Here is a 115343-nt window from a genome sequence, read left to right as displayed (position 1 = left end):
AAGCTTCTGTTGGAGATGAATTGATTTTTACGCACGATTTTTACAAAAAGCGTTCAATCAAAATTACAGCTGATATTTTAGCAAAAGGAATGTTAACCATTCATTTAAATATTGAAACAATAGAATTAGCTGAGGCTCGGATTAATACATTAGACAAAAACTTTAAGAATAATATTAAGCTCAAACACGATAAAGTAGATGATTTGTATAAAGGATTGAATCTTGGAATTGATCCCAATTTACGTTTCAGGAAGATCGATCCGTATGCCTCTTCAATGTTGAATAACAATGGATTGTTAGACCCATCTAATTGGATAGCAACAATTTCTGGACAAAAGAAAAAAGATAAAAAACAAGATCAATATTTTAAAAGAATAGATAAAATAAAAGAGTTAGAAAATTATTTTACGAAGACTTATTTTGTCGAAAGTTTGAATATTCCTGAAAATAAAGTCAGTGATTATGTAACGTATTGTTATCACAATTTCGGGTTAGAGAAATTAGTAAAAGAAAATAAATACGATAAAATAACTGAAATATTAGAAGATCAAGCGTCCAAATATTTGGAGATGATTAAACAGTAGAATCTCGACGAATTTTTGCAATTTTATAAATCGCGATTAATCCAAAACTAATCATCGAAATAACTTGAGCTATATAAAGTATTAACCCAAAATAGTCGCCAATAGCTCGTCCTTCGTGCTGATCGCCGCCTTTAGCAAGATACACTGCTGAAAATGCGATCGACATGACGTAAGGATAAGCTAATCCGCCAGAAACGGGCAAAATCATTCCAAAAGAACCTGCAATTAAAAGAAATAAACCTTCTGCAATTCCAAAGTTTTCTGTATCTGGAAACGCGAAGAAAACTAAATAGGTCATCAAAAAATAACAAATCCAAAGAGCAAAAGAATAAAAGATAAATAGACTTCTTCTTTCTAATTTTGAGATTGATTTGATTCCTTCCCAAAGTCCTAAAAGAAATGTTTTAATTTTCTCGAAAAACTTCAATTGGATAATTTTTTTCCAGAAAATGGCAACTAACATCATTCCAAAAAGAACAATTCCAATCGCGATGTAATACTTTAAGAAAGAAGGTTCTGTTGTTGGTTGATGTGCTTTTTCTTTGTTTCCTAATTCTACAAAACGCATAAAGGTCTCGTAGTTAAAAATAAGTGTTAATCCGAAAAATAAGCCTAAAAATAAGAGGTCAATAACGCGTTCTAAAACAACTGTACCAAATGATTTTTCGAAAGGGACATTTTCCATTTTATAAAAACTTGTTGCTCGTGCAACTTCGCCACTTCTCGGAATGGTTAAATTCATAAAATAAGCAAAGGCAATTGCCCAAAAACCAGATGAAGTTTGGGTATTGTACCCCATTGGTTTGAGAAGAAGTTTCCAACGAGCGGCACGTATCCAATAGGTGAGGATACTAATAGCCATTGATGCAAAAATCCAAAAGTAATTGGTCTCTTTTAAAACGTTTGCAACTCGTTCGAAATCAATTTGCCTCACTGTTATTACCACAAAAAAGAGTGCTAACAATGAAGCAATGATTAAGAAGAGTGATTGTTTCATCTTACTCTTCATATAAATGTTTGAAAATTAATTTCTTAATCTAAACGATTATTGTCGTTAGGGAAAACAATTGTTGGTTCGTATGTTTTGGCTTCCTCAAAATCCATCATTGCGTAGGTAATAATGATTACCGTATCACCAACTTGTACTTTGCGCGCAGCAGGTCCATTCAAACAAATTTCGCCACTTCCACGTTTCCCTTTTATAATATAAGTTTCAAATCGTTCACCGTTTTCTTGAACAACGATTTGTACTTTTTGACCCACTACCATATTTGCAGCATCAATCAAATCTTCATCGATTGTGATACTTCCGATATAATTTAGTTTTGCGTCTGTTACCTTAACTCTATGTATTTTAGAGTGAAAAACTTCTACCATCATAATTTTGCAAAGTTACATTGAACTTATAAATTTCAAAACCTATTCCAATATTTTTCAATGGATTTGGAACAAATATTTTAGTTTTTTTTAGAATTGAATATTATCAATTAAACGAACATCGCCTGCATAGGCAACAACAAACCCTCGAATATGTTTTGCTTCAGAAAAATGGTTGATAGACAACAATGTTTCTTCGTCTGTGATTTCGAAATATTCTAATTCGAAAGGAGAGTTTTCAAATTCATTTTTAACAAATTCTTTCACTTCAGCTACATCTTTTCCGTTGTTTTTAAGTTGAACAGCTTTAGATAAAATCGAAAAAATTTGTGGTGCATCTGTTGTTTGTTGTGTTGATAAACGAGCATTTCTCGAACTAAAAGCTAAGCCAGAATCTGCACGATGAATAGGCATTGGAACAATTTCGACATCCAAATTCTCTTGTTTTACCATTTCTTGAATGATACGAATTTGTTGAAAATCTTTTTCTCCAAAATATGCTCTTGTTGGTTGAACGGCTTTGAATAATTTGCAAACAATTGTTGCAACACCATCAAAATGTCCTGGACGAGAAGAACCTTCCATGACTTTGTCAATCGTTCCGAAATCGTAATGTTTTGCACCTTCATTTGACTCGTATAAATCCTCTACTGTTGGCATATAGACAAAATCACAACCATTTTTCATTAACAATTCCTTGTCACTTTCCTCAGTTCGAGGATATTTTGCTAAATCTTCTGGATTATTAAATTGTGTTGGATTGACAAAAATACTTACAATTGTGTAGTCATTTTGAGCCTTAGAAGCTTTTACTAAAGACATGTGCCCTTCGTGCAAAGCGCCCATTGTAGGGATAAACCCGATGGTTTTGTTTTGGTTTTTTAACTCGACGATTACGGGAGTTAATTTTTCCTTTTCGTTAAATACAACCATTCCACTGATTTGTTAAAAAAAAACTAATATCCGGCAAAGCTACTATAAGCAAATAATATATCAACATTTTTTTGTAAATTTGTGCCTTATTATTCATTAGGAAAAGAGAGTAGAAATTATGGAAGGAAAGCGCATATTGTATGTAACAACAGAAATGGTACCTTATTTTCCTGAAAATCCGATGTCTTCTCAAGCATTAGATTTGCCAAAAATCATGCAAAGTAATGGCGCAGATGTAAGAATCTTTATGCCAAGATTTGGAGCAATTAATGAAAGAAGACACCAATTACATGAAGTAATACGACTTTCAGGTATGAACATGATTATTAATGACTTGGATCAACCCTTAATCATTAAAGTAGCATCTGTACCAGGAGAGCGACTACAAGTGTATTTTATAGATAACGAAGAATATTTTAAACGTAAAGAAGTTTATGGAGAAGGAAATGATTTGTTTTCTGATAATGATGAGCGTTCGATTTTCTTCGCAAAAGGAGTTTTAGAGACAGTAAAAAAATTAAACTGGAAACCAGACGTAGTTCACGTTATGGGATGGATGTCAAGTTTAGTACCATTGTACCTAAAGAAATATTATTCGGATGATCCATTTTTTCAAGATGCGAAAGTAGTAGTTTCACTATTTGACAATGCATTTGATGGAGAATTGGATAATGGATTAATCAATAAATTAGCCTTCGATAAAGTAGAAGGGGAAGTAAAACAATACTTAGAAAAACCGACTCATTTAGGAATGATTCAAGCTTCTTTAGAATACGCAGATGCGGTAGCGAGAGGAGAAGAGATAATTCCAGAAGATGTCAAAAACTATATCAACCAACAAAATATTCCTCTATTAGATTATTGCTCAAAAGAGCAAGCAAAAGAAGTGTACAACAACTTTTATCTTGAGGAAGTAATGAACTCTAATTAAAATCCGTTGAGATTAATGAAAAAATTTTTGAATGTCCTTTCTGTATCTGTTGCAATGATGATTGGAATGGGAACAATGGTTTCTTGTGAAAACGAAACATTAGAATTAGATAACAATGTTATTGGAGGAGAAGCTGATGGGAATGTGAAATCGTTAGATGTATTAGCATTTAATGCAAGTTTTGATACGATTCGATCTGATAGATTTGTATTGCAAAATGGGGCTTTTGGTGTGTACAATGAACCAATTTTTGGCTCGACTGCATCAAAGTTTTATACGCAATTTAGACCTACTTCTATTGGAGACCAAGATTTTGGTACAGAGCCAAAAGTAGATTCTGTCAATCTTATCATCCCTGTTTATTACAATTCTACAAAAGATCCTATTTCTAAGGACACAATCAACTTGTCTAAACCAGGAGAGAAACCAGAAGATACAGATACAATCCAAATTACAACAAAATACGCTGTTGATTCCTTGTATGGAAAAAAGGATTTGGAGATGACGTTGAAAATTAAAGACATTAATACGGTTTTATATCGAGACTCAAAGTATTTTTCTAAATTAGATGGTTCAGAATCGCCAATAGATGCCAATTCGAGAGTAATTGGGACTGCTAAAATTGGAAAAACAGTGGTGAGTAAAGTTGTAAAACAAAAAACGGGAACAACTAATATTTCGGAAGAAGCAGTAGGTTACAAAGTCTCTTTAGATAAAGATTATTTTGACGAAAAAATCATCAAGAATGCTAAAACAGGATTGCTTTCTGATTATGCAACATTTATTCGTGAAAACATCAAAGGTTTAGAATTTTCTGTTGAAGAAACGGATGGATTTATCATCAATTTTAATCCAAATAAAATGGATTTAAAAATGTATTATTCATACAAAAATCCAACACCTAAAAAAGATACAGATAAAGAATACAAAGAACGTTTGGACGCAACCTATGATTTTGATTTCTCTAATCAGTGGAATTCAGGTACAGCGAATAACTCAAATGTAATTGCTTCTCAAATTGTAAATAATATAGCAGGTTCTACGTATTCAACAGTTCAACCAGACTCTATAAAGGGTGATGCAAGATTGTTTTTGAGTGGAATGAGTGGTAACTATGCGAAATTAAAATTCAACACCCAACAGTTAGATGAATTGAAGACAGAAATGTCGAAAAGTGATATTGCTATTCTTGGTGCCAAATTGAAATTTTATATAGATGAATCATATGGTTTTCCAAAACCACCGTATATAACTGCTTGGAATAACTACAAAAAAGAGGACAAAATTGTTAATGAATTGTATGCAGATGTTTTAGAATTTTATAATTCGTATCCACTTTCTGTACACTTTAATCCTCAAGTAAAAGGAGAAACAGAGTTTTATACAATTGATATCACAAAACATCTGAAAAGTATGTTAGAAAAAGGAAATGAATTTAAAGACCAAACAATGTACATTACATTGGGTAATTTTATCACTTCTGTTTCTGATGCGACAACTATCAATAGTACAAACCCATTCCAAAATAATAGAGCATACAATCCGTATAGAATTGTATTGCACGGGAATAACACAGAAAATGATGCTAAAAAATTAAAACTATTAGTATATTATTCAAAAAAATAACAATTTAACTTAAAATACTATATAACATTATGTGTGGAATTGTAGGATATATTGGTCATCGCGAAGCGTATCCAATTATTATAAATGGATTGAGAAGATTAGAGTATCGTGGTTACGATAGTGCTGGCTTAGTCCTTTCTACTGGTACTGATTTTGAATTAGTAAAAACAAAAGGAAAAGTTTCTGATTTAGAAGAAAAATCATCAAATTTAGATAAAACACCTCATTTAGGAATTGGTCATACACGTTGGGCTACACATGGTGTTCCAAACGATGTAAACTCGCATCCGCATATGTCAAACAGTGGACGTTTGGTTTTAGTTCATAATGGAATTATTGAAAACTATGAATCAATCAAAAAATTGTTAATCGAAAAAGGTTATGTTTTTCACAGTGATACAGATACAGAAGTTTTAGTAAACTTTATTCAATTATTTCAAGAAGAACAAAATCTAAATTTAACAGATGCTGTTCGTTTAGCGCTTAATGAAGTGATTGGAGCTTATGCTATAGCAGTTTTAGACAAAGAAGAACCAAATACAATTGTTGTTGGACGTTTAGGATCTCCATTAGCAATCGGAATTGGTGAAAACGAATTCTTTGTAGCTTCTGACGCTTCTCCGTTTATCGAATTTACGAAAGATGCTGTTTATTTAGAAGACGGAGACATGGCAACAATTACTTTAGACAAAGCAGTTGATGTACGTACAATCAAAAATAATGAAGCGGTATCTTTAGATGTTCAAGAATTAAAATTAAATATCGAAGCAATCGAAAAAGGAGGGTACGAACATTTCATGTTAAAAGAAATCAACGAACAACCTCGTTCTATTCGTGATACAATGCGTGGACGTTTATTGGTTGACGAAGGTGTCATCAAAATGGCAGGTATTTGGGATCATCAAGAGAAATTCTTAAATGCCAAACGTATCATTATTGTAGCTTGTGGAACGTCTTACCATGCAGGATTAGTAGCAGAATACATGATCGAAGATTTCGCTCGCATTCCTGTAGAAGTAGAATATGCATCAGAATTCCGTTACCGTAATCCAATCATCAACAAACATGATGTGGTAATTGCAATCTCTCAATCAGGAGAAACGGCAGATACATTAGCAGCGCTTAAATTAGCAAAAGAAAATGGTGCCTTTATCTTCGGAATTAACAATGTTGTAGGTTCATCTATCGCTCGTATTACAGATGCTGGGGCTTATACACACGCAGGTCCTGAGATTGGTGTTGCTTCAACAAAAGCTTTTACAGCTCAGTTAACAGTTTTAGCATTGATTGCATTAAAATTAGGAAAACACAATGGTGAATTATCAGCAGAGAAATTCAACTTGTTAACACGCGAATTAGAGCGTATTCCAGAATTAGTGCAACAAATTTTAGATAATTGCGAAGGCGTTATCGATAAAATTGCCGAAAAATATAAAGACAATAGAAATGCAATTTATTTAGGTCGTGGGTATAACTTCCCATCAGCCTTAGAAGGTGCATTAAAATTAAAAGAAATTTCTTACATCCACGCAGAAGGGTATCCTGCAGCAGAAATGAAGCACGGACCAATCGCATTGTTGGATGAAAATATGCCAGTTATTGTTATTGCAACGAAAAAAGGATATTACGAAAAAGTAGTTTCTAACATTCAAGAAATTAAATCTCGTAGTGCAAAAGTAATTGCGATTGTAAACGAAGGCGATGAACAAGTTACTGCAATGGCAGATGATTATGTTGTAATCCCAGAAACGGCAGAAGAGTTTTCTCCAATTTTAACAGCTATTCCATTACAATTATTATCTTATTGGATTGCTGTAAAATTAGGTAAAAATGTAGATCAGCCTCGTAACTTGGCAAAATCAGTTACAGTTGAGTAAAATAAATATTTAGATCAATAATTAAAGGGGTGATGTTTTAAAATCATCCCTTTTTCATTTTATAATTTTAGAATTAATTATTACTTTCACCAAAAATAACATCATGTTTACAGGAATCGTTGAAGGAGTTGGAAAGCTTGTAAAAGCAGAGAAAGATCAATCTAATTTACATTTATGGATTGAAGCTGATTTTTGTGATGAACTAAAAATAGATCAAAGTGTAGCACACAATGGAGTTTGTTTAACAGTTGTTGATTTTAAAGATGGTCTTTACAAAGTCACAGCTATAGAGGAAACACTACAAAAAACAAACTTTAACACCTTAAAAGAAGGCGATTTTATCAATTTAGAACGATGTTTGCAATTCAATGGTCGCATAGACGGTCATATTGTTCAAGGACATGTAGATCAAACAGGAAATGTAGTTTCTATTGAAAACCAAAACGGAAGTTTTTTTGTTACCGTAGCCTATGACGAAGCATCGTCTGGAAATGTAACTGTAGAAAAAGGTTCGATCTGTCTAAATGGAATTAGTTTAACCGTTGTAGATAGTAAAGTTGGTCAATTTTCGGTAGCAATTATTCCGTACACTTGGGAATTTACAAATCTCAATCAAGTGAAAGTTGGAGATACCTTAAATTTAGAATTTGATATCTTAGGAAAATACGTCAAAAGATTATTTCAAAAATAAAAATGATTAGAAGAAAAAATAACTTATCGCTACCTATTCGTATTATCATTTACATGGTAACGATTTTGTTATTTACAGCAGGCGCAATTTTATTGATTACTGCTAATCATTTCAATGATCAAACCAAACAATATCACGAAGATATTCTTAAAAGAAAGGTAAGAGCAGTAGAAGCTGCGATAGATTATGAGATGGATAATTACCCTGGAATTGCAACCAAGGATAATATTCATAACCTATTAGAAGATGGTTTTCTTCGCATTGGAGATATCAACAAAACAGATATTGTGGTTTACGATTTGCGTGGAAATAAAATCCTTACAACTCAACCTGTATCGACAACTTATGATGTTTTACCACAAAAGATACTCGATAAACTCAAAGATTCAAATGATTTTATTGTAACGAATAAAGATTCTCATGACGAGAGTGATATCTATTCGTCGTATAGTAATATCAAGAATTATTACAACGAAAACATTGCCATTCTTTGTTTACCTTACCAATCCAACCAAGATTTTTTACAGCAAGACATGTTTACCTTAATTGGTAGTTATGGATTAGCTTTTGGTGTAATTCTTTTATTCGGAACTTTAGCCGTCTATTTTGTAACTAAACGTACATTGAATAAACTTTGGTCGTTTGCAGATCGTATTCGAGAAACAGAAGTAATTGTCAACAATATGCCGATTCGTTACGATGGAAATGACGAGATCAAAGTCTTGGTCGATTCCTATAACGATATGCTATTTCGATTAAAAGAACAATCCGATTTATTGGCCAAACAAGAACGTGAAGAAGCGTGGAGAGATTTTGCCAGACAAGTAGCTCATGAGGTCAAAAATCCATTAACTCCAATGCGATTAATGATTCAAAATCACATGAGAAGATTTGATATCAATGATCCTGATCTCGAAGAGAAAACAATGCGCACAGGGAATATTTTATTGCAACAAATTGATACAATTTCTGGTATTGCAGAGGCTTTTTCAGATTTTGCAAAAATGCCATCGCGTAAAGATGAAAAAATTGATGTTGTAGAAGTCATAAAAAATACACTTTATGTATTTCCAATGGAGTTTATCGAGTTTAATTATTCTCCAAATATCATCATGATGCGTTTTGATAAACAATATTTGAACAGAATTATTACCAATATTACAAAGAATGCATTTCAATCTATTCCACAATCTCGTACTGCAAAAGTGAAAGTGGATGTCGCTTTTGTAAAAGATTTTCTTCATATTACCATACAAGATAATGGAAATGGAATTCCAGTAGAATCACAAGATTCTATATTTGTTCCAAAATTTACAACAAAAAACAGTGGAATGGGAATAGGTTTGCCAATGGTGAAAAAAATTATTGACGATTACGATGGAACCATTCGTTTCGAAACCGAAATTTCTGTTGGCACAACATTCTACATATTGATTCCATATAATGAATAGAAAACCTTTTCGTTTTAAACAATTCGATATTTTTCAAGATAAAACGGCAATGAAAGTTGGCACAGATGGTGTTTTGCTTGGCGCTTGGTCAACTTTAGAAACGGGCGAAAATATATTAGATATTGGCACTGGAACAGGATTAATTTCCTTGATGTTAGCCCAACGTTTTCCACATGCAACAATTGATGCTATCGAAATTGATATAAATGCTTTTATACAAGCAAAAGAAAATTTTGAACTTGCAACTTTTTCTGAGCGATTAACGGTTTTTAATGCATCACTTCAAGCGTATTCTACAGATCAAAAATATGACTTGATCGTAAGCAATCCACCATTTTTCATAGTAAATGACACGGTTGATTTTGATGCGCGAAAACAAGCGCGACAACAAGAAACCTTAACATTTGAAGAGCTAATCAAAAAAACGACTGAATTGCTTCAACAAGACGGTTTAGCGAGTTTTATTATACCTTACGATCAAATGGGTGCTTTTTGTAAAATTGCTTCGCAAAACAACTTAAAACGATCAAAAACAGTCTATGTAAAAGGAAATGCAACTACTGCAACCAAACGTGTTTTATTAGAATTTAGTTTTCATGACAAGAAATGCCTTGAAAATGAGTTAATCATCGAAGTCGAACGTCATCAATATACCGAAGATTACATTAATTTAACAAAAGAATTTTATTTGAAAATGTAATTTTTCTATTGTAAATCTGAATGAAAATTTGTCAATTTGAGTGATTTTAGAAATGAAATTTATAAAAAGTGTATCTAGAATTAAGATGAATTATATCTTTTTAAAAAATTTAAAACATAAAAAAACCGAGCAATTTGCTCGGTTTTGTATTTATTTCTGATTTTCAAAATGAGCTAAAACTTTGTCTTAATCTCAATCTTAATCTCAATCTTAATTTCAACCTTAAATTGTTGGTCCTCCAGCTAATAAATCAGCATTCGCAAATTCTTCGAACTTTTTGAAGTTTTCTTTGAATTTAGCTGCCAATACTTTCGCATTTTCTTCATACGCTTCTTCTGTTGCAAATGAAGTTGCAGGATTTAATTTTTCTGATGAAACACCATCTATTGCAACTGGAACTTCAAATCCGAAGTATGGATCCTTTTTAAACGCTGCGTTATCCAAATCTCCATTTAATGCTGCATTGATCACTGCACGAGTATCTTTTAAAGACATACGTTCTTTCTTACCATTCCAACCTGTGTTAATTAACCAAACATTAACGCCAGTTTTTTCTACTTTGTCGCTTAACATTTCAGCATATTTTGTTGGGTGCAACGGCATAAATGGCGCACCAAAACATGTAGAGAATGTCGTTTGTGGTTCTGTAACACCAGCTTCTGTACCAGCCACTTTTGAAGTATATCCTGAGATAAATAAATAAGCTGCTTGATCTGGGTTTAATTTAGCGATTGGAGGAAAAACACCAAAAGCATCAAATGATAAGAAGAAAATATTTTTAGGATTTTTTCCTACAGATGGAACTGCAATATTCTCGATGTAATCAATCGGATAAGAAACACGTGTGTTTTCTGTAATTGAGGTATCCGTAAAGTCAACTTCGTTTGTCCCTGGAACTAACTTACAGTTTTCTAATAACGCACCTTCTTTAATTGCAGCAAAAATTTCTGGTTCTCCTTCTGCAGATAAGTTAATTACTTTAGCATAACAACCACCTTCAAAATTGAATACAGTATTGTCTTCAGTCCAACCATGTTCATCATCACCAATTAAACGTCTGTTTTTATCAGCAGATAAGGTTGTTTTTCCTGTACCAGATAACCCAAAGAACATGGCAGTATCTCCGTTTTCACCAGAGTTCGCAGAACAATGCATTGGTAATGTGTTTCTAAATACCGGTAAGATAAAGTTTAAAGCAGAGAAAATTCCTTTTTTCATTTCTCCTGTGTAACCAGTTCCACCATTCAAAACGATTTTACGTTTGAAGTTTAAGATAGAGAAATTGTGTTGTCTTGTACCATCTTGGTCTGCATCAGCAACAAAAGTTGGCGCATTTATAATTGTCCATTCAGAATCTCCGAAGTTGTTTAATTCTTCTTCTGTTGGACGAATAAACATGTTGTAGATAAATAAATTAGCAGCAGGTGTTTCTGTAATTGCTCTAATTTTAGTTTTGTAGGCGTCATCTGCACAAGCAAAAGCATCGCGTACATAAATTTCGCGGTTGCTTAAGTGCTCAACTACTTTATCATATAAAGCGTCAAACTTATCAGAATCAAAAGGAATATTTGTATTTCCATCCCACCAAACGTTATCAGCCGTAATATCATCTTTTACAATGAAACGGTCTTTTGGTGAACGCCCTGTAAATTCTCCTGTTAGCATATTAATAGCGCCAGAAGATGTGATTTCTCCCTGTCCTAATTCTACCATTTTCTTGGTAAGTTCTTCAGGAGATAATTGATAGTTAATTTTGGAATTTTTTATTCCGTAAGATGCCAATTCTATGCTCATTTTTGTGATTTTATAGTATTTTTAAAATATTAAAGGTAAAAACTTTGCACAAAGTTACAATAAAAAAAAGCGTGAAAAATTTGACTTATGTCATTCACTTAAACGTTTTCGTGAATAATTATTCACCCTATATTTGCAAGTTCTTATGCATGCATATAAAAAAAAGCTTGTATTTAATATAAGTTTTATATTTTTGCAGTAGTTTACAACAATTAAAATTAGAAAATTATGTCTGACATTACATCAAGAGTGAAAGCAATTATCGTGGATAAATTAGGAGTTGACGAAAGCGAAGTAACGCTTGAAGCAAGTTTCACTAACGATTTAGGAGCTGATTCATTAGACACAGTAGAGTTAATTATGGAATTCGAAAAAGAATTTGATATTCAAATTCCAGACGATCAAGCAGAGAAAATTTCTACAGTAGGTCAAGCTGTGACATACATCGAAGACTTAAACAAGTAATAGTTCCTTAATTTTTATGGAATTAAAAAGAGTAGTAGTAACAGGTTTAGGCGCGCTAACACCAATCGGAAATACTTACCAAGAATACTGGAAAGGATTAGTGAATGGTGTAAGTGGCGCCGCGCCTATTACGCTTTTTGATGCAACTCTTTTTAAGACACAATTTGCTTGTGAGATCAAAAACTTCAACATTGAAGATCATTTTGATCGAAAAGAAGCGCGCAAGATTGATCGTTGTGCCCAATTGGGGATTGTGGCTGCAAGAGAAGCTATCAAACACAGTGGGATCTTAGATGCTACTAACGTAAACAAAGAGCGTATCGGTGTTATATGGGGATCTGGTATTGGTGGAATTAAAACTTTTGAAGAAGAAGTTTCGAATTACGCAACAGGAAATGGAACACCACGTTTCAATCCTTTCTTTATCCCTAAGATGATTGCAGATATCACACCTGGTCATATTTCAATGGAATTTGGTCTTATGGGACCTAATTATACAACTGTTTCGGCATGTGCCTCTTCAACAAATGCAATTATTGATGCATTCATGTTATTAAGACTTGGAAAAGCAGAAGCAATAGTAACAGGAGGGTCAGAAGCTGCGATTACAGCATCAAGCATTGGAGGTTTCAATGCATTACATGCGTTATCTACACGAAACGATGATCCACAAACGGCTTCAAGACCATTTGACAAAGACCGCGATGGTTTTGTAATGGGTGAAGGCGCTGGATGTATTGTTTTAGAAGAGTACGAACATGCAATTGCACGTGGAGCTACAATTTATGCTGAATTAGTAGGAACAGGGATGACAGCAGATGCTCATCATATTACAGCACCACATCCAGAAGGAATTGGCGCTTTAAATGTGATGAAAGAAGCTTTATTAGACGCAAATATAAACGTAGAAGACGTGGATCATATCAACATGCACGGAACATCTACACCATTAGGAGATATTGCAGAATCTAAAGCGATTCAAAAATTATTTGGAGAACATGCGTACAATATTCAAATCAATTCAACTAAATCAATGACAGGTCACTTATTAGGTGGTGCTGGAATTATTGAAGCGATTTCGGCTATTGGAGCTATCAATAACAGTATTGTTCCACCAACAATTAATCATTTTACGGATGATGAAAATCTTGATCCTAAAATTGATTATACATTTAACAAAGCAAAAGAGAAAAATGTGGATTATGCATTGAGTAATACTTTTGGTTTTGGTGGTCACAATGCGTGTGTGATATTTAAGAAGTATAAGTAATGTCTTTCTTAAAAAAATTATTTTCTTTTAAAAATCATCGTGATGATTCAAATTCATCTGATCCTTTTTTGAAATTTTTGAACGAGATCCTGGGGTATACCCCTCAAAATATTGAGGTGTTTAAAGAAGCATTTACCCACAGATCAGCGCAAAAAAAAGATGAAAATGGAAACAGTATCAATTTTGAAAGATTAGAGTTTTTAGGAGATGCATTACTTGGTGCTTCTACCGCAGTACATTTGTACTATAAAGCACCAGATCAACAAGAAGGGTATTTGACAAAAATGCGTTCTAAAATAGTTTCACGCAAGCAATTAAACGCTGTGTCAAAACAACTTGGTCTGTTGGATTATTTAGATCCTATGAACAATCACAACAATTTGGGGGAAGACGTCAATGGTGATATGTTAGAAGCTTTAGTCGGTGCAATTTATGTAGATGGAGGAATAGATGCAGTCCAAAAATTTATTCAAATCAAAATTATTGACCCTTATGCGGATTTAGATCGTTTGGAACATACCATAACAAGTCACAAATCGTTGATCTTAGAATGGAGTCAAAAAACGAGAAATACAATAAGATTCAATACATTTGAGGAGCAAAATGCAGAAGATCTTCAGGTCTTTGTATCCGTTATCCGTCTTAACGATAAGGTTATCTCAAAAGGGAGAGGAACTTCAAAGAAAAAAGCAGAAGAAAGTGCCGCAAAACGCGCGTATTATTCACTACAAAAGAAAATAGAAAAAGTATAGAAGAATGGCAGAGTTACTCTTATATGATGAGTGGATAGATTTCCATCTAATAGGCGTAAATTCAAGCTTTAATACTTCGACACAATTTATTTTCCATCTCAATTCTACTTATGATACGCGTTTTCAACGTATCAATGATTTGGATATTTGGTTAGATGATCATACCTATTTTTTCGAAACATACGAATGGATAGATGAAACCAATAAGATAGATTATCATATCATTAAAAATATCCCAAATCAATCCGATTCTAAAAAAATTGAAGTAGATTTATCAAATCTTTTCAAAGAGAGCATTATACTTGTGCCTAATTACAAGGATTGCAACTATATTGTCAAAGTTTCTGGCTGGGAAGATGATATAGAGAATCTTCCACTTCCATTTGTAGAAAAAGATTTTATTAAATTAATTAAAAAAATAGATGTCGATTTAATCAGTACAGCTGATAGATTGGTTTTCTAACAAAATATTGTGCATAAAAAAAAGGGAAAAATATGATTTACGATAAACAATTTCTTAAAAAGACGAAAATTGTTGCAACATTAGGTCCAGCAACTGATAGTCCAGAAATTATACTAGAAATGATGAAAAAAGGAACAGATGTGTTCCGTATCAACTTTTCGCACGCCGATTATGCGGATGTGAAACGTAAGATAGAAATGATTCATCAATTAAATAACGATCACGGATACAATACAGCAGTATTAGCGGATTTGCAAGGTCCAAAATTGCGTATTGGTAAAATGGAACACGAAGATTTTGTCATCAATCCAGGAGAAATTTTAACTTTCACCAATGAAGATGTTGTAGGAACAAAAGAGAAAGTTTTTATGACGTACCAAAAGTTTGCACAAGACGTGCAAGTGGGTGAAAACATCTTGATTGATGACGGAAAATTAATCTTCAAAGTGATCGAGACTAATGGTACAGATACTGTAAAAGCTGAAACAATACAAGGCGGGCCATTGCGTTCTAAAAAAGGAGTTAATTTACCAAATACAAATATTTCTTTACCAGCTTTAACGGAAAAAGATAAAGAAGATGCAAAGTTCGCAATCGAAAATCGTGTCGATTGGTTTGCCTTATCTTTTGTTCGTTCGGGACAAGATGTAAAAGATTTATCTGATTTTATCAAAGAACATGGCACACTTAAAATTCCAATTATTTCTAAAATTGAAAAGCCTGAGGCTTTAGAAAATATTAAAGATATTTTAGAGTTTTCGGATGGATTAATGGTTGCTCGCGGGGATTTAGGAGTTGAGGTTCCGTTTGAAATTGTTCCAAAGGCACAAAAACAATTAATTGACAAAGCAAAATTAGCGCGTAAACCAGTTATTGTTGCAACTCAAATGATGGAAACCATGATTTCGAGTTTAACACCAACTCGTGCCGAAGTTTCTGACGTTGCAAATGCCGTTTTTGATGGAGCAGATGCGGTTATGTTATCAGGTGAAACATCTGTTGGTCAATACCCTGTTCAAGTGATTGAGAAAATGACGAAAATTCTTCAAACTGTTGAAGATGATGAGCACGTACATGTACCAGAACACAAACCAAAAGTTAAAAACGAACGTTTTGTAACAGATATGGTTTGTTACAATGCAGCTAAAATGGCAGAAGATACAGGAGCAAAAGCAATTGCAACGTTGACGTATTCTGGTTATACAGCTTTTCAAATTTCTTCTCATCGTCCAAATTCATTTATTTTGGTGTTTAATCCAAGTAAACGAATCAACCGTATGTTGAATTTGTTATGGGGTGTAAAATCGATTAATTACGATCCTCGCGATACATCTACGGATCAAACGGTAACAGAGGTAAATATCTTAGCGAAGAATGCAGGTTATGTAGAATATGGTGATTACATCATCAATTTGAATGCTATGCCAGCGTTTGAAAAAGGAATTACCAATACACTACGTATTTCAATGATTTAAGATTCAAAATGAATTTAATATAAAAATCCTGCTCAATTGAGCAGGATTTTTTTCTTTTATTAGATCAGTTTCCTATTAAATTTACATTAAATTTAATTTCAATAATTTTCTATAATGATTTGATTTAATATCTTTACAAGTTCGAATTAGAAGAATTTATGTGTATTTATAATGTGATCTTATCTGGTGGTGTTGGGAGTAGACTTTGGCCACTTTCACGAAAAAGTCATCCAAAACAATATTTACCTCTGTTTAATGAGCAATCTTTATTTGAGTTAACGATTCAGCGCAATCTTCCTATTGCAGATAAGTTGATGGTCATAGGAAACAAGGATAACGATCATTTGAGTCAAGAAGTACTTGATAAAATGAATGTTGAATACACAAAAATTGTAGAGGCTGTTCCACGTAATACTGCAGCGGCAATTGCATTTGCAGCTTTAGCAGTTGAGGATGATGATATTCTAATTGTGACACCATCTGATCATTTGATTGAAGATATGGAAGCCTATCAAGAAGCGATGAATAGAGCAATCGAATTAGCACAAAATGACTATATCGTCACATTTGGTGTGCATCCAACACGTCCAGAAACAGGGTATGGCTATATTGAGCACAAAGAAGACACTGTGTTATCGTTTCGTGAAAAACCAAATCATATTACGGCGCAAGATTTTATCGAGCAAGGTAATTTTTTGTGGAACAGTGGAATGTTTTGTTTCAAAGCAAAAGTGTTGCTAAAAGAGTTGAAGAAGTTTGAAAAAGAAATTTATGAAACTTCTGTCGAGGCTTGGAACGAAAATGTAAATGGAGAATTAAGTGAAGAGCTTTCAATGAAAATTCCATCAAATAGCATCGACTATGCCGTAATGGAACGAAGCAAGAAAATAAAAGTTGTTCCTGCAAAATTTATTTGGAACGATTTGGGGTCTTTCGAATCGTTGTATGATTATTTTATCATGAACGGACATACTGTAGATCGAAATGGAAACATGATTATCGGAACAGAAGTGTACACCTCTTTTGTGGGGTTGCAAAATTGCATTTTTGTCCATACTCCAACAGCAAATTTAATTTTACAAAAAGAATATTCGCAAGAAGTGAAAAATGTTTACACCCATTTAGAAAAAAGAAATTCAGAATTGATATAAGTGTAAGTCTCTCAAATTTGAGAGACTTTTTTTATTGTACAATTCTTTAACAATAATTCAAAATATTACCTAAATTTGTCTTTCCAACAATAGTATTATAAATGACAACTGGAATTACTTTCGGAATATTTGACTTACTTCATGCAGGACATGTGATGATGCTCGAAGAAGCCAAACGACAATGCGATTATTTGATTGTAGGTCTTAATACAGATCCTGCAGCAGTAGACCCTTCCAAAAATAGTCCAACACAATCTATCGTAGAACGCTATATACAGTTAGAAGGATGTCGTTATGTGGACGAAATTATTCCATACGAAACAGAACAAGATTTGTTTGACATGTTAAGTGCTTTGCCCGTAAATGTTAGAATTATAGGCGAAGAATACCGAAATATTGACTTTACAGGAAAACAATATTGTTTAGATAATAATATTCAGATTTACTACAATAAGCGTACGCATCGTTTCTCAAGTTCAGGATTAAGAAAAGTGGTCGCAACCTCCGAAAAAGAGAAATAATGAAAACAGTATTCATAACTGGTGTAGCTGGTTTCATAGGTTATCATTTAGCTGAAAAACTAATCGAAAAAGATATTCAAGTTGTTGGAATTGATAATATCAACGATTATTATGACGTTCAGTTAAAATATGATCGATTACACGAATTAGGAATTTCTCAAGAATTTGCATCACATTTTAATCAAAAGGTCACCTCTTCTAAGCATGAAGAGAACATGATTTTCTATCGAATGAATTTAGAAGATAAAGAGTCATTGGCTCAACTTTTTAAAACATATTCGTTTGATGCGGTTGTTAATATGGCAGCCCAAGCAGGAGTACGTTACAGTATCGAAAATCCAGATGCTTACGGACAAAGCAATTTGGTTGGTTTCTTGAATATATTAGAATGTTGTCGTCATCATCAGGTGAAGAAATTGCTTTATGCAAGTAGTTCAAGCATTTATGGAAATTCGTCTGATGTTCCTTTTACTACAGAGCAAGCTGTCGATCATCCCATTAGTTTATACGCAGCAACGAAAAAAGCAAACGAATTAATGGCGCATGCTTACAGTCATTTGTACAATATTCAAACGATAGGCTTACGTTTTTTTACCGTTTATGGCCCATGGGGAAGACCAGATATGGCGATGTTTTTATTTACAAAAGCCATCTTAAATCATCAACCTGTGAAAGTGTTTAATCACGGCGATTTATCACGAGATTTCACCTATATCGATGATATTATTCAAGGAATAACGAAAATACTTGAAGACAAACAAACAAACGAAACCTACCAGTTATACAATATAGGAAATAGCAAACCTGTTCAGTTGATGGATTTTATCAAAGAAGTAGAGAAATCAACAGGAGAACAAGCTATTTTAGAAATGTACCCTATGCAAGCGGGAGATGTCAATCAAACATGGGCGGATGTCCAAGAGTTGAAAGATAAATTTGGTTACAATCCATCTTATCCAGTGGACAAAGGCGTGTCTAACTTTGTACAATGGTACAGAAAATATTATAATAAATGAATCAACAACATAAAATAGCAGTAATTGGTTTAGGTTACGTAGGTTTACCGTTGGCTCGATTATTTGCAACAAAATACCCTGTTGTCGGGTTTGATATTAATGAGCAACGTATTGCTGAATTAAATAATGGAGTAGATTCAACTTTAGAAGTTGAAAATAATGTTCTACAAAATGTTTTAGTTAAACAAAATCCTTTTATTCAAGTAGAAAATGGATTGTTTTGTTCATCAGATATAGCGGATATTAAAGATGCTACAATTTATGTGGTAACCGTTCCTACGCCAGTGGACAAAAATAATCGACCAGATTTAACGCCTCTTAAAAAAGCATCGGAAACGGTAGGGAAAGTATTGTCAAAAGGAGATATTGTGATTTACGAATCAACTGTTTATCCTGGCGTAACAGAGGAGGAGTGTATTCCTGTTTTGGAAGAAGTTTCAGGATTGAAATTTAATACAGATTTCTTTGCAGGCTATTCACCAGAACGGATCAATCCAGGAGACAAAAAGCATACGGTTGAAAAGATCTTGAAGGTTACATCAGGTTCAACTCCAGAAATTGGAAAAATAGTTGATGATTTATATCAATCAGTAATTGTTGCAGGGACTCATTTAGCACCTACAATTAAAGTTGCAGAAGCATCGAAAGTGATCGAAAATTCGCAACGTGATATCAATATTGCGTTTATTAACGAATTATCGAAGATTTTTTCGCTAATGGATATTGATACCAATGACGTATTAGAAGCTGCTGGAACAAAATGGAATTTTTTACCATTCAAACCAGGTTTGGTTGGAGGACATTGTATTGGTGTTGATCCATTTTATTTGGCTCAAAAAGCACAAGAAATTGGTTATTATTCTGAATTGATATTAGCAGCAAGACGATTAAATGATTCTATGGGAGCCTTTGTAGCTTCTCAGGTTGTTAAATTGTTAATTAACAACGATATCAAAGTAAAAGGCGCAAAAATTCTAAATTTAGGAATTACCTTTAAAGAAAATTGCCCTGATATTCGTAATTCAAAAGCAATTGATGTGATTCATGCTTTAGAAGAATATGGAATAGAGGTGACAACGTTAGACCCTTGGGCTAACCCGGATGAGGTAAACCATGAATACGGAATAACTTTTTGTAATACATTGGATCAGGTTTTCCAGTTCACCAGTTCACCAGTTCACCAATTCGACGCCATTATCTTGACTGTTTCACACGACGAATTTTTAAATCTTCAGTTAACTGATTATTTAAAAGAAAACGGAGTGATTTATGATGTAAAAGGGGCTTTACCTAAAGAAAAAGTAAATAAAAGACTGTAATGAAAGCAACAGAGACAAAATTAAAAGGTTGTTTTATTTTAGAACCAACTGTTTTTGAAGATTCGAGAGGGTATTTCTTCGAATCGTATAACGAAGGAAAGTTGGAAGAAATTTTAGGATATAAACCAACTTTTGTTCAAGATAATCAATCAAATTCTTCTTATGGCGTTGTGCGTGGATTACATATGCAAGCAGGTGAGCATTCACAAGCTAAGTTAGTACGAGTTGTAGAAGGCGCAGTAATAGATGTTGCAGTTGATGTTCGTCCAGATTCTGAAACCTATGGTCAATCAGTAGCTGTAGAATTATCAGCAGAAAATAAAAAACAATTGTTTATTCCGAGAGGCTTTTTACATGGTTTTTCGGTGATTTCAGAAACAGCAACATTTTTCTATAAATGCGATAATGGGTACAACAAAGCGTCTGAAGATGGAGTGAATCCTTTAGACATCGAACTGAATATAGATTGGCAAATTCCAACAGATAAAATGATAATTTCTGAAAAGGATCAAGAAGCACAGTCGTTTGGAGAGTTTAAGGTGAAAAAGTGAAGAAGTGAAGGAGTTAACAAGTGAACAAGTGAAGAGGTGAAGAAGTTACAAGTTTACACGTTTACAAGTGAATAAGTGAAGGAGTGAAGGAGTGAAGGAGTGAAGAAGTGAAGAAGTTACAAGTTCACACGTTCACAAGTTCACACGTTCACAATTTGACAAGTTCACACGTTTACAAGTTCACATGATCACAAGTTCACAAGTTCACAAGTTCACACGTTCACATGATCACAAGTTCACAAGTTTACAAGTTTCACATAAAATACAATAGATGAAGAGCCATAAGGATTTATTAGTATATCAGAAATCATTAGATCTGGTCACAAATATTTATTCTATTACAGATTGCTTCCCAAAAGAAGAGCAATTTGGTTTGACAAACCAATTAAGAAGAGCATCAGTATCTGTCCCTTCTAATATTGCGGAAGGAGCTGGAAGAAAAAGTAAAAAAGAATTTATTCATTTTTTGTACATCGCTTTAGGCTCATTGAATGAAATTGAAACACAATTAGAAATATCTAAAAGATTAAATTATATAAGTAATTTAGATGATTTTGATACACAATTTTTACACATCAAAAGAATGCTCTTAAAATTAATAGAATCATTGAAAAGGGATATTGAAGAAGGTTAACAAGTGAAGAAGTTAACAAGTGAACAAGTGAAGAAGTTAACAAGTGAAGAAGTGAAGAAGTTAACAAGTTCACACGTTCACAAGTTTACACGTTCACCCGTTTACAAGTTCACCCGTTTACAATTTGACACGTTTACAAGTTCACACGTTTACAAGTTTACAAGTTCACAAGTTCACATGATCACAAGTTTACAAGTTCACAAGTTCACAAGTTCACATGATCACAAGTTTACAAGTTCACAAGTTCACAAGTTCACAAGTTCACACGTTCACCCTTTAACCATCTAACCATAAAATAAATAAAATGAAAGGAATTATATTAGCAGGAGGATCAGGGACGCGTTTACACCCTTTAACATTAGCGGTAAGTAAACAATTGATGCCGGTATATGATAAACCAATGATTTATTACCCTTTGTCAACGTTGATGTTGGCAGGGATTAACGAAATTTTAATTATTTCTACGCCTCACGATTTACCTCATTTCGAAAAATTATTAGGCGATGGTTCTCAAATAGGATGTAAATTTTCTTATAAAGAACAACCAAGTCCAGATGGATTGGCACAAGCCTTTATTTTGGGAGAAGAATTTATTGGAAATGATAAAGTAGCCTTAATCTTGGGTGACAATATATTTTACGCTTCTGGAATGTCTAAATTATTACAAGATTCAGCAGATCCAGATGGTGGCTTGGTTTTTGCTTATCAGGTGAGCGATCCCGAACGATACGGAGTAGTTGAATTTAACGAGCAAAATGAAGTTGTTTCAATTGAAGAAAAACCAACTGAACCCAAGTCAAATTATGCGGTACCAGGTTTGTATTTCTATGACAATGATGTGGTAGAAATTGCAAAAAATATCAAACCTTCTCCACGTGGCGAATTAGAGATCACAGATATCAATGCCGAATACTTGAAAAGAGGAAAGTTGAAAGTTGGTGTTTTCAATCGTGGTACAGCTTGGTTGGATACTGGAACAATCAATTCATTGATGCAAGCTGGTCAATTTGTTCAAGTGATCGAAGAGCGTCAAGGAATGAAAATTGGTGCCATAGAAGAAGTGGCGTATCGTATGGGATACATTACAAAAGAAGAATTAATGAATATTGCAGAACCACTGAAAAAAAGTGGGTATGGCGAATATTTGATGAAAATTATAAAATAAATTAATGTTATTGAAAATAAGTAAATAATGAAAATAACGGTTGTAGGAACAGGATATGTAGTTTTGTCTAATGCCATGTTATTGGCACAGCATAAAGAAGTTTTTGATCTAGAAATTGTTAGGATAAGCATAAGTTAAGATTTCTTGATTTCGAAGAAATGAAATTAAAGAAATTTATCTTTGGTAAGGTTATAAATTCGTTAAATACAAACCTATTTTATAAAAGAAATTTTCTGTTATGAATGTTTTAAAAGTTTTATAAAATTCAATCCAACAATGATTTAAATATATCGAAAAGTTAAACAAAAGAATTATCAGACGTTAACCTTAAAGTATATACTCGCTATTTATTAGAGAATGTTTAGTACAATAAAAATGAAAATTATTTCTATATACAATAGATTAAAAAATAATAAATTAATAAAAGACTCTGCTTGGTCTTTAGCAGGTAATTTAGTAGGTAAAGGGTTAGCTTTATTAGCTGGTATCTTAGTAGCCAGAATTCTAGGGAAGGATGTGTATGGAGAATATGGAATTATTCGAAATACCATACTAACCATTGGTATTTTTTCTACGTTTGGTTTAGGATATACCGCAACGAAATTTATAGCTGAATTTAAAAATCATAAACCAGAAAAAATAAAAATATTCATAAAATATGCAAATCAAATTACATTGGTTTTTAGTGGTTTTATGGCTATTTTTTTATTTTTATTTGCAGACAAGGTAGCTATAGATGTCCTAAAAATTCAAGACTTAGGCTATGCTTTGCGTTTATTGGCTATTTTAATTGTATTTAATGCAATAACAACTACACAAATAGGAATGATGGCTGGCTTTGGTAAATTTAAAGAGTTAGCTAAAATCAATTCTATTATAGGGATATTAACCTTTGTTTTTACAGTAGGCCTTACTTATTTGTATAAGTTCGAAGGGGCTTTGATGGCACTAATTATTGTGCAAATTCTCAATTGTATTCTCAATTATTCAGTGGTTAAAAAAGCAATTCCTAAAAATATACACTACGAAACTACAGATAAACAATTGTTTCATAAAACCCTTAGTTTTTCCTTTCCAATAGCCCTGCAAGAATGCACTTATGCGGTAGCATCATGGTTATCAAGTGTACTTTTAGTGAGGTTGGCAACAGTAGGCGATTTAGGTATGTATTCTGCTGCCATGCAATGGAATGCAATTATTCTTTTTATCCCAGGTATTTTACGCAATGTAGTTTTAAGTCATTTATCATCAAATGTAAATAATGCATCTCAACATACTTTAATTTTAAATCGTACGATTCAAATTAATTTTGTAGCAACCCTAATTCCCTGTATAGTCGTTGTATTGTTTTCTTCATTGATAGCAAAAAGCTATGGAGAAACATTTGATGGGTTAGCAGGATTAATTGCGGTTGCGGTATTTTCTACAATATTTACTAGCGTTAGTAATGTCTATGCCCAAGCCTTTACTTCTTTAGGGAAAAACTGGTTAATGTTTGCGATTCGACTTTTTAGAGACTTTTTGTCAATTATTGCTTTAGTGATTCTGATAGAACGATTTAAACTAAACGGAGCATGGGCTTTAGTATATAGTAACATAGTATTGAGCGGTTTATTTTTAGGAATAATGGTAGTAATATATAAAAAAAATAGAAATGTTAGAATCAATTAAAAGATTCTTATATCAATCCATTGGTTGCGAGATTGGAGAGCATACACAAATTTGTTCCTCAGCAAGAATTTTCAAAAATGGGAAAATTATTATTGGAAAAAATGTATGGATTGGTCCAGAAGCTATTATTTCATCCAGTCCTGGAAGTGAGGTTGTTATAGAAGATTATTGTAAATTAGGTATGAGAACCATTGTAGTAACTGGTTTTCATGAAATTACTCCAAATGGAGATTCAATAGAAGGTAAGGGAACATCAAGTAAAATAGTTTTAAAAAAGGGATGTGCAATATCTACAACATCTATTATTTTACCAGGAAAAATAGTTGGAGAAATGGCACATGTTGCAGCTGGAAGTATTGTAACTAAAGATGTTCCTCCATATCATAGAGTGGCAGGAGTACCTGCAAAAGTGATTAAAAATTTAAGAGAAGAAAAAAAGCATGTGGAATAAGTTGAATTCTTTTAGAAGAATTTGTAGAGTAAGTATCTGGCGAACTCTATTTTTTAACTTTTATATGTTACCTTTCAATCAGGCTATAAAAATTCCCATTATATTAACAAGAAATGTAAGATTTTATAGTTTGTCAGGAAATGTAATTTTGAAAGGAAAAGTGAAACCTGCAATGGTTCGTTTTGGTTTTTTAGGCGAAGACAATATGTATTGGAATTCAGAAAAAACTTTATTAAATATCCAAGGAACATTTGAGTTATCATCTAAAAATAGATTTGCAAATGGTGTAATAATTAGAGTTGATAAAAATGCAAAATTAAGTTTAGAAAAAAATGTATCAATTGGTAATAAAAGCAAAATTATCTGTTCAGAATTAATTACGATTGGTGAAGATACAAGTATCACTTGGGAATGTCAAATAATTGATACTAATTTTCATTACATAGTAGATCTTAATGATAAATCTGTTACTAAGTTAACTCAACCTATTGTAATTGGTAAAAATGTATTCATTGGTTATAGATCAACAATTAGTAAGGGAGTAATCTTAGAAGATTTTGCAATTGTTTGTAGTTATTCATTGGTGAATAAAAATATGGAATTAGATAAATACTCTATGTATGCAGGAATACCAGCTAAAATTATAAAAAAAGGATACTATAGAGCTATGTACAACGAGGAAAGAGAGATAAAGCAAAAAATAGCAAATAAATTATGAAAGCAGTGTTCTTAATAGCTAATTATGTTCCTCACCAATTAACGTCAATGAATACTTTGGTAGAGGAGTATAAAGTGAATATTTTATCCTATTCAATTAGTGAAAAATTCAAATATGTACCAGAAAAGAAAGAAAACTTTCAACCCATACTTTTTAAAGATCAACCCAAAAAACAAGTTTATCAAGATATTCTCAAGTTTAACCCCTCTGTTTTAGTTGTTGCAGGCTGGATGATTAAAGATTATGTATGGATTGCTAAACAAATTAAAAAAAACACGAAAATAAAGGTTGTAGCCATGTCGGACACCCCATGGTATGGAACATTAAAACAAAAAATTAATGCATGGATAAGTCCTTTGCATCTCAAAAAAGCTTTTGATTATTTATGGGTAGCAGGATTTAGACAATATGATTATGCTCGCAAGTTGGGTTTTGCAAACAATCAAATTATTTTTAATTCACTATCTGCCGATAATAAATTATTTCATCATGTAGAAATAGAGCGGAAAAAAACAAACTATCCTAAAAATTTTCTTTATGTTGGTCGTTTTGCACCGGAAAAGGGGCTGAATATTTTGTTAGAAGCATGGGAGAAAATACAAGATAAACAAGGGTGGACGTTGACATTAATAGGGGATGGACCATTGAAAAATGAGTTTATACACAGAGAGGATATTAAGATTAAGGACTATATGGCACATGACGAATTATTAATGGAAATGCAAAATGCAGGTTGTTTTGTTTTGCCTTCTTTGCACGAACCGTGGGCTTTAGTAATCCATGAAGCGGCTTGCGCAGGTCTACCAATAATATGTACGGAGGTTTGCGGGGCAGCACCACATTTTGTGATTGATAAATTTAATGGGTTTCAAGTTAATAAAGGAGATAGTCAAGATTTAGCAAATAAAATAGTCTTGTTGATGAACCATACGGATAAAGAATTGATCGAGATGTCGACTAAGAGTAGGGTCTTATCCAACCGGATTAGCCCAGACATTACAGTAGCTTCTTTATTGGTAATTAATTAATTATAAAATGAAAAAAGAGAAGTTAATTTATTTTGTATTACCTATTCTACTTTTCTTAGTTACTCCTTTTGTACAAGTGTATAGTGATTTAGATAAAGCAGAATTTTTCAATGTAAAAACGTTACCACCAATAACGAATACAATTGCTAATGCAATTAGATGGGGTGTTGTGATTTTAGGATGCATGATTTCTTTACTTTCCTTAGCTAGGAACACAAAGAATGTAACAAAATCATTAATCTTTTTTTCATTGTTTTATTTTGTTCAATTATTATATGCAATTGTTGATGGTTTAGAAGTTGATCGTTTTTTTTTACTCACTATCACCTCTTTTCTTTTTCCTTTTTATTTAAGTTTATGTTTTGTAAAATATAAAAATAGTTTATTAAGAATTTTTAATATACTAATTTTTGGCTTTATAATCCTTGGTTTAGTATTAAATGGGCATTTAGTTTTAGCAGGACAGCGATTCATAGGTTTCTCAAATAATTCGAATCTTTTTGGTTTTACCGCAATATTTTGGTTATTAATTGTATTAGTAAATCTTTCTTCTTCAAATAGTGATAAAAAACTAAGTTGGATTAATTTTTTATTGTTAAGTATTGTAATTCTTTTATCTGGGTCAAGAAATGCAATGATCGGTTATGTTGTTTTAAATCTTTTCTATTTCAGAAATTTTATTAAACAATTTTTAGTTGCGATAATTTTAGGAGCAATTGTATTTATGATTCTTAATAACTATATAGATCTGTCATTTGTTACTAATAGGCTTTTAAATATAGAGAATTCTATTTCCGATTCAGGAAGAACTATATTTTGGAATAAAGCGTTTTTCCATATTAAAGAAAATTTATTTTGGGGTAATGGGATGGATGGTAATATAAGATTAATAAATACTGGTAATATGCACAATGTATACATACGTTTTTTATTGAACATGGGGTTGATGTTTACATTACTTTCTCTATTTCAGTTGTTTTTATCAATTTTTAATATTTTAGAAAAAAGGAATGTATTAAGCTATCTACTTTTAGGATTTATGTTTTCTTATTTACTAATTAATTTTGGAGAAGATTTTATGGTTGGTATTGGTAACTCGGCGTACATATATGTTTTATTTATTTATGGTTTTATTAATTATAATTTAATTAACAATGATACTTCTCGATAGTTTATACATTAATAATGGTGGGGGTAAAATTTTATTAGATTATCTAGTAAAATCATTAGAGGCAGAACAACTCGAGGTGTATTATTTGTTTGATGCAAGATGTGCAAGCGACTTTGATTATATCCCAACCGAAAGAAAAACGGTTTTAAAAGCTTCAATGTTTAATAGATATCAATTTTATAAACGCAAGAAGAATAAATTCAGTAAAGTTTTTTGTTTCGGGAATTTAGGTCCTACTCTAAAATTAAATGTTCCTGTCTATGTCTATTTTCATCAACGATTATATCTAGATGTACCTAAATCGTTAAATTTCAAAAATCAAATCATGTTTAAGATTAAATCTTATGTATTTGAGAAATTATTATCCCACACAGATTTAGTACTTTTACAAACAGAAAGTATCAGGCAAGAATTTATACGAAAATATACTTTTTATAAAAAGGATAAGGTAGTGGTATTGCCATTTTATGAGCCGATGTCTTATCCAACTACAGAAAAAGAGAAGGATAGTTTTGTTTATGTAAGTAGCGGGACTAAGCATAAAAACCAAGCTAATTTGATTCATGCTTTTGCCAACATGTACAAAAGAACAAGGAGAGGAAAATTAACCTTAACCATTACAGACGATTTTCCAGAGTTAATTGGTCTAATAAATAAATATAATGAGGAAGGAATTCCTATTGTTAATTTAGGATTTATTCCAAAAGAAAATTTAGCTTCAATTTATGCAAAAACTGAATTTTGTATCTATCCATCTTTATCAGAGAGTTTTGGTTTAGGGATTTTGGAAGCAATAGAAGGAGGTTGTAAAATTATAGGTTCAGATTTACCTTATATGCACACGATATGTAACCCTTCGATCGCGTTCGACCCTAGGCAAATCGAAACAATAGAAGAGGCCATTTATGAGGCATTAACACAAGAGTCAAATCCGACGGGTTTAAAAACTAAAAATTATATTAAAGAAATAATACAATTATTACAAAGTAACTAATGCAAACAATAAAAAATAAAACCCTATTAATTACAGGAGGTACAGGTTCATTTGGTACCGCTGTATTGCACCGTTTTTTAGAAACAGATCATTTCAAAGAAATCCGTATTTTTTCTCGAGATGAGAAGAAGCAAGATGATATGCGTAACCTTTATAAAAATGATAAAATCAAATATTATATAGGTGATGTACGCGATTATTCTTCAATAGAACCAGCAACTCGTGGTGTCGATTATATTTTCCATGCTGCAGCTTTGAAACAAGTTCCTTCATGCGAATTTTTCCCAATGCAAGCCGTAAAAACCAATGTGGAAGGAACACAAAATGTGATTCGTGCAGCGGCATCAAACGGGGTAAAAAAAGTCATTTGTCTTTCAACAGACAAAGCAGCTTATCCAATTAACGCGATGGGTATTTCGAAGGCCATGATGGAAAAAGTTGCCGTTGCAGAGGCTCGTAATCTTACAGAAACGGTGGTTTGTTTAACACGTTACGGAAATGTAATGGCTTCTCGTGGATCGGTTATTCCTTTGTTTTTGAATCAAATTCAGAAAGGTGAACCAATTACGATTACAGATCCGAATATGTCACGATTCTTTATGTCATTAGAAGATGCTGTAGATTTAGTATTATTCGCATTCGAAAATGGAAATCCAGGAGATTTATTCGTGAACAAAGCACCTGCAGGAAGTATTGGAGATTTAGCAAAAGCATTAATCGAATTAACAGGAAAAGAAGTTCCAGTTAAAGTTATCGGAACGCGTCATGGAGAAAAATTGTACGAAACTCTTTGTACCCGTGAAGAAATGATGAAAGCCGAAGATATGGGCGATTTCTACAGAGTTCCTGCCGATAATCGTGATTTGAATTATGCCAAATATTTCTCAGAAGGTGAAGAAGATGTTTCTAAAATCGAAGATTATCATTCTCATAATACAGAACAGCAAGGAGTTGAAGGGTTAAAAAATCTGATTTCAAAATTACCATTGATTCGTAAAGAAGTATTTGGAGAGGATGTGATGCAGTATGCGCATTAATTAATGGTTATTGGTGGTTTGTAATTTGTTATTAGTATGAGGACGCATAAAGATTTAGATGTTTGGAAGTTAAGTATAGATTTTGTGACTGTAATTTTTACTATAACTAAAGGTTTTCCTAAAGAAGAGCAATTTGGTTTAACGAATCAAATTAGGAGAGCTGCAGTTTCTGTACCAAGTAACATTGCTGAAGGTGCTGGAAGAAAATCTGATAAAGAGTTTTTACAATTTTTATATATTTCTTTAGGCAGTGTTCAAGAGATTGATACGCAAATATTAATTTCTTTGAATTTAAACTATTTGACAAAATCAGAATATGAAATTTTACTCATCAAATTAGATCAAATCTCTAAAATGTTGTCGGGTTTAATAAAATCTGTTAAAGAAAAACTGAATTAACCAATGACAAATAACCAATTACCAATTACTGTCGGGAACCGGCACGAAGACGAAAGAGGAATCATCACCTATAATAATGATTTTGATGCATCCAACATCAAGCGTATCTATACGATTGAGAATCATTCAACAACTTTTATTCGTGGTTGGCAAGGACATCAAATTGAACAACGTTGGTTTGCAGCGATGAAAGGTGCTTTTGAAATTGCGGTAATACAAGTGGATGATTTTGAAAATCCATCTCCTTATTTACCCATACAAACTTTTAACTTAACGGATGAAAAGCTTACGTATTTGCAAATTCCTGCTGGATGCATTACAGCCATTCAAGCTAAAGAAAAAGATAGTAAATTGTTAGTGCTATCCGATTATTCTTTAGGCGAAGTAAAAGACGAATATAGATTTCCAATAGATTATTTTGGAACTAGAAACTAGGAATTAGGAAAATTCAATCAAAATTAATCTTTCAAGTTTCGAGTTCTTAGTTACAAATCCTTAAAAAAAATAAAGAAATATGAACACCCAATCTCCAATCCTTAATACCCAATCCCCATTAAAGGTTGGGATTACAGGACAAAATGGTTTCGTTGGAAAACATTTATACAATACTTTAGGTCTAGTACCAGAAGAATTTAATCGCGTTGATTTTCAAAAAGATTTTTTTGAAGATGAAACTCAATTAGATGCATTTGTGGCTGATTGTGACGTAATCGTTCATTTAGCAGCTATGAATCGTCACGAAAGTGAACAATTTATTTACGAAACCAATGTTGCTTTGGCGAATCAATTAGTCGCATCATTAAAACGTACAAACTCAAAAGCACATGTATTAATTTCCTCTTCAACGCAAGAAGAACGAGATAATTTATACGGAAAATCAAAGCGAGAAGGTCGTGAAGCGATCGTGAATTGGGCAAATGAAAATGGAGGAAAAGTTACTGGGTTAATCATTCCAAATGTATTTGGGGCCTTTGGTAAACCATTCTATAATTCTTTTGTGGCTACATTTTGTCACCAATTAACGCATGGCGAAACGCCTACGATAGCTAATGATGGAGAAGTCAATTTGATTTATGTGCAAGAGTTAGTTCAAGTGATCATCGATGAAATTCGTTCAGAAAAATCAACGCCTGAATTATTCATCGAACCGACAGCCACCAAAAAAGTTTCGGAAGTTTTAGCATTATTAAATGACTATAAGGCAAAATATTTTGGTGCTGGCGAAATCCCCGTTTTGAATGATAAATTTGAACATAACTTATTCAATACCTATCGATCGTACATCGATTATAAAACGCATTTTCCAGTAAAATTTACCCAGCATACCGATCCAAGAGGTGCGTTTGTAGAAGTGATTCGTTTAGGAATTGGTGGTCAATGTTCTTTTTCAACAACCGTACCAGGAATTACAAGAGGAAACCATTACCATACTCGCAAAATTGAACGTTTCGCTGTGATTAAAGGAAAAGCTTTAATTCAGTTAAGAAAAATAGATACCGATGAGGTTTTGGATTTCTATTTAGACGGAACAGAACCTGCTTATGTGGATATGCCCATTTGGTACACCCACAACATCAAAAATATTGGTACTGAAGATTTGTACACAATTTTTTGGATCGATGAGCCTTTCAATCCTGAAGATGCAGATACTTATTTTTTAGAAGTGTAAGTAGGGAAGTAAGAAGTGTAAAGTAAAAAGGTAAAAGTATTTTATTAATGGAAAATGACTTGTTGAATAGAACTTTTTTGTTTGGTGTAGCAGTTATTAAATTTTTAAGAACTTTGCCTGATACTAGTGATTTGAAGATAATAAAATATCAATTAGTCAAAGCGGCTACATCTATTGGTGCAAATTATGAAGAAGCACAAGCAGGTTCTTCTAAAGCAGATTTTATAAATAAAGTAAACATCTCGCTTAAAGAAGCAAGAGAAGCTAATTATTGGTTAAGACTAATTGAAGAATTAGAAAAAGAATCATTCGAACTAACTGTTATAATAAATGAATCAAAAGAAATTAAAAATATATTAGGAGCGATTGTGAAAAATGCAAGAAATAATTAATGGCAACAATTTAATTTTTCCTTTTTCCCTTTTCCTTTTAACTTAATAGATATGAAAAAACTAAAAGTAATGACGGTGGTGGGAACACGACCAGAAATCATACGATTATCGAGAGTATTAGCTGCTTTAGATGCATCAGAAGCAGTAGAACATACAATCGTTCATACTGGACAGAATTACGATTACGAATTAAATCAAATTTTCTTCGAAGATTTAGGGTTACGTAAGCCAGATTATTTCTTAGAAGCTGCAGGTAAAACGGCGACTGAAACGGTAGGTAATATTTTAATTAAAATTGATCCTTTGTTGGAGGAATTAAAACCTGATGCATTTTTAGTGTTAGGAGATACCAATTCTTGTTTATGTGCAATTCCTGCTAAAAAACGTCACATACCAATCTTCCACATGGAAGCTGGAAATAGATGTTTTGATCAACGTGTACCAGAAGAAACAAATCGTAAAATTGTAGATCATACAGCGGATATCAATTTAACATATTCTGATATTGCAAGAGAATATTTATTAAGAGAAGGATTACCTGCAGATCGTATCATCAAAACAGGTTCGCCAATGTTTGAAGTTTTGAATCATTATTTACCACAAATCGAAGCGTCTAATGTATTAGAAAAATTAGGACTAGAAGAAGGTAAATTCTTTGTTGTATCATCACACCGTGAAGAAAACATTAATTCAGAGAAAAACTTCCGTGGATTAATGACTTCTTTGAATGCTATTGCAGAAAGATATAATTATCCAATCATTGTTTCTACGCACCCTCGTACACAAAATATGATTGATAAGATGCAAATCGAAATGCGTCCTGAGGTACAATTCTTAAAACCTTTAGGGTTCCATGATTATAACGCATTACAAAAGAGAGCTTATGCAGTTTTATCTGATTCGGGAACTATTTCGGAAGAATCGTCTATTTTAAATTTCCGTGCGTTGAATATTCGTCAAGCGCACGAACGTCCGGAAGCAATGGAAGAAGCATCTGTAATGATGGTAGGTTTGTCACCAGAACGCATCATGCAAGGTTTGGTGCAATTACAAACTCAAGTTGTTGGCGACAGAAACCAATTACAAATCACTAATAACCAATTACCAAACTTCCGTCCTGTAGCCGATTATTCAATGCCGAATGTATCTGAAAAAGTAGTACGTATTATTATCTCATATACAGATTACATCAAAAGAACCGTTTGGTCTGAAGATATTTAACTATGAATATACTCTTTTTAACATTGGTTGGGATAAACTCGATTGAAGATCGAGGTATTTACCAAGATCTATTACGCAAGTTTCGAAATGAAGGTCATCAACTTACTATTGTTACCCCAGTAGAGAGAAGAAAACGAATTCCAACAAATTTTTCGAGTAAAGAAGGTATTAATATTTTACAGGTTAAAACATTTAATATAACTAAAAAAAATGTAATAGAAAAAGGTATTGGTACTTTAGCAATAGAGTACCAATATTTACAAGCTGTAAAAAAATATCTAAAAAATATTAAGTTTGATTTAATTTTATATTCTACACCACCTATTACCTTAGTAAAGGTGATAGAATTCATCAAGAAGCGAGATAATGCCTATTCTTATTTATTGTTAAAAGATATTTTCCCACAAAACGCCATAGATATGAAGATGATGAAACCCGATGGTTTTCTACATCGTTATTTTGTGAAAAAGGAAAAGGAACTATATAAAGTTTCTGATAAGATAGGTTGTATGTCTCCTGCAAATGTAGATTTTATTGTAAAACATAATCCTGAAATAAATCCAGAAAAGGTTGAGGTTAATCCTAATTCAATTGATCCTATTGAAATTAAGTATACGGTGGAAGAAAAAATTGAAGTTCGTAGCAAATACGACTTACCTCTAGATAAAAAGATTTTAGTATATGGGGGTAATTTAGGTAAACCCCAAGGTTTAGATTTCTTGATCGAAACAATCAAAGCTTGTAAAAATTCAAATGCATACTTTCTAATTGTGGGTGATGGAACTGAATTTCCTAAATTGAAAGAATGGTTTGATGTAAACAAACCAAACAATGCTAAATTGTTACAACGTTTACCAAAAGAAGATTATGTCAAGATGTTGGCTGCTTGCGATATTGGTTTGATTTTTTTACATAAAGATTTTTTAATTCCTAATTTCCCTTCAAGATTATTATCTTATCTGGAAATGAAAAAACCAATTATTGCTGCAACTGATTCAAATACTGATATTGGAGATATTATAGAACAAAATAATTGTGGAAAAAAAGTTATTGCGGGAGATATTGAACAAATGTTGAATGTAATAAATGAATTATTAGAAGAAGATTTAAAAAAATATGAACAAAATTGTATAAATCTTTTGAATAATGAATATCTCGTAGAGAGGTCTTATCAAATTATTATTAGTCATTTTAATCATCTTTCCTAATTTAGATTTGTATGTATAAAAATTATTATAATGAATTGAAATTAAATAGTCGTCAATTAATCTGTAATCGTTATGAACAAAAAGTTATTTGGGAATCAATTTTAAATGAATATAATACATTATTAATAAAATAGTAATTAAAATGAAAAACTTTAGGTACTACATTTTTTGGCTTTTTGACTTAATAAAAGGAGGAAAAATAAAAAAACATTTTATAGAAATTAAAAACAGTTTTGAAAATCTTGAGTATAATAAAAACAGCCATAATCAAAATTTAATTAATATTTTATCGTATGCTAAAAATAATTCTGAATTTTATAAAAATATAACAGGGAGTTCCTTAAAAGATTTTCCTATTATTGATAAAAATATCATTATTCAAAACTATGAGGAAATTTTTTCTAAAGAATATTTTGAAATAAAAGATACTCTTAGAGTAATGTCCACAAGTGGTTCTAGTGGCACACCTTTCAGAATACATCAAAATAAAGAAAAAGTAGAAAGAAATCAAGCAGATTTATTATTCTTTTACAAAATTGGAAATTATAACATTGGTGACAGAATGTATTTTATTCGGATATGGAATTCTATAAACAAAAAAAACTTCTTTTCGTCATTTAAGGAAAATTTTAAAATGTTCGATACATCAGATTTAAGTTATAATGGAGCAGAGAGATTGAAAAATGTTATGTTAAAAGACAATAACAGCAAAGTAATTTTAGGATATGCTTCTTCATTTACAGCTTTAATGAATCATTATGATGCTAATTCAAATATTAAATGGAATATAAAATCTATTATAACTGGAGCTGAAGAATTACCATTAATGGTAAAAGAAAAAATGCTTAAAGTATTTAGATGCCCAGTTATGTCACGTTACTCTAATCAAGAAAATGGAATTTTAGCTCAGCAACCGATAACAGGAGAAGATTATTTTGAAATAAATGAAGGTAGTTATTATTTTGAGTTTTTAAAAGTAAATTCAGATGAACCTGCTCAAGAAGATGAAATTGCCCGAATTGTTATTACCGATTTTTTTAATAAAGCTGTTCCAATTATTAGGTATGATACAGGAGATTTAGCCAAGTTTACCTATATTAATGGAAGAAAAGTTATTACCTCTATTGAGGGGCGTAAGATAGATATGTTAAGAAATAATCTAAACGAGAAGATTTCGCCACATATTATTACTAATCTAATGTGGAAATTTCCAGAAGTTAAGGAATTTCAGCTCATTCAGCATTCATTAGAAAAAGTAGATTTTTACATCTCTATAGTCGAAAAAGATACTGAGATTTCTGTATTAGAAAAAAACATACAAAATGAACTTTATAATATTTTTAAAAATACAGTTGAAATTCATATTGTGGATAGTATTCCTTTAGAAAAAAGTGGTAAAAGAAAATATATCAAATCACTAATTTCATAATAAGATGTACAAAAAAATAATTAAAAGAGTATTCGATTTTCTGGCAGCCTTTTTCGGATTGTTAATTTTGTCCCCAATATTCATCGTAGTAACAATCGCCTTGTATTTTGCAAATCAAGGTAAACCGTTTTTCTTTCAAGCACGCCCGGGGAAAGACGAACGTATTTTCAACATCATCAAGTTCAAATCTATGAACGATAAAAAAGATGCACAAGGAAATTTATTGCCTGATGCAGAACGTTTAACCAAGGCTGGGTGCTTTGTGCGCAAAACCTCATTAGACGAAATTCCACAATTAATCAATGTGTTAAAAGGTGATATGAGTTTAATTGGTCCTCGACCATTATTAGTGCATTATTTACCATACTATACAAAAAGAGAAAAGCTGAGACATACTGTAAGACCTGGAATTACAGGATATGCACAAGTTAATGGAAGAAACACCGTGAATTGGGATGAACGTTTGGAGATGGATGCACAATATGTTGAAAACTTATCATTTTTAAATGATGTAAAAATTCTTATTCAAACAATTCAAAACGTTATCAATAGAAAAGACATTGTAATAATTCCTGGAAATCTATATACAACATTAGATAAACACCGAAAAAATGAAAATATATCCCGCTAAATTTAAAAATAACGATATAACAACGAGAGTGAATTGGATAAATAATCCAAAAATTAACGGTACAATGTTTTTTAATTTACCTGCAACAATTGGAGATACAGAAAAATGGTTTAATCAAAACATAGGCAATCAAAACAGAATTGATTTTTCTTTTAAAAACGAAAATGATGAGTTAATTGCTATGGGGGGATTTACTGGTATTCATACACAACACAATAATGCAGAGTTCTATGTTATGGTAAATCCTGAAATGCAAGGACAAGGTATTGGAAAAAAAGTTTCTATTTGGATGTATAATTACGCTTTTTCCAAGTTAAATTTGCATAAGATATACTTATATACTAATGATGATAATGTTTCAGCCTATTCTATTTATGAAAAAGCAGGTTTCAAATTAGAGGGGCTATTACGAGAGCATAAATGGAAAAATGGCAAATATCAAAATAGAAGATTTTATGGTTTGTTAAAAGAAGAGTGGGATAGAATTGAATGGAAACAAATAATCGATGATGACATTTAGTAAAATAGAAAGTATCTCAAAACCGTTAAAAATTTTCCGTGACGACCTTTATTCTTCCTTAGGAGGAGGAAATAAAGGTCGAAAAATGGATTATATTGCTAAAGCTATCATTCAAGAGAAAGCTAATGCCTTAGTGACAACAGGTGGTTTTCAATCCAATCATTGTAGGGCAGTGGCGGTATATGCAGCGCAACATAAAATGGATTGTACACTTGTTCTACATGGTTCAAAAGCGGACTTTGAAAAGCAATCGGGCAATGCAAAAATCATGCGTCTTTCGGGAGCAAACATTGTATTTGTTGATGAGGCTAACCAAATCGGACAAGCGATGGATGACGCTATGGCTATTTATCAAAGAAACGGATTGAAACCTTATTATATTTGGGGCGGTGGTCATACTTTGGAAGGAGGATTGGCATACATTGCCGCAGTTCAAGAACTAAAAGCATATTGTGATAATACTAACTGGGAACCGGATTTTATTTTTCACGCATCAGGCACTGGTTCCACACAGTCGGGTATATTAGCAGGTTTGGATAAATATGGATTTGAAAACACACAAGTTATCGGTATTTCTGTAGGACGGAAATCTGAGCCAGCAACCAAAATTGTTGATGAGTTTTACAAAGAGTTATGTCACCATTATAATATCAATTGTTCAAACAAAGAATCTATTGTTTTAGACAATTACTTGATGGGTGGTTACGGACAATACAATAATGAATTAAAAGAATTGTGCTTAAATTCTATAAAAGAATATGGTTTTATCTTAGATACTTGTTATTCGGGGAAAGCGTTTTACGGAATGGTGGACTACATAAAAAACAATAAATTAGAGGATAAAAACATTTTGTTCTGGCACACAGGAGGAATATTTAATTTTTTAGCTGAAGAATAACATTATGAACATACTATTTACCTGCGCAGGACGTCGCAATTATTTAATCAATTATTTTAAAGAAGCATTAAAAGGGGAAGGAAAAGTCTTTGCTACTGATATGCAATTAACGGCCCCTGCATTGGTAGATGCCGATATAGCCATACAGGTACCTGCTATTTATAGCCAAGAATATATTCCTTCTTTATTGAAAATCGTTTCAGACAATAACATTAATTGTGTGATTTCACTTAACGATTTAGAACTTCCGATTTTAAGTGAAGCCAAAGCGCAAATAGAAACTTTGGGTGCAAAAGTTATTGTGTCGGATGAACAAGCCATAAAAGTAGCTTTTGATAAATGGGAAACCGTAAAATTTTTGGAAGCAAACGATTTGAAATCACCCAAAACATATATTGATTTTGAGGAAGCTAAAAAGGCAATTGCATCGGGTGAATTAAAATTCCCTTTGGTTATAAAACCACGTTGGGGTAGTGCATCGATCGGTATTGACTTTCCAGAAACGATGGAAGAATTAGAATTAGCTTATAAATTGCAAACGATTCGTTTAAAACGTACGATACTGGCTGAAGCGAGTAAAGAGGATATAGATCATGCCATATTAATTCAAGAAAAAATTCCTGGAAAAGAATATGGTATGGATGTGTTGAATGATTTTGAAGGAAATTATGTAGGTACGTTTGTTCGCCAAAAATTACAAATGCGTTCTGGTGAAACTGATAAAGCAATTTCCGTTATTGATAGTCGTTTTGAGCAGATAGGAAAAGCGATTGGAGAAAATCTTAAACATATTGGTAATTTAGATTGTGATGTTTTCGAACATGATGGAGAATTGTATGTGTTAGAATTAAATCCACGCTTCGGTGGCGGATATCCATTTTCGCATGAAGCAGGAAACAATACCGCAGCTATTTATATCGAATGGTTAAAAGGGAATAATGATATCACTCAACATTCGAATTATAAAGAAGGAATAATGTTCTCAAAATGCGATCGCTTATTAAAAGTAAATTAATCTATACGTACAAAATAATAAAGGCTCCATTAGGAGCCTTTGTTATTTTGTATAATTATTAAATGATTTATCATTAAAAAATGCTGTCAAACTTATATTAAGAATTCGACATAGGTTTTTAATTGTGTAAATTGTTAATCCATCTTCATTATTCAAGTTTGTCCATTTATTTATAGCTTGACGATCTTTATCAGATAAGTTTGCTAAATCTGATTTTGACATTTTCTTTTCTTCTAAAATTGTTAAAAACCTTTTTTTAATAGTATCTCTTAACTCTTTATCTTCATTACTTAACTTAGGCATAAGACAATTTTAAGAGTTTATTAAAAATTTGTTGTAAACTATTTGGTTTACATTTTTTTTGTTTATACATTTGAATAAATAAAAGAATATCAATTATTTAAAAATAAAGTAATTATTACTTTTTCTCTTGTATTAGAAAACTGGCACTTTTCATAAAAAGGAACAAGAAAAATAAGTAGTTTTGCTCACGACCTAGGCGTGGGCTCTCTTATTGTTCCTTTGGGTATGCCAGTACCTCTAATGCATTAAGATGAGTTCCATGCCTTTCTTGTTTTTGGTCGTTTTCTTCCATCACATCCGCATCGAACTTCATATAATATGCTTGGTTTAATTCCTCTACAAATCAAGTAAAGTACTCTCTCTAAATATGTATTTCTTATAATAGAAATGCACAGATGGTTATTCGATTCAGTTAGAATTGTAAGATGTTTTTTAAGTATTAAGTAAAATGTAAAAAGTACAATGTATTATGTATTTGAAAAAGGATCATAAAATGTCATATGATTTGGAGGCGAGTGTCAAAAAGTTGAAGTAAATGGTTAAAATATTTTACTGTTTGCGCAGCAAATGATTTAAAATATTGAATGGCTGAAACTTATTTTGACCGTCGAAAATCAAAGACAAGAGTTTTTTGATTACTTTTTTGCTCTCTTCCCCGAAGGGCATATGAATACCGACAATAAAAATAGATATGTAATGAATAAAAAAGTGATAGAAAGTACTTTATGTTCATTTTTTTCTTGATAAAAAAAAGAACCAAAAAAAATCAAGTCTGTGCTTACAAGTCGGTCAATAACGTCTATTCGCTAAATGCTTTAAATCATTCGCATATAAAATGCGAAAAGTAAATCATTTTTAACGCTCTTTACGCCGAATTGACGCTCGACTCTTCAGCAAGGACGGTTTATAAATTCATTATTAAAAAAGGAGTTAAATGTTTAAATAGGAATAAAAAAATCTGACGATTTAGAATCGAAATGTAATTCAACTCTAAATTATTGAAATTAAAAAGTTGGAGTGTTTGAGAGAAGCGAGTTGCCAACTTTATGGAAATAATTTATTTAGTTGAATTACCTGAGCCATACCATGGCTCCTCCTCTTAATCTCAAATGTTTTTTGGATGAGCTTCCCCGAAGGGCATATGAATACCGACAATAAAAATAGATATGTAATGAATAAAAAAAGTGACAGAAAGATTCTTCAAGAAGTATTAATGTTCATCTTCATTCCTGATTTTTTTACGTTCGTTTCAATAGATTGTAGCTCGTCTGCAAATCGTATGTCGGCTCTAAAATTGGTTGTTAAAAGTGGATGAGGTTAAGATTCTTCGACAAGCTAAGAGTGACAACGAATTTAAGTATTGAAAAAGGATCATAAAATGTCATATGATTTGGAGGCGAGTGTCAAAAAGTTGATGAGAATGGTTAAAATGTTTTACTGTTTGCGTAGCAAATGATTTAAAACATTGAATGGCTGAAACTTATTTTGACCGTCGAAAATCAAAGACTTGATGTTTTGTAACTTTTGCATTAAGGTAAAAGTTAGAAGAAAAAAAATAGAAAGATTCTGCACTTCGAGTGCCTCAGTGCCCATGTTTAGAATGGTAGAAAATAATATTCACCACATAGGTACATAGAACTGGATGTAAAAAATAAAAGAGCAATAAAGAAGATAAATCTATTAAACATAGTTAGGAGATCACTATGTTTCAGTTTACTGAACTATACAATCTCTAAAAAAAGTGACTGATAGATTCTTCGACAGGCTCTGAATGACAAAAACTGTAAAATGTAGAAAGTAAAACTTAATAAAAAACTATGTTTCTATTGTGGTTAAAAAATAACGTAGAACGTAAAAAAAAAAAAAAACCTTTCCAAAAACAAAGTTGGCGCGATGTACAGGAAAAGGAGTGGCTTTAAAAAAAAATGTTGAATTAAAAAACGATGTAAAATTATGTGAATATTTTACTTTAAAATTAGTAGGCAATCTTGTGTTGCGCTTCAAGAACTATTTTGTGCTATCCCTTTGGTATACACAAAGAAAAACCATGACTCACATGGTACAAAAATTTCGATCCTTACTGTTGAATAAACAAGTGGGAGTGCAAAATTTGTAAACAATTATGACTCACATTTTATTCCCCAAAGACAATCTAAAAGAGTGTTAATGATCTTCATAGAATGTATTAGTGTTAAATTTTATTTCATTTATTAATGTATTTTTTAAAACTGTCCAAGGGGAATTTGTGGGTTGAGAGAATTGTGTTATAGACAAAGTACAGATTAGATATTAGATTCGAGATGTAAGATGTCTTATTTAATAAGTAAAAGACACTTAGATGCTTCGACAATTTCAGTAACCGAGGTTTATTGACCATATTAATAATGACAACGAATTTGAATATTTAAATAAGAATTAAAAATCCGACGATTTAGAATCGAAATGATAACGAATTTGAACTTAGAAAAAAGGATTAAAAAAATGTCATATGATTTGGAGGCGAGTGTCAAAAAGTTGAAGTAAATGGTTAAAATATTTTACTGTTTGCGCAGCAAATGATTTAAAATATTGAATGGCTGAAACTTATTTTGACCGTCGAAAATCAAAGACAAGCGTTTTTTGTTTCGTTTTTTGCGCTCAAAAAATGAAAAAAGATTTCTCGATACCTCGAAATGACATATTGGATGCGATTCTGAGACAAGCTCAGAATGACAAAATTTGTTGATAAAAATGAATTTGAATATTAATAAGAAAAAAAATGTAAAACGTTAAGCGTATCACGTCAAACGTAAAAATAAAAACCCCTTTCCCCAAAACAAAGTTGGCGCGATGTACAGGATAAGGAGTGGCTTTTAAACCTAATGTTGAATTTAAAACTATGTAAAAACGTAAAACGTTAACCGTAGAACGTAAAACTTAATAAAAAACCACCTTTATTATGCTAGAAAAAGAATATGAATTACTGAAAAAAGGCGATCCCAAAGCCTTAGAAAAAATTTATGTACGACATAAAAGGTTACTTTTTTGGATTGGTAAACAAATAATTACAGATGAATTTGTTGTAGAATGTTTGGTACAAGATGCTTTCCTTAGATTATGGGAATATCGAGATAACATAGAAAGACCTGAACATATCTTTTATTTCACGCGACTTGTTTTGAAACAAAGTTGTTATTCGCATTATAGAAGTTCTAAAAACAAATTTTTTAGGTCAGTGCATTCATTAGAGAGTTACGAGAATTATGATATCTATTTGACTGGATACGATCCGTTAGAAGTTGCAGAAAACATAAGGGATAAAGTAATACATGACGAACATTATGAAGAAATTAGAAAAATATTACCCCTATTAAGCGCTGAAAGAAAACATTTGATTGAACTCTGCTTGAAATATGGATTTAGATATAAAGCAATTGCCAATGCAATGGGAAAAAGAGTTTCAGAAACGAGTAAGGAGATTAAAAGTGCAATAGAGGATGTTAAGAGCCTGATTAATAGTCATGATATATTAATGTCTAAAAAGGAAATTGTTTCTGAGGTAAAGGAACAAGATCAAATGACCGAAAAGCAATCGTTGATTTTAAAGCTTCGATTCGAGAAGAAACAATCGTTTACAACAATTGCCAAGACATTAGAAATTTCTCAGAAAGAAGTGCACAATGAATTTGTAGTCGCTTATAAATTGACTCAACAAAACAAGTTTAAACCACTAAATATCTAAATATGAAAAATTCTACAATCTTTTTAACACGTAAAATACAGTTAATTGCTGATTTACCGACCCAAGAAGAACGAAAAGAAGTTTTGAGTACGCTTTATAAATGGCAAAATAGATGTTTTATAGCGGCTAATTTGATTGTTTCTCATTTGTATGTGCAAGAAATGGTGAAAGATTTTTTTTATTTCTCTGAAGGAATCAAATATAAATTAGTAGATGAAAATAAAGATGAAGATGGAATACTAGAATGTTCTCGTATGAATACCATTTATCGTGTGCTCTCAAAACGTTTTAAGGACGAAGTTCCGATGTATGTATTGTCTAGTTTGATGAATACCTTATACCTATCTTTCAAGAAAGATTGTGTCAGGTATTGGAAAGGGGAACTTTCATTAAAAATTTTTAAACGGGATATAGCAATTCCTTTTAACATAGCGAGAATAAGTAAATTCTCGTATGATACAGATAAAAAATACATTTATTTTAAACTTTATAAAATTCCTTTTAAAACATATCTTGGAAGAGACTATATTGATAATTATAAGCTATTGGAGCAAATAGTAAATAACGAAATTAGAATTTGTAGATCACATATTAAATTAGAAAAAAATAAAATATTTTGGGTATTCACGGTAGAAATTGAAAAAGAAAAAAATCAATTACAATCCGATATTATTGCAGAAGTTTCTTTGTCATTAGAATATCCGTTGGTTGTAAAAATAGGTAGATCTCAGCTAACCATTGGTAGCAAAGAAGAATTTCTATATAGAAGATTAGCCATACAAGCTTCTCGTAAAAGAATACTAGAAGGAGTGCCCTTTTGCAAAGGAGGGAAAGGAAAAGCAAGAAAATTAAAAATAGCAAAAAAATTAAAAAATACAGAGAGTAAATATATTCATCATCGGCTACATGTCTACAGTAGAATGTTAATTGATTTTTGTGTGGAAAAAAAAGCAGGAACGATAGTTATTGTAGATCAAGAAGAAAAAATACAAATTGCCAAAGAAGAAAGATTTGTCTTAAGAAACTGGAGCTATTATGAGCTCATACATAAAATAAAATACAAAGCTGATAAAGCAGGTATTGAGCTTATAACAGCTTAAACCATAATTTTGGAGGGTGATTTGTACACCCGTAGGGTGAGGTGATTGTAAACGCTCATCAAATGTGAAAAACATATACAAAGGGGGATTTTTAGGTTTTATTGAAACTCCTTAGATAGTCCCAAGATAAAGGCAGGATAAAGGCAGGATAAAGGCAACATAGTGGCAGTAGGGTGGCAGTAGAATATTTGTAAAAGGTTTTTGATATGGGATTTACGATGTAAAATGTTTTTATGAACAATTAGATATGAGATTCTTTGAAAGTTCTGAATGACAAGGAATTTGAATATTGAAAAAGAATTAGAAAAATCCGGCATTAAAACTCTCACGTTAAGAAAATGGTTGAATGGAGCGTTTAAAAGGTTTTAGCCCGTAGGGTTTTTAAAATCTTTAGTGGAATGAGAACATTTTTAGTAGAGAGGTTTACGGCCTTGACTTTTTGGTTACTTTTTAGTCAATTAAAAAGTGACATTAAAGAATTTTTAATTTCAAATGTTATTAATAAGGAATTTGAATATTGAAAAAGAATTAGAAAAATCCGACGATTTAGAATCGAAATGCAATTCAACTCTAAATTATTGGAATAAAAAAAGTTGGAGTGTTTGAGTGGAGCGAGTTGCCAACTTTATGGAAATAATTTATTTAAAATACCTGAGCCATACCATGGCTCCTCCTCTTAATCTCAAATGTTTTTTGGATGCTCTTCCCCGAAGGGCATATGAATACCGATAATTAAAATAGATATGCTATGAATAAAAAAAGTGACAGAAAGATTCTTCAAGAAGTATTAATGTTCATCTTCATTCCTGATTTTTTTACGTTCGTTTCAATAGATTGTAGCTCGTCTGCAAATCGTATGTCGGCTCTAAAATTGGTTGTTAGAAGTGGATGAGGTTAAGATTCTTCGACAAGTTAAGAGTGACAACGAATTTAAGTATTGAAAAAGGCTGAAGAAAATGTCATATGATTTGGAGACGAGTGTCAAAAAGTTGAAAGTCATGGTTAAAATGTTTTACTGTTTGCGTAGCAAATGATTTAAAACATTGAATGACTGAAACTAATTTTGACCGTTGAAAATCAAAGACAAGTCTTTTTTCGTTAGTTTTTTTGACTGTTCCCCGAAGGGCATATGAATACCGACAATAAAAATAGATAAGTAATGAATAAAAAAAGTGACAGAAAGATTCTTCAAGAAATTTTAATGTTCATTTTCATTCCTGATTTTTTACATTTACTTTAATAGATTGAAGCTCGTCTGCAAATCGTATGTCGGCTCTAAAATTGGTTGTTAGAAGTGGATGAGGTTAAGATTCTTCGACAAGCTAAGAGTGACAACGAATTTAAGTATTGAAAAAGGCTGAAGAAAATGTCATATGATTTGGAGACGAGTGTCAAAAAGTTGAAAGTCATGGTTAAAATGTTTTACTGTTTGCGTAGCAAATGATTTAAAACATTGAATGACTGAAACTAATTTTGACCGTTGAAAATCAAAGACAAGTCTTTTTTCGTTAGTTTTTTTGACTGTTCCCCGAAGGGCATATGAATACCGACAATAAAAATAGATAAGTAATGAATAAAAAAAGTGACAGAAAGATTCTTCAAGAAATTTTAATGTTCATTTTCATTCCTGATTTTTTACATTTACTTTAATAGATTGAAGCTCGTCTGCAAATCGTATGTCAACTCTACAATTAAGTCTTTTTTCGTTAGTTTTTTTGACTGTTCCCCGAAGGGCATATGAATACCGACAATAAAAATACATAAGTAATGAATAAAAAAATGAAAGGAAGAGCTTTTTCGACAAGCTAAGAATACCAACAAGATGAGATTCTGATACAAGCCCAGAATGACAAAATCTGTTTTTAAAAATGAATTTGAATATTGAAAAAGGATGAAAAACCGGCATTAAAACTCTCACGTTAAGAAAATGGTTGAATGGAGCGTTAAAAAGGTTTTAGCCCGTAGGGTTTGTAAAACGTTTAGTGAAATGAGAACATTTTTAGTAGAGAGGTTTACGGCCTTGACTTTTTGGTTACTTTTTAGTCAAGTAAAAAGTGACATTAAAGAATTTTTAATTTCAAATGTTATAAAACGTGGATTTGAATATTGAAAAAGGGATTAAAAAAATCCGACGATTTAGAATCGAAATGCAATTTAACTCTAAATTATTGGAATAAAAAAAGTTGGAGTGTTTAAGTGGAGCGAGTTGCCAACTTTATGGAAATAATTTATTTAAAATACCTGAGCCATACCATGGCTCCTCCTCTTAATCTCAAATGTTTTTTTAGATGAGTTTCCCCGAAGGGCATATGAATACCGACAATAAAAATAGATATATAATGAATAAAAAAGTGACAGAAAGATTCTTCAAGAAGTATTAATGTTCATCTTCATTCCTGATTTTTTTACGTTCGTTTCAATAGATTGTAGCTCGTCTGCAAATCGTATGTCGGCTCTAAAATTGGTTGTTAGAAGTGGATGAGGTTAAGATTCTTCGACAAGCTAAGAGTGACAACGAATTTAAGTATTGAAAAAGGCTGAAGAAAATGTCATATGATTTGGAGACGAGTGTCAAAAAGTTGAAAGTCATGGTTAAAATGTTTTACTGTTTGCGTAGCAAATGATTTAAAACATTGAATGACTGAAACTAATTTTGACCGTTGAAAATCAAAGACAAGTCTTTTTTCGTTAGTTTTTTTGACTGTTCCCCGAAGGGCATATGAATACCGACAATAAAAATAGATAAGTAATGAATAAAAAAAGTGACAGAAAGATTCTTCAAGAAATTTTAATGTTCATTTTCATTCCTGATTTTTTACATTTACTTTAATAGATTGAAGCTCGTCTGCAAATCGTATGTCAACTCTACAATTAAGTCTTTTTTCGTTAGTTTTTTTGACTGTTCCCCGAAGGGCATATGAATACCGACAATAAAAATACATAAGTAATGAATAAAAAAATGAAAATAAAGAAAAGGAATACCTGAGCCATACCATGGCTCCTCCTTTTAATTTCAAATGTTTTTTTAGATGAGTTTCCCCGAAGGGCATATGAATACCGACAATAAAAATAGATAAGTAATGAATAAAAAAATGAAAGGAAGAGCTTTTTCGACAAGCTAAGAATACCAACAAGATGAGATTCTGATACAAGCCCAGAATGACAAAATCTGTTTTTAAAAATGAATTTGAATATTGAAAAAGAATTAGAAAAATCCGGCATTAAAACTCTCACGTTAAGAAAATGGTTGAATGGAGCGTTTAAAAGGTTTTAGCCCGTAGGGTTTTTAAAATCTTTAGTGGAATGAGAACATTTTTAGTAGAGAGGTTTACGGCCTTGACTTTTTGGTTACTTTTTAGTCAAGTAAAAAGTGACATTAAAGAATTTTTAATTTCAAATGTTATAAAACGTGGATTTGAATGTTTAAATAGGAATTAGAAAAATCCGACGATTTAGAATCGAAATGCAATTCAACTCTAAATTATTGGAATAAAAAAAGTTGGAGTGTTTGAGTGGAGCGAGTTGCCAACTTTATGGAAATAATTTATTTAGTTGAATTACCTGAGCCATACCATGGCTCCTCCTCTTAATCTCAAATGTTTTTTTAGATGAGCTTCCCCGAAGGGCATATGAATACCGACAATAAAAATAGATATATAATGAATAAAAAAGTGACAGAAAGTATTTTACATTCATTTTTTCCTTGATGAAAAAACGAACCAAAAAAATCAAGTCTATGCTTACAAGTCGGTCAATACTGGCTATTCGCTAAATGCTTTAAATCATTCGCATATAAAATGCGAAAAGTAAATCATTTTTAACGCTCTTTACGCCGAATTGACGCTCGACTCTTCAGCAAGGACGGTTTATAAATTAGTTGTTATAAACGAATTCGAATGTTTAAATAGGAATTAAAAAAATCCGACGATTTAGAATCGAAATGCAATTCAACTCTAAATTATTGGAATAAAAAAAGTTGGAGTGTTTGAGTGGAGCGAGTTGCCAACTTTATGGAAATAATTTATTTAAAATACCTGAGCCACACCGTGACTCCTCCTTTTAATCTCAAATGTTTTTTGGATGAGCTTCCCCGAAGGGCATATGAATACCGACAATAAAAATACATAAGTAATGAATAAAAAATGAAAGGAAGAGCTTTTTCGACAAGCTAAGAATACCAACAAGATGAGATTCTGATACAAGCCCAGAATGACAAAATCTGTTTTTAAAAATGAATTTGAATATTGAAAAAGGATGAGAAACCGGCATTAAAACTCTCACGTTAAGAAAATGTTTGAATGGAGCGTTTAAAAGGTTTTAGCCCGTAGGGTTTTTAAAATCTTTAGTGGAATGAGAACATTTTTAGTAGAGAGGTTTACGGCCAAGAGTTGCTTGGGCTGAGCCTTTCGAAGCATTGATTACTTTTTTGCGCTCTTCCCCGAAGGGCATATGAATACCGATAATTAAAATAGATAAGCGATGAATAAAAAATGAAAAAGAAAGATTGAATTAACCTTAATAATAAGATTTGTTAAAGATCTCTTAAATTTTAGTTAACCTCTTATTGTTTAGTGTACAATAATTTTGGGCTTCAAATAAACATACATGAAACTCAATTTATTTCAATTATCAGCAGTAGTCTTTACGATAGGGGCTTCAACAGCAGTCTACGGACAAGGTGATTTAGCAGGAATTGCTGGAAAGATAACCGATAATGAAGGATATGACTTGCCACAAGTAACTGTAATCGTCAAAAACGAATCAACAGGTTTTACCACTTCCACAAAAACAAATGAAAAAGGAGAATACAACCTCAAGCAGTTGCCTTTGGGTTCCCCTTATACCATTACAATCCGTTCTGATGATCATGAAGATGAGGTGTTAACAGGGTATAGTCTTAATCAAGGTGATTTGATTTGGGTCCCATTCAAATTTTCGAACGGCACAACAGATTTATCAGAAGTAGTTGTTAATGGACAAACGTTAAAAAGTTCAATCAAACAAGTCGGTGCTTCAACTTCTGTATCGGCAAAAGATTTGCAAACATTACCTGTAAATGGACGAAACTTTACCTCGTTAATTGATCTTTCTCCATTAAGTAATGGTTCGAGTATTGGAGGACAATTAGCTTCATCAGTAGATTATACGATAGACGGAATGTCTAATAGAGGAACAATAGCTGGAGGCTCTACCTCTTCTTCTTATTCAATTTCAATGGAAGCCATTCGAGAGTTTAAAGTTGTGACCAATGAATACGATGTGACGAATGGTCGTGCTGGGGGAGGAACAATTAGTACAGTAACCAAATCCGGAACGAATAAATTAGAAGGAAGTGCTTTTCTTTATGGACGTGCCGATTGGCTATCGAGTCCATACGACATTCGTGGAAACAAAAGAGACAACGAATTCTCAACTTATCAATATGGCTTTTCTTTAGGTGGACCAATAAAGAAAGATAAAGCTCATTTCTTTGTTGCTTGGGATAGACAGGTAGATAAACGCCCTTTATTTATTGCGAATATTAATAACCCAAGTGATGAAGCGGTGTATAATGTAACGCAATCAACATTAGATCAATTTTTATCTATTGCAAGAGAAAAATATGGAGTGTCAACTAATCCTCAATTTGGCGCATTTGATAAAAATAAAGATACAAATGCAGCATTTTTACGCATTGATTGGCAATTAAATTCCCGAAATTTATTGACATTACGTAACAACTTTGTTCACGAAAACGATAAACTTTCTGAAGGGGATAATACATCAATTAACATGTATGAATCCTATATTGATAGAAAAAAAACAGACAACAGTTTGATGTTATCGTTAAGAACTGATTTTAATAATGACATTACTAATGAATTAAAAGTTCAGCATTTTTTCGAAAATCAAAACATTATTCCTTCGAGTGAGCTACCAAGTCAATCTATACCACGTGCTATTGTAGAAAGTATTGGGTCTCAAATAGGCGATAAAACACATTATACCAACATTCAATTAGGAGGTCAACGCTTTTCTCCTGAATGGTTCAAAGGAAATGTATTGCAATTGGTAAATAATGTTTACATCAACCGCAATAACATCAAATATACATTGGGAGGGGATTTTTCGTATTACCACATGAAAAATGTATACGGGAGTGAAATGAATGGTCGTTTTTATTTTACAGGAATGGAGAACTTCAAAAACATGACGCCTTATCGCTATGCCCGTGAAATTCGCTTAACAGATGATCCTTCAACTGTTATTAATCAATTATCATCAGCAGTTTATGGTCAATTGGAAACAGAAATTTTACCTGGCGTAGACTTAATGGCTGGTATTCGTTTCGAAAATATGCAATATTTAAATGCAGCCAATTATAACGAAGTTGCAGATAAACAATTGGGCGTACGAACAGATCACAAAATCAATACATGGCAACTACAACCACGTTTCCAATTAACATGGGATATTAATCAGAATAGAAAAGATTTTGTAAAATTTGGTGGAGGTATTTTTGGCTCTTCATTAAATCCATATTCAATGATTAACAACATGTTGTTTGATGGAACAAAAGTCGCAGCAGTAGACATTGTAGGAGATTTAGTTCCTACTCCAGATTTTATTGATTATAGACAAAACCCTCAAAATGCCCCAGGAAAAGATCTTTTTAACAACCCTAATATAGAAAAACTAATTACGATTAATGCCAATAGCAAAGATGCTAAAGTACCGACGGTTTACAAATTAAATGCATCTTATAATCATTTTTTTAGCGACCGATTGAGAGTTGGAATTAGTGCTTATGCGAACTGGGCACGTAACAACTATATGTACGTTGACCGTAATATGGTAGACGAACCTTTTTTTAGAATAAAAGAAGAAGCAAACCGAGGTGTTTATGTACCTGCGTCAACAATTAACCCTACAAATGGTGCTGCCAATTGGGTTAATGGACGTAAAACACATGAATTGGGTCGAGTTTTAGAGTTAATTAGTGATGGTAAAAAAGACCAATACGCAATTGTGTTAGACGGAACATACCGTTATTTTAAAGACGGACAACTATCCGTATCGTATACGTGGAACGATTCAAAAGACAATACGTCTTATAATGGAAATGTTGCCAATACAGCAACCTTAAGCTTAATGGTTCCTGAAGATCCTCGAGATTTAAGTAAAATGAATTATTCGGATACACATTTTCGTCACAAGTTAGTGGTGTATGGGCAATCTCCAACTTTTTGGGGAATGACAGCAGGAATCCGTTTTAGTGGAATTGGTGGAACTCGTTACTCATTAGCTGTAGGTGGAAATATGAATGGAGATTTCGTAAATTCAAATGATTTGGCATACATCTATGATCCTAACGCTGCTTCAACTCCTGAATATTTAAGAAATGGAATTCAAGCTATTTTAGATAATCCAGAAGTTGAAAAGCATACAAAAGATTATATTCGAAAGAGTTTCGGTAAAATCGCAGAACGTAATGGAGGAATTAATGGATTTGCAGGAACATTTGATTTGAGATTGGCTAAAAAATTCAATATCGTAGAAAAGCATCGTTTTGAAGTTGCAGTAGATATTTTTAATGTCGCTAACTTAATGAACAAAGATTGGGGAGTAGGTCCAAAAATTGGTAAACAAAATATCTATTCCATTAAAAGTTTTGACGTGGATAATGAACGATTTGTTTATAACGTAAATAACAATACAGGAAAAACAAATTATGTCTTCAATCCTTACCAAATTCAAATAGGTTTCCGCTATAGTTTTTAAGAAGTAGAAATGAAAAAAATACATTTATGGTTTGTGCTATTAGCTACAGTTACTGTGGCTAATGCGCAATTAAATACCATTAATATCAAAAATTTTGAAGACTTGAAGTCTTATTTCAAACAAGATCAATCAAAACCAATCATTATCTCAGGACATAGAGGAGGTATGATGCCGGGTTATCCAGAAAATAGTATTGAAGCTTTTGAAAAAACACTGTCGATTATGCCTTCTTTTTTTGAGATAGATCCTCAATTAACAAAAGATTCGGTGTTGATCCTTATGCACGACGATACTTTCGATCGAACGACAACCTTAAAAGGAAAAGTAAAAGACTATACCTATGCTGAAATAAAGAATGCAAGGTTAAAAGACCGAGAAGGAAATTTAACTGATTTTAAAATTCCTACCCTTAAAGAAGCTTTAGATTGGAGTCAAGGAAAAACTATTTTTCAGTTAGATAATAAAGGTGTTCCGTATGCAACCTATGTAAAGTTTTTGAAAGAAAACCCTTATCCAAATGTGGTGTTGGGATTGAGAAAAGATGAAGAAGTTACGTATTACGCCAAACATTTAGATCATGTATTGTTTATGAAACCTTTTCATACCATGAAAGATGTTAAGAGTTTTGAAAAGTTGAATGTTCCATTCAATAGAATAATTGCTTGGATTGGAGGAGAAGTTAAACAGGAGCAAAAGGAAATGATAAATTACCTTAGGAGTAAAGGGGTAATGGTAATGATTGCGATTGCTCCAACCACGGATAAACTACCAACTGATCTCGAACGAACAAGAGGATATATTCAACATTTAATTACGCGTCCCGATATTATAGAAACAGATTATCCTGCTCAATTTATTAATTGGTAATGATATTAACAAAACGATGAGTTGTTTACTATTTTAAAAAAAATCGTTAGAATAGAGATGAATTTAATTTTTTGAATAATAAGCTAAAGTAAAAAGTTAAATCTGATTAAAATTGATTCTTTTACTCTAAATTTGCAGAGCAAAAACAACTATAAAAATGGCAAATAAAATATGGCTTTCCTCTCCACATATGGGAGGAAATGAGTTGAAATATATTCACGAAGCATTTGATTCTAACTGGGTTGCTCCACTTGGTCCAAATGTTAATGGATTTGAAGAAGATTTAGAAAACTTTTTAAATGCAGACGTTAAAGTTGCAGCTTTATCTGCAGGAACAGCAGCTATTCATTTAGCATTAATTGAATGTGGAGTTTCACAGGGCGATGAGGTAATTTGTCAATCGATGACATTTTCTGCTACGGCGAACCCAATTGCTTATCAAGGAGCAACACCTGTTTTTGTAGATTCTGAAAAAGATACATGGAACATTTGTCCAATCGCTTTAGAGGAAGCAATCAAAGATAGAATAGCAAAAGGAAAAACACCAAAAGCTATTTTAGCAGTTCATTTGTACGGAATGCCGTATAAAGTTGATGAAGTACATGCGGTTGCAGAAAAATACAATATTCCAGTGATTGAAGATGCAGCAGAAGCTTTAGGTTCTACATACAAAGAAAAAGCAGCAGGGACTTTTGGTCGTTTTGGAGCGTTATCGTTTAATGGGAATAAGATTATTACCACTTCTGGAGGAGGAGCATTAGTGTGTCAAACAAAAGAAGATAAAGATAAAGCGGTATTTTTAGCGACTCAAGCACGTGATAATGCACCACATTATCAACATTCGCATATTGGATACAATTACCGTATGAGTAATATTACGGCTGGAATTGGACGTGGTCAAATGGAAGTTTTAGCAGATAGAGTTGCCGCTCGTCGTGCGATGAACAACTTCTACCAAGCGTTATTTGCTGACATTGACGGTGTAACAGTTTTTGTTGAGCCAACATCAGATTATTTCTCTAATCATTGGTTATCTGCGATTTTAATCGATTCAAAAGTAGCCGGTAAAACGCGTGAAGATTTACGTTTAGCATTCTTAGAAGATGAGATCGAATCTCGTCCTTTATGGAAACCAATGCATCTACAACCTGTTTTTGCAAATTCACCTTATTATGGTGGTAAAGTTGCCGAAGAATTATTCGAAAATGGCTTATGTCTACCTTCAGGTTCTAACTTAACAGATGCAGAACGTGAACGAATTGCAGCAAAAGTGAACGCAGTTTTCGGAAAATAATTTCATCCAAATAATAATATTAAATCCTCTTAAATTCATTAAGGGGATTTTTTTATGAAACAAAATCATACAATTTGATAGAAGAAAAAAGAGTTATTAAAGAAAAGACATTTCGATACAACTTTCTTTTTCTAAGAACGAAGATTACTTTATGTGACAGCAAGTAACAAAAGCGTAAAACATAAAAATGTGGTTAAGGTTAAGATTCTTCGACACGCTCAGAATGACAACGAATTTGAATATTTAAAAAGGTTGAAGAAAATGCCATATGATTTGGAGACGAGTGTCAAAAAGTTGAGATAAAGAATTTTAAATTAAAAGTAGAAGCTCTGGTTGAGCTTAGGAATATATGTTCATTTTTTCCTTGATGAAAAAACGAACCAAAAAGTTATTCATATGGTTTATTATTATTTTATGGTATTCATGAATGCAAAGCATTACAAGTCTATGCTTACAAGTCGGTCAATACTGGCTATTGGCTAAATGCTTTAAATCATTCGCATATAAAATGCGAAAAGTAAATCATTTTTAACGCTCTTTACGCCGAATTGACGCTCGACTCTTCAGCAAGGACGGTTTATAAATTAGTTGTTATAAACGAATTCGAATGTTTAAAAAGGAATTAAAAAAATCCGACGATTTAGAATCGAAATGTAATTCAACTCTAAATTATTGAAATTAAAAAGTTGTAGTGTTTGAGAGAAGCGAGTTGCCAACTTTATGGAAATAATTTAGTTAGTTGAATTACCTGAGCCATACCATGGCTCCTCCTTTTAATTTCAAATTTTTAATTTCAAATGCTTTTTGGATGAGCTTCCCCGAAGGGCATATGAATACCGATAATTAAAATAGAAAAGTAATGAATAAAAAAGTGATAGAAAGTACTTTATGTTCATTTTTTCCTTGATGAAAAAACGAACCAAAAAGTTATTCATATGGTTTATTATTATTTTATGTTATTCATGAATGCAAAGCATTACAAGTCTGTGCTTACAAGTCGGTCAATAATGGCTATTCGCTAAATGCTTTAGAACATTCGCATATGAAATGCGAACAGTAAATCATTTTTAACGCTCACTACGCCGAATTGACGCTCGACTTTTCAGCAATGACGATTTATAAATTCATTGTTATAAACGAATTCGAATGTTTAAATAGGAATTAAAAAAAAATCCGACGATTTAGAATCGAAATGTAATTCAACTCTAAATTATTGGAATAAAAAAAGTTGGAGTATCTGAGTGGAGCGAGTTGCCAACTTTATGGAAATAATTTATTTAGTTGAATCATTGAGAGACTACTGTCGGCATCTTTTTTTGTTTCGTTTTTTGGATGAGCTTACCCGAAGGGCATATAAATACCGATAATTAAAATAGAAATGTAATGAATAAAAAATGAAAGTAATAGATTTCTCGATACTTCAAATTAACAACGAGTTGAGATTCTGAACATAATTGCGTGAATAAGAGGATAATTAGTAGTTCTTTATTTATTACTTTTTGCTTGATCAAAAAGTAATCAAAAGTTATTCATATGGTTTATTATTATTTTTAAGGTATTCATGAATGCAAAGCATTACAAGACTGCGATTTTCGACGTTCAATTCTCATCTCACGCACTAAAAAGATTAAATGATTCGCATACGCTCACTAATCTTTTTTACGCTTGTTTCAATGGATTGAAGCTCGTCTGCAAATCGTATGTCAACTCTAAAATTCGTTGATAAAAGTGATAACGAATCTGAATTAGAAAAAAGAATTAGAAAAATCCGACGATTTAGGATCGAAATGCAATTCAACTCTAAATTATTGGAATAAAAAAAGTTGGAGTGTCTGAGTGGAGCGAGTTGCCAACTTTATGGAAATAATTTATTTAGTTGAATCATTGAGAGACTACTGTCGGCATCTTTTTTTGTTTCGTTTTTTGGATGAGCAAAAAATGAAAATAATAGATTTCTCAATACTTCAAAATAACTTTATCTAAATCATAACTGATTTTTTCAAGATTAATTTCTAAAATTGGTTGAGCCATTTTTACAGAGTTTTAGTGGAATAAAGATAAAAGTACTCGAATAATTTGTTATAAGTTGATTATCGGTTAAATTTGTAATCAAATTGATCAGAAATTATGATTGACCAAATCAAACAATATATTGAAGAAGTAAAAAACTTCCATTCGACGAATGCTTCTGAAATAGAAGAGTTCAGAATTAAATTTTTAGGTAAAAAGGGAATTTTAGCAGACTTGTTTACACAGTTTAAGTCTGTTCCAAATGAACAAAAAAAGGAATTTGGTCAAGTTGTGAATGAATTAAAAACATTGGCAACTGAAAAATCGACTGTTCTTAAAAATGAAATCTCAAACGAAGGAAAAACAGATACTTCTTTAGATTTAACTCGTCCAGGAGAACCTTTTACTTTAGGGTCTCGTCATCCTATCAACATTACAAAAAATCGTATTATCGAGATTTTTAATCGTATTGGTTTCAGTGTTTCTGAAGGTCCAGAAATAGAAGATGATTGGCACAATTTTACAGCGCTTAATTTGCCTGCGCATCACCCAGCACGTGATATGCAAGATACTTTTTTCATCGAAAAAGATCCAGATATAGTGTTGCGTACCCATACATCATCTGTTCAGATTCGTCACATGGAAAATAATCAACCACCAATGCGTTTCTTAGCGCCAGGGCGTGTTTACCGTAACGAAGCTATTTCATCTCGTTCGCACATGATGTTTCACCAAATCGAAGGTTTATATATTGATGAAGGTGTTTCCTTTGCCGATTTGAAACAAACGTTAAGTTATTTCACAACAGAGTTATTTGGTAAATCTGAAATTCGTTTACGTCCTTCTTATTTCCCTTTTACTGAACCTTCTGCTGAGGTTGATGTTTATTGGGGATTGGAAACCGAAACGGATTATCGTATGACCAAAGGAACCGGTTGGTTAGAAATTATGGGATGTGGTATGGTTGACCCAAATGTTTTGCGTAATGTCGATATCGATCCTGAGAAATATTCGGGTTATGCATTTGGAATGGGAATCGAACGTATTGCCTTGTTGTTGTATCAAATTGGAGATATCCGTTTGTACACAGAAAATGACAAACGTTTCTTAGAGCAATTTCAATCAGAATTATTTTAAAAAAGTTATCAGAATCTTTAAACATCCTAATTAACTACCTGCGGATTTTAGGTATTATTATAGAAGCCCCCATGAATAAATCGCTCATCATTTTCGGCATCGTCAACATAACCTCGGACAGTTTCTCCGATGGAGGCCGGTATCTGGCGCCAGACGCAGCCATTGCGCAGGCGCGTAAGCTGATGGCCGAGGGGGCAGATGTGATCGACCTCGGTCCGGCATCCAGCAATCCCGACGCCGCGCCTGTTTCGTCCGACACAGAAATCGCGCGTATCGCGCCGGTGCTGGACGCGCTCAAGGCAGATGGCATTCCCGTCTCGCTCGACAGTTATCAACCCGCGACGCAAGCCTATGCCTTGTCGCGTGGTGTGGCCTATCTCAATGATATTCGCGGTTTTCCAGACGCTGCGTTCTATCCGCAATTGGCGAAATCATCTGCCAAACTCGTCGTTATGCATTCGGTGCAAGACGGGCAGGCAGATCGGCGCGAGGCACCCGCTGGCGACATCATGGATCACATTGCGGCGTTCTTTGACGCGCGCATCGCGGCGCTGACGGGTGCCGGTATCAAACGCAACCGCCTTGTCCTTGATCCCGGCATGGGGTTTTTTCTGGGGGCTGCTCCCGAAACCTCGCTCTCGGTGCTGGCGCGGTTCGATGAATTGCGGCTGCGCTTCGATTTGCCGGTGCTTCTGTCTGTTTCGCGCAAATCCTTTCTGCGCGCGCTCACAGGCCGTGGTCCGGGGGATGTCGGGGCCGCGACACTCGCTGCAGAGCTTGCCGCCGCCGCAGGTGGAGCTGACTTCATCCGCACACACGAGCCGCGCCCCTTGCGCGACGGGCTGGCGGTATTGGCGGCGCTGAAAGAAACCGCAAGAATTCGTTAACTTTTCGGTGGCCAGTAAGGAAATCGAGCGAGGCAAGGGTACACGTGGCCGGGGAGCCGAGGGAAAGCAGAACGTTGCGGTGATGGCCGAAAGCACCCCGTTGGAAGATATCGAAACGGGCAAAAAGGAGAAGCATGTGCGTTATTTCAAGGCCAGGGTACTGGATAGCCATCAAAGTGAAGGAATCAACGGCGTGGTCAGGGACTGCATGGAGGATGATGCCATCGTATTTTCGGACAAAAGCACTTCTTACGTTGACATCTCCGATCTGGTGGAATTGCACGTCACCGAGAAATCAGACGCCAAAACCACCAAGGAAACACTCAAATGGGTGCATATCGCAATCAGTAATGCAAAACGGACATTGCTGGGCAACTACCATAAAATCAAAAGGAAATACTTACAGTTGTATCTCAACGAGTTTATTTACAAATTAAACAGACGGTATTTTGGAGACAAACTCTTTGACAGACTAGTAATTGCGAATATAACAGGTGCATAAACGGATAATCAGAAAAAAGTTTATAGAAAACAAAAAATCCACTCAATTGAGTGGATTTTTTGTTTATTTGAAAAAGAATAGATTTTATTCTTCGTCTTCATCTTGATCAGCATCCTTAACAGCATTACGAGAAGTACGAATAGCTACTACTACTGCGTTATCTGGATGTGCGAAAGTATACTTATCATTTTTCAATGATTCAACATACATTTTGTGACCAATTCTCATTGGTGTAATATCGATTTCGATTTCATCAGGTAAGTTTGCTGGAATAGCACGAACTTTTAATTTACGCATGTTGAAACGTAAAACCCCACCAGCTACTAAACCACGAGCACGTCCTACTAAACGAACAGGAACTTCCATTGTTACAGCTTTGTCATCACTTAATTGGTAGAAATCTACGTGTAAGATTCTATCTGTTACTGGGTGAAATTGGATGTCTTGTAAAATTGCTTGAACTTTAGCACCGTCAGCTAACTCGATCGTCACAGTGTGAGCTTCTGGAGTATAGACTAATGATTTGAATGCTTTTTCTTCAGCTGAAAAGTGGATAGGCTCTCCTGAACCGTAAACCACACAAGGTACTTGTTCAGCATTACGTAGGTTACGTGTTGCCACTTTACCTAAGTCTTCTCTTTTCACACCTTGAATTGTAATTGACTTCATAATAATATGTATATAATAAAAATAATTTAATTTTAAGCTAAATCATTAGATAACAAAACGTTGGCTAATAGATTTATTGCTGTGTACTAAATGCATAACATCAGCAAAAAGCGGAGCGCAAGATAACACTTTTATTTTAGTTGTGCTATTATTTTTTAATGGAATACTATCAGTTATTGCAATTTCCGTTAACATCGAGTTCTCAAGACGCTCATAAGCAGGTCCTGATAAGACACCATGAGTAGCAATTGCACGAACAGATTTTGCACCTTTTGACATGATTAATTCTGCTGCTTTTGCTAAAGTTCCAGCTGTATCAATCATATCATCTACTAAGATAACATTCTTACCTTCTACCTCTCCGATTAACATCATGCTATCAACATGATTTGCAATTTTACGTTCTTTGTGACAAATTACAATATCTGCATTCAGGTATTTTGCATAGGTATTAGCGCGTTTTGCACCTCCCATGTCTGGAGAAGCGATACAAATATCATCTAAACCTAATCCTTTGATGTACTCTACAAAAATGGTAGAAGCAAACAAATGATCAACAGGGATTTCAAAAAATCCTTGAATTTGATCGGCATGTAAATCCATTGTCATTACACGTGTAGCACCTGCTGTCATTAACATTTTTGCTACTAATTTTGCTCCAATTGGCACGCGGGGTGCATCTTTACGGTCTTGACGAGCAAAACCAAAGTAAGGAATAACGACAGTAATACTTTTTGCTGAAGCGCGTTTTGCAGCATCACACATCAAAAGTAATTCCATTAAATTGTCTGTTGGTTGCATTGTAGAACCGATTAAGAAAACACGAGCTCCACGAATAGGTTGTTCGAAAGCGGGTACGAACTCTCCGTCACTAAATTCTACAATTTTAGATTTACCAAGTTCTTGACCATAATAATCGGCAATTTTTTGTGCCAAATCTACTGATCCTCTTGTTGAAAAAAGAAATGCTGATTGTTCCATTGTTTGTTTTGGGAAATATTTATGCAAAAATAATTTAAATGATTCAAACATGGTATAAGAAAAATGAAAATTAATTTCGGCACAGTTATTGTACTAATTTTTAACACGTTTAATAATTTCAGAAAACATGATTTTAGTTAGTTATTGGTTTTTTTTAGGCAAATTATTCATTCGTTATTAAGTATTTATATAATTTTTGTAATTAAATATATCCTCATGAAAAAGATTTCATACCTATTAAGTGTAATTGGATTAGGGATTTTTGCTCAAGCGCAAGAAGTAACTGAAACAGTTAACAACGATTACAACAAGTGGTCTATTGAAGCACAAGCTGGTGCAAATAAGGCTACAGTTCCATTTACAAATGGATACTATAATGAAACTCCAAGTTTTTATAATGTAAACTTTGGTATTCGTTATATGTTTAACAACAAATTTGGTCTTAAATTATCAGGTGGTTATGACCGTTTGAAGGAAGGAGAAGGTTCTAAACATTTTAGATCAAATTTCTACCGTGTTGATTTATCAGGAGTTGCTAACTTAGGACGAATGATGAATTTTGAAACTTGGACAAACACGTTTGGGTTATTAGCTCATGGTGGTGTTGGTTATGGTTTTATGAACAATGATGCTACTAAGGGAGAATCATCTGGCTTATTAGATGATAACGACGAAATGGGATTAGTTTCATTAGGTTTAACTCCACAAGTTAAATTGACAAATAGACTTGTTTTAACAGGAGATTTATCTTATTCAAAAACTATTCGTCAAAAAACAACATGGGACGGACAGTCATCTAATACTTCTGCAAGTAGAGGGTTTGATGGTTCTTTATGGAACGCGACATTAGGTTTAACATTTTACTTAGGTAAAAATGAAAAACACGCGGATTGGGTGTATGAACCATCTCGTGCAGATTTAGAAGAACGTATTGCAACCATTGAACAAATGTTAAAAGATTCTGATGGAGATGGTGTTGCTGATTATTTAGATCAAGAGCCAGATTCAGCTCCAGGAGCAGTTGTTGATACTAAAGGTGTTACAATTGACCACAATGGGAATGGTATTCCAGATAATATTGAAGAATACATCAAAGAAAATGCTGGAGGAAATACAACAATCGTTAACGATGCTGATTTCTTAGAGCAAATGATCAACTCTGGTATCATCAATGTATACTTTGATTACAATTCGGATAAACCATACCAACAATCAGTTGGAGGTATCAAATTTGTATCTGAATACTTAAAAGCTAAACCAAATGCTCAAATTGACATTTTAGGTTTTGCTGATCCAGTAGGAGGTGATGCTTTCAATAAAGATTTATCTCGTAGAAGAGCAGAAAATGTAAAAGCTATTTTAGTTAATCAAGGCGCTAACGCATCTCAATTAACTACAATAGGTGAAGGTGAAGATAAAGAGTTCAAAAACTCTCAAGTTTCATCTCATCAATTAGCAAGAAGAGTTGTTTTCAGAGTAAAATAATTTTTCTAAAATAAAATTTAATCAGGGGTAGATTTTTCCAATTGAGGGCTGTCTATTCCTGATTTTTTTTTTTATCTTTACCACCACTTAAATTACTATAATATTGAATCCCTTTAATCAACACTTTAATACGCCAAGATGGGTAGTATTAGTGATAGACATATTAATTGTTTTGGTCAGTTACATTGTAAGTAACTTTATCCTAAACAGTTTTTTAGACACATTTAGTGTAGAAAGGCTCTTTTATAAGTTACCTTTCATAACATTTGTCTATGCGTTGTGTTTTATCTATTTCAAAACCTACAAAGGTGTTGTAAAGAAAACGGGTCTAAAGGATGCGGAAAATGTCTTCGTGTCTAATGCTACAGCATTCTTAATTCTATTTTTCATCTCATTTGTTTTTAGACAAATTATTGAACAGAATTTACCTGACACTTCTGGTTTAATGTATGTTTTTAGAATGTCGTATTCTGTAATTTTTGTCCATTTATTTATCACCACAGTTATTATGGTGATTGCAAGATTGTACTATAAATGGATTTATGATTATTTCTTTTCGAAGAATAAAGCTGTGCAAAGAATTCTAATCTATGGAGCGGGAGATTCTGGACTAATTACGAGAGATATTCTGCAAAATGACACACAATTTAACTACAAAGTCATTGGTTTTATTGATGATAACACCTCTAAGGTAGGAACTTTTATCGATGGAGTGAAAATATATTCTATTCATGATATCACTGAAAAGTTCATCGATAGAAATGATATCACTGAAGTCATTATTTCTATTCAGAATATCAAAACCAATCAATTGTTGAAACTTTCAAAATCAGTTGAAGATTTACCTGTTAAAATTAAAATAATCCCTCCAATTTCCAATTGGATTGACGGAACTTATAAACCAGCTCAGATCAAACAATTGAAAATTGAAGACTTATTAGGAAGAGAGTCTATCCAACTAAACAATCCCATTATCAATAAAGAAATTAAAGGTAAAATTGTTTTAGTGACAGGGGCTGCAGGGTCTATAGGGAGTGAAATTTCACGACAAATTGCTATGATGGATTTTGATCAATTAATTTTGATTGATCACGCCGAATCAGCTTTATATGATATTCAACAATATTTAAAAAACGACCTATCTGATGATAAACAAAACAGAATAGACTACATTGTTTCGAGCGTACGCGACCGAAAACGTATGTTAAGTTTATTTGACAAATATCGTCCACAAATTATTTTCCATGCAGCAGCCTATAAACATGTTCCGTTGATGGAAAAATTTCCTTACGAAGCTATCAATACCAACGTTTATGGAACGAAAATAATAGCTGATTTGGCGAACGATTTTGGTGCTGAAAAATTTGTAATGGTTTCAACAGATAAAGCAGTTAATCCGACTAACGTAATGGGTGCAACAAAACGTGTTGCAGAGATTTATGTTAATTGTATTAATGAAAAATCGAAAACCAATTATATTGTCACTCGATTCGGTAACGTTTTAGGATCAAATGGATCAGTTATTCCTTTGTTTAAAAGACAGTTAGAGCATGGAGGACCTTTAACGGTTACTCATCCAGATATTACCCGTTTTTTCATGACTATCCCTGAAGCATGTCAACTTGTTTTGGAAGCTGCAATTATGGGAAAAGGAGGAGAGATCTTTGTTTTTGACATGGGAGAATCAATGAAAATAATTGACTTAGCTAAACGAATGATTCGACTAAGTGGGTACAAATATCCTGAAGAAATTGATATAAAAATTGTAGGTTTGCGTCCAGGTGAAAAAATTTATGAAGAATTGTTAGCCAATGATGAGAATACAATCAAAACGCATCATGAAAAGATAATGATTGCTAAAGTGAATACAGACAAATGCCATGATAATAAAAAACTAATTGAAGAATTGTGTACCATGTCCTCAACTATAGAAAAACATGAGCAAGTGATGCAATTAGTGGCAAAAATAAAAGAAATTGTACCCGAATTTAAATCTCAAAACTCAGAATTTGAAAAACTTGATAATGTAATATATGAAAAATAAAATTTTCCAATTTTTATGTTTCTTTTCTTTCGTCATCATCACTTCATGTGGTTCAAGAAAAGAAATCGTCTATTTTCAAAACCAAGAGCAATTAACAACCAGCTTTGAACAGTTTACACCGAAAATACAACCAACCGATCAATTAGCAATTGTTATTTCAGCAGCTGATGTTGCTGCAGTGGCTCCTTTTAATCAAATGCGTAATAATCAGAATACAGCGAGTAGTAATTCAATATCTCCATACAGTCCAACTTATACTGTTGATGAGAATGGAAATATTAGTTTACCAATGGTTGGCAATGTCAAATTGGCAGGTTTAACAAGAAGTCAAGCGATTGAAACAATTAAAAACAAAGTTAGTAAATATGTGGTTAATCCTGGTGTAAATGTGAATTTCGTCAACTTTAGAATTAGCGTTTTAGGCGAAGTTTCTCATCCAGGAAGTTTTATTGTTCCGACAGAAAGAATCACACTTTTGGATGCTTTAGGTATGGCTGGAGATCTTACCATTAAAGGGAAACGAGAAAATGTAACGGTGATTAGAGAAAGTAATGGCGTGAAACAACGTTATAATGTTGATTTAACTTCTGAGTCTGCGCTCAATTCACCTGTTTATTATTTAGCACAAAATGACGTTGTTTATGTTGAACCAAATTCAGCTCAAGTTTCTGCATCAAAATTTACACCTAACTATTCGTTATGGATTTCGATGGCAGGTGTTATTATTTCTGTAATTTCTGTTTTAACAAGGTAAGATGAATCAAATTAATAATTCGACAAATAACTCTTCTTTTGAAGAAGAAGAGAATATTAATCTTAGACAAGTTTTAGAGCAATATTTATATTATTGGAAATGGTTTGTTTTGGGATTAATCGTAGCCATTATAGGGGCGTTATTTTATTTAAAATATACACAAAAACAATATCAAGTTTCTGCAAAAATCTTATTAAATGAGAAAGAATCAGCGGCGGGTGAATTAGCCGGTTTGGCAGATGCAGCAACTATCTTTGGTACGAGTTCTAATGCAGAAGTTGGTGACCAAATCGAAATTCTGAAATCAAGACGTTTAATTTCTAAAGTGGTTGAACAAAATAATTTCAATATTCGCTATTTTAATGTTGGTAGAATTGTAGAGATAGAAACGACAGCTGCTGAATCGCCTATTAAAATTTTGTTTTTGAATGAAGCAGATAAATTGAAAGAAGATTTAGCTGAACAACTGCATGTTAAAATAGAATCAACAACCAAATTTCAACTAACGAACAGGAAAACAAAAGAATCCAACACCTATTCGTTTGGACAAAAGATTAGTACCGATTTTGGTGATATCATTATTAGTCCAAACAAAAATATCGTAAAGAGTGTTGATGCTGAGTTGTTAATTCAATTAAATTCACTAGATCAAACTGTAAACTATTATAAAAATAAAATTCAGATTGACCCCAATTCAGATAAAAATTCTAAAGTTGTTAACTTTAGCTTAGTAGGAACAATACCGAAAATTTCTAAAAAATTCATCAATGATTTGATTAATCAATACAATTTAGATCTTGTTACAGATAATAATAAATTGACTGAAGCTACTTCTAAATTTATCAATTCGAGGTTAGATATTGTTACAGGCGATTTACAAGGTGTTGACAGAGATTTAGAACGCTATAAATTAAGCAATAACATTACTGATGTTACTTCTGAAGCGAATATTTTCTTACAAAATGCATCAGATAATGAAAAGAAATTATTAGAATCATCTACTCAGCTACAATTAGTTGATTATATGAATTCAGCTTTAAATTCGAACAAAACAGATCTTTTACCAACTAATATTGGGTTACAAGATCAAACAATTGCATCACAAATTGCTTCGTATAATGAATTGGTTTTAACGAAAGAAGATATGTTAAAATCTGTTACAAACGAACATCCAAATGTGGTTAAATTACAGGAGCAAATTAGCGATGTTAAGAGTAATTTAAAAAATAGTTTGCGTTTGTATCGAAATAATACTCAAACGACTTTAAATACAATACAGACGAAACAAAACCAAATAGCAAGTAAAATACAAAAAGTACCAAGTCAAGAACGTGGTTTTAGAGATATATCGAGACAACAACAAATCGTAGAAGCTTTATACTTATTCTTATTACAAAAAAGAGAAGAGAACGAAATTAAAGCTGCTGCAACACCAGACAATATTAAGGTGATTGATTTTGCTTATGATTCTAAAATTCCAGTTTCACCTAAAAAGAATATTATCTTATTGGGAGCAATGATTTTAGGTTTGATTGTTCCGTTTTCAATTATTTACATTTATAAGTTATTAAATAATAATGTAAACTCAAAAGAAGAAGTGGAAGATGCAGTAGGTGCTCCAATAGCTGGACAAGTTCCGAAGAGCGATATTACAATTATAGAACATAATGATAGTTCGAGTACAGCAGAAGCGTTTAGAATTTTAAGAACAAATGTCAATTTCTTATTGAAAAATTCGACTGATCCCAAAGCAATTTATGTTACATCAACCACAAGTGGAGAAGGTAAAACTTTTGTTTCAACAAACTTGGCTCAAATTTTAACGATGTCTGGTAAATCAGTTTTATTAATTGGTGCAGATATTCGTAGTCCAAAAGTATTGGATTACTTAACTATAGCTGATCAATACAGAAATAGACAGGGGGTAACGGAATATTTGATTTCTAATGATATCAGTGTTGATGACATCATCATTAAACACCCTGCCGATTATAAATTTGATGTGATTTATTCAGGACAAATTGCGCCTAATCCTTCAGAATTATTAATGAATGGTCGTTTTGAAGAGATTATAAATTATGGAAAAGAAAACTACGATTATGTGTTGGTTGATACAGCACCAGTAAGTTTGGTTACAGATACGTTGTTAATTGCAGATAGCGCTGATATTACGATGTATATAGTACGTGCAAACTATTTGGATAAACGTATGTTGACGATACCACGAGATCTTTACAAAGAGGATCGACTTCAGAATATGACTATGGTGGTGAATGACGTTGACTTTACGAAAGGTTACGGTTATGGCTATGGTTACGGCTATGGTTATGGAGAAAATCATAACAAAGGCAATTCATTCTTGAGTAAATTATTCAAAAGAAAATAACCCTAAAAACTCTGCTTCATCGAAGCAGAGTTTTTTTATTTCTGATTTTTTTCAAAATTATTTTTGATACTTATCATTTTATGATTCGTAAAAACTATCTTATCTTAGTCGATAAATTAACACCTCTTTAAGACAATCAAATAATTATGAGTTCGTACGAATATTATAACTTCCCGATTCAGTTGATAAATGGTTTTTTAGACGATTCTAAAAAAGTTTTGATTGATATTTCACATTATTGTATTTATCGTGTTTTTATTGATAATTTCGAAAAATATTCAGGTTCTTTTACTGGTTATCAAAAGGCTTGTGATGATTTCGGAATTGAGTTTAAGAATGTGGCTGCTGCCTATCAAAATGGTAAAACCTTATACGAAGCAACAATTGATAAAAGTCCAATGGTTGGAATGACTTCTGAAATGTATTGGGATTATATGACGAATGAAAAGTCTGAATTTGAGAAAGTTTTATTGTTAGGAGATTTAGCTTTTAAAAGTATTTTAGGTGCAAAATCTTACATCAAATTGGATAATAAATATTGGTTTAGTCGAATGGATGGTTCAGTAAAATCGATTGAAAAAGAGGATATTTCTCCGAAATTACAACGCTATTTGAATGAATATCAAACCAAAAAAATCAAAAATCAATTGATTGCGAATTGGGGATTGGCTTCCTATTCTCGTTACAACAGAGGTTTCTATGTGAGTTATAAAATGACATTAGATGATTTGGCTTATCATGCTGAAAAGATTAGAAAATCTACACAAGATAAAAAAATCAAAAATGATGTGAAATCTGCTCACGAAAAAGCCTTAGAACGATTAGAAAAAGAAAGTAAAATGAATTAAGATTTATTCTTTATAAAAAGCAAAAGTCCATCAATCATGATGGACTTTTTATATAGCGAATGTTATAACCTATATTTCTTTTACTGTAATAATATTTACAGGACAAGCTTTTGCTGCTCGTTCGCAGTTGTCAGCGATAGAATGATCAGGATCTTTTAACGTATGAAATCCTTTTTTATCAATTGCTTTTAATAAAACAGATTTACCATCTTTTTTAGACATTCTGAAACGTTCTGGAGCTAACTCATAACAATAGTTGCATCCGATGCATTTATCGCGTTGTAGCGTAATAATGACCATGAATTATTGTTTTATTAATGTGAGTAAGCACCTTCTTCAACACTATTTTGTTGCGTTCCTGGTTCTTCTACTTTTACTAATTTGTATAATTTATCAGAAGGACGAATTCTAAATTCCATCGGAATTGTAATCGAATCACCTTTCTTTGCTGTATCAGATTTTACATCTTCCACCATCATTTCTGTAACCACCATTTCTTTGGCTCCAGTTGTTGGTCCAGTCACTAAAATTAAATCTCCTACTTTCAAATCATAGGCATCAATCACAAACTGTCCGATACTTGGTTTAGGGAAGAAATGAACACCTTTTCCAATGTAAACTTTTTTCTGAGTTGCCATAGAACCTGGAACAGCAGACCATTCACCTAATTTTTGACCTAAATAATAGCCAGACCAAAAACCACGATTATAAACGGTTTGTAATAATCCCATCCAGTAATCTACTTTTTCTTTCGAATAAGTTCCGTCAGCAATCGAATCAATCGCTTCTCTGTATGCACGAATAACAGTTGCAACATACTCAGGCGCACGTCCGCGACCTTCTATTTTCAATACTTTGACACCTGCTTCAACCACTTCGTCTAAGAACTCCATTGTACAAAGATCTTTAGGTGACATCATATATTCATTATCCAATTCGATTTCGAATCCAGATTCTTGGTCGATAACGGTATATTTTTTACGACAGTTTTGTTTACAAGCACCACGATTTGCAGATGAATTGTGCGAATGTAAGCTCAAGTAGCATTTACCCGAAACAGCCATACACAAAGCTCCATGTCCGAAAATCTCGATCTCTACTAAATTTCCGCTTGGTCCACGAACGTCATCTTTGATAATTTGTTCACAAATCTTGTTCACTTGTTTCAAACTCAATTCACGCGATAATACCATTGTATCAGCAAACATAGCATAGAATTTTACTGTTTCGATATTTGTAACGTTAATTTGTGTCGAAATATGAATCTCAATCCCAATTTGTCTTGCATAAGCAATAACTGATTGATCCATTGCAATAACCGCTGTAATTTTAGCTTCTTTTGCTCTGTCCAATAAGTTTTTGATTAAAGATAAATCGTGATCGTATATAATTGTATTTAAAGTAAGGTAAGAACGCACACCTTTTTCTTCACAACGTTTTACGATTTCTGGTAAATCGTCCATTGTAAAGTTGATTGATGCTCTCGCACGCATATTCAACTGCTCAACTCCGAAATATACAGAATCAGCTCCATTATCTAAAGCCGCTTGTAACGATTCGAAATTCCCAGCAGGAGCCATCAACTCCATTTTTCCATCTTTGGTCATACGAAAATTCTGATTTTAAGGTGCAAAGTTACAAAAAAATTACAAGTGACTATGTTATTTATAATCAAGTTAAATTTCAGAGAATGAATTAAGTTTTGATTCCATTAGAGTTTTAGCATAGTATTTGCCTCAGGTTAGTAAATTTCAAAGAATGAAGAAAGTTATTTTGTCGACTATTTTAAGTATAGGGTTTTTAACCTCTTGCGCATCAACCAAACAAATGTAACAAGGAGAAGAGTTGTTAACAATTGCTCCAGAAACAAGAGATTGCTCCAATGGTGTTGCTAAAATGCAATGTATGATGGTAAAATATACTGATGTTGGCGAATGGCAATATTTTTATAATACGATTGAAGGGTTTACGTATGAACCAGGATTTGAATATCAACTTATCGTTTCAACAACTAAAGTAGAGAATCCACCAGCAGACGCATCTTCTATCAACTACAAATTAGTAAAGGTTGTGCGTAAAAAATTAGCAACATTGAACTAATTTGAACTTTATTTCAAAGAATTTCGATTAATTTTGTCACATGTTAATAGAAAGTCTTCAAAATCCAAGAATTAAAAACTTGCTAAAATTGCAAGAAAAATCAAGAGAACGTAAAAGCCAAGGTTTGTTTATTGTGGAAGGTACGCAAGAAAATGAGCTGGCTTTAAAAGGTGGTTACGAAGCTGTTGAAATTTATATTTGTGAAGATATTTATAACCAATCATTTGATTTTGGTGGAGCAAAAGTGTTTACAATTACCAAACAAGTTTTTGAGAAGTTAGCTTATCGTAAATCTACGGGAGGAATTATTGGTGCCTATAAAACAAAATCATCTACTTTAACTGATTTACAATTACCAGAAAATGCGTTGGTGATTGTCTTAGAAGCGGTAGAAAAGCCAGGTAATCTTGGTGCTGTTTTACGCACAGGAGATGGCGCAAAAGTAGATGCTGTTATTGTTTGTGACGAAACGGTCGATTTTTTTAATCCTAACGTCATTCGTTCTTCTGTTGGTACATTGTTTACAAATCAAATTGCATCTGCAAGTAAAGAAGATGTTTTAGCATTTTTGAACGCTCATTCTATTCAAGTCGTTTCAACATTTTTGAGAGAAGAAACGAAAAACTTATATGAAACAGATTTTACAAAATCTTCAGCGATTATTTTAGGAACTGAAGCTACAGGACTTTCAGATTTTTGGGCAGATCATTCAGCTATACTTATTAAAATTCCGATGTTAGGTTATGTGGATTCGTTGAATGTGAGCAATGCTGCAGCAATATGTGTTTACGAAGCAGTTAGACAAAGATACTAAATAAAGGATTTAAAAGGTGAAAATAAAAGGAAGTAAAATTTAATAAGATAAATTTGTCCGATTTGAATTTTGTTGTATATTTGTAAGGTAATTTACAATGAATAAAGGAATTTAATGTTTTCAAAAGCGTGTGAATACGGCATAAAAGCTTGCGTTTTTATCGCACAAGAATCAGTAAAAGGACAAAGAGTTAATTTGAAACAAATTTCGAATTCTATTAATTCACCTGAAGCGTATACAGCAAAGATTTTACAACAATTAGTAAAAGCTAATGTAATTTCTTCTGTGAAAGGAAAAATGGGAGGTTTCCAAATGGATGCAACACATTTAGAAGATATCAAATTGGTTCATATCATCAAAGCGATTGATGGAGACGGATTGTATCATAGTTGTATTCTTGGTTTGGTAGAATGTGATTCAGAAAAGCCTTGCGCTTTGCATAGTAGAGTTTTTGCTATTCGAAATGATTTGAGAGCGATGTTAGAAAGAACTTCGATGTTCAATTTAATTGATGACCTTGAGAAAGGATTAGCTTTCCTTAAACATTAAAAAAAAAAATTACCAATAAATAAGATAAAACTATCCGAGTATCCGAATTAAAATATTAAGAAATGAAACTAGCCATAGAAATTCCTCAAACTAACCCATCGCATTTAACTTATTCTTTAGGTTTAAATTTGAATGAGGCTTGTGCAAGACATCATAAAACCCTGTTTTTTTGTTGGAACATTAGAGCGGGAATTGACAAGGGAATCGAGATGCAGCGTATTGTAGATTATGTTAGCTGGTACGGAAAAGAAGTGTTGTTTCGTAAATTTGAAATCGAAGAACAATTTCTTTTTACCATGCTGGATGAGGATCATTATTTGGTAAAAAGAGCACTTAAGGAACACAGACGTTTGAGACGTTTGTTTAAAATAGACACTAAAAATCCGATGAAAAGTTTGATTTATATCGAAGAAGAATTGGATTTGCATATTCGATTCGAGGAAAAGCAAATGTTTCCAGAATTCGAGAAAAATGCAACACAAAAAAAGTTAAAAGTAATCAATGAACAGTTTAATTCACTTTTAACTAATGCAGATTGGAAAGATCAATTTTGGTTATAGATCTCTCATAACTAAAAATTTTTACTTATAATTTTTTAGATGATTTTTGATAAGAAAAGCTCGATTTTGCAGGTCGAGCTTTTTATTTACACCAAAATAATCAAACCAAAAAGGCAAGCTATATAAAGCTTGCCTTTTCTTTTGGAAATTATTTTATTTCTTCACTTTTACTTCAAAAATTTTATCCCAAAGTTTACCAGTTACGAGCATGTTTCCGTTGTCTTTGAACGCAATACCGTTCAATTCTTGTGCTTGCGGATTACCTTGTTTACCTTTCAGTTCTGCAAAATTAAATTCAGCTTTTACAGCACCTGTTTGCGGATCAATTACCACGATATTACTATTATCTGCGTGTCCAGATTTTAAGTACACGTTGGCGTAAATGAAACCATCGTGGTATTCAATTTCATTCAAATAACTATATGGTTGTTGGCTATCAAAAGCTTGTATGGTTCTAAGGTAATTAAAGTTATCGTCAAAGAAATGAATACGTTGAGAGCCCTCAGTTACAGCCAATTCTTTTCCGATAGTTGTAATTCCCCAACCTTCAATTATTTGTGCCGGCATATCTAATTTCTTGACTTGATTAAAGTCCAAATCATATTTGTAAATTGCACGATCTTGCCATGTTAATTGATAAATAAAACCATCTAATTCTGTAATACCTTCTCCAAAAACATCATCTTTTATTTGGTACAATTTTGTCGGTTCCGTTGCTCCTAACTTATATTCAATCAGGCGTGTTTTTCCATCACGAAGTCCTGTTCCTTCGAAAATATTTCCATTCTTGAAATAAAACCCTTGTGTAAAATAATCGTTGTTGTGTGGATAGCTACCAACTATTTCATACGACCATTTTGCAGCAGGTTCATTTGCATAAACCACAAATGTAAAATCGCGTGAATTTGTTTCTTCTTCACCGTTGTAGAATCTCAAATTAACAGTATGATTTCCTAATCCAATTGTTTTTCCATCAATTGTAAAATCAGCAGGCACTTCTTGTCCATCGACAGAAACCACAACTTTCGTAATTCCTTCTAAACTTGTCAAAGGAATATCGATTTTATCTCCAATTTTATATTTGTTTTGTTCTATTTTCGATACAATCTCAGTGATAGCTGTGTTATTTTTTCCTGAAGAATCTTTGCACGAAAACAATAAGGAAGAGAAAACAGTGGCACAAACTGATGCAGCGATTAAATATTTTTTCATTTGATTTTTTTTATGTTTTTATAAATTAGGTTGCTAATTATAGTACAAATATATCTATTTTGTTCGATTCGGATTATTTTTCACAAAAGCACCCCAACCTGAATATGAACTTGATGTTCCTGATGTTTTTCCTGAATTTAGATAATGACAAACTGCAACAGCAAGTCCATCTGTGGCATCCAAACGCTTTGGAATTTCCTTCAGGCCAAGCAAATGTTGCAACATCCCTGCTACTTGTTCTTTAGATGCATTTCCATTCCCAGTAATTGCCATTTTAACTTTTTTTGGAGCATACTCAACAACTGGCATATCGCGATGCAAACACGCCGCAATACAAACACCTTGTGCACGCCCAAGTTTTAGCATAGATTGAACATTTACACCAAAAAATTGCGCTTCAATGGCCAGTTCATCTGGATGATATTGATCGATAATGGCCAAGGTTTTTTCGAAAATCATTTTTAATTTCGTTTGTTGATTCGGAAGTTTATGCAACAATAATTCATCTAATGTAATTAATTTCATCTTGTTGTTTTTGACTTCAATCAAACCAAAACCCATTACCATTGTACCAGGATCAATCCCTAAAATAATCTTTTCCATTGTTGCGAAGATATTAAGATATTCTCAAAATTAAGCTGAATTGTGTTTTGCATTAATTTGGTATAATCGAAAATCTCTACACATAAAGTTTTCGATAATTTGAATTCCTTGTGTAAGATTGTCCAAAATTTACCATATTCCGTATCGTTTTTCATGTAATTATTCAAGGGAAACGTATTTTTTAGAAATAAATTTACTGGTTTTGAGTTAATTATCCTATAAAATTTACGGAAAACAAAAGAGAATCTAAGTTGATTCTCTTTTGTTTTTATTTTCTATTTAAAGCGATTAATGGTTCTATAAATTCTCTTGTATTGGATAATCTCGGTACTTTATTTTGACCACCTAATTTTCCACGAGAAGACATCCATTCTATAAATAATCCTTTTCTCGCACAATGAACAATAGGACGATTAAGCGTCATATTATTGTAACGTTTTGCTTCGTAATCGGAATTAACTTCTTGCAATCCTTTGTCTAAACAATCAATAAATAGCTCAAAATTTTCAGGTTCTTTATCAAATTCAATCATCCATTCGTGTGCACCTTTTTCTTTACCTTCCATAAAAACTGGACCAGCACTGTATTCAGAAATAATAGAATTCGTTTGCTGGCAAGCTCTTTTCAACGCTTCTTCTGCATTTTCGATCATTAATTCTTCTCCAAATGCATTGATATAATGTTTTGTGCGTCCAGAAACAACGATTCGGTGTGGATTTGTTGAAGTAAAGCGAACCGTATCACCAATGATATAGCGCCATAATCCGCCATTAGTGGTAATGACTATTGCATAATTTTTTCCCACTTCAACTTCTTCGATAGTTAAATAATGTTGATTTTCTGAACCAAATTCTTCCATCGGGATAAATTCATAAAAAATACCATTGTCCAATAATAACAATAAATCTTTTTTATGCAATTGATCTTGAATTCCAAAGAATCCTTCCGAAGCATTGTATAACTCGAAATAATTTAAATCTTTTTGAGTGATTAAATTGTAATTTTCAGCATAAGGTGTAAAGTTGATTCCTCCATGGAAAAATACCTCCAAGTTTGGCCATAATTCGTCCAAATAGTTCTTTCCCATTTCAGCTAATAATTTGTTTAATACAACTAACATCCACGATGGAACTCCTGTTAAAGAGCCGACATCTTCATTTCTTGTTGCATTAATAATGGCATCCATTTTTACATTCCAATCTGACATCAACGAAATCTCACGATTCGGGATGTTTTTCATTTCGGCATAAAAAGGTAAATTATCAATCAAAATAGCTGATAAATCACCAAAACGTGTGTCGTATTGTTGATAAAGTTCACTACTTCCTCCAATTCGAAGATTTTTATGCATAAAAATATCCGTTTCGGGATAAGCATTTAAATACAACGCAAACATTGTTTTTCCAGCTGCATAATGACAATCTTCTAACGATTCATTACTAATCGGGATAAACTTACTTTTGGCATTTGTCGTTCCCGAAGATTTAGCAAACCATTTTATTTTACCATGCCAAGCAACGTCTTTTTCACCTTTTCTTGCTAATTCGATATAAGGCTGAAAATCTTCATAGTGTACAGCAGGAACTTGTTCTTGAAATTTCTGAATAGATTTAATTTCATCAAAATGAAATTCCTTTCCGTAAATAGTCGATTTGGCTTTTTTGATGTTTTCAAACAACACACGTTCTTGCGTACCAATTGGATTTTTGATGCTTTCTTCGATAACATTCATTCTGCTACGCATCATAATTTCCATAATCTTATTGACTATTCCCATCCGTTAAAAGTTTTGTAGATTTACACAAAATTAATTAAACTTTTTTAGCAATATGCAGTTTGAAGGACAAATTCGTAAAATGACAACTGAAAATGGAACTCCTATAAATTACTATTGGAATTTCAAGAATGATTTTATCGTGATGAATCAATTGTTAGGAAAAAAAATCAAGATTAGCTTTGATCATTACGAATGTTTGAGTTGCCACGAGGATAAAGAAATTTACCAGATGGGATATTGTAAAAATTGTTTTTTTACAGTCCCAGAAGCCAATCCAAGTATCATCAATCCAGAACTTTCTACCGCACATTTAGGAATTGGACAACGTGATTTAGAATTTGAAACAAAGTTCGAATTGCAACCGCATATTGTTTATTTAGCGAATTCATCTGGTGTTAAAGTTGGCGTGACACGTTTAACGCAAGTTCCAACACGTTGGATAGACCAAGGTGCATCAGAAGCAATTATTATAGCGCGGACAGATAATCGTTATGAAGCTGGAATGATAGAGGTTTCCCTAAAAAATGTAATTGCTGACAAAACAAATTGGCAACGTATGCTGAAAAATGAGGTACCTGAAATTGATTTGTATCAACACTATCAAACCATTAAAGAGGAGGTTAATCCAGAGTTTAGACAGTTTTTAGTCGAAGAACCAGAAGTGATGAAATTAGATTATCCTGTTTTATCCTATCCTGAAAAAGTGAAATCATTAAATTTGAAAAAAACGCATGAAATAGAAGGGGTTTTGAAAGGAATTAAAGGTCAATACTTAATTTTTGAAGACAATACAGTTTTTAATGTACGTGGGCACGAAGGATTTTATGTGAATTTTGAAGTGTAACGTTAAATAGAAATAATTCAATAAATAATCGATTTTCTTGTAGAGTCGATTTTTTTATTCCTTTATCTTATTGATTTTAATAAAAATACTTGTTTTTAAATTTATTTGTTATTACATTAGATACAATCATTTAACACAAAAAAATATTGAATTATGAAAGCAAGTGCATTATTTATGGTTGGCGGGATTTTGGCTTTAACAGCATGTAATAAAAAATCAGATTTACCAGATTATAAAGTGAAAGAGGCAATTTTAGACGTTTATAAATACAGAGCCGATAAACCAGATTCGTTGTTTGCTAAAGTTGAAGGTGTGAATGTTGATGATTTGAATGCAGTTGTGAAACAATATGGACCTGTAGACATCTATAATTTTGAGAAAATGACTCCGCTACAAGACGGTGATAAAACGGTTTACGAAGCAGTTTATAAAGTATCTTTTAAAGGAGCAGAAGGAACAGAAACGTTTAAAGTAAAAAGAGTAGATAAATTGGACGGAATTGTTGTTGGCTATGCAAGTGATGTGAAACCAATTGCTCCCAATGCTGATTCTATAACAGTAAAAAAAGATTCTGTTGCTGTCAAGAAATAGATAGTTTAAAAATTATATTTTTAAGAGGATAGTTTTCTATCCTCTTTTTTGTTTTTATCAATTGATTATCTTTGCAAGAATTTGGAACAGAAAACTATTCACAACGTTTTTAGCTTATACGATTCTTCAGATTTCGTACAGAAGCTTATTGTCAATTTTAAAAATAATCCACATCATAAAGTTAACATCAAAGGATTCTTAGGTTCTGGATTAAGCATCCTAACGGGGCATTTATATGATCGTGTTGCTCGTCCAACCATTCTAATTTTTGATGACAAAGAAGAAGCAGCTTATGTGTTGAATGATTTAGAAACTTTGTTTGATAAAGAACAAATTCTATTTTTTCCTTCTTCTTATAAACGTCCTTACGAGGTAGAGGAAGTGAACAACGCGAATGTGGTCATACGCACAGAAGTATTAAATGTGCTTTCGCATTCAAAGCGACCAAAAATTATTGTGACCTACGCAGAAGCCTTGTCCGAAAAAGTGGTGACGAAAAAAGCATTGACAACAAATACCTTAAAAGTAAAAGTTGGAAATGATTTAGGGATTGATTTTTTGACAGAAATATTAGCGTCTTATAATTTTCACCGAGTAGATTTTGTCTCCGAACCAGGTGAATTTTCGATTCGTGGAGGGATTATAGATGTTTTTTCGTTTTCCAACGAACATCCATATCGTATTTCGCTGTTTGGAGATGAAGTTGAAACAATCAGAACATTTGATATTGAAAATCAATTGTCAATTGCGACAACAAAAGAAATTACGATTATTCCGAATCTTGAAAGTAAATCAATCAATGAAAAACGCGAAAGTTTTTTAGAATATATACCAAAAGATAGTTTGATTATCGCTAAAAACATTTCAGTTTTAGCAAAACAAATCAATCGGAATTTTGAACAAGCCGAAGCTGCTTTCTCAGAACTGAAAGGTGAGATTAAACAAGCTGAACCGAATCAATTATTTTTGAATGAAAATGGTTTTCTTCAACAAATTTCAACATTTGGAGTGATCGAATGTTCGATGAAATCTTATTTCGAAACAATTGAAGAAATTGAATCACCTTTTAAGCCACAACCAAGTTTTAATAAACAATTCGAATTATTGATAGATGATTTGAATGAACATAAAGCGGAAGGTTTTAAAAATGCACTGATTTGTTCGAACGAGAATCAAATCAAACGTTTCGAAGAAATTTTTGATGATATCGGAAAAGAAGTGTCGTATATTCCAGTTTTAGGATCTATTTATCAAGGTTTCATCGATGAAGAAATCAAATTAACGTGTTATACGGATCACCAAATTTTTGGACGTTATCATAAATTCAATCTTCGTAATTCATTTTCGAAAAAAGAAGCCATCACGCTTAAAGAAATTAATTCGTTGCAAGTGGGTGATTTCGTGACGCATATCGATTATGGAATTGGAAAATTTGCTGGACTAGTACGTTTAAATAACAATGGTGTTATGCAAGAATCGATCAAATTGATCTATCAAAACAATGATATTTTGTATGTCAACATTCATTCGTTGCATAAAATTGCCAAGTTTCGAGGGAAAGATGGACAAGAACCAAAAATTTCAAAATTAGGTTCGCCTGCTTGGAAAAATTTGAAGAATAAAACAAAAGCAAAGGTCAAAGAAATTGCTTTTGATTTAATCAAATTATACGCTAAACGGCGTGCAAGAAAAGGATTTTCGTATTCACCCGACACGTATTTGCAAAATGAATTGGAAGCTTCTTTTATTTATGAAGATACACCCGATCAATATAAAGCAACGCAAGATGTAAAAGCTGATATGGAATCGGAGCGTCCGATGGATCGTTTGGTTTGTGGTGATGTTGGTTTCGGGAAAACGGAAGTAGCGATTCGAGCAGCAATGAAAGCTGCTGTAGATGGAAAGCAAGTTGCAGTTTTAGTACCAACAACAATTTTAGCTTTTCAGCATTTTAAGACGTTTTCAGAACGTTTGAGAGATTTACCTGTTAAGGTCGCTTATCTTAATCGATTTGTTACAGGAGCGAAGAAAAAGACCGTTTTAGATGGCTTAAAGTCTGGTCAAGTGGATATTGTGATTGGTACGCATCAATTGGTTAATCCAAAAATCGAATACAAAGATTTAGGTTTATTGGTTGTTGATGAAGAACATAAATTTGGTGTTGGAGTAAAAGATAAATTAAAAACACTTCGCGAAAATATTGATACATTGACGTTAACGGCTACACCAATCCCTCGTACGCTTCAGTTTTCGTTGATGGCTGCGCGTGATTTATCAGTGATTAAAACGCCACCACCAAACCGTCAACCAGTCGATACGCAATTGGTAGGATTTAACGAAGAGGTTTTTCGTGATGCAATTATGTACGAAATGCAACGAGGTGGACAGGTTTATATCATTCACAATCGTGTGCAATCGTTAAAAGATATTGCTGGAATGGTACAACGTTTAGTTCCTGATGCGCGTGTTGCTACTGGACATGGGCAAATGGAAGGGAAAGAATTAGAAGCTGTTTTACTCGATTTTATTGATGGACGTTACGATGTTTTTGTTTCCACAACGATTATCGAATCGGGATTGGATGTTCCGAATGCCAATACAATTTTAATCAATGATGCGCAAAACTTCGGTTTAGCCGATTTGCATCAAATGCGTGGTCGTGTAGGGCGTAGTAACCGCAAAGCATTTTGCTATTTGGTTGCACCTCCGTTGTCTGTTTTAACCGATGAGGCTCGTAAACGTTTGCAAGCAATTGAACAGTTTTCAGATTTAGGTTCTGGATTTAATATCGCGATGAAAGATTTAGAGATACGTGGTGCAGGAAATCTATTAGGTGCAGAACAAACTGGATTTATGATGGATATTGGTTTCGAAACGTATCAAAAAATCTTAAATGAAGCCATTGAAGAATTAAAAGAAACGGATTTCAAAGATTTGTTCGAAGATCAAAAAACGGGAGAAGTAAAATCCTATGTTTCGGATGTGCAGATTGATTCGGATTTGCAAATTATGTTCCCAGATGAATATATAGAAAGTTCTGAAGAACGTTTATTGTTGTACAAGGAATTAGCTGATATTGAGACTGAAAATGAGTTAGAAGCGTTTAAAAACAATTTGATTGATCGCTTTGGTCAATTACCTGTTGAAGCTGAAAATTTATTAGAATCTATTCAATTGAAATGGATTAGTAAAAAATTAGGTTTCGAACGATTGGTCATGAAAAAAGGCGTGCTTTTGGCTTATTTTATTAATAAACCACAAAGCGAGTTTTATCAATCAGATGAATTTAGAATAATTTTAAATAACGTTCAAAATAACCCTAAAAATATCAGTTTTAAGGAAAAATCACCTAAAAAAGGAGAAGAATATCCAACATTATTACTGCGATTTGAACACATACAAAACGTGCATGAAGCCTTACAAAGTCTACAAAATTTATTAATTCATTAACATTTTTTAGTTTTAATTAGTAATCTAATAAAATACGCAAGGAGAATTAACCAAGTTGTTAGTTCTCCTTTTTTAGTGGAATAAACTCAAATACCGATATAGATAAATTGTATTATATTTATCATATTAAGAACTGCAACTCGTTGTAAACGAATAATCATAAATAATATGGTAATTTATTATTATTTTTATCGATAAAATATTAGTTGGAAAAACAGTAAAGTAGTTATGGACACAGCATCAAGTTATATTCCTATCCTCATTCTTTTTGTCGTTGCTTTTGCATTCGTAGCAGGAACTATCATTGCAACACATTTGCTTGGACCTTCGAGAAAGACAGATGAAAAGTTAGAGAATTTCGAGTCGGGGATAGAAAAAGTAGGAAATGCAAGACAGCCATTTGCCATTAAGTATTTCTTAGTTGCAATTTTATTCGTGTTGTTCGATGTAGAGGTAATTTTCTTTTACCCTTATGCAGCGAATTTTAAAGAATTAGGTTGGGAAGGATTTGCAGCAGTTGCAACATTCGTTGGATTATTCTTCGTGATGTACTTATATGTACGCAAAAAAGGAGCTCTAAACTGGGAAAAATAGAGCGTTTTAAAATCTAAAATAATAGTATAATGATTCATAATAAAAGACCAGTAACACACAATACCAACGTGAAGATCGTTGAGTCTCCAGGTGGTTTTGAAGGTGAGGGTTTTATGGCGATGCAATTATCAAAAGTAGTTGGATTAGCCCGTAAAAACTCAATTTGGCCTTTACCATTTGCGACAAGTTGTTGCGGAATCGAGTTTATGGCGACAATGGGTTCGACTTACGATTTGGCACGTTTTGGATCTGAACGTTTGGCTTTTACGCCACGTCAGTGCGATTTGTTGATGGTAATGGGTACAATTTCTAAGAAAATGGCTCCAGTTCTGAAGCAAGTTTACATTCAAATGGCAGAACCTCGTTGGGTTATTGCAGTTGGAGCTTGTGCAAGCTCAGGTGGTATTTTCGATACATATTCGGTTTTACAAGGGATTGATGAAGTAATTCCTGTAGATGTTTATGTGCCGGGTTGTCCTCCTCGTCCAGAAGCAATTATTGATGGCGTAATGCGTATTCAAGAATTGGTAGAGTCAGAAAGCGTTCGTCGTAGAAGTAGCGATGAATATCAGCAACTTTTAACAAGTTATGGAATTAAATAAGTCGAAATAATGGATAATTCATTTATAAAAGACCGTTTGGTTCAAAAGTTTCAAGAAAACATCGTTGGATACGAAGAACACTTTGGTGTTTTGACAATTCATGCAAACAAAGATTTCAATCTGAAAATTCTTCAATATTTATACGACGAAGAGCAATTAGCATTTAAATTCTTGAAAGATTTAACGGCGATTCATTACCCAAATAATGTTGGAGAGGAATTAGTTGTAACTTATTTAGTCTATAATATGTACGAGAATGTTGAGGTTCGTTTAAAATTTGCTTTACCAATCGAAAAACCTTCGATTTTTACAGCAACTAAATTATTCGAAACAGCAAACTGGTTAGAACGTGAAGCGTATGACTTTTTCGGAATTGATTTCGTTGGGCATCCAAATTTAATTCGTGTAATGAACGTTCCAGAAATGGATTATTTCCCTTTACGCAAAGAATTCCCATTAGAGGATCAGACGCGTAAAGATAAAGACGATGAGATGTTTGGTCGTGGAGGAGATTTCAATTATGGAGGTTTTAATGTAAAAGCAAATTAACCATGGGAAAAGAGAAAACTAAAACAAATAAACATCTTGATCTTCCAGACGGTTCTTTAGAAAAAAGCACAATAACCTTAAACTTAGGACCTACGCATCCTGCAACACATGGGGTATTTCAAAATATTTTAGAGATTGATGGTGAAATCATCAAATCGGCGGTTTCTACAGTTGGGTATATTCACCGTGCTTTTGAGAAGATTGCTGAACGTAGACCATTGTACCAAATTACACCTTTAACAGACCGTTTGAACTATTGTTCGGCACCGTTGAATAACTTGGGTTGGCACATGACAGTTGAGAAATTTGTTGGAATTGAAGTTCCAAAACGCGTTTCTTATTTACGTGTCATCATCATGGAATTGGCTCGTATTGCAGATCATATCGTATGTAATTCGATTATGGGAGTTGATACAGGAGCATTTACAGGATTCCTTTATATGATGAAATACCGTGAGTTAATTTATGAGATTTACGAAGAAATTTGTGGTTCTCGTTTAACAACAAATATTGGTCGTATTGGAGGTTTTGAACGTGATTTTTCTGAAACTGCTTGGGAAAAAATCCATCGTTTCGTAAAAGAATTTCCAGATGTCTTAACAGAATTTGAGAACCTATTCGTACGTAACCGCATTTTTATGGATCGTACACAAGGAGTTGGAGGAATTTCTGCTGAGCGTGCATTAAATTATGGTTTCACAGGACCAAACTTACGTGCGGCAGGTGTAGACTATGATCTTCGTGTTGCCAAACCATATTCTCGTTACGAAGAATTCGAATTCGATATTCCAGTTGGTACAACAGGAGATTGTTACGATAGATTCTTAGTGCGTGGTCAAGAAATGTGGCAAAGTTTAAGCATTATCAAGCAAGCAATTGCAAAAATTGATGCGTTAGAAGGAGAAGAAGCAACACAGTATCATGCAGATGCTCCAGACTTCTATTTACCACTTAAGAAGGATGTGTACACAAAAATGGAAGCGTTGATCTATCATTTCAAAATTATTATGGGAGAGGTAGATATGCCAAAAGGAGAAATTTATAATTCTATAGAAGCCGCAAATGGTGAGTTAGGATATTATTTTATCTCTGATGGTGGACGTTCGCCATACCGTTTACATTTCCGTAGACCTTGTTTCATTTATTATCAAGCTTATCCAGAATTGATCCAAGGATCAATGATTTCAGATGCCATTGTTACAATGAGTAGTCTGAATTTGATTGCTGGAGAATTAGATGCTTAATAAAAATTATTAAAAATGGCAATTCAATTTTCAGAAGAGACACAACAAAAAGTAGATAAAATCATCGCACGTTATCCAGCGGATAAAAAACAAAGTGCTTTGATCCCTTTACTTCATGTAGCACAAGCTGAGTTTGGTGGTTGGTTAGACACACCTCATTTAGATTATGTGGCAGAAGTATTAGAAATTTTACCAGTAGAAGTTTACGAAGTAGCTTCTTTTTATTCGATGTTCAACCTAAATCCCGTTGGGAAATATGTGTTAGAAGTTTGTCAAACAGGACCTTGTATGTTAAATGGTTCAGACAAAATTATCGAGCACATCAAATCAAAGTTAAATATTGAAGCTGGAGGAACTTCGACTGATGGTTTATTTACCTTAAAACCAGTCGAATGTTTAGGAGCGTGTGGTTATGCACCAATGATGCAGTTAGGAAAAACTTATCGTGAGCATTTGACGATCGAGAAAGTGGACGAATTATTAGAGGAATTGAAAAAATTAGCATAATGGGACAAAAATTACTGTTAAAAAATATTGATGTTCCAGGAATTCGTCATTACCAAGTTTACCGCGAAAATGGTGGGTATGCAAATGCTGAAAAAGCATTTAAAATGACAACCGACGAAATCTTAGAAGAAGTAAAAACTTCTGGTTTAAGAGGGCGTGGTGGAGCAGGTTTTCCAACTGGAATGAAATGGAGCTTTTTGGCAAAACCAGAAGGTGTTCCAAGACACTTGGTGGTAAATGCAGACGAATCAGAACCAGGAACGTTCAAAGACCGTTTCTTGATGGAATATATTCCTCATTTGTTAATCGAAGGCGTTTTGATTTCATCATTCTGCTTAGGATCTAACACTTCATTTATTTATATCCGTGGAGAATACGCGTGGGTTGCAGAAATTTTAGAAGAAGCAATCGACGAAGCAAAAGCTGCAGGTTGGTTAGGTAAAAACATCCAAGGAACTGGTTTCGATTTAGAAATTTATGTTCAGCGTGGTGGTGGAGCTTACATCTGTGGTGAGGAAACGGCATTATTAGAATCGTTAGAAGGTAAACGTGGAAATCCACGTCTTAAACCACCTTTCCCAGCTGTAAAAGGATTATGGGGAAGACCAACGGTTGTAAACAATGTAGAAACAATTGCTGCTGTAGTTCCAATTATTGAAATTGGAGGAGAAGCCTATTCTAAAATCGGAGTTGGTCGTTCTACAGGAACAAAATTAATTTCTGCTTGTGGTAATATTAATAAACCAGGTGTTTATGAAATTGATATGACGATTACGGTTGAAGAATTTATCTATTCAGACGAATATTGTGGCGGAATTCCAAACGGAAAACGCCTTAAAGCATGTATTCCTGGAGGAAGTTCTGTGCCAATTGTTCCTGCAAACTTATTGTTAAGAACTGCCGAAGGTAAACCTCGTTATATGAATTACGAAAGTTTAGCAGAAGGAGGTTTCCAAACAGGAACAATGATGGGATCTGGAGGATTTATCGTGTTAGACGAAGATCAAGACGTGGTGTATCATACATATACATTAGCTCGTTTCTATCGCCACGAATCATGTGGACAATGTTCGCCTTGTCGTGAAGGAACAGGTTGGATGGAAAAAATCTTGAAACGAATCGATGAAGGAAAAGGTAAAATGTCAGACATCGAATTGTTATGGGATGTGCAACGTAAAATCGAAGGAAATACAATTTGTCCATTAGGAGATGCAGCGGCTTGGCCTGTTGCAGCGGCAATTCGTCACTTCCGTGATGAATTCGAGTGGCATATTAACAATCCAGAAGAATGTTTGACGCGTAATTTTGGTTTAGCACATTATGCTGATCCAATCGAAATAAAAGAAACCGCAAATTAATACGAAGATGGCAGAAGAAACACCATTATTTAAAGTTACCATCGATAACGAAACGATTGAAGTACCTGCGGGAACAACGATCCTTCAAGCCGCTCGTATGATAGGTAAAGAAGTAGCACCTCCAGCGATGTGTTACTACGGTAAATTAGAAAACACAGGAGGAAACTGTAGAACATGTTTGGTAGAAGTATCAAAAGGGAGTGAAGCAGATCCTCGTCCAATGCCAAAATTGGTTCCATCTTGTCGTACAACGGTAATGGACGGAATGGTTGTAGGCAATAAAACGTCTGAACGTACTGTTGAGGCACGTAAAGGTATTGTTGAATTATTATTAATCAACCATCCTTTAGATTGTCCAGTATGTGATCAAGCAGGAGAATGTAAATTACAAGATTTAAGTTACGAGCACGGAGCAGAAGCAACACGTTACGAATTTGATCGTCGTACATTCCCAAAAGAAGATTTAGGTCCAAATATTCAGTTGAACATGAACCGATGCATTTTATGTTATCGTTGTGTAAAAACTGCGGATCAAATCACAGGTTGTCGTGAGCATGGTGTAATGAATCGTGGAGATCACGCAGAAATTTCAACTCATATCAACAAAAGTTTAGATAACGAATTCATCGGAAATATTATTGATGTTTGTCCAGTTGGAGCTCTAACAGATAAAACGTTCCGTTTCAAAAATCGTGTTTGGTTCTTGAAACCAGTTGATGCACATCGCGATTGTCCGACTTGTTCTGGTAAAGCACAAGTGTGGTTCCGTGGAAACGAAGTTTTCCGTGTAACAGCTCGCAAAGATGAATTTAACGAAGTAAAAGATTGGATTTGTAACACATGTCGTTTCGATAAAAAAGATATCAACGATTGGACGTTAGAAAAACCATCAGAAATTTCTAAAGATTCTGTTGTTCGTCAAGGTCATTACTTTGAGAATAAAGTGGAGCCAAAAGAAACACTTCCGAAAGTAATCAAACGCGATCCAAAGATTTTATTAGATATTCACTCGGTTTCAGAAGTAAATGAACCAAATCGTGATTTATCTAAAATTGATGGACCAGCAACAAGTAAAGATTTTAAAGATTAATCATTCGTAAATAAAATTAACAAAAATGACAGAAGAATTTATTGCTGATGCATTAGAAAAGTTAGCTTTAGTAGGCGTAATGATTGGTTTTGCATTAGTTGTTGCCATGTACTCTACTTGGGCTGAGCGTAAAGTTGCAGCATTCTTACAAGATCGTATCGGACCAAACCGTGCAGGTATTTTTGGTTTATTACAACCACTTGCCGATGGTTTAAAATTATTCTCAAAAGAGGAAATTACACCAAAAGATTCGAATAAATTTTTATTCATCTTAGGTCCATCTTTGGCAATGATTGTAGCTTGTATGACAGGTGCAGTTATTCCATGGTCGACAGCTTTCGAGATTGGAGATCGTGTAGTTGTTCCTCAAATTGCAGATGTTAACATCGGGTTTTTATACATTTTAGGTGTGTTAAGTTTAGGTGTTTATGGAATTATGATTGGTGCTTGGGCATCGAACAACAAATACTCTTTAATGGGAGGTTTGCGTGCAGCTTCGCAGATTATTTCGTACGAATTACCAATGGGAATTGTGTTAATCACAATTTTGATGATGACAGGTTCTCTAAAATTGAGTGATATTGTACATTATCAACAAGAACATGCATGGTTTATCTTATTACAACCATTAGGATTTATCATTTTCTTGGTGTGTTCGTTTGCAGAAACTAACCGTACTCCGTTCGATTTACCAGAAGCAGAAAATGAATTAATTGGAGGTTATCACTCAGAATATTCTTCGATGAAGATGGGATTCTTCTTATTTGCAGAATACATCAACATGTTTATCAGTTCTGTGGTAATTTCTACCATCTATTTTGGTGGATACGATATCCCATTTGTAGACGATGCAACATTAGTAAACTCTATCGGAGTGAATGGAACGGCAATTCTTAATTTTCTTTCATTATTCGGTAAAGCTTGTTTCTTCATCTTCTTCTATATGTGGGTGCGTTGGACAATTCCTCGTTTCAGATATGACCAATTAATGGATTTAGGTTGGAAAAAATTATTGCCTTTAGCATTAATCAATATGTTAATTACAGGCTTAGTGATTTTATTATTAAACAAGTAGAATCATCAAAATCATTAAAAGTATGAAACCAATTACAAATAGAGTAAAACAAGTAGAACGTAAACCCCTTACTTTTTGGGAAAGTATCTATTTGATTTCTATCGCAAAAGGGTTGATGATTACATTGAAGCACTTCTTTTCGAAGAAAGCAACAATTAGTTATCCAGAAAAACAAAGACCGTTTAGTCCTGTATTTAGAGGATTACACGTTTTGAATAGAGACGAAGAAGATCGTGAAAATTGTACGGCTTGTGGGCTTTGTGCCTTAGCTTGTCCAGCAGAAGCGATTACAATGGAAGCAGCAGAAAGACTTCCTGGGGAAGAGCATCTTTACCGCGAAGAAAAATACGCAGCGAAATATGAAATCAACATGTTACGTTGTATTTTCTGTGGATTTTGTGAAGAAGCTTGTCCAAAAGATGCCGTTTATTTATCGCAAACTGTCCCACCAGCAAGTTTCAAACGTCAAAACTTCATCTATTCTAAAGAAGATTTATTAATCCCGAAAAAAGCTACAAACTAATGGAATTACCTATTATTTTATTCTACGTATTGTCAAGCTTAACGGTGTTAAGTGCGCTACTAATGGTGTTCAGTAAAAATCCTGTTCATTCCATTTTATATCTAATCGTAACATTCTTCTGCATCAGTGGACATTATGTATTGTTAAACGCTCAGTTTTTAGCAGTTGTAAATGTAATTGTCTATGCCGGAGCAATTATGGTATTGTTCTTATTCGTGGTCATGTTAATGAACTTGAATAGTGAGAAAAAATCTTTTGGTCGACCAGCAAAAATAGTAGCTGCGAGTTTAATCTCCTTGTTATTTGTTGCTTTGACAATTGGAATTTTTGCTCAAAATCAAGAAGCAGGAAAAACAGCTGTCGAATTAGGAACAGGAGATTTAGGATTGATTCACAACTTAGGTTCATTGTTGTATTCAGAATATGTTTTACCGTTTGAGTTGAGCAGTATTTTGTTTATTTCAGCAATGATTGGAGCAGTGATGTTATCAAAGAAAGACGAAGAATTATTGGATTAAATATAAAAAGTAAAAGATGTTACCAATCAGTTATTATATTACTTTATCATTAATCCTATTTGGAATAGGAATGACAGGTGTAATGCTACGTCGCAACGCGATTGTCATTTTTATGTGTATAGAATTGATGTTAAATTCTGTGAATTTGTTGTTAGTCGCGTTCTCAAAAATGCACTATCACGCAAATCCAGCATTAGAAAAAGGAACAGATGCACAACTTTTAGTATTCTTTATTATGGTTGTAGCTGCAGCTGAGGTTGCTGTAGGATTATCGGTGATGATCTTATTGTTCCGCAAAGTATACTCGGTAGATATTAATGTGTTAAATCGTTTAAAAGGTTAAGAATGGAGCAGTATATATGGTTAATTCCTTTGATTCCATTCATCGGATTTTTGATTAACGGTTTAGGACGAAATGTACTTTCTAACAGCTTAGTGACTTTCATTGGAAGTGGCGCAGTTTTGGCAAGTTTCATTTTATCAATCATGGTGTTCATCGCCGTTCCTTCAGGAACAGATGCGCAACCATTAATTTTTAAGGCATTTGATATTATCAATATTCCAACTTTACAAGTTCCGTTTGCATTTCAAATAGATGCATTAACGAGTTTGTTTTTGTTAATTATTACAGGAGTTGGATTTTTAATTCATGTGTATAGTTCAGCTTATATGAGCGAAGACAAAGGATTTGCAAAATTCTTTTCTTACCTAAATTTATTCATCTTCTTCATGTTGATTCTTGTAATGGGAAACAACTTTGTAATGATGTTTATTGGTTGGGAAGGAGTAGGATTATGTTCATTCTTATTAATTGGTTTTTGGTTTACAAATCCAGAATACATCAAAGCAGCGAAGAAAGCTTTCATCATGAACCGTATCGGAGATGTTGGATTCTTATTGGCAATGTTTTGGATTTTCAAAGAATTTGGAACGTTAGAATATGTAAAAGTATTTAGCCAATTAACAATTCAGCCAGGAGCATTTACAGGTTTTGTATTGACAGGAATTACGTTATTGTTATTCTTAGCAGCAACAGGAAAATCGGCTCAATTACCACTGTTTACTTGGTTACCAGACGCAATGGCAGGACCAACGCCAGTTTCAGCACTTATTCACGCTGCAACAATGGTTACGGCTGGTATTTTTATGATCACACGTTGTAATGAATTGTTTACTGCAGCGCCATTGACTTTAGAAATTATTCAGTACATAGGAATTGCAACCGCATTTGTTACAGCAACTATTGCAATGCGTCAAAATGATATCAAAAAAGTATTGGCTTATTCTACAGTTTCTCAGTTAGGATTAATGTTTGCAGCAATTGGTTCTGGAGCATATATCGCAGCGGTTTTCCATGTGATGACACACGCTTTCTTTAAGGCTTTATTATTCTTAGGAGCAGGTTCTGTGATTCACGGAATGCACCACGAACAGGATATGCGTAAAATGGGAGGGTTGAAAAAATACATGAAAATTACTCATATCACTTTCTTGATCGGATGTTTGGCAATCGCAGGTATTCCTGGTTTATCAGGTTTCTTCTCGAAAGATGAAATGTTATTAGGAATGTTTGTATCTAACCCAGTTGTTTACGGAATTGGTTTTATTGTTTCAGTAATGACAACATTCTATATGTTCCGTTTATATGCCATGACTTTCTTAGGCGATTTACGAAGCAAAGATGCTCATCCGCACGAAAGCCCAGCAGCAATGACAATTCCATTAATCATTTTAGCAGTTCTTTCTGTTATTGCAGGTTATATTGGAATTCCAGCTTTATTTATGCAAGATGGACATAAGTTGCAAACTTTCTTAGGTGGAGTTGTTTCTATCGGAGAAGTACATCCTGTTTCTCATGCAACAGAATGGATGATGATGGGCGCTTTATTAATTTGTGTACTTGGAGCAATTTATTTTGCAATTAAGAAATACACCAATTATGTAGATGGAGAAGCGACAGGAATTGCAAAATTCTTTGAAGATAAATGGTACATCGACGAATTATACGACAATGCAATTGTAAAGCCATTGTTTGAGTTAGGCGATGTCTTGAAAAAATATGTAGAAAAAGCAGGTATTGCAGCTTTTGTTTTAGGAGTTGGAACTGTTTCTGGTCGCGCATCAAAAAATGTACGTCAGCTACAAAACGGAAATGTAGGATTCTATATTTTGTTGATGGTTTTCGGAATCGTTGCAGGTATAGCTATCTTTTTTATGGGATATTTAATTTCAAAATAGGTTAGTAATGCTTTTATCTTTATTTATCATATTACCATTAATAGTAGGAGTTTTTATGCTATTAATGCAAGGACAAAAACCACAAAGATGGTTAGGAGCATTCGTTGGCGGAGCATTGTTAGCGTTATACTTGTTTATCAGTTGTCAAGGAGGAACAAACGAGTTAACATACCAAACACAATGGTTCAATTTCAACAGCGTTAAAACTTATTTTGCGTTAAATGCTCAAGGTTTAGGAGGTTTAATGATTTTATTAACGAACCTTACTTACTTCGCTCTTTTTGTTTATTTGGCAACAACAAAACAAAAATATAGCAATACATTCTACGGATTATTGCTAATCACTTTAGCTGGTTTAAATGGAGTTTTCTTAGCAGAAGATTTAATTTTATTCTATTTCTTCTGGGAAGTTGTTTTGATTCCAGTCTATTTCTTAATTGGATTATTCGGAATTGGAAAAGACAAAATTCGCGCAAATATGACATTTTTCTTATACACGATTTTAGGATCGATGTTTATGTTAGCTGGAATTATTTACATCGGATTTTTCTTACAACCAACTTCGTTTTTATTAACGGATATCGTACAAGTAACAGGACCACAATATTCAACAAACACCGCGTTAGCATTGTTATTCTTAATCGCTTTTGTAATTAAAATTCCAATCTTTCCATTTCATACATGGCAACCAACGATTTACAAAACATCGCCAACTCCATTAACAGTTGTTCTTTCTGCTTTGATGGCAAAAATGGGATTATTTGCTGTGGTAACTTGGTATTTAGGAATGTTTCCAACGATTTCTGAATTATTCGAATACATTATGTACGTCGCAATTTTCGGATTAGTTTACGCTTCGTTAATCGCTTTGAGCACAAAAAATGTAAAGAAAATTATTGCGTATAGTTCGATTGCGCATTTGGCTTTAATTTTTGTATCGTTATTTTCAGAATTAGCAAATGGTGTAACAGGTGCTTATTTCCAAATGTTTTCGCATGGTTTAGTTGTTCTTGGATTATGGTTATGTGTAGATGTAATGGAAAGAAAATATGAGTTGACAGACATTAAATCGATAGGTGGTTTAGCAAAAGTTGATCCTTCATTGTCAATCTTGTTTATGATTTTTGGTTTAGCAAATATTGCTTTACCATTAACAAGTGCATTTATCGGAGAATTTATGATGCTTTCAGCATTATTTACACATAATCCAGTTTTATGCGTGGTTGCATGTTTAGGTGTTATTTTATCTGCCGTTTACACGTTGAGATTATCAAGTGCATTATTGTTTGGAGAAGTAAAAAACATCAAACACAGAGATGCTCAAAAAAGAGATTTTGGACCAATTGCAGTTATTTCTGTAATCGCAATCTTGATAATCATTTTAGGCGTTTATCCAACACCAATTTTTAATTTATTAGCACATTAATCATTTTTGAATAAATAGATATGAATACGATTATTTTATCAGCACTTTCAGGTATTATTTTGATGTTTAGTGGATTCTACATCAAGAATAATCGTGCCTTAAATATTCTTTCGGTTGTTCTGTTTTTCGGAATGATTGTAGGAGGAATTTTCGATTTGAAAGGTTGCTCAATGTTCGCAGGAAAATTCGATAATATGATTGGACAATCGCTTTATGGCGTTTCCTTCTTTATCGCATTGGCTGGACTGGCAATTTTTTACTTATTGTTGAACAAAGATTCGTTTGAGAAAGTAGGAAAGCATGTAGCAGAATATTATGCCTTGATTTTCTTCTCTTTTACAGGAATCGCCGTTTTAGCACAATTCCACAACTTGGTCATTATGTTCTTAGGAATCGAATTAATGTCAATTCCGATGTACATTCTTGCAGGTGTCAATAAGGAAAGTATAAAAAGTACAGAAGCATCTGTAAAATACTTCTTGATGGGAGCTTTCTCAACAGGGATTTTGATGCTGGGGGTTACATTTTTGTATGGCGCAACAGGAACTTTTATGGTTGACCAATTGGTGAACTATAACAAAGATTTCGAAACTATTTATTACGCTGGATGGTGTTTAATCATCTTCGCATTTTGTTTCAAAGTTTCTGCCGCACCTTTCCATGCATGGACACCAGATGTTTACGATGGAACACCAACAGTGTTCACATCATTTATGTCGACAATTATCAAAGGAGGATCATTTTTAGGATTTATTTTAGTCTTAAAATCTTTCCCAATACATGTAGAATATGCCGAGTATTACCGTTTATTATTAGCGTCAATCATTATTTTGACGTTGTTTATCGGGAATTTTGGAGCAGTTTCTCAAAAATCTGTCAAACGTTTGATGGCTTATTCATCAATCGCGCAAGCAGGTTTCATGCTATTTGTTTTATTTAATATCAACTCAGCTTCAAAAGAAGCATTGATGTTCTATACAATTGCTTATACAATTGCGAATTTTATTATTTTCTATACAATTGATCAATTCAAAAATCCAAATTTTGAAAGTTTCATTGGTTTAGGAAAAGCAAATCCAGTTTTGGCTGCAGCAATGACAATTTCATTGATTTCATTAGCAGGTATTCCGTTAACAGGAGGTTTCTTTGCGAAATTCATGGCGTTGAGTATTGGTGGAACAAATGAGAAAAATTTATTTTTGATTGTAATAGCATTAGTTATGGCAGTTTTGAGTATGTATTATTACTTCAAAATCATCAACTATATGTATTTCAAAAAAGGGAAAAATAAATTAAAAACACAAGATGGCTTAACAAATTTCCTTTTAGTAATCGGAATGGTTATCTTGATTGTAATGGGAATTTTTCCAGGAATATTATCGTCATTTTTACAAACACCAATGTGGTAATTGTGAAATGATTATTATATAGTTTTTTATTATTTATTATTTTAAAAAGCTCGTTTCAAGTTATTTGAAACGAGCTTTTTTGTTTAAAACAATGAATTAATATCTCTAAAAGAATTATTAGACTTGATAAGAGTAGAGTTTGATTGTTTAAAGTAAGCAAAAGCTTGAAACAAAACCGACTTGTTTCAAGCTTTTTTGTATTTTTGAAGTTGAAGTTTAATAATACTGTTAGAATGAGAAAATTTACATTATTAATCTGCTTATGTTTGGTGCAATTTGTTTTCGCTCAGCGCAAAGGATATTGGCAACAAAAGGTAGATTATAAAATGACGATTGATATCAAAGACGATTTGTATCAATACGATGGGAAAATGAAATTGAAATACACAAACAACTCAGGTCAAAGCTTGAACAAGGTGTACTTTCATTTATATTTTAATGCCTTCCAACCTAAATCGATGATGGATTATCGTTTAGCAAATATTGCAGATCCAGACAAGCGAATGGTAAATAATATCGGAACAAAAGAAAATCCTAAATTAGAATCGCGTATCGCAACTTTAGGGAAAGACAATATGGGTTACCAAAAAATTATTTCGTTAACTCAAAATGGTAAAGCTACTTCGTATAAAGTTGATGGAACAATCTTAGAAGTAACATTAGCAACGCCAATTAAAGCTGGAGAATCAACAACATTTGATATGGTTTGGGAAGCACAAGTTCCTGAGCAAATTCGTCGCTCTGGACGTAATTCGAAAGAAGGTGTAGCGTATTCGATGACTCAATGGTACCCTAAAATGGCTCAATTTGATGATTTCGGATGGCATTTAGACGAATATGTTGGACGCGAATTTATTGCGCCTTTTGGTGATTTTGATGTAACAATCAATATTGGAAAAGACTATGTAATTGGTTCATCTGGAGTGTTACAAAACCCGAAAGAAGTAAAAGGTTATGATAAAAATGCAAAAATTGTAGAGAAAAACGGACGTGCTTCTTGGAATTTTAAAGCAACAAATATTCACGATTTTGCTTGGGCTGCAGACAAAAAATTTGTTGTAGATGAGGCTACATCTAAAGGAGGTGTAAAAGTATATTTCGTGTACAAACCAGGCGAAAAAACTACAAAAGTTTGGAAAGAGGCAATGCCTTACACAACTGGTTTTTTTGATTATGCTGGAGAAAAATTCGGAGCATATCCTTGGCCAACATATACAGTAGTACAAGGTGGTGATGGTGGTATGGAATACGGAACTGCAACGTTGATTACAGGAGAAAGAAATTTAGCTTCTTTGGTAGGAGTTATTTACCACGAGGCAGCGCATTCTTGGTACCAACATTTATTTGGAATCAACGAAACGGTTGACGAATGGTTTGATGAAGGTTTCACATCTTACATCGAAAATTTAGCTTCTTTACAAGTATTCGGAAAGCAAGCAACTTTACCATCAAATCCTAATTTAGATGCATCAAAAGGTTACATCAATTTAGCATTATCAGGGAAAGAAGAACCTGCAAGTTTATTAGCAGATTACTACAACACAAACTATGCGTATTCATTAGAAGCATATTATAAAGGTCAAGTTTTAGCAATTCAGTTAGGATATATTATTGGGCAAGATAATTTAGACAAAACATTTTTAGAATTCTATAACCAATGGAAATTTAAACATCCAACCGCTAACGATTTCAAACGTGTTGCAGAAGAAGTTTCTGGAATTAATTTAAAATGGTACTTCAACTTATTTATCAATACAACACGCAAAATTGATTACGCTGTAGAAGCTGTAAACGGAAATACAATCACAATTGCAAATAAATCAGATTTTGCAATGCCGATAGATTTATTGGTTGAATATACAGATGGTTCGAAAGAATTATTTTACATTCCTTTACGTGAAATGCGTGGAGAAAAACCAGCAGAAAATTTAGTGGAATATCAAGGTGCTAAAAGAACGATTTTAGAAGATTGGTTCTGGACAAAACCAACATATGACGTTAAAGTTTCAAAAGAAGTTAAACAAGTTACCATCGATCCAACAAAACGTTTGGCAGATGTAAATGATAAAAATAACGTATTTACAAAATAATGTTATTAGCAGTAAATATTGGAAATACTAATCTTCGTTTCGCGGTTTTCAAAAGTGAAACGGAGATTATTACATGGACAATCAATTCAAAACCTTATCGTACCGAATACGAATTTTTTGCAAAATTCTCGAACATGTACGAACCTTTCGGAATTGAGAAATATGATATTACAGATATTGTGATTGGTTCGGTTGTGCCACCACTTACAGCAAGTGTTAAGATTGCTTTACAAAAAATTCACAAGTTCAAACCAATGGTTGTGGATCGTAATACGCCATCAGCAATCAAGCATAAGTCAAACCAAATGGGAACAGATTTGTATGCGAATGCAGTGGCAGCACATTATCAAGACTACAAAGGCAAGAAAATCGTGATTGATTTTGGTACAGCGTTAACTTTTTTAGGGATTGACGAATCGGCAAATGTCGGTGGAGTAGTGATTGCTCCTGGAATTATAACTGCCTTAAATTCATTGGTAGGAGAAACGGCTCAATTACCAACAGTAGAACTGAAAGCGCCTAAAACTGTTTTAGGATCTGATACAGAATCTTGCATGCAATCAGGAATGGTTTATGGTTTTTTGAGTATGGTTGAAGGAATGATTGATCGTATCAATGCCGAAGAAGGAGAACAATGTTATGTGATTTCGACAGGAGGAGTTGGTGGCGTTTACAAATCGTTGACAGATAAAATTGATATTGATGATCGTTTACACACAATAAAAGGTCTTAAAATATTATACGAATTGAATAAAGATTCGTTTCAGAAATAAATTTATTTTAGATAAATATGATTAAAAAGCTCGCTAATTGCGAGCTTTTTTCGTTCTATATCAAATCATTTCAAAAAAAATGTTTAATTTTCTGTAACCTTTTTACAAACCTTGAGTCTATTAAGTAAGAAAGCAATTAACACACGTGAAATTATTTGTACTAAATCGAAAAAGTAAAGAAGAAATTTTAGTCGATCGACTAAAAAAGAACGATGCTTTGGCGCAAAAAGAACTCTACGAACAAAGCTCCAAAAAGATGCTGAGCGTTTGTAGAAGCTATATCGAAGACATGCATTATGCAGAAGATTGTATGATTAATGGTTTTTGTAAAGTCTTTAATCATATCGAGAAATTTCAAAATAAAGGAAGTTTCGAAGGTTGGATGCGTCGAATCATGGTCAACGAATGTTTAACTTTTTTACGTGCAAATAAAACATTGATTTATGTTGATGATGTAAGAGTTTCTAATTATGATGAAGCAGATGAAGAAGTAGAAGAAACGTGGTTAAATTTTAATGTGCAAGAGGTGTTAGATCAACTTTCAGAACCTTATCGATTGGTGTTTAATCTTCATATTCTCGAAGATTATTCGCATCAAGAAATTTCAGAAATGCTGAATATTTCGGTGTCGACCAGCAAAACGCAATTGTTTCGAGCAAAGGCAAAACTGAAAGAAATTGTTCTAAGTAAAAAGAAAATGACAAATGAAAAACAACGATAAAATATCAAACTATATAAAAGACGATTTAGAAAATCGTGAATTGAATCCTTCTCATGATGCGTGGGACAGAATTCAAGCTCGTATGGATGTCGCTCCATCACCACAAAAATCAAATTTTAAATGGTGGTTGTCTGCTGCGGTTGTGGCGTTATTTACGGTTTCTACATCAATTTATTTATTCTCGAATCAATCGAAAGATGATCGACCAAAAGAATTTGTAAATCATCAGGAACAAAATAATCCGCAAGAAATTCAATCAGATTCTAATACAGTTCATTCTTCAGAATCGATTTTAGCGAATAATGAAAAGATTGATTCCTCTAAAAAAGAAGTTGAAATTCAGACACAAGAAGAGAAGAAACCAATTCAACATGGTAAAGTTCAAGTGGCAATAAACGAAGAATCTCAACAAGTTGAAATGGCTTTTCCAACGAAGAAAGAAGCTATTGTAGAGAAGAAAGAAGATTTAAAATCAGAAGCTCAACCAAAGAAAAATATTGCAGCTAACACAACATTAGATTCTGTAAAAGTGAACAAAAAGAAGAAGAATTTTGTAGATCCAAATATGTTGTTGTATTCGATCGAAAATAAAGAAAATCTAAAGGAGTCAAACCAATCGCGCGTGGTTTCTATCGGCTTCAAATAAAACATTAATATCCCTAAATTAGCAAGATTATGATAAAAAAACTTATCGTAGCAGGATTATTATGCTTATCAGCTACATCACTATATGCTCAAAAATTTACATTTGATTTGAATGATAAAAACGACGAAAAAATCAGTCCAATTGTAAAAGATCGCATCAGCGAATTTACGTTAGTGATTCGTCAAATTGTTCAGGAAGAAAAATCTGCAATGGAAAAGAAAATTGCGGCAGTTGACAAAGAATTAACAGAAGGAAAACTGAATGCTTCTGAGGCTACAGCTAAGAAAGAAGCTATTGCGAGCGTGTATTCGGGAACGATAAATGATCGTATTCAGGAGGTAAATTTCAATTTAGATGATATCATCAAACAACAAGTTGCATTTTCGATTATGAACGGCGAAGATCCAATTACGCCAAAAACGAAACAAGATGTGACGAAACGTTACCGAATTGCGAATCAAATTAACGGTTATGCTTCTTTTGGATACATGGCGTTTACAGGAAAAAAAGACGAAGAATTGAACAAACATGAGAAGTTTTCGAGCAATTTAACAGCAGGTTTAATGTACGAAAGACAATTATCGTTAACAAGTCCTGTTAACTTTTTGGCAGGAGGGTTATTTTCGTGGAGAACGTATCGCATCGACGATGATATGCGCTTTAATCGTGATGAAAATGGAAATGTTGGCTTGGTAAAAAGTGATAAATCGTTAGATAAATCGAAATTGCGTTCGGCTTATTTTATGGTTCCGGTTGGATTTAAATACAACTTTTCGAAAGTCAAAAATATTACCGAAGATTTTGCATATCGTCCGCAAGGAAAACACTATATCGCAGCGTATATGTATGGAGGAACGTTGTTATCATCGAATAATATTTACAAAGGAGATGGTGTTCGCAACAAAGAACGTGGAAATTATAATGTGAATAATTTTATCTACGGAGCTGAAATAACAATTGGTTTAGGATTGATTGATGTTTTTGTAAGAAAAGATTTGAACAATTATTTTAAAGATAACACATTTGATAATCGTAAAATGATTCAGTTTGGCATAAATCTTGGAATATAAGAAATATCTCAATCATAGTTTTAGTATTGAAATTTTATAACATAACATTTTTAAAATATAATGAACCTCAGATTTATATGAGGTTTTTTATTTGTAGAAAAATTTTCTAAATCTGTTCAAAAAAATTGTAAATTAGTACAAATCCAATCAGAGATGGTAAAATCTAAACTTAGTTGGCAAACACTTCTTCTCGTCATCATTTTTCTATTATTAATGATGGTTAACTTTACGTTTGTCAAAGCTTTTTGGTTTGGAGGAAATTTTTGGATAGACGAACCTTTTTTACGCATTGGCGTTTTCATGATTTCTTTACTTGCATCGATGTCTATTTTATACGATTTAACGTTTAATTTGACCTTATTTACGTTAAAAGAAGAAACGTTCGAAATCAGAACAATTTTCAAAAAAGATGAAATTCCATATCGAGCAATTTATTATTTGTACGAAGAAGAAGATATTTTTCGCTTGAATCGCAATCAAATTCTAACTATTCAAACCAAAAAATCAAAGTTCAGATTACGAAGTTTTTTTGATTCAAATTATGATCAAGTAAAAACTAAACTAACCGAAAAAGCAGAACAATACGTTAATTTATTGGCTTGAATTATAGTATGAAGAAATATTATGTATTTTCGATATTAGTTATTTTGCTAATTATTTTCTTTTATATTATTCAGACATTTTATATAAATCCTTTACAGATAAATAGAATTGAAAATATATTGAGAAATCAAAGCGAGTTTTACATAGTTTATAAGAACTCTCATAGAAATCATACATTGTATTTATCTGATAAAAAATATAGTATTAAACTTTCTGAAAATGAAGTTTGGAATAAACCTAAAATGAATGATTCAATAAACAAAATAATTAATCCATCTAAACAACTATATGGATTTTCTAAAATTGGCGATCAGATTTATAAAATTGAAAACTCTAATCAATGTTTTATTAAAAGGAATGATACCTTATTTTTATTTAATTATTTAGATAAAAATGAAAAAGGTTTTGATGAGTGGAATGATGAACAAATAGGTAAATTTTTTATAAGAAATAAGTAGAGTAGAAACTCAATTTTAAATTAAAAAACGTCGCTCTATGAGCGACGTTTTAATTATTACTATTATTTTTTAAGTAAATCAAAATGTTTTGTATTAGGACTAAAATTGCAAGCGACGTAAAAAACATAAAGCCAACATAAATGGCAACTTGTTTGTCTTGACCAATTTTTATGAAGATAAAATAAGCCAAAAGCGTTCCCATGATTTGCATCAAAACGGCGCGCCAAGCAATTTTTTTTACAACAGTAGCATCTTTGGTTCTAAATCCAGCAATTCCTTGATAAATTGTCGGAAATATCAACATAATAAATGCGATTATTTTTAGAGGTGTTTCCATTTATACTTTTATTTCTTTCTGCATTTGTTCTACAACTTCGTAAGTCGCAGGACAAATTAGCGTGTTTTTTATGGTAAGATGATTAATCTGGTAAAATTTCTTACGATCTGTATGCGGATATTCACGACAAGCTTTCGGGCGATCTTCATAAACCAAACAATAATTTTCACTATCCAAAAACGGACAAGGAACTTGCTGCAAAACATAGTCGTTGTCTTCATCAATTCGCAAATATTTATCAATAAATTGACTTGGTTTGATTCGAAAAACATGCGCTAAACGCTCAATATCTTTTTGTGTAAAAAGTGGACCAGTTGTTTTGCAACAATTCGCGCAAGAAAGACAATCAATACGATTGAAAACATCTTCGTGAATTTCTTCCATTTTTTGATCCAAGTTTTTAGGTGGTTTCTTCTTCAACTTCTCCAAAAATTTTTTGTGTTCGCGTTGTTTTTCTTTTGCTTTAGCAAAATATTCTTCTAAGAAATGATCTCCCATTTTTCTATTTCTCCTTCTTTTACTTCGAAAATCTCCGCGCAATCAACCATTTTGAGGTTTTCAAATTGTTTGAATTGTTTAGGATCTCTTTGTTCTAACTTCTTTAATAAATGGTTGAATTCATATTGCATTTGACCTGTTGTAACCTCAATTTTAATCTTTTTGAAATCAAAATCAATTTTATTTCGGTCAAAATTATAACCTCGTTGTGTCGCTTCGTCCCAAACTTCTGCCAAATATTGATTAATCGCTTCAATAGGTTTTTCTACCGATTTGAAACGACTTAATTGCGGATGATTTTTATACCCTTTTGTATTGCCTACCAAAACATTCTTTGCCAAAAGTGTTTCACGCCAAAGCGCAACTATTCCTTTTGCATCAAGGTATTTCGGATGAACAGACCAAATTCGCATTTGTATTTTATTAAATTATTTTTCTTTTTTGATCTCTTCTACATTTTTTACACCACGTAATTTGCAAAATTCATCGATAACATTGTGATGCGTAACTGTTTTATCTTTAAAATAATTCACAAAATAGTTCTTTTCTTCATCTGTTGCTTCCAATTGGTTTAAAATATTCATCAAGTGCATTTTCATGTGACCTTTCTGAATTCCTGTTGTAACCAACGAACGTAATGCACCAAAGTTTTGTGCTAAACCAGCAACAGCAACAAATCCCATTAACTCTTTTGCATTTGGTTTTCCAAGAATTCCTAACGCTAATTTTACCAATGGATGTAAAGCTGTCAATCCACCAATTGTACCAAGTGCAGTTGGTAAATCTATCCAAAAACGGAAAATACCATCTATTACTTCGCAATGCGTTAACGAAGAATATTGACCATCTTTTGCAGCATAGGTATGTGCACAAGCTTCTACTGCTCGAAAATCGTTACCCGTAGCAATTACAACCGCATCAATACCGTTCATAATTCCTTTGTTGTGTGTAGTAGCACGATAAGGTTCAATTTCTGCAATTCGTACAGCACGCGAAAACTTTTCCACAAACTCTTCTGCCGTTACATTTCCTTCTGCTAATTGTTCTACTGGACAAGAAACTTCTGCACGAACAATACAATCGGGTGTATAATTTGATAAAATGCACATCACGATTTGAACAGAATCTTTTTCATCAGCTGTAAAAGTTGTATCAGCTTCGATTTCGTTGCGTAATGTTTTTGCAAATTGCTCTAAACATGAATTGATGAAGTTGGCACCCATCGAATCCATTGTTTCGAAAGAGGCTTTTATTTGATAGTAGTTTGCTAGATCAGCAGTTTTATCAATTAATTCTAAATCCAAAATTCCACCACCGCGTGCACGCATATTTTTGGTAATATCATTTGTAGTTTCGATTAATTGTAGTTTGATAGTCGATTCGAAAGCATTTCTCAACTTTTCTTTATCACCTTCGTACATAAAATGCACGTGCCCCAACTTTGTTGTCGATAAAATAGTTGTTTTGAAACCACCACGTGTTTGCCAAAACTTTGCAGCCTTAGAAGCTGCAGCAACAACAGACGACTCTTCAACAGCCATAGGAATGGCATATAATTCGTCGTTGATTAAAAAGTTTGGTGCTAAACCAAACGGCATATAGAAATTAGAAACTGTATTTTCTGAAAACTCGTCGTGCAGTTTTTGTAAATCTGCATCATCATTCCAATATTGTTTCATGATTTGAATTGCTTTTTCATCGCCATTCAAATATTCATTTACAACCCATTCAATTTTTCCTTCTTTCGATAATTTCGAAAAACCTTCTACTGCTTGATGCTTCATATTGGATATATTTTATAAGACAAAAATACAAACGTTTTGAATGTTAAACTCTACTTGTTGTGTTTTTTCATTAATTTTTAACGATTTAGTAGAATAGCAAATTAAGGGAGTGCAATAAATAGAGGCTTGTTGTGTGGATTCAATCCTTTTTTTGAAGGCAAATAGCTACGAAATAAGATTGATATTTTTAAACACGTTAAAACATCTTTTACTTGACATAAAAGGTGTTATAAAATTTTAGTAAGATTGATTTATTTGGATAAATATTGTTTATATGTAATAGTGTTAATTATTTTTTATATATTTAAATGATTAACACTTAATAATATGAGAAAAACTTTACTTTCTTTTTTCTCCCTATTTTCTATGCTTACACTTTCTGCTCAGCAGGATGTTTTGTGGGAAAAAACGATTGGAGGAGAACAAGCAGAGTATTTATATAATGCTATTTCAACACCAGATTACGGTTTTATTCTTTTAGGAAGTTCAGGGGCTAATTTTTCTAAGCATACTGAAAGTTCATCAAAAGAAGGATTGGATTATTTTATTTCAAAATTAGATGAAAATGGAAAACAAGAATGGATTAAATCGTTAGGAGGTTCAGGAAATGATTTTCTTTATACGGCTGTTTCTACACAAGATGGGGACTTTTATTAGGAGGTTCTTCAGACTCTGATAAAGGACGGGGTAGGATCTATAGTTGCAGGAGTATGGTTTGTGGCTGATTATGGTACAATGGGGGTTAATTATATTATAGGTAATGGAACCTTAGGACTTGGAGACATGATCAACCAAAGTGAATTAGGACAGAATTTAACAATTGATTTGTATTAAAATGATAATAAGTAAATTTAAAAAAGACACGATATTTTGGGGAATATTCTCTTTATTGTTTTTTATAATAGGAGTGTTTATGGTGTTAAAAGGATTGAGATATATTTATAATAATTTCAGTATAATCAATATATTAATTATACTGTTTCTTATTATTATTCTATACTTTCTAGTAAATTTTTTAAAACATATAAAATGGATAATTTTAAAAAAAGACACGTTGAAATATTATAATATATTTCACCCTTTTGGCAAGTCTTTAGACTTGGACAAATTTATAGGTAAAATACGTATGCAGGAGGTAAGTATTACAGGTTCTTATAATGTTATATATTTAGTAGATAAAAATAATATGACTAGTTTTAAAATAATGGGACAACATTATGAAAACATGACAAGTATAAATAATACACTTATAATGAATGAAATTTGTTTAGACTTATCTATTTTACAATATTTATCTCTTCTTTTTTTTGGAAGAATAAATATTAAAAATAATCTTAAGGACTTGTAATATAATATAAGTATGTTAGACATCGATTAGAAAAAATGAATTTTTCAATGAAAATAATCTACTTATCATAATCGATATTATACACTAAAAGTTTTTAAGTCAAAACATTGACTTTTAATAAGTGCCGTTTTGAATAAATGATTTTATGTCTAAAACTACTCTGTAAGGTGCTTTTTGCCGTTGAAACGGCATATCCAAATCGGACAAAAATATTATACATTCTATTTTTTTTTACTATAAATAACTTCTTTTTGTAGTGTCGTTTTTTAGATAAAATATTCGAAATTTATCTTTTCGTTACCCAAAATCATAAGAATTATTCGTGTTATGTTCGAGTCTTGTTCAACTATCCTTCGACTAAAAGCCCATTTTTCCGAAGAGTTCTCGAAGCATCCTCGAACAAAGGTCGAACAAGCTCAAAATCAACTCAAAACATATATCTTCGTTAGCTCTGATAAACAGAGGGATAGGAGGTGTTTTATTTTTACTTAAAGCACTTATTGTTTTGAAAATTGATTGACAAAAGTGGACAAATATGGACAGAAATGAATTGAATTGTAATTTGTGTGGTTTAATTTGTTATATTATAACTTTTTAGAGATAAAATAAGTGGATTTGGAATACAAAAAGCTTTAAAACACCGCAAAGAATCTTGTGAGTTGTTCATTATCCAAAGTGTAAAGTAGCTTTATATATTTTTTTGAAACGATAATTATAATGGATTATCGAAAAAATGTGCTTTTAGAAAAAATAGAATTGTTTATATTTGATAGTTTGAACTCACATTTTAAGAAAACTATGAAGAAATTTATTTTAAGTTTAGCGGTCTTAGCGATGGGTGCGTATTCGTATGCACAGCAAATTACGCTCGAAGGAATTTATGGAGGTAAATACCGCGAAAGCTCATTATTTGGTGTTAATTCATTGAATGATGGAGAAAATTATACTATTCTGACAAAAGACGGATTGGTAAAACGTTCGTACGAATCGACATTGAAAAAGGGACAATCTTCTGACGTTGTAGTTGTGCCAGGTAAGTTTGAGGGATATGAATTTAGTTCGGATGAGCGCTATGTATTATTGCAAACAGAAACGAAAGGGATTTATCGCCATTCATTTACAGCAAAATTTGAAGTATATGATACACAAACGAAATCGAAAGTAGTTGTTTTTGATGGGAAGAAAATTCAAGAACCTTTGTTTTCGCCAGATGCATCTAAAGTAGCTTTTGCTTTTGAAAATAATTTATACATTCAGGATCTTAAAACAAATAAAGTAACGCAAGTTACCACTGATGGTAAAAAGAATAATATTATCAACGGGATCAACGATTGGGTTTATGAAGAAGAGTTTGGTTTCGTAAGAAATTTTGATTGGAATGCTGATGGAACGTCTTTGGCTTATGTTCGTTTTGACGAATCGAAAGTCAAAGAAATTAATATTCCGATTTATCACAACAATCTTTATCCACAAGAATTACGTTACAAATATCCAAAGGCAGGGCAAGATAATTCGGAAGTTTCGTTACATGTTTTTGATACGAAGAATAACTCAACTGCAAATGTTAATTTAGACGGAGTTCAGAATTATTACATTCCTAAAATTAAGTTCTCTTCAAAAGCGAATTTATTAACGGTTGTAACGTCTAACCGTCATCAAAATAATGTAGATGTTTCGTTTTATGATATCAACACGAAAAAAGTAAATAAATTATTTACTGAAACAAATAAAGCGTGGATTGAGACAGATAACTTAACTGTAGAGTTTTTAGCGGATAATTCGTTCTTATGGACTTCTGAGCGCGATGGAAATAATCATATTTACCATTATGCCGATAACGGAAAGTTAATCAATCAAATTACAAAAGGCGAGTGGGAAGTAACGAATTATTATGGGTATAATCCGGCAAACAAAACGCTTTATTATCAATCAAATTCTAATAACGGGAAACGTATTTCGACAGAAAGACAAATTTCTTCGGTTAGTTTAGATGGTAAGAAAACAACGATGTTAACGAAGAATAATGGGACAAATTCGGCTGCTTTTAGTAAGAATTTTACGTATTTCATTAATACTTTTTCCTCTATCACTACGCCAAGAACAATTAGTTTAGTAGATTCTAAATCAGGCAAAGACTTAGGAGTTATCGTTGACAATACATCTGTAAAAGAAAAATTGAATGCAGATAATATCGGGACAAAAGAATTATTTGTTTTGAAAACTGCTGCAGGAAACGAATTGAACGCGTATGTGATAAAACCAAAAGACTTTGATGCAAACAAAAAATATCCTGTGTTGATGTATCAATATTCTGGTCCAGGTTCTCAGAATGTCAACAATTCGTACTTCAATTCAAACGATTATTGGCACATGATGTTGGCACAAGAAGGGTATATTGTTTTCTGTGTTGATGGACGTGGAACAGGTTATAAAGGAGAAGCATTCAAAAAACAAACGTATTTACAATTGGGTAAATATGAGGTAGAAGATCAGATTGCAGCAGCAAAAGAAATTGGGAAATTACCTTATGTTGATAATTCACGAATCGGAATTTGGGGTTGGTCTTACGGAGGATTTATGGCATCTAATGTTTTGTTTAAAGGAAATGATGTGTTCAAAGCGGCGATTGCAGTAGCACCTGTTACCAATTGGCGTTATTATGACACGGTTTATACGGAGCGTTTTATGCGTACACCACAAGAAAATGCATCTGGATATGATGACAATTCACCTATTAATTATGCAAATGATTTGAAAGGTAACTTCTTGTTGATTTCTGGATCTGCAGATGATAATGTACATGCACAAAACACATACGAATTATCGGAAGCGTTGGTACAAGCAAATAAAGATTTTGATATGGCAATCTATACCGATAAGGACCATGGAATTTATGGTGGAAATACACGTGTACAGCTTTACCGTAAGATGACAAATTTTATTAAAAAGAATTTATAACTTTCTAAAAATTTAACACAAGAAATATGAGTCAAGACAATAGTTTAGTTAAACATCTTCATAGTTTGGGGATGGACGATAAAATGGTAAATGGTCATCCTGCTGGATTATTTGTATTGTTCTTTACAGAAATGTGGGAACGATTCAGTTATTACGGAATGCGTGCATTGTTGACATTATTCTTAATCAGTACAATTGCAGATGGAGGTTGGGAATGGACAAATGCCGAAGCTATGAAATTATACGGAACCTATACAGGGTTGGTATATTTAACACCTTTATTAGGAGGAATCATTGCAGATAAATTTACAGGTTATAAAAAAGCAATTTTAATAGGTGCTTTGATTATGACATTAGGTCATTTATCAATGGCTTTTGAAGGAATAGCTCCTTGGTTTTTCTATTTGGGGTTAGGATTAATGATTCTGGGTAATGGGATGTTCAAGCCAAATATTTCTTCAATGGTTGGAAATTTATACCCTGATACAAGTGCTAAAAAAGATGCAGGTTATACAATTTTCTACATGGGTATTAACGCTGGTGCATTCTTAGGGATGTTATTGTGTGGATATATCGGTGAAAAAGTAGGCTGGCATTATGGTTTTGGATTAGCTGGAGTTTTTATGTTCTTTGGAATGTTACAGTTTTATTTTGGAGAAAAGATTTTTGGTATAATTGGAGAATCTCCGAAAGAAGTAAAAGCTTTTCATGACAAAAAAATTGCAAATCACGAAGAAGAGCCAGAAGTACAGACATCTGCTGCTGTGGTAAGAGATCGATTAATAGTTGTTGCTGTTTTAATGTTAGCAAGTATTGTATTCTTCTTAGCTTTTGAACAAGCGGGAGGGTCAATGTCTATTTTTGCGAAAGATTATACACAGCGTGTTTTAGAAGGAAATGCTGCAACAACTTTTAAATGGGTTGATGCTATTTTGACGGTTGTTCCGATAGCAATTGTAACACTTGTTTTATATGCGCTTGCAAAAAAGATTTATAAACAATACCCTCTAACCATTATTTTTACCGCAGTTTCATTTGTAATTATTTGGGGATTAGGTTTATGGAAAATTTTCAGAGAATTTAATTCTGTAGAAACAGAGGTTGCGGCTTCTTGGTTTCAAATCTTGAATTCCTTTTTTATTATTGCTTTAGCTTCATCATTTAGTAAGTTTTGGGAAAAAATGTGGAATCCTTCAGGACCAATTAAGTTTGCATTAGGATTATTCTTAGTTGGAGTAGGGTTTGCAGCTTTAGCTTATGGAGCAAGCGAAATACCTCAAGGAGCAAAAACAGCTTCTGTAAGTATGATTTGGTTAATTATTGCCTATTTCTTCCATACATCAGGAGAGTTATGTTTATCTCCAGTGGGATTGTCTTATGTATCAAAATTATCTCCAAAGAAATTCTTAGGCTTATTATTTGGTTTTTGGTTTTGTGCATCTGCAATTGCAAACTTTATTGGAGGTTTCTTAGGATCGTATATAGATCAGATTGTAGAAACACATTCAATGTCTTATTTCTTTATGATATTCGCAATTATCCCTGCGATTACTGCGATTATATTAATTGCATTAAATCCTGTTTTAAAACGAATGATGCACGGAATAAATTAATAATTTGACAAAAATCATTGAATAAGTAAAAAAAACCTCTGCTTTGTCAGAGGTTTTTTTTACTTTCGTTGATTGCTAATAAAATCTAAAGGATATATTAGTGCATAGTTAAAAAATCATGAGTCAAAAATTAACGTTGGATCAAATTCAAAACTTTGAGGGAAAATACCCAAAGCAGCTTTGGCATTTGTTTATGGTAGAAATGTGGGAGCGTTTTTGCTTTTACGGAATGAGAGGAGTTCTTGCCATTTTTATGGTAGATATGTTAGGACTTACAGATGCAGAATCGAATTTGAAATATGGCGCAATCCAAGCCTTTGTTTACGCGTTTACGTTTGTAGGAGGTATTTTTGCTGATAAAATTTTAGGTTTCAAAAAGTCTTTAGTTTTTGGAGGATTGGTTATGGTTGCAGGAAACTTATTAATTGCTGCAGACCCTCATCATTTCTTTTACTACGGGATTACACTGAGTATTATCGGAACAGGATTCTTCAAACCAAATATTTCTTCGATGGTTGGAGAACTTTATAAACCAGGCGATCCACGTCGTGATGCTGGTTTTGGATTATTTTATTCGGGAATTAACATTGGTGCCTTTTTAGGAGGTATTGTTTGTGTTTATTTAGGAAAACAAGTGAGCTGGAACTTAGCTTTCTTAGCTGCAGGTATTGTGATGATTATTGGGGTTGTGTTGTTCCTATTTATTAGAAATGAATTAGGACCAATTGGTGATTCACCTCTAATAAAAATGGATCCTAAAAAACGATTAATTCGCGAAATTGCAGTTTATGCAGGTGCAATAGCTTGTATTCCATTAATCTTTATTATGATTCATAATACGGCATATACAGATATGTTTATGTTTATTGTTGGACCATTAGCAATCATTTATTTTTTAATCCAATTATATAAAATTCCAGATTCTAAAGATAAAAGTAAGTTTATTGCAGCCTTTATTATGATTGCATTTTCTATTTTATTCTTTGCAATCTTCGAACAAGCAGGAGGTTCTTTAGCTTTGTTTGCGAATAAAAATTTACATTCTACTTTATTCTCAGTTCCATTAGATCCAAATATTGTAAATAACAGTGCAAACTCTTTATACGTAATCATTTTTGCACCTTTATTAGGATTAGTTTGGTTATGGATGGCTAAAAAGAAAATTGAACCAAATACAGTTGTAAAATTTGGTTTAGCGTTCTTAATGTTAGCAGGTGCATATTACATTTTCTATTCGTTAAGATTCTTTGCAGATGAAAACGGATTATCTTCATTAGAGATATTTGCTTTAGCGTATTTCGTTGTAACAATAGCAGAATTATGTCTTTCTCCAATTGGTTTATCGATGGTAACAAAGTTATCACCTAAGCATTTAGGAGGAATGATGATGGGGCTTTGGTTCTTAGCTTCTGCTTATGGACAATATTTGGCTGGTATTTTAGGAGCGGGAATGTCTTCTCCAAACGAAAATGCTTCATTAATGGATAAATTAATGGCTTATACAGATGGTTATCAACAATTAGCTTTATATTCATTAATAGCTGGTATTATTGTAATCGCTTTATCCCCATTAATTCGCAAATTAATGCAAGACGTAAAATAACTTTTAAGAAATACTTTTAACAAACAAACATGAGTTCAAAATCGGAAAATTTCTTTGATTCAAAAGTACTTGGGCATCCTTCGGGTTTGTTCGTGCTTTTCTTTACAGAGATGTGGGAGCGTTTTTCATTCTACGGAATGCGCGTTTTATTAATTCAGTTTTTAACAGCTGCAGTTATTGGTTTAAATCCAGGCTGGGAATGGTCTATTGAAAAGGCAACAGCTTTATACGGAACCTACGCAATGTTACTATACATTACGCCTATTTTTGGAGGTATTATTGCCGATAAATACATAGGTTATCGATGGGCAGTAGTTGTAGGGGCGATAATTATGACGTTAGGTCACGCTTTTATGGCCTTTGACACTCCATTATTTTTATACTTAGGATTAGGATGTTTGGTAATTGGAACAGGATTCTTTAAGCCAAACATGACATCAATATTATCAGAAATGTATAAAGATTTCCCAGAGAAAAAAGATGGTGCTTACACAATCTTCTATATGGGAGTTAACGCTGGTGCATTCTTCGGAATGATGTTATGTGGATTCTTAGCAGAAAAAGTTGGATGGCACTGGGGATTCGGATTAGCTGGAATCTTTATGTTATTAGGAACATTGCAATTCTGGTTGGCTAAACCATTATTTGGACATATAGGTGAAGTTCCATCAAAAACTGGAAATCAAATTACTGCTGACGATGAAACACCAAAATATGAGCCAGGTGAAAAACCAAATCCTTTTACTATTTTAGATCAAATCTTAATCGTTATAATGACGTTATTAGGTTTAGGATATGCGTTCAATGATCCCTTAAATGCAATTGGAGGAATTAATTTATTTGACTTTTCAATAGGAGGATTAGCAGGACAAAATGTAGTCATTTTAATTGCATTATTCATGTTCTTCTTTGTCGTGATTCGTCGTTTAGCGAATTACACAAAAGTTGTTCGCGACCGTATGATTGCGGTTATTATTTTCGCATTCTTCGTTATTTTCTTCTGGATGTCTTTCGAGCAAGGAGCTACATCGTTAGTTATTTTTGCACGTGATAATACAGAACGTAATTTAATTGGAGGAGCTGCAATGGCATTCAATATCTTCAATACGTTATTAACAGTTATTCCATTATTGTTTATCACGTATGTATTGTTTTTGTTAGCAAAACAAACATTCAAAAAAGCTGCCGCATCTAATGTCGTTTTAGCATTTACTTTCTTAGGAATTTGGGCTGCTGCTATTTGGATGTTAAACTACAACTGGTCTTCTCACTCTTACGATGTTTCGTACCAAGCAATCAAAACAGCAAAAGTAGATGATGCAGGAAAACCTGTTTTAGACGATAAAGGACAGGCAACTTTTAACTTAGAACCAGTAACGGCTTCTTATGTTGCAAAACCAACAGATGTCATTGTAGATGACGTGATTAATTTAGCTTCTCAAGATGCTTTGACACAAGGAACGGCGATTAACATTCACAAAGAAGGAGATAAATTTGTATTAGTTTCTCCAGAAAGTTTAGTAAAATTAGATGCTGAATATAAAAATCAAAATAAACCGTCTGAAATTGTACCTGCTAAAGTTGCAGAAATTAAGGATAGTCAAGTAGAGATTACCGTTTCTTGGTTTTCTACTTTAAACTCGTTCTTCATTATTGCTTTAGCATCCTTAGTTTCTCGTATTTGGGATTCTAAATATAACCCTTCAGCTTCAGTAAAATATGGTTTAGGATTAATCATTATGGCAATCGGATTCGGTTTCTTAGCTTTCGGTTCTTACGGAATCTCAGAAGGTGTTCGTGTTTCGATTATTTGGTTAGTATTGGCTTACTTGTTCCACACATTAGGTGAACTCTGTTTATCACCAGTTGGACTTTCGTATGTTTCGAAATTAGTACCAGCACGTATGATTGCATTTATGTTCGGAATGTGGTACCTTGCAATTGCAATTGGTAACAAATTGGCAGCTATTTTAGGAGGTCAAATCGAAAATATTACAAAAGAATACTCGTTATCAACTTTCTTCTTAATCTTTACAATTGTTCCAATTGTAGCAGGTTTAATCGTTATTGCATTAAATCCAATAATGAAGAAATTGATGCACGGAGTTAAATAATAAAGATTGAAATTATGAAATCAAGTTTAGTCATCGCAACGTTAATTTTATCGTCATTTCTTTTCGGACAAGAAATTAAATGGTTATCCTTAGAGGAAGCGTCAAAGGAAATCAAAGCACATCCAGAAAAACCTGTATTGATTAATTTCTATACTACTTGGTGTGGATTCTGTAAGCGTTTAGACAAAGAAACCTTTGCAAATGCTCAAGTTTCAGAATATGTAAAAAACAATTATATTGCTGTAAAATTTGATGCAGAAACAAAAGATATGGTGAAATTCATGGGAATTCAATATACATATATTGCTCCTGCAAAAGCAAATTATTTGGCTTATGCGCTAACAAACGGACAATTGAGTTATCCTGCTACTGTTTTGATGAATGGCAAAGGAGATATCAATAAAATTGTTTTAGGTTATCGTAGTTCATCTGATTTCATAACTGATATCAAAATTTAATTAAGAAATAACCTTGTGTAGAGGTTTTCCATAAAACAGAATCGAATTTATTTTCTAATTCTGAAACAACAGAAGGGTAGTTGCTGGCATCAGCAATTACCCTTTTTAATTGACTATTTTTTTCGAATGAATATGGGTTAGACTGATGAATCAACACATAAAAAGGAAGATCAGAAATATTGGAATGTTCTTCATTTAATAAGAGTTTAAATGATTTATTTTCGATTGAATGTGGATGTTTGATAAAATATTGATGTCGAAAAGATGAATGATAAGAATAGAAATCTACTTGTTTAATTCGTTGATGAATTTTATAAGGTTTAATCATAAAATTATGCGTTTTTTCGTCTAAAGGTTTTTCGCTTAGAACAACTAAATAACGTTGATTTCGTATTCCAATTATACTATTCTTGTATTGATTAAAAACGATTAATTCATTCGACTTATTCAATTGATAAACGTGGTACAATCGTTCCATTTGAATCACCAATAAACAAGTCAAGCAAATGAATAAAGTAGTTGTCGATTTTTTGAGGAACAATGGTTTCAGAAAATATAAAATAACGCCAATCAGCATTGCTGTGAATAGACTAATGTAGACTTCTTTTGCTATAAAATTAAAATCAGATAACCAATAAATGTATTGATTAATGATAGAAATAAATTGATTAAAAACCCACGTATAAGCTGGAATTTCGACCTTAATGATAATTAAAACAATACTAATTATTCCGCCACAAATCATAAAAAAAGAAGCAGGAATCAACACTAAGTTTCCAAATAAAAACAAGCCAGAAAACTGATTAAAATAGAAAACAGAAACAGGTAATGTACCCAATTGAGCAGATAAACTTGTTGATATCATAATCTTTATTTTCTTCAGAAAACTATTTTTCACTTTCCAAAAATGTTCGAAAATTGGATTAAGCCATACAATAAAAAAGACAGCCGAAAAGCTTAATTGAAAGCCAATATCAAACAAAAGATTAGGTTGAAACACCAAAATAATGAATGCAGAAAGCGAAAGGGTGTGGTAAATATTTTTAGGACGATTGAGTAATTCGCTGATATAATAAATAGAAATCATCAATGCAGAACGAAAAACAGGCGGTTGTAATTCAACATAAAATGCAAAGAGCCAAATACAAATCAAACTGATAATAATTCTAACTTTACAACCATATTTTAAACTTAATAAAGGTTGCAAAACGAATTGTAGGATCATGAAAATCATCATCACATGAAGTCCAGAAATTGATAAAATATGAACGACTCCAGTAGCAACATAACTTTGATTAAGTTCTTGAGAAAGTTCTGTTCTATCGCCCAAAAGCATCGAAGAAATAATAGCTCTACTTTCGAGCGAATAACCTTGTTTGGTTAATTGTTCTCTAATGATAACTTTCGATTTTGCAGACCAATTTCGAAAACCTTTTCCTTCTTTGTGAATAGAAATTATTTCGTTTGCAACTAATTGTGAATAAGTTCTTTTTCTATTTAAGAAACGTTTGTAATCAAATTGAAAAGGATTTAGAGGACCTTGAATTTCGGTTTCTTGACCATATACAATCACTTCATCATTTGGATATAATTTTGTTTGTTGAGATTTTAAATGAAGTAAAATTTGTTTGTTATTTTCAATGTCCTTAACAATATAATTTGTGTATTTTTCAGTTGAATTTGAATTGTAGTAGACTTTTAAGAGATGAGCTTTTGAGTCGGATTCAATGATATTTTTTGAATATTGATTATAATTCTGGTGAATATAATAGCCTAAAATAGGCGAAATGATTAAAAAAGGAATGATATTTTGACGATTCTGATTATTTAATAGGGAGATAAAAAGAAGAATAATCAGTAGAAAAAATATAATTCGTAAATTTGTAGCAGGAATTAATAATTCAGAAATAATTATTCCAATTGAGAAACAAATTGTTAGGATAAAGAATAGATATTTTTTCACCCCAATAATTTAAGACAATATTTATAAATAGTAGGTTTTAATCATTTGTAAATGAGTTGATTAAAAAAAATAGAGAAATGAAGAAAATTATTATACTAATTGTGTTATTTTTCACTCAAGTAGCTATGGCACAGATTGATGTGAAGTTAACAATTACAAATCTTAAAAAAACGAAGGGAAATCTGGCAATTGAGTTTTATAGAAATGTAGAAAATTATACAAAAGGTCAAAATGCATTCAAGAAATTATATATTCCTGTTGCTGACATTGATAAATATGAAACGGTTTTTAAAGATATCGAACCTACTTTTTATGCCGTAAAAGTGTATTTAGATACCAATAACAACAAGAAACTTGATAAGAGTTTTTTAGGGGTTCGTAAAGAACCTTATGGTTTTTCGAAGAATTTAGATCCTATTTTAAGGGAACCTACTTTTGAGGAAGCAAAAATAGAAATGACAGAAGAAAATAATACGATTTCAATAAAATTGAATAATAATAAAGGCGATGATTAACCTCGTCTTTATGGATTAAAATTTAATCGAAAAGCCTAAATTCAATCCGAATAAAGAAGGATTTTTGGTATCTACATTTTTCAAAGGATTAATCATATACCTATAATTTGGTTCAAGATTTATACTCGATTTATTCGATAAATTATACTCCAATTTAACACCAGCATTTGCGCTATAACTTGTATTGTTCAAGTTATTTGCTTCACCCAAC

104 protein-coding genes and 1 pseudogene (2 of these 105 only partly in view) are annotated in these 115343 nt (G+C 32.8%); 87 read left to right on the top strand and 18 right to left on the bottom strand.

The window, feature by feature from the left end; translation table 11 throughout:
- Positions 1-584 carry the 3' portion of a hypothetical protein gene (locus tag NZD85_RS09070; protein ID WP_260541525.1) on the top strand. Its footprint begins 193 nt before the window's first position, so only the last 584 of its 777 coding nucleotides appear in the window; its start codon lies beyond the left edge, outside the window; the stop codon is at positions 582-584.
- Here NZD85_RS09070 and NZD85_RS09065 read toward each other — a convergent pair.
- From NZD85_RS09065 to panC, 3 genes are all read right to left on the bottom strand, one after another.
- Entirely contained in the window at positions 574-1581 is a 1008-nt protein-coding gene (locus tag NZD85_RS09065) for a lysylphosphatidylglycerol synthase transmembrane domain-containing protein (RefSeq protein ID WP_260541523.1), read from the bottom strand. The genes NZD85_RS09070 and NZD85_RS09065 overlap by 11 nt on opposite strands.
- Positions 1582-1616: 35 nt before the next feature.
- Complete coding sequence (panD, locus tag NZD85_RS09060) at positions 1617-1964, bottom strand: aspartate 1-decarboxylase (protein ID WP_171622959.1); 348 nt, start codon at positions 1962-1964, stop codon at positions 1617-1619.
- Between the two features lie 87 nt (positions 1965-2051).
- Complete coding sequence (gene panC / locus NZD85_RS09055) at positions 2052-2894, bottom strand: pantoate--beta-alanine ligase (RefSeq protein ID WP_260541521.1); 843 nt, start codon at positions 2892-2894, stop codon at positions 2052-2054.
- Positions 2895-3012: 118 nt separating this feature from the next.
- Between panC and NZD85_RS09050 the strand changes: the two genes are divergently transcribed.
- The 6 genes from NZD85_RS09050 to NZD85_RS09025 all read left to right on the top strand — a co-directional run bounded on the left by NZD85_RS09050 (position 3013) and on the right by NZD85_RS09025 (position 10170).
- On the top strand, positions 3013-3825 hold the full coding sequence (locus NZD85_RS09050) for a glycogen/starch synthase (protein WP_171622961.1): 813 nt from the start codon (positions 3013-3015) through the stop codon (positions 3823-3825).
- 15 nt (positions 3826-3840) lie between these two features.
- Entirely contained in the window at positions 3841-5451 is a 1611-nt protein-coding gene (locus tag NZD85_RS09045; RefSeq protein ID WP_260541520.1) for a DUF4270 domain-containing protein, read from the top strand.
- Between the two features lie 29 nt (positions 5452-5480).
- Positions 5481-7328: a glutamine--fructose-6-phosphate transaminase (isomerizing) gene (glmS, locus tag NZD85_RS09040; RefSeq protein WP_225542089.1), complete on the top strand. Its 1848-nt coding sequence runs from the start codon at positions 5481-5483 to the stop codon at positions 7326-7328.
- 103 nt (positions 7329-7431) lie between these two features.
- Positions 7432-8019: a riboflavin synthase gene (locus tag NZD85_RS09035; RefSeq protein WP_188319449.1), complete on the top strand. Its 588-nt coding sequence runs from the start codon at positions 7432-7434 to the stop codon at positions 8017-8019.
- Between the two features lie 2 nt (positions 8020-8021).
- Positions 8022-9470, top strand: coding sequence for a sensor histidine kinase (locus NZD85_RS09030; RefSeq protein WP_260541519.1), 1449 nt, complete (start codon positions 8022-8024; stop codon positions 9468-9470).
- A complete protein-coding gene (locus NZD85_RS09025) occupies positions 9463-10170 on the top strand; it encodes a tRNA1(Val) (adenine(37)-N6)-methyltransferase (RefSeq protein ID WP_188319450.1) in 708 nt (235 codons plus the stop codon). The genes NZD85_RS09030 and NZD85_RS09025 overlap by 8 nt, the downstream gene beginning before the upstream one ends.
- Before the next feature lie 222 nt (positions 10171-10392).
- On the opposite strand, the gene pckA is transcribed toward NZD85_RS09025, so the two are convergent.
- Entirely contained in the window at positions 10393-11964 is a 1572-nt protein-coding gene (pckA, locus tag NZD85_RS09020) for a phosphoenolpyruvate carboxykinase (ATP) (RefSeq protein WP_225539556.1), read from the bottom strand.
- A 228-nt stretch (positions 11965-12192) separates the two neighbouring features.
- Between pckA and NZD85_RS09015 the strand changes: the two genes are divergently transcribed.
- From NZD85_RS09015 to NZD85_RS08865, 31 genes are all read left to right on the top strand, one after another.
- Positions 12193-12429, top strand: coding sequence for an acyl carrier protein (locus NZD85_RS09015; RefSeq protein WP_038336002.1), 237 nt, complete (start codon positions 12193-12195; stop codon positions 12427-12429).
- Positions 12430-12445: 16 nt separating this feature from the next.
- On the top strand, positions 12446-13699 hold the full coding sequence (fabF, locus tag NZD85_RS09010) for a beta-ketoacyl-ACP synthase II (RefSeq protein ID WP_260541518.1): 1254 nt from the start codon (positions 12446-12448) through the stop codon (positions 13697-13699).
- Positions 13699-14451 carry a ribonuclease III gene (gene rnc, locus NZD85_RS09005; protein ID WP_171622969.1) on the top strand — a complete coding sequence of 251 codons (753 nt, stop codon included), beginning with the start codon at positions 13699-13701 and terminating at the stop codon, positions 14449-14451. Before fabF ends, rnc begins: the two co-directional genes overlap by 1 nt.
- 4 nt (positions 14452-14455) lie before the next feature.
- Positions 14456-14914: an IPExxxVDY family protein gene (locus NZD85_RS09000; protein ID WP_260541517.1), complete on the top strand. Its 459-nt coding sequence runs from the start codon at positions 14456-14458 to the stop codon at positions 14912-14914.
- Positions 14915-14946: 32 nt separating this feature from the next.
- Positions 14947-16389: a pyruvate kinase gene (gene pyk, locus NZD85_RS08995; RefSeq protein ID WP_260541516.1), complete on the top strand. Its 1443-nt coding sequence runs from the start codon at positions 14947-14949 to the stop codon at positions 16387-16389.
- Between the two features lie 158 nt (positions 16390-16547).
- The gene (locus tag NZD85_RS08990) at positions 16548-17540 is read left to right on the top strand and encodes a mannose-1-phosphate guanylyltransferase (protein ID WP_260541514.1); all 993 of its coding nucleotides are present in this window, start codon (positions 16548-16550) and stop codon (positions 17538-17540) included.
- A gap of 101 nt (positions 17541-17641) precedes the next feature.
- Positions 17642-18061, top strand: coding sequence for an adenylyltransferase/cytidyltransferase family protein (locus NZD85_RS08985; RefSeq protein WP_171622975.1), 420 nt, complete (start codon positions 17642-17644; stop codon positions 18059-18061).
- A complete protein-coding gene (locus tag NZD85_RS08980; RefSeq protein ID WP_260541512.1) occupies positions 18061-19077 on the top strand; it encodes an NAD-dependent epimerase/dehydratase family protein in 1017 nt (338 codons plus the stop codon). Before NZD85_RS08985 ends, NZD85_RS08980 begins: the two co-directional genes overlap by 1 nt.
- Positions 19074-20396 (top strand): nucleotide sugar dehydrogenase, encoded by a 1323-nt coding sequence (locus tag NZD85_RS08975; RefSeq protein ID WP_260541510.1) that lies wholly within the window; start codon positions 19074-19076, stop codon positions 20394-20396. The genes NZD85_RS08980 and NZD85_RS08975 overlap by 4 nt, the downstream gene beginning before the upstream one ends.
- Entirely contained in the window at positions 20396-20947 is a 552-nt protein-coding gene (gene rfbC / locus NZD85_RS08970; RefSeq protein ID WP_260541508.1) for a dTDP-4-dehydrorhamnose 3,5-epimerase, read from the top strand. The genes NZD85_RS08975 and rfbC overlap by 1 nt, the downstream gene beginning before the upstream one ends.
- Positions 20948-21218: 271 nt before the next feature.
- On the top strand, positions 21219-21581 hold the full coding sequence (locus tag NZD85_RS08965) for a four helix bundle protein (protein WP_038335987.1): 363 nt from the start codon (positions 21219-21221) through the stop codon (positions 21579-21581).
- Positions 21582-21584: 3 nt separating this feature from the next.
- The gene (locus tag NZD85_RS08960; protein ID WP_260541507.1) at positions 21585-21869 is read left to right on the top strand and encodes a hypothetical protein; all 285 of its coding nucleotides are present in this window, start codon (positions 21585-21587) and stop codon (positions 21867-21869) included.
- Positions 21870-21885: 16 nt separating this feature from the next.
- Positions 21886-22746: a glucose-1-phosphate thymidylyltransferase RfbA gene (gene rfbA / locus NZD85_RS08955; RefSeq protein ID WP_260541506.1), complete on the top strand. Its 861-nt coding sequence runs from the start codon at positions 21886-21888 to the stop codon at positions 22744-22746.
- Between the two features lie 375 nt (positions 22747-23121).
- Complete coding sequence (locus NZD85_RS08950) at positions 23122-24417, top strand: oligosaccharide flippase family protein (RefSeq protein WP_260541505.1); 1296 nt, start codon at positions 23122-23124, stop codon at positions 24415-24417.
- Complete coding sequence (locus NZD85_RS08945) at positions 24401-24868, top strand: acyltransferase (protein ID WP_260541504.1); 468 nt, start codon at positions 24401-24403, stop codon at positions 24866-24868. The genes NZD85_RS08950 and NZD85_RS08945 overlap by 17 nt, the downstream gene beginning before the upstream one ends.
- Positions 24869-24998: 130 nt before the next feature.
- Complete coding sequence (locus NZD85_RS08940) at positions 24999-25586, top strand: acyltransferase (protein ID WP_260541503.1); 588 nt, start codon at positions 24999-25001, stop codon at positions 25584-25586.
- The gene (locus NZD85_RS08935) at positions 25583-26614 is read left to right on the top strand and encodes a glycosyltransferase (RefSeq protein ID WP_260541502.1); all 1032 of its coding nucleotides are present in this window, start codon (positions 25583-25585) and stop codon (positions 26612-26614) included. The genes NZD85_RS08940 and NZD85_RS08935 overlap by 4 nt, the downstream gene beginning before the upstream one ends.
- Before the next feature lie 7 nt (positions 26615-26621).
- Entirely contained in the window at positions 26622-27785 is a 1164-nt protein-coding gene (locus tag NZD85_RS08930; protein WP_260541501.1) for an O-antigen ligase family protein, read from the top strand.
- Positions 27769-28779, top strand: coding sequence for a glycosyltransferase (locus NZD85_RS08925; protein WP_260541500.1), 1011 nt, complete (start codon positions 27769-27771; stop codon positions 28777-28779). The genes NZD85_RS08930 and NZD85_RS08925 overlap by 17 nt, the downstream gene beginning before the upstream one ends.
- Complete coding sequence (locus NZD85_RS08920; protein ID WP_260541499.1) at positions 28779-29816, top strand: polysaccharide biosynthesis protein; 1038 nt, start codon at positions 28779-28781, stop codon at positions 29814-29816. Before NZD85_RS08925 ends, NZD85_RS08920 begins: the two co-directional genes overlap by 1 nt.
- Positions 29817-29852: 36 nt before the next feature.
- Positions 29853-30215, top strand: coding sequence for a four helix bundle protein (locus tag NZD85_RS08915; RefSeq protein ID WP_260541497.1), 363 nt, complete (start codon positions 29853-29855; stop codon positions 30213-30215).
- A 3-nt stretch (positions 30216-30218) separates the two neighbouring features.
- Entirely contained in the window at positions 30219-30650 is a 432-nt protein-coding gene (locus NZD85_RS08910) for a WxcM-like domain-containing protein (protein WP_260541495.1), read from the top strand.
- 79 nt (positions 30651-30729) lie between these two features.
- On the top strand, positions 30730-31884 hold the full coding sequence (locus NZD85_RS08905; protein ID WP_260541493.1) for a polysaccharide biosynthesis C-terminal domain-containing protein: 1155 nt from the start codon (positions 30730-30732) through the stop codon (positions 31882-31884).
- A 47-nt stretch (positions 31885-31931) separates the two neighbouring features.
- Positions 31932-32276, top strand: coding sequence for a four helix bundle protein (locus NZD85_RS08900; protein ID WP_260541492.1), 345 nt, complete (start codon positions 31932-31934; stop codon positions 32274-32276).
- Positions 32277-32327: 51 nt separating this feature from the next.
- Positions 32328-33497: a non-hydrolyzing UDP-N-acetylglucosamine 2-epimerase gene (gene wecB / locus NZD85_RS08895; protein ID WP_260541491.1), complete on the top strand. Its 1170-nt coding sequence runs from the start codon at positions 32328-32330 to the stop codon at positions 33495-33497.
- A gap of 2 nt (positions 33498-33499) precedes the next feature.
- Positions 33500-34705 (top strand): glycosyltransferase family 4 protein, encoded by a 1206-nt coding sequence (locus NZD85_RS08890; protein WP_260541490.1) that lies wholly within the window; start codon positions 33500-33502, stop codon positions 34703-34705.
- A 142-nt stretch (positions 34706-34847) separates the two neighbouring features.
- Positions 34848-36134, top strand: a complete 1287-nt coding sequence (locus NZD85_RS08885; protein WP_260541489.1) for a phenylacetate--CoA ligase family protein — start codon at positions 34848-34850, stop codon at positions 36132-36134.
- 4 nt (positions 36135-36138) lie between these two features.
- The gene (locus tag NZD85_RS08880; RefSeq protein WP_260541488.1) at positions 36139-36765 is read left to right on the top strand and encodes a sugar transferase; all 627 of its coding nucleotides are present in this window, start codon (positions 36139-36141) and stop codon (positions 36763-36765) included.
- Positions 36746-37285 carry a GNAT family N-acetyltransferase gene (locus tag NZD85_RS08875; RefSeq protein WP_260541487.1) on the top strand — a complete coding sequence of 180 codons (540 nt, stop codon included), beginning with the start codon at positions 36746-36748 and terminating at the stop codon, positions 37283-37285. The genes NZD85_RS08880 and NZD85_RS08875 overlap by 20 nt, the downstream gene beginning before the upstream one ends.
- Positions 37272-38183 carry a 1-aminocyclopropane-1-carboxylate deaminase/D-cysteine desulfhydrase gene (locus tag NZD85_RS08870; RefSeq protein ID WP_260541486.1) on the top strand — a complete coding sequence of 304 codons (912 nt, stop codon included), beginning with the start codon at positions 37272-37274 and terminating at the stop codon, positions 38181-38183. The genes NZD85_RS08875 and NZD85_RS08870 overlap by 14 nt, the downstream gene beginning before the upstream one ends.
- A 4-nt stretch (positions 38184-38187) precedes the next feature.
- On the top strand, positions 38188-39198 hold the full coding sequence (locus NZD85_RS08865) for an ATP-grasp domain-containing protein (protein ID WP_260541484.1): 1011 nt from the start codon (positions 38188-38190) through the stop codon (positions 39196-39198).
- A 42-nt stretch (positions 39199-39240) separates the two neighbouring features.
- On the opposite strand, the gene NZD85_RS08860 is transcribed toward NZD85_RS08865, so the two are convergent.
- Positions 39241-39501: a helix-turn-helix domain-containing protein gene (locus NZD85_RS08860; RefSeq protein WP_260541483.1), complete on the bottom strand. Its 261-nt coding sequence runs from the start codon at positions 39499-39501 to the stop codon at positions 39241-39243.
- A gap of 2938 nt (positions 39502-42439) precedes the next feature.
- Between NZD85_RS08860 and NZD85_RS08855 the strand changes: the two genes are divergently transcribed.
- The 8 genes and pseudogenes from NZD85_RS08855 to NZD85_RS08820 form a co-directional block, all read left to right on the top strand.
- On the top strand, positions 42440-43222 hold the full coding sequence (locus tag NZD85_RS08855; RefSeq protein ID WP_260541481.1) for an RNA polymerase sigma factor: 783 nt from the start codon (positions 42440-42442) through the stop codon (positions 43220-43222).
- A 2-nt stretch (positions 43223-43224) separates the two neighbouring features.
- Positions 43225-44322, top strand: coding sequence for a hypothetical protein (locus tag NZD85_RS08850; RefSeq protein WP_260541480.1), 1098 nt, complete (start codon positions 43225-43227; stop codon positions 44320-44322).
- A gap of 4605 nt (positions 44323-48927) precedes the next feature.
- Complete coding sequence (locus tag NZD85_RS08845) at positions 48928-52083, top strand: TonB-dependent receptor (protein WP_260541479.1); 3156 nt, start codon at positions 48928-48930, stop codon at positions 52081-52083.
- Between the two features lie 9 nt (positions 52084-52092).
- The gene (locus NZD85_RS08840) at positions 52093-52950 is read left to right on the top strand and encodes a glycerophosphodiester phosphodiesterase family protein (protein ID WP_260541478.1); all 858 of its coding nucleotides are present in this window, start codon (positions 52093-52095) and stop codon (positions 52948-52950) included.
- Between the two features lie 157 nt (positions 52951-53107).
- Positions 53108-54244, top strand: coding sequence for a DegT/DnrJ/EryC1/StrS family aminotransferase (locus NZD85_RS08835; RefSeq protein ID WP_260541477.1), 1137 nt, complete (start codon positions 53108-53110; stop codon positions 54242-54244).
- Positions 54245-56371: 2127 nt separating this feature from the next.
- Positions 56372-57391 carry a phenylalanine--tRNA ligase subunit alpha gene (pheS, locus tag NZD85_RS08830; protein WP_225539092.1) on the top strand — a complete coding sequence of 340 codons (1020 nt, stop codon included), beginning with the start codon at positions 56372-56374 and terminating at the stop codon, positions 57389-57391.
- A gap of 71 nt (positions 57392-57462) precedes the next feature.
- Complete coding sequence (gene sul2, locus NZD85_RS08825) at positions 57463-58278, top strand: sulfonamide-resistant dihydropteroate synthase Sul2 (protein ID WP_001043260.1); 816 nt, start codon at positions 57463-57465, stop codon at positions 58276-58278.
- Between the two features lies 1 nt (position 58279).
- Positions 58280-58780: pseudogene (locus tag NZD85_RS08820) on the top strand (IS1595-like element ISBbi1 family transposase); the annotation flags it as partial.
- An 84-nt stretch (positions 58781-58864) separates the two neighbouring features.
- Here NZD85_RS08820 and NZD85_RS08815 read toward each other — a convergent pair.
- The gene (locus tag NZD85_RS08815; RefSeq protein WP_171623659.1) at positions 58865-59449 is read right to left on the bottom strand and encodes a 50S ribosomal protein L25/general stress protein Ctc; all 585 of its coding nucleotides are present in this window, start codon (positions 59447-59449) and stop codon (positions 58865-58867) included.
- Between the two features lie 45 nt (positions 59450-59494).
- Complete coding sequence (locus tag NZD85_RS08810; protein WP_171623660.1) at positions 59495-60430, bottom strand: ribose-phosphate pyrophosphokinase; 936 nt, start codon at positions 60428-60430, stop codon at positions 59495-59497.
- A gap of 216 nt (positions 60431-60646) precedes the next feature.
- Between NZD85_RS08810 and NZD85_RS08805 the strand changes: the two genes are divergently transcribed.
- The 5 genes from NZD85_RS08805 (at position 60647) to NZD85_RS08785 (ending at position 67947) form a co-directional block, all read left to right on the top strand.
- On the top strand, positions 60647-61915 hold the full coding sequence (locus NZD85_RS08805) for an OmpA family protein (RefSeq protein WP_260541475.1): 1269 nt from the start codon (positions 60647-60649) through the stop codon (positions 61913-61915).
- A gap of 151 nt (positions 61916-62066) precedes the next feature.
- The gene (locus NZD85_RS08800) at positions 62067-63959 is read left to right on the top strand and encodes a polysaccharide biosynthesis protein (protein WP_260541474.1); all 1893 of its coding nucleotides are present in this window, start codon (positions 62067-62069) and stop codon (positions 63957-63959) included.
- Positions 63949-64713, top strand: a complete 765-nt coding sequence (locus NZD85_RS08795) for a polysaccharide biosynthesis/export family protein (protein WP_260541472.1) — start codon at positions 63949-63951, stop codon at positions 64711-64713. The genes NZD85_RS08800 and NZD85_RS08795 overlap by 11 nt, the downstream gene beginning before the upstream one ends.
- A 1-nt stretch (position 64714) precedes the next feature.
- A complete protein-coding gene (locus NZD85_RS08790; protein ID WP_260541470.1) occupies positions 64715-67099 on the top strand; it encodes a GumC family protein in 2385 nt (794 codons plus the stop codon).
- Positions 67100-67245: 146 nt separating this feature from the next.
- Positions 67246-67947: a hypothetical protein gene (locus tag NZD85_RS08785; RefSeq protein ID WP_260541468.1), complete on the top strand. Its 702-nt coding sequence runs from the start codon at positions 67246-67248 to the stop codon at positions 67945-67947.
- Between the two features lie 69 nt (positions 67948-68016).
- Here the strand turns inward: NZD85_RS08785 and NZD85_RS08780 are convergent, their stop codons facing one another.
- Together NZD85_RS08780 and NZD85_RS08775 are read right to left on the bottom strand one after the other, a co-directional pair.
- On the bottom strand, positions 68017-68247 hold the full coding sequence (locus NZD85_RS08780) for a ferredoxin (RefSeq protein WP_038336269.1): 231 nt from the start codon (positions 68245-68247) through the stop codon (positions 68017-68019).
- 14 nt (positions 68248-68261) lie between these two features.
- Positions 68262-69554, bottom strand: a complete 1293-nt coding sequence (locus tag NZD85_RS08775; RefSeq protein WP_225541903.1) for a peptidase U32 family protein — start codon at positions 69552-69554, stop codon at positions 68262-68264.
- Positions 69555-69792: 238 nt separating this feature from the next.
- On the opposite strand from NZD85_RS08775, the gene NZD85_RS08770 reads away from it, so the two are divergent.
- The 4 genes from NZD85_RS08770 (at position 69793) to NZD85_RS08755 (ending at position 71970) form a co-directional block, all read left to right on the top strand.
- Positions 69793-70047 carry a DUF4377 domain-containing protein gene (locus NZD85_RS08770; RefSeq protein ID WP_260541466.1) on the top strand — a complete coding sequence of 85 codons (255 nt, stop codon included), beginning with the start codon at positions 69793-69795 and terminating at the stop codon, positions 70045-70047.
- A gap of 40 nt (positions 70048-70087) precedes the next feature.
- Positions 70088-70861 (top strand): TrmH family RNA methyltransferase, encoded by a 774-nt coding sequence (locus NZD85_RS08765; RefSeq protein WP_225539098.1) that lies wholly within the window; start codon positions 70088-70090, stop codon positions 70859-70861.
- Between the two features lie 114 nt (positions 70862-70975).
- Complete coding sequence (locus tag NZD85_RS08760; protein WP_225541906.1) at positions 70976-71410, top strand: RrF2 family transcriptional regulator; 435 nt, start codon at positions 70976-70978, stop codon at positions 71408-71410.
- 62 nt (positions 71411-71472) lie between these two features.
- The gene (locus tag NZD85_RS08755) at positions 71473-71970 is read left to right on the top strand and encodes a hemerythrin domain-containing protein (protein WP_171623669.1); all 498 of its coding nucleotides are present in this window, start codon (positions 71473-71475) and stop codon (positions 71968-71970) included.
- Between the two features lie 153 nt (positions 71971-72123).
- Here NZD85_RS08755 and NZD85_RS08750 read toward each other — a convergent pair whose 3' ends face one another.
- The 3 genes from NZD85_RS08750 to NZD85_RS08740 form a co-directional block, all read right to left on the bottom strand.
- Positions 72124-73182, bottom strand: coding sequence for a glutaminyl-peptide cyclotransferase (locus tag NZD85_RS08750; RefSeq protein ID WP_260541464.1), 1059 nt, complete (start codon positions 73180-73182; stop codon positions 72124-72126).
- A gap of 54 nt (positions 73183-73236) precedes the next feature.
- Positions 73237-73785: a crossover junction endodeoxyribonuclease RuvC gene (ruvC, locus tag NZD85_RS08745; protein ID WP_260541462.1), complete on the bottom strand. Its 549-nt coding sequence runs from the start codon at positions 73783-73785 to the stop codon at positions 73237-73239.
- 268 nt (positions 73786-74053) lie between these two features.
- Positions 74054-75562: a GH3 auxin-responsive promoter family protein gene (locus NZD85_RS08740; RefSeq protein ID WP_260541461.1), complete on the bottom strand. Its 1509-nt coding sequence runs from the start codon at positions 75560-75562 to the stop codon at positions 74054-74056.
- 52 nt (positions 75563-75614) lie between these two features.
- Here NZD85_RS08740 and NZD85_RS08735 point away from each other — a divergent pair, with 52 nt between their 5' ends.
- From NZD85_RS08735 to NZD85_RS08620, 24 genes are all read left to right on the top strand, one after another.
- Positions 75615-76406, top strand: coding sequence for a DUF2797 domain-containing protein (locus NZD85_RS08735; protein ID WP_188319496.1), 792 nt, complete (start codon positions 75615-75617; stop codon positions 76404-76406).
- A gap of 153 nt (positions 76407-76559) precedes the next feature.
- Entirely contained in the window at positions 76560-76997 is a 438-nt protein-coding gene (locus NZD85_RS08730; protein WP_188319497.1) for a hypothetical protein, read from the top strand.
- A gap of 81 nt (positions 76998-77078) precedes the next feature.
- Entirely contained in the window at positions 77079-80447 is a 3369-nt protein-coding gene (mfd, locus tag NZD85_RS08725; RefSeq protein ID WP_260541460.1) for a transcription-repair coupling factor, read from the top strand.
- A 228-nt stretch (positions 80448-80675) separates the two neighbouring features.
- On the top strand, positions 80676-81041 hold the full coding sequence (locus tag NZD85_RS08720; RefSeq protein WP_171623771.1) for an NADH-quinone oxidoreductase subunit A: 366 nt from the start codon (positions 80676-80678) through the stop codon (positions 81039-81041).
- A gap of 29 nt (positions 81042-81070) precedes the next feature.
- A complete protein-coding gene (locus NZD85_RS08715) occupies positions 81071-81643 on the top strand; it encodes an NADH-quinone oxidoreductase subunit B (RefSeq protein WP_171623770.1) in 573 nt (190 codons plus the stop codon).
- Between the two features lie 9 nt (positions 81644-81652).
- Complete coding sequence (locus NZD85_RS08710; protein ID WP_171623769.1) at positions 81653-82192, top strand: NADH-quinone oxidoreductase subunit C; 540 nt, start codon at positions 81653-81655, stop codon at positions 82190-82192.
- A gap of 2 nt (positions 82193-82194) precedes the next feature.
- Positions 82195-83436 (top strand): NADH-quinone oxidoreductase subunit D, encoded by a 1242-nt coding sequence (locus tag NZD85_RS08705; RefSeq protein ID WP_171623768.1) that lies wholly within the window; start codon positions 82195-82197, stop codon positions 83434-83436.
- A gap of 15 nt (positions 83437-83451) precedes the next feature.
- Positions 83452-83943: an NADH-quinone oxidoreductase subunit NuoE family protein gene (locus NZD85_RS08700; RefSeq protein ID WP_260541458.1), complete on the top strand. Its 492-nt coding sequence runs from the start codon at positions 83452-83454 to the stop codon at positions 83941-83943.
- Entirely contained in the window at positions 83943-85301 is a 1359-nt protein-coding gene (nuoF, locus tag NZD85_RS08695; protein WP_260541456.1) for an NADH-quinone oxidoreductase subunit NuoF, read from the top strand. Before NZD85_RS08700 ends, nuoF begins: the two co-directional genes overlap by 1 nt.
- 7 nt (positions 85302-85308) lie before the next feature.
- The gene (locus NZD85_RS08690) at positions 85309-86391 is read left to right on the top strand and encodes a 2Fe-2S iron-sulfur cluster-binding protein (protein ID WP_038333449.1); all 1083 of its coding nucleotides are present in this window, start codon (positions 85309-85311) and stop codon (positions 86389-86391) included.
- Between the two features lie 25 nt (positions 86392-86416).
- Positions 86417-87466: an NADH-quinone oxidoreductase subunit NuoH gene (gene nuoH, locus NZD85_RS08685; protein WP_019974862.1), complete on the top strand. Its 1050-nt coding sequence runs from the start codon at positions 86417-86419 to the stop codon at positions 87464-87466.
- A 22-nt stretch (positions 87467-87488) separates the two neighbouring features.
- Complete coding sequence (nuoI, locus tag NZD85_RS08680) at positions 87489-87989, top strand: NADH-quinone oxidoreductase subunit NuoI (RefSeq protein ID WP_260541454.1); 501 nt, start codon at positions 87489-87491, stop codon at positions 87987-87989.
- Entirely contained in the window at positions 87989-88507 is a 519-nt protein-coding gene (locus NZD85_RS08675; protein WP_171623762.1) for an NADH-quinone oxidoreductase subunit J family protein, read from the top strand. Before nuoI ends, NZD85_RS08675 begins: the two co-directional genes overlap by 1 nt.
- Positions 88508-88523: 16 nt before the next feature.
- Positions 88524-88850 carry an NADH-quinone oxidoreductase subunit NuoK gene (gene nuoK, locus NZD85_RS08670; RefSeq protein WP_171623761.1) on the top strand — a complete coding sequence of 109 codons (327 nt, stop codon included), beginning with the start codon at positions 88524-88526 and terminating at the stop codon, positions 88848-88850.
- Positions 88851-88852: 2 nt separating this feature from the next.
- Complete coding sequence (gene nuoL / locus NZD85_RS08665) at positions 88853-90745, top strand: NADH-quinone oxidoreductase subunit L (RefSeq protein ID WP_260541452.1); 1893 nt, start codon at positions 88853-88855, stop codon at positions 90743-90745.
- Between the two features lie 7 nt (positions 90746-90752).
- Positions 90753-92171, top strand: coding sequence for a complex I subunit 4 family protein (locus NZD85_RS08660; RefSeq protein WP_188319506.1), 1419 nt, complete (start codon positions 90753-90755; stop codon positions 92169-92171).
- A 20-nt stretch (positions 92172-92191) separates the two neighbouring features.
- A complete protein-coding gene (locus NZD85_RS08655; protein ID WP_171623758.1) occupies positions 92192-93580 on the top strand; it encodes an NADH-quinone oxidoreductase subunit N in 1389 nt (462 codons plus the stop codon).
- A gap of 233 nt (positions 93581-93813) precedes the next feature.
- Positions 93814-95670 (top strand): M1 family metallopeptidase, encoded by a 1857-nt coding sequence (locus NZD85_RS08650; protein WP_260541451.1) that lies wholly within the window; start codon positions 93814-93816, stop codon positions 95668-95670.
- Positions 95670-96443, top strand: a complete 774-nt coding sequence (locus tag NZD85_RS08645; protein ID WP_260541450.1) for a type III pantothenate kinase — start codon at positions 95670-95672, stop codon at positions 96441-96443. Before NZD85_RS08650 ends, NZD85_RS08645 begins: the two co-directional genes overlap by 1 nt.
- A 145-nt stretch (positions 96444-96588) precedes the next feature.
- Positions 96589-97164, top strand: coding sequence for an RNA polymerase sigma factor (locus tag NZD85_RS08640; RefSeq protein ID WP_115002302.1), 576 nt, complete (start codon positions 96589-96591; stop codon positions 97162-97164).
- Positions 97148-97810, top strand: coding sequence for a hypothetical protein (locus NZD85_RS08635; RefSeq protein WP_260541449.1), 663 nt, complete (start codon positions 97148-97150; stop codon positions 97808-97810). The genes NZD85_RS08640 and NZD85_RS08635 overlap by 17 nt, the downstream gene beginning before the upstream one ends.
- A gap of 29 nt (positions 97811-97839) precedes the next feature.
- The gene (locus NZD85_RS08630) at positions 97840-98880 is read left to right on the top strand and encodes a PorT family protein (protein WP_260541447.1); all 1041 of its coding nucleotides are present in this window, start codon (positions 97840-97842) and stop codon (positions 98878-98880) included.
- Between the two features lie 153 nt (positions 98881-99033).
- Positions 99034-99483, top strand: a complete 450-nt coding sequence (locus tag NZD85_RS08625; RefSeq protein WP_147280029.1) for a hypothetical protein — start codon at positions 99034-99036, stop codon at positions 99481-99483.
- Between the two features lie 8 nt (positions 99484-99491).
- Complete coding sequence (locus NZD85_RS08620) at positions 99492-99941, top strand: hypothetical protein (protein WP_260541446.1); 450 nt, start codon at positions 99492-99494, stop codon at positions 99939-99941.
- Between the two features lie 49 nt (positions 99942-99990).
- On the opposite strand, the gene NZD85_RS08615 is transcribed toward NZD85_RS08620, so the two are convergent.
- The 4 genes from NZD85_RS08615 to NZD85_RS08600 are packed head-to-tail and all read right to left on the bottom strand — an operon-like array spanning position 99991 to position 102560.
- A complete protein-coding gene (locus tag NZD85_RS08615) occupies positions 99991-100278 on the bottom strand; it encodes a hypothetical protein (protein WP_125348911.1) in 288 nt (95 codons plus the stop codon).
- Positions 100279-100776 carry a YkgJ family cysteine cluster protein gene (locus tag NZD85_RS08610; protein ID WP_171623750.1) on the bottom strand — a complete coding sequence of 166 codons (498 nt, stop codon included), beginning with the start codon at positions 100774-100776 and terminating at the stop codon, positions 100279-100281.
- A complete protein-coding gene (locus NZD85_RS08605) occupies positions 100758-101189 on the bottom strand; it encodes a pyrimidine dimer DNA glycosylase/endonuclease V (protein ID WP_260541445.1) in 432 nt (143 codons plus the stop codon). Before NZD85_RS08605 ends, NZD85_RS08610 begins: the two co-directional genes overlap by 19 nt.
- Positions 101190-101204: 15 nt before the next feature.
- Entirely contained in the window at positions 101205-102560 is a 1356-nt protein-coding gene (locus tag NZD85_RS08600; RefSeq protein WP_260541444.1) for a hydroxymethylglutaryl-CoA reductase, read from the bottom strand.
- Positions 102561-102887: 327 nt separating this feature from the next.
- Between NZD85_RS08600 and NZD85_RS08595 the strand changes: the two genes are divergently transcribed.
- The 7 genes from NZD85_RS08595 (at position 102888) to NZD85_RS08565 (ending at position 112654) form a co-directional block, all read left to right on the top strand.
- Entirely contained in the window at positions 102888-103217 is a 330-nt protein-coding gene (locus NZD85_RS08595) for a hypothetical protein (protein ID WP_260541443.1), read from the top strand.
- Positions 103218-103614: 397 nt separating this feature from the next.
- Positions 103615-103908, top strand: coding sequence for a hypothetical protein (locus NZD85_RS08590; protein ID WP_260541442.1), 294 nt, complete (start codon positions 103615-103617; stop codon positions 103906-103908).
- Positions 103909-104706: 798 nt separating this feature from the next.
- Positions 104707-106866 (top strand): S9 family peptidase, encoded by a 2160-nt coding sequence (locus NZD85_RS08585; protein WP_260541440.1) that lies wholly within the window; start codon positions 104707-104709, stop codon positions 106864-106866.
- A gap of 26 nt (positions 106867-106892) precedes the next feature.
- Complete coding sequence (locus tag NZD85_RS08580) at positions 106893-108479, top strand: peptide MFS transporter (protein WP_171622754.1); 1587 nt, start codon at positions 106893-106895, stop codon at positions 108477-108479.
- 118 nt (positions 108480-108597) lie between these two features.
- Positions 108598-110082, top strand: coding sequence for a peptide MFS transporter (locus NZD85_RS08575; protein ID WP_225541939.1), 1485 nt, complete (start codon positions 108598-108600; stop codon positions 110080-110082).
- A gap of 29 nt (positions 110083-110111) precedes the next feature.
- Positions 110112-112196: a peptide MFS transporter gene (locus tag NZD85_RS08570; RefSeq protein ID WP_225541940.1), complete on the top strand. Its 2085-nt coding sequence runs from the start codon at positions 110112-110114 to the stop codon at positions 112194-112196.
- 14 nt (positions 112197-112210) lie between these two features.
- A complete protein-coding gene (locus tag NZD85_RS08565) occupies positions 112211-112654 on the top strand; it encodes a thioredoxin family protein (RefSeq protein WP_260541438.1) in 444 nt (147 codons plus the stop codon).
- Here the strand turns inward: NZD85_RS08565 and NZD85_RS08560 are convergent.
- Positions 112644-114617: a ComEC/Rec2 family competence protein gene (locus tag NZD85_RS08560; RefSeq protein WP_260541437.1), complete on the bottom strand. Its 1974-nt coding sequence runs from the start codon at positions 114615-114617 to the stop codon at positions 112644-112646. The genes NZD85_RS08565 and NZD85_RS08560 overlap by 11 nt on opposite strands.
- Positions 114618-114694: 77 nt before the next feature.
- Between NZD85_RS08560 and NZD85_RS08555 the strand changes: the two genes are divergently transcribed.
- Positions 114695-115132, top strand: a complete 438-nt coding sequence (locus NZD85_RS08555; RefSeq protein WP_260541436.1) for a DUF2141 domain-containing protein — start codon at positions 114695-114697, stop codon at positions 115130-115132.
- 15 nt (positions 115133-115147) lie between these two features.
- On the opposite strand, the gene NZD85_RS08550 is transcribed toward NZD85_RS08555, so the two are convergent.
- Positions 115148-115343 carry the end of a porin family protein gene (locus tag NZD85_RS08550; RefSeq protein ID WP_260541435.1) on the bottom strand. 1154 nt of this gene lie beyond the right edge of the window, so 196 of the gene's 1350 nt are visible here — the last part of the coding sequence; the start codon falls outside the window, past its right edge; its stop codon occupies positions 115148-115150.

Source organism: Empedobacter stercoris (genome assembly GCF_025244765.1).
Lineage (GTDB): Bacteria > Bacteroidota > Bacteroidia > Flavobacteriales > Weeksellaceae > Empedobacter > Empedobacter stercoris.
The sequence above is the reverse complement of the archived record's forward strand: the minus strand, read 5'-3'. Positions and strand labels throughout refer to the sequence as shown.

What these genes read in the sequence shown, in the direction of transcription:
- NZD85_RS08935 (WP_260541502.1), top strand. Translation starts at nt 25,583, where the DNA reads ATGAAAGCAGTGTTCTTAATAGCTAATTATGTTCCTCACCAATTAACG.
- NZD85_RS08930 (WP_260541501.1), top strand. Translation starts at nt 26,622, where the DNA reads ATGAAAAAAGAGAAGTTAATTTATTTTGTATTACCTATTCTACTTTTC.
- NZD85_RS08710 (WP_171623769.1), top strand. Translation starts at nt 81,653, where the DNA reads ATGGATAATTCATTTATAAAAGACCGTTTGGTTCAAAAGTTTCAAGAA.
- NZD85_RS09035 (WP_188319449.1), top strand. Translation starts at nt 7,432, where the DNA reads ATGTTTACAGGAATCGTTGAAGGAGTTGGAAAGCTTGTAAAAGCAGAG.
- NZD85_RS09015 (WP_038336002.1), top strand. Translation starts at nt 12,193, where the DNA reads ATGTCTGACATTACATCAAGAGTGAAAGCAATTATCGTGGATAAATTA.
- NZD85_RS08650 (WP_260541451.1), top strand. Translation starts at nt 93,814, where the DNA reads ATGAGAAAATTTACATTATTAATCTGCTTATGTTTGGTGCAATTTGTT.
- nuoH (WP_019974862.1), top strand. Translation starts at nt 86,417, where the DNA reads ATGACAGAAGAATTTATTGCTGATGCATTAGAAAAGTTAGCTTTAGTA.
- NZD85_RS09065 (WP_260541523.1), bottom strand. Translation starts at nt 1,581, where the DNA reads ATGAAACAATCACTCTTCTTAATCATTGCTTCATTGTTAGCACTCTTT.
- NZD85_RS08845 (WP_260541479.1), top strand. Translation starts at nt 48,928, where the DNA reads ATGAAACTCAATTTATTTCAATTATCAGCAGTAGTCTTTACGATAGGG.
- NZD85_RS08885 (WP_260541489.1), top strand. Translation starts at nt 34,848, where the DNA reads ATGAAAAACTTTAGGTACTACATTTTTTGGCTTTTTGACTTAATAAAA.
- NZD85_RS08600 (WP_260541444.1), bottom strand. Translation starts at nt 102,560, where the DNA reads ATGAAGCATCAAGCAGTAGAAGGTTTTTCGAAATTATCGAAAGAAGGA.
- nuoF (WP_260541456.1), top strand. Translation starts at nt 83,943, where the DNA reads ATGGGACAAAAATTACTGTTAAAAAATATTGATGTTCCAGGAATTCGT.
- NZD85_RS09050 (WP_171622961.1), top strand. Translation starts at nt 3,013, where the DNA reads ATGGAAGGAAAGCGCATATTGTATGTAACAACAGAAATGGTACCTTAT.
- sul2 (WP_001043260.1), top strand. Translation starts at nt 57,463, where the DNA reads ATGAATAAATCGCTCATCATTTTCGGCATCGTCAACATAACCTCGGAC.
- wecB (WP_260541491.1), top strand. Translation starts at nt 32,328, where the DNA reads ATGAAAAAACTAAAAGTAATGACGGTGGTGGGAACACGACCAGAAATC.
- NZD85_RS08890 (WP_260541490.1), top strand. Translation starts at nt 33,500, where the DNA reads ATGAATATACTCTTTTTAACATTGGTTGGGATAAACTCGATTGAAGAT.
- NZD85_RS08655 (WP_171623758.1), top strand. Translation starts at nt 92,192, where the DNA reads ATGAATACGATTATTTTATCAGCACTTTCAGGTATTATTTTGATGTTT.
- NZD85_RS08615 (WP_125348911.1), bottom strand. Translation starts at nt 100,278, where the DNA reads ATGGAAACACCTCTAAAAATAATCGCATTTATTATGTTGATATTTCCG.
- NZD85_RS08610 (WP_171623750.1), bottom strand. Translation starts at nt 100,776, where the DNA reads ATGGGAGATCATTTCTTAGAAGAATATTTTGCTAAAGCAAAAGAAAAA.
- NZD85_RS08625 (WP_147280029.1), top strand. Translation starts at nt 99,034, where the DNA reads ATGGTAAAATCTAAACTTAGTTGGCAAACACTTCTTCTCGTCATCATT.
- pckA (WP_225539556.1), bottom strand. Translation starts at nt 11,964, where the DNA reads ATGAGCATAGAATTGGCATCTTACGGAATAAAAAATTCCAAAATTAAC.
- pyk (WP_260541516.1), top strand. Translation starts at nt 14,947, where the DNA reads ATGATTTACGATAAACAATTTCTTAAAAAGACGAAAATTGTTGCAACA.
- NZD85_RS08990 (WP_260541514.1), top strand. Translation starts at nt 16,548, where the DNA reads ATGTGTATTTATAATGTGATCTTATCTGGTGGTGTTGGGAGTAGACTT.
- NZD85_RS08900 (WP_260541492.1), top strand. Translation starts at nt 31,932, where the DNA reads ATGGAAAATGACTTGTTGAATAGAACTTTTTTGTTTGGTGTAGCAGTT.
- NZD85_RS08870 (WP_260541486.1), top strand. Translation starts at nt 37,272, where the DNA reads ATGATGACATTTAGTAAAATAGAAAGTATCTCAAAACCGTTAAAAATT.
- glmS (WP_225542089.1), top strand. Translation starts at nt 5,481, where the DNA reads ATGTGTGGAATTGTAGGATATATTGGTCATCGCGAAGCGTATCCAATT.
- NZD85_RS08950 (WP_260541505.1), top strand. Translation starts at nt 23,122, where the DNA reads ATGAAAATTATTTCTATATACAATAGATTAAAAAATAATAAATTAATA.
- NZD85_RS08760 (WP_225541906.1), top strand. Translation starts at nt 70,976, where the DNA reads ATGTTTTCAAAAGCGTGTGAATACGGCATAAAAGCTTGCGTTTTTATC.
- NZD85_RS08580 (WP_171622754.1), top strand. Translation starts at nt 106,893, where the DNA reads ATGAGTCAAGACAATAGTTTAGTTAAACATCTTCATAGTTTGGGGATG.
- NZD85_RS08775 (WP_225541903.1), bottom strand. Translation starts at nt 69,554, where the DNA reads ATGACCAAAGATGGAAAAATGGAGTTGATGGCTCCTGCTGGGAATTTC.
- NZD85_RS08690 (WP_038333449.1), top strand. Translation starts at nt 85,309, where the DNA reads ATGGCAGAAGAAACACCATTATTTAAAGTTACCATCGATAACGAAACG.
- NZD85_RS08985 (WP_171622975.1), top strand. Translation starts at nt 17,642, where the DNA reads ATGACAACTGGAATTACTTTCGGAATATTTGACTTACTTCATGCAGGA.
- NZD85_RS08860 (WP_260541483.1), bottom strand. Translation starts at nt 39,501, where the DNA reads ATGCCTAAGTTAAGTAATGAAGATAAAGAGTTAAGAGATACTATTAAA.
- NZD85_RS08750 (WP_260541464.1), bottom strand. Translation starts at nt 73,182, where the DNA reads ATGAAAAAATATTTAATCGCTGCATCAGTTTGTGCCACTGTTTTCTCT.
- NZD85_RS08815 (WP_171623659.1), bottom strand. Translation starts at nt 59,449, where the DNA reads ATGAAGTCAATTACAATTCAAGGTGTGAAAAGAGAAGACTTAGGTAAA.
- NZD85_RS09025 (WP_188319450.1), top strand. Translation starts at nt 9,463, where the DNA reads ATGAATAGAAAACCTTTTCGTTTTAAACAATTCGATATTTTTCAAGAT.
- NZD85_RS08570 (WP_225541940.1), top strand. Translation starts at nt 110,112, where the DNA reads ATGAGTTCAAAATCGGAAAATTTCTTTGATTCAAAAGTACTTGGGCAT.
- NZD85_RS08735 (WP_188319496.1), top strand. Translation starts at nt 75,615, where the DNA reads ATGCAGTTTGAAGGACAAATTCGTAAAATGACAACTGAAAATGGAACT.
- NZD85_RS08880 (WP_260541488.1), top strand. Translation starts at nt 36,139, where the DNA reads ATGTACAAAAAAATAATTAAAAGAGTATTCGATTTTCTGGCAGCCTTT.
- rfbC (WP_260541508.1), top strand. Translation starts at nt 20,396, where the DNA reads ATGAAAGCAACAGAGACAAAATTAAAAGGTTGTTTTATTTTAGAACCA.
- NZD85_RS08840 (WP_260541478.1), top strand. Translation starts at nt 52,093, where the DNA reads ATGAAAAAAATACATTTATGGTTTGTGCTATTAGCTACAGTTACTGTG.
- panD (WP_171622959.1), bottom strand. Translation starts at nt 1,964, where the DNA reads ATGATGGTAGAAGTTTTTCACTCTAAAATACATAGAGTTAAGGTAACA.
- NZD85_RS08905 (WP_260541493.1), top strand. Translation starts at nt 30,730, where the DNA reads ATGAACACCCAATCTCCAATCCTTAATACCCAATCCCCATTAAAGGTT.
- NZD85_RS08755 (WP_171623669.1), top strand. Translation starts at nt 71,473, where the DNA reads ATGAAACTAGCCATAGAAATTCCTCAAACTAACCCATCGCATTTAACT.
- NZD85_RS08705 (WP_171623768.1), top strand. Translation starts at nt 82,195, where the DNA reads ATGGGAAAAGAGAAAACTAAAACAAATAAACATCTTGATCTTCCAGAC.
- nuoL (WP_260541452.1), top strand. Translation starts at nt 88,853, where the DNA reads ATGGAGCAGTATATATGGTTAATTCCTTTGATTCCATTCATCGGATTT.
- rnc (WP_171622969.1), top strand. Translation starts at nt 13,699, where the DNA reads ATGTCTTTCTTAAAAAAATTATTTTCTTTTAAAAATCATCGTGATGAT.
- NZD85_RS08925 (WP_260541500.1), top strand. Translation starts at nt 27,769, where the DNA reads ATGATACTTCTCGATAGTTTATACATTAATAATGGTGGGGGTAAAATT.
- NZD85_RS08620 (WP_260541446.1), top strand. Translation starts at nt 99,492, where the DNA reads ATGAAGAAATATTATGTATTTTCGATATTAGTTATTTTGCTAATTATT.
- NZD85_RS08645 (WP_260541450.1), top strand. Translation starts at nt 95,670, where the DNA reads ATGTTATTAGCAGTAAATATTGGAAATACTAATCTTCGTTTCGCGGTT.
- NZD85_RS08865 (WP_260541484.1), top strand. Translation starts at nt 38,188, where the DNA reads ATGAACATACTATTTACCTGCGCAGGACGTCGCAATTATTTAATCAAT.
- nuoI (WP_260541454.1), top strand. Translation starts at nt 87,489, where the DNA reads ATGAAACCAATTACAAATAGAGTAAAACAAGTAGAACGTAAACCCCTT.
- NZD85_RS08720 (WP_171623771.1), top strand. Translation starts at nt 80,676, where the DNA reads ATGGACACAGCATCAAGTTATATTCCTATCCTCATTCTTTTTGTCGTT.
- fabF (WP_260541518.1), top strand. Translation starts at nt 12,446, where the DNA reads ATGGAATTAAAAAGAGTAGTAGTAACAGGTTTAGGCGCGCTAACACCA.
- NZD85_RS08575 (WP_225541939.1), top strand. Translation starts at nt 108,598, where the DNA reads ATGAGTCAAAAATTAACGTTGGATCAAATTCAAAACTTTGAGGGAAAA.
- NZD85_RS08660 (WP_188319506.1), top strand. Translation starts at nt 90,753, where the DNA reads ATGCTTTTATCTTTATTTATCATATTACCATTAATAGTAGGAGTTTTT.
- NZD85_RS08835 (WP_260541477.1), top strand. Translation starts at nt 53,108, where the DNA reads ATGGCAAATAAAATATGGCTTTCCTCTCCACATATGGGAGGAAATGAG.
- NZD85_RS08790 (WP_260541470.1), top strand. Translation starts at nt 64,715, where the DNA reads ATGAATCAAATTAATAATTCGACAAATAACTCTTCTTTTGAAGAAGAA.
- NZD85_RS08915 (WP_260541497.1), top strand. Translation starts at nt 29,853, where the DNA reads ATGAGGACGCATAAAGATTTAGATGTTTGGAAGTTAAGTATAGATTTT.
- NZD85_RS08700 (WP_260541458.1), top strand. Translation starts at nt 83,452, where the DNA reads ATGGCAATTCAATTTTCAGAAGAGACACAACAAAAAGTAGATAAAATC.
- NZD85_RS08920 (WP_260541499.1), top strand. Translation starts at nt 28,779, where the DNA reads ATGCAAACAATAAAAAATAAAACCCTATTAATTACAGGAGGTACAGGT.
- NZD85_RS08780 (WP_038336269.1), bottom strand. Translation starts at nt 68,247, where the DNA reads ATGGTCATTATTACGCTACAACGCGATAAATGCATCGGATGCAACTAT.
- NZD85_RS08630 (WP_260541447.1), top strand. Translation starts at nt 97,840, where the DNA reads ATGATAAAAAAACTTATCGTAGCAGGATTATTATGCTTATCAGCTACA.
- NZD85_RS08980 (WP_260541512.1), top strand. Translation starts at nt 18,061, where the DNA reads ATGAAAACAGTATTCATAACTGGTGTAGCTGGTTTCATAGGTTATCAT.
- NZD85_RS08565 (WP_260541438.1), top strand. Translation starts at nt 112,211, where the DNA reads ATGAAATCAAGTTTAGTCATCGCAACGTTAATTTTATCGTCATTTCTT.
- NZD85_RS09045 (WP_260541520.1), top strand. Translation starts at nt 3,841, where the DNA reads ATGAAAAAATTTTTGAATGTCCTTTCTGTATCTGTTGCAATGATGATT.
- panC (WP_260541521.1), bottom strand. Translation starts at nt 2,894, where the DNA reads ATGGTTGTATTTAACGAAAAGGAAAAATTAACTCCCGTAATCGTCGAG.
- NZD85_RS08715 (WP_171623770.1), top strand. Translation starts at nt 81,071, where the DNA reads ATGATTCATAATAAAAGACCAGTAACACACAATACCAACGTGAAGATC.
- NZD85_RS08965 (WP_038335987.1), top strand. Translation starts at nt 21,219, where the DNA reads ATGAAGAGCCATAAGGATTTATTAGTATATCAGAAATCATTAGATCTG.
- NZD85_RS08765 (WP_225539098.1), top strand. Translation starts at nt 70,088, where the DNA reads ATGTTAATAGAAAGTCTTCAAAATCCAAGAATTAAAAACTTGCTAAAA.
- rfbA (WP_260541506.1), top strand. Translation starts at nt 21,886, where the DNA reads ATGAAAGGAATTATATTAGCAGGAGGATCAGGGACGCGTTTACACCCT.
- NZD85_RS08740 (WP_260541461.1), bottom strand. Translation starts at nt 75,562, where the DNA reads ATGGGAATAGTCAATAAGATTATGGAAATTATGATGCGTAGCAGAATG.
- NZD85_RS08605 (WP_260541445.1), bottom strand. Translation starts at nt 101,189, where the DNA reads ATGCGAATTTGGTCTGTTCATCCGAAATACCTTGATGCAAAAGGAATA.
- NZD85_RS08855 (WP_260541481.1), top strand. Translation starts at nt 42,440, where the DNA reads ATGCTAGAAAAAGAATATGAATTACTGAAAAAAGGCGATCCCAAAGCC.
- NZD85_RS08675 (WP_171623762.1), top strand. Translation starts at nt 87,989, where the DNA reads ATGGAATTACCTATTATTTTATTCTACGTATTGTCAAGCTTAACGGTG.
- NZD85_RS08795 (WP_260541472.1), top strand. Translation starts at nt 63,949, where the DNA reads ATGAAAAATAAAATTTTCCAATTTTTATGTTTCTTTTCTTTCGTCATC.
- NZD85_RS08635 (WP_260541449.1), top strand. Translation starts at nt 97,148, where the DNA reads ATGAAAAACAACGATAAAATATCAAACTATATAAAAGACGATTTAGAA.
- NZD85_RS08850 (WP_260541480.1), top strand. Translation starts at nt 43,225, where the DNA reads ATGAAAAATTCTACAATCTTTTTAACACGTAAAATACAGTTAATTGCT.
- NZD85_RS09000 (WP_260541517.1), top strand. Translation starts at nt 14,456, where the DNA reads ATGGCAGAGTTACTCTTATATGATGAGTGGATAGATTTCCATCTAATA.
- NZD85_RS08975 (WP_260541510.1), top strand. Translation starts at nt 19,074, where the DNA reads ATGAATCAACAACATAAAATAGCAGTAATTGGTTTAGGTTACGTAGGT.
- nuoK (WP_171623761.1), top strand. Translation starts at nt 88,524, where the DNA reads ATGTTACCAATCAGTTATTATATTACTTTATCATTAATCCTATTTGGA.
- NZD85_RS08945 (WP_260541504.1), top strand. Translation starts at nt 24,401, where the DNA reads ATGTTAGAATCAATTAAAAGATTCTTATATCAATCCATTGGTTGCGAG.
- NZD85_RS09030 (WP_260541519.1), top strand. Translation starts at nt 8,022, where the DNA reads ATGATTAGAAGAAAAAATAACTTATCGCTACCTATTCGTATTATCATT.
- NZD85_RS08810 (WP_171623660.1), bottom strand. Translation starts at nt 60,430, where the DNA reads ATGGAACAATCAGCATTTCTTTTTTCAACAAGAGGATCAGTAGATTTG.
- NZD85_RS08585 (WP_260541440.1), top strand. Translation starts at nt 104,707, where the DNA reads ATGAAGAAATTTATTTTAAGTTTAGCGGTCTTAGCGATGGGTGCGTAT.
- NZD85_RS08785 (WP_260541468.1), top strand. Translation starts at nt 67,246, where the DNA reads ATGAGTTCGTACGAATATTATAACTTCCCGATTCAGTTGATAAATGGT.
- pheS (WP_225539092.1), top strand. Translation starts at nt 56,372, where the DNA reads ATGATTGACCAAATCAAACAATATATTGAAGAAGTAAAAAACTTCCAT.
- NZD85_RS08595 (WP_260541443.1), top strand. Translation starts at nt 102,888, where the DNA reads ATGAGAAAAACTTTACTTTCTTTTTTCTCCCTATTTTCTATGCTTACA.
- NZD85_RS08730 (WP_188319497.1), top strand. Translation starts at nt 76,560, where the DNA reads ATGAAAGCAAGTGCATTATTTATGGTTGGCGGGATTTTGGCTTTAACA.
- ruvC (WP_260541462.1), bottom strand. Translation starts at nt 73,785, where the DNA reads ATGGAAAAGATTATTTTAGGGATTGATCCTGGTACAATGGTAATGGGT.
- NZD85_RS08910 (WP_260541495.1), top strand. Translation starts at nt 30,219, where the DNA reads ATGACAAATAACCAATTACCAATTACTGTCGGGAACCGGCACGAAGAC.
- NZD85_RS08875 (WP_260541487.1), top strand. Translation starts at nt 36,746, where the DNA reads ATGAAAATATATCCCGCTAAATTTAAAAATAACGATATAACAACGAGA.
- NZD85_RS08805 (WP_260541475.1), top strand. Translation starts at nt 60,647, where the DNA reads ATGAAAAAGATTTCATACCTATTAAGTGTAATTGGATTAGGGATTTTT.
- NZD85_RS08555 (WP_260541436.1), top strand. Translation starts at nt 114,695, where the DNA reads ATGAAGAAAATTATTATACTAATTGTGTTATTTTTCACTCAAGTAGCT.